At 72.5% G+C, this 114869-nt stretch carries 97 protein-coding genes, 1 tRNA gene and 3 pseudogenes (2 of these 101 cut by a window edge); 35 read left to right on the top strand and 66 right to left on the bottom strand.

What is annotated here, in order from left to right; genetic code table 11:
* From EJG53_RS33530 to infC, 8 genes are all read right to left on the bottom strand, one after another.
* Positions 1–344 carry the start of a PP2C family protein-serine/threonine phosphatase gene (locus tag EJG53_RS33530; RefSeq protein WP_125048062.1) on the bottom strand. Its footprint begins 883 nt before the window's first position, so the window shows 344 of its 1227 coding nt (coding positions 1–344); the start codon lies at positions 342–344; its stop codon lies off the left edge, out of view.
* A 243-nt stretch (positions 345–587) separates the two neighbouring features.
* A complete protein-coding gene (gene pheT / locus EJG53_RS33525) occupies positions 588–3116 on the bottom strand; it encodes a phenylalanine--tRNA ligase subunit beta (protein ID WP_125048061.1) in 2529 nt (842 codons plus the stop codon).
* Positions 3116–4240, bottom strand: a complete 1125-nt coding sequence (gene pheS / locus EJG53_RS33520; protein ID WP_125048060.1) for a phenylalanine--tRNA ligase subunit alpha — start codon at positions 4238–4240, stop codon at positions 3116–3118. The genes pheT and pheS overlap by 1 nt, the downstream gene beginning before the upstream one ends.
* A 141-nt stretch (positions 4241–4381) precedes the next feature.
* The gene (locus EJG53_RS33515) at positions 4382–5515 is read right to left on the bottom strand and encodes a sensor histidine kinase (protein ID WP_125048059.1); all 1134 of its coding nucleotides are present in this window, start codon (positions 5513–5515) and stop codon (positions 4382–4384) included.
* Between the two features lie 41 nt (positions 5516–5556).
* Complete coding sequence (locus tag EJG53_RS33510; protein WP_125048058.1) at positions 5557–6411, bottom strand: TrmH family RNA methyltransferase; 855 nt, start codon at positions 6409–6411, stop codon at positions 5557–5559.
* A 102-nt stretch (positions 6412–6513) separates the two neighbouring features.
* Positions 6514–6897 (bottom strand): 50S ribosomal protein L20, encoded by a 384-nt coding sequence (rplT, locus tag EJG53_RS33505; protein ID WP_030017690.1) that lies wholly within the window; start codon positions 6895–6897, stop codon positions 6514–6516.
* 103 nt (positions 6898–7000) lie between these two features.
* Positions 7001–7195, bottom strand: coding sequence for a 50S ribosomal protein L35 (rpmI, locus tag EJG53_RS33500; RefSeq protein ID WP_030017691.1), 195 nt, complete (start codon positions 7193–7195; stop codon positions 7001–7003).
* Between the two features lie 124 nt (positions 7196–7319).
* Positions 7320–7934, bottom strand: a complete 615-nt coding sequence (gene infC / locus EJG53_RS33495) for a translation initiation factor IF-3 (RefSeq protein WP_125049771.1) — start codon at positions 7932–7934, stop codon at positions 7320–7322.
* Positions 7935–8322: 388 nt separating this feature from the next.
* Here infC and EJG53_RS33490 point away from each other — a divergent pair, with 388 nt between their 5' ends.
* A complete protein-coding gene (locus EJG53_RS33490) occupies positions 8323–8703 on the top strand; it encodes a DUF1844 domain-containing protein (protein ID WP_031011846.1) in 381 nt (126 codons plus the stop codon).
* An 83-nt stretch (positions 8704–8786) separates the two neighbouring features.
* Here EJG53_RS33490 and EJG53_RS33485 read toward each other — a convergent pair whose 3' ends face one another.
* The 4 genes from EJG53_RS33485 to EJG53_RS42935 form a co-directional block, all read right to left on the bottom strand.
* Positions 8787–9515, bottom strand: a complete 729-nt coding sequence (locus EJG53_RS33485; RefSeq protein WP_125048057.1) for an MIP family channel protein — start codon at positions 9513–9515, stop codon at positions 8787–8789.
* Between the two features lie 94 nt (positions 9516–9609).
* On the bottom strand, positions 9610–10353 hold the full coding sequence (locus tag EJG53_RS33480; RefSeq protein ID WP_125048056.1) for an SseB family protein: 744 nt from the start codon (positions 10351–10353) through the stop codon (positions 9610–9612).
* Between the two features lie 544 nt (positions 10354–10897).
* Positions 10898–12055 (bottom strand): type VII secretion-associated serine protease mycosin, encoded by a 1158-nt coding sequence (gene mycP / locus EJG53_RS33475; protein ID WP_125048055.1) that lies wholly within the window; start codon positions 12053–12055, stop codon positions 10898–10900.
* The gene (locus EJG53_RS42935; RefSeq protein ID WP_244955448.1) at positions 12052–12612 is read right to left on the bottom strand and encodes a hypothetical protein; all 561 of its coding nucleotides are present in this window, start codon (positions 12610–12612) and stop codon (positions 12052–12054) included. The genes mycP and EJG53_RS42935 overlap by 4 nt, the downstream gene beginning before the upstream one ends.
* A 975-nt stretch (positions 12613–13587) precedes the next feature.
* On the opposite strand from EJG53_RS42935, the gene EJG53_RS33465 reads away from it, so the two are divergent.
* A complete protein-coding gene (locus EJG53_RS33465) occupies positions 13588–14805 on the top strand; it encodes an amino acid deaminase/aldolase (protein WP_125048054.1) in 1218 nt (405 codons plus the stop codon).
* A 24-nt stretch (positions 14806–14829) separates the two neighbouring features.
* Here the strand turns inward: EJG53_RS33465 and EJG53_RS33460 are convergent, their stop codons facing one another.
* The 4 genes from EJG53_RS33460 to EJG53_RS33445 form a co-directional block, all read right to left on the bottom strand.
* Positions 14830–16128: an HAD family hydrolase gene (locus EJG53_RS33460; protein WP_125048053.1), complete on the bottom strand. Its 1299-nt coding sequence runs from the start codon at positions 16126–16128 to the stop codon at positions 14830–14832.
* Positions 16129–16256: 128 nt separating this feature from the next.
* Positions 16257–17069: a 3-oxoacyl-ACP reductase gene (locus tag EJG53_RS33455; protein WP_031011077.1), complete on the bottom strand. Its 813-nt coding sequence runs from the start codon at positions 17067–17069 to the stop codon at positions 16257–16259.
* A complete protein-coding gene (locus EJG53_RS33450) occupies positions 17070–18437 on the bottom strand; it encodes an aldehyde dehydrogenase family protein (protein WP_125048052.1) in 1368 nt (455 codons plus the stop codon). It lies immediately after the preceding gene.
* Positions 18438–18450: 13 nt separating this feature from the next.
* Positions 18451–19818 (bottom strand): glutamine synthetase family protein, encoded by a 1368-nt coding sequence (locus tag EJG53_RS33445; protein WP_125048051.1) that lies wholly within the window; start codon positions 19816–19818, stop codon positions 18451–18453.
* Between the two features lie 73 nt (positions 19819–19891).
* On the opposite strand from EJG53_RS33445, the gene EJG53_RS33440 reads away from it, so the two are divergent.
* The 4 genes from EJG53_RS33440 (at position 19892) to EJG53_RS33425 (ending at position 23696) form a co-directional block, all read left to right on the top strand.
* Positions 19892–20659, top strand: coding sequence for a FadR/GntR family transcriptional regulator (locus EJG53_RS33440; protein WP_125048050.1), 768 nt, complete (start codon positions 19892–19894; stop codon positions 20657–20659).
* Positions 20660–20772: 113 nt separating this feature from the next.
* Positions 20773–22245 carry an ethanolamine permease gene (gene eat, locus EJG53_RS33435; protein WP_125048049.1) on the top strand — a complete coding sequence of 491 codons (1473 nt, stop codon included), beginning with the start codon at positions 20773–20775 and terminating at the stop codon, positions 22243–22245.
* Positions 22246–22292: 47 nt separating this feature from the next.
* Positions 22293–22988, top strand: a complete 696-nt coding sequence (locus EJG53_RS33430) for a gamma-glutamyl-gamma-aminobutyrate hydrolase family protein (protein WP_125048048.1) — start codon at positions 22293–22295, stop codon at positions 22986–22988.
* Positions 22989–23165: 177 nt separating this feature from the next.
* Positions 23166–23696, top strand: coding sequence for a hypothetical protein (locus EJG53_RS33425; RefSeq protein WP_125048047.1), 531 nt, complete (start codon positions 23166–23168; stop codon positions 23694–23696).
* A 22-nt stretch (positions 23697–23718) separates the two neighbouring features.
* Here the strand turns inward: EJG53_RS33425 and EJG53_RS33420 are convergent, their stop codons facing one another.
* On the bottom strand, positions 23719–24663 hold the full coding sequence (locus EJG53_RS33420; RefSeq protein WP_125048046.1) for a LysR family transcriptional regulator: 945 nt from the start codon (positions 24661–24663) through the stop codon (positions 23719–23721).
* Positions 24664–24734: 71 nt separating this feature from the next.
* Between EJG53_RS33420 and EJG53_RS33415 the strand changes: the two genes are divergently transcribed.
* Positions 24735–26042 carry a TDT family transporter gene (locus EJG53_RS33415; RefSeq protein WP_125048045.1) on the top strand — a complete coding sequence of 436 codons (1308 nt, stop codon included), beginning with the start codon at positions 24735–24737 and terminating at the stop codon, positions 26040–26042.
* 6 nt (positions 26043–26048) lie between these two features.
* On the opposite strand, the gene EJG53_RS33410 is transcribed toward EJG53_RS33415, so the two are convergent.
* The 3 genes from EJG53_RS33410 to EJG53_RS33400 all read right to left on the bottom strand — a co-directional run bounded on the left by EJG53_RS33410 (position 26049) and on the right by EJG53_RS33400 (position 30840).
* Complete coding sequence (locus EJG53_RS33410; protein WP_125048044.1) at positions 26049–26798, bottom strand: helical backbone metal receptor; 750 nt, start codon at positions 26796–26798, stop codon at positions 26049–26051.
* 102 nt (positions 26799–26900) lie between these two features.
* Positions 26901–29498 carry an ABC transporter permease/substrate binding protein gene (locus tag EJG53_RS33405; protein ID WP_125048043.1) on the bottom strand — a complete coding sequence of 866 codons (2598 nt, stop codon included), beginning with the start codon at positions 29496–29498 and terminating at the stop codon, positions 26901–26903.
* Positions 29491–30840, bottom strand: a complete 1350-nt coding sequence (locus tag EJG53_RS33400; protein WP_244955447.1) for a quaternary amine ABC transporter ATP-binding protein — start codon at positions 30838–30840, stop codon at positions 29491–29493. The genes EJG53_RS33405 and EJG53_RS33400 overlap by 8 nt, the downstream gene beginning before the upstream one ends.
* A 256-nt stretch (positions 30841–31096) precedes the next feature.
* Here EJG53_RS33400 and EJG53_RS33395 point away from each other — a divergent pair, with 256 nt between their 5' ends.
* The 3 genes and pseudogenes from EJG53_RS33395 to EJG53_RS42930 form a co-directional block, all read left to right on the top strand.
* Positions 31097–32011, top strand: coding sequence for a 5'-3' exonuclease (locus EJG53_RS33395; RefSeq protein ID WP_125049770.1), 915 nt, complete (start codon positions 31097–31099; stop codon positions 32009–32011).
* 48 nt (positions 32012–32059) lie between these two features.
* Positions 32060–32917: a siderophore-interacting protein gene (locus EJG53_RS33390; protein WP_125048042.1), complete on the top strand. Its 858-nt coding sequence runs from the start codon at positions 32060–32062 to the stop codon at positions 32915–32917.
* A 38-nt stretch (positions 32918–32955) separates the two neighbouring features.
* A pseudogene (locus EJG53_RS42930) lies at positions 32956–33651 on the top strand (ADP-ribosylglycohydrolase family protein); the annotation flags it as partial.
* A 339-nt stretch (positions 33652–33990) separates the two neighbouring features.
* Here the strand turns inward: EJG53_RS42930 and pdxR are convergent.
* Positions 33991–35511, bottom strand: a complete 1521-nt coding sequence (gene pdxR, locus EJG53_RS33375) for a MocR-like pyridoxine biosynthesis transcription factor PdxR (RefSeq protein ID WP_125048041.1) — start codon at positions 35509–35511, stop codon at positions 33991–33993.
* On the opposite strand from pdxR, the gene EJG53_RS33370 reads away from it, so the two are divergent.
* The gene (locus tag EJG53_RS33370) at positions 35510–36400 is read left to right on the top strand and encodes a methyltransferase domain-containing protein (protein WP_125048040.1); all 891 of its coding nucleotides are present in this window, start codon (positions 35510–35512) and stop codon (positions 36398–36400) included. The genes pdxR and EJG53_RS33370 overlap by 2 nt on opposite strands.
* Positions 36401–36588: 188 nt before the next feature.
* Here EJG53_RS33370 and EJG53_RS33365 read toward each other — a convergent pair whose 3' ends face one another.
* From EJG53_RS33365 to EJG53_RS33315, 11 genes are all read right to left on the bottom strand, one after another.
* Positions 36589–39399, bottom strand: a complete 2811-nt coding sequence (locus tag EJG53_RS33365) for a DEAD/DEAH box helicase (RefSeq protein WP_125048039.1) — start codon at positions 39397–39399, stop codon at positions 36589–36591.
* A gap of 591 nt (positions 39400–39990) precedes the next feature.
* On the bottom strand, positions 39991–40947 hold the full coding sequence (gene tatC / locus EJG53_RS33360; protein WP_125048038.1) for a twin-arginine translocase subunit TatC: 957 nt from the start codon (positions 40945–40947) through the stop codon (positions 39991–39993).
* Positions 40948–41014: 67 nt separating this feature from the next.
* Positions 41015–41302 (bottom strand): Sec-independent protein translocase subunit TatA, encoded by a 288-nt coding sequence (gene tatA / locus EJG53_RS33355; RefSeq protein WP_031011124.1) that lies wholly within the window; start codon positions 41300–41302, stop codon positions 41015–41017.
* Positions 41303–41509: 207 nt separating this feature from the next.
* Positions 41510–41713, bottom strand: coding sequence for a hypothetical protein (locus EJG53_RS33350; RefSeq protein WP_125048037.1), 204 nt, complete (start codon positions 41711–41713; stop codon positions 41510–41512).
* Positions 41714–41814: 101 nt separating this feature from the next.
* On the bottom strand, positions 41815–42075 hold the full coding sequence (locus EJG53_RS33345; RefSeq protein WP_125048036.1) for a hypothetical protein: 261 nt from the start codon (positions 42073–42075) through the stop codon (positions 41815–41817).
* 21 nt (positions 42076–42096) lie between these two features.
* Positions 42097–43047: a helix-turn-helix transcriptional regulator gene (locus EJG53_RS33340; protein ID WP_031011131.1), complete on the bottom strand. Its 951-nt coding sequence runs from the start codon at positions 43045–43047 to the stop codon at positions 42097–42099.
* Between the two features lie 21 nt (positions 43048–43068).
* Positions 43069–44058, bottom strand: coding sequence for a helix-turn-helix transcriptional regulator (locus EJG53_RS33335; RefSeq protein WP_125048035.1), 990 nt, complete (start codon positions 44056–44058; stop codon positions 43069–43071).
* Positions 44059–44278: 220 nt separating this feature from the next.
* Positions 44279–44653, bottom strand: a complete 375-nt coding sequence (locus EJG53_RS33330; protein ID WP_125048034.1) for an FKBP-type peptidyl-prolyl cis-trans isomerase — start codon at positions 44651–44653, stop codon at positions 44279–44281.
* Positions 44654–44710: 57 nt separating this feature from the next.
* Complete coding sequence (locus EJG53_RS33325; RefSeq protein ID WP_125049769.1) at positions 44711–45703, bottom strand: FKBP-type peptidyl-prolyl cis-trans isomerase; 993 nt, start codon at positions 45701–45703, stop codon at positions 44711–44713.
* Between the two features lie 198 nt (positions 45704–45901).
* Positions 45902–47263 carry a Pup--protein ligase gene (gene pafA / locus EJG53_RS33320; RefSeq protein ID WP_125048033.1) on the bottom strand — a complete coding sequence of 454 codons (1362 nt, stop codon included), beginning with the start codon at positions 47261–47263 and terminating at the stop codon, positions 45902–45904.
* Positions 47264–47272: 9 nt separating this feature from the next.
* A complete protein-coding gene (locus EJG53_RS33315) occupies positions 47273–48541 on the bottom strand; it encodes an MFS transporter (protein ID WP_125048032.1) in 1269 nt (422 codons plus the stop codon).
* Between the two features lie 46 nt (positions 48542–48587).
* On the opposite strand from EJG53_RS33315, the gene EJG53_RS33310 reads away from it, so the two are divergent.
* Positions 48588–49721 (top strand): LacI family DNA-binding transcriptional regulator, encoded by a 1134-nt coding sequence (locus EJG53_RS33310; protein ID WP_371858755.1) that lies wholly within the window; start codon positions 48588–48590, stop codon positions 49719–49721.
* A gap of 153 nt (positions 49722–49874) precedes the next feature.
* Here the strand turns inward: EJG53_RS33310 and prcA are convergent, their stop codons facing one another.
* The 6 genes from prcA to arc all read right to left on the bottom strand — a co-directional run bounded on the left by prcA (position 49875) and on the right by arc (position 55946).
* Positions 49875–50660, bottom strand: a complete 786-nt coding sequence (gene prcA, locus EJG53_RS33305; RefSeq protein ID WP_125048030.1) for a proteasome subunit alpha — start codon at positions 50658–50660, stop codon at positions 49875–49877.
* A gap of 63 nt (positions 50661–50723) precedes the next feature.
* Entirely contained in the window at positions 50724–51569 is an 846-nt protein-coding gene (gene prcB / locus EJG53_RS33300) for a proteasome subunit beta (protein WP_031011147.1), read from the bottom strand.
* Positions 51550–51696, bottom strand: coding sequence for an endonuclease domain-containing protein (locus tag EJG53_RS33295; RefSeq protein ID WP_361638114.1), 147 nt, complete (start codon positions 51694–51696; stop codon positions 51550–51552). Before EJG53_RS33295 ends, prcB begins: the two co-directional genes overlap by 20 nt.
* A 299-nt stretch (positions 51697–51995) precedes the next feature.
* Positions 51996–52214 (bottom strand): ubiquitin-like protein Pup, encoded by a 219-nt coding sequence (locus tag EJG53_RS33290; protein WP_003981605.1) that lies wholly within the window; start codon positions 52212–52214, stop codon positions 51996–51998.
* Between the two features lie 177 nt (positions 52215–52391).
* Positions 52392–53903 carry a depupylase/deamidase Dop gene (dop, locus tag EJG53_RS33285; RefSeq protein ID WP_206504915.1) on the bottom strand — a complete coding sequence of 504 codons (1512 nt, stop codon included), beginning with the start codon at positions 53901–53903 and terminating at the stop codon, positions 52392–52394.
* Between the two features lie 276 nt (positions 53904–54179).
* Positions 54180–55946 carry a proteasome ATPase gene (gene arc / locus EJG53_RS33280; RefSeq protein WP_125048029.1) on the bottom strand — a complete coding sequence of 589 codons (1767 nt, stop codon included), beginning with the start codon at positions 55944–55946 and terminating at the stop codon, positions 54180–54182.
* A 241-nt stretch (positions 55947–56187) separates the two neighbouring features.
* Between arc and EJG53_RS33275 the strand changes: the two genes are divergently transcribed.
* Positions 56188–56475: a ferredoxin gene (locus EJG53_RS33275; RefSeq protein ID WP_031011153.1), complete on the top strand. Its 288-nt coding sequence runs from the start codon at positions 56188–56190 to the stop codon at positions 56473–56475.
* 15 nt (positions 56476–56490) lie between these two features.
* Here the strand turns inward: EJG53_RS33275 and EJG53_RS33270 are convergent, their stop codons facing one another.
* From EJG53_RS33270 to EJG53_RS33260, 3 genes are all read right to left on the bottom strand, one after another.
* Positions 56491–57090, bottom strand: a complete 600-nt coding sequence (locus tag EJG53_RS33270) for a hypothetical protein (RefSeq protein WP_125048028.1) — start codon at positions 57088–57090, stop codon at positions 56491–56493.
* A 225-nt stretch (positions 57091–57315) separates the two neighbouring features.
* Positions 57316–58224 (bottom strand): tRNA (adenine-N1)-methyltransferase, encoded by a 909-nt coding sequence (locus EJG53_RS33265; protein WP_003981600.1) that lies wholly within the window; start codon positions 58222–58224, stop codon positions 57316–57318.
* A 127-nt stretch (positions 58225–58351) separates the two neighbouring features.
* Positions 58352–59662, bottom strand: a complete 1311-nt coding sequence (locus EJG53_RS33260; RefSeq protein ID WP_125048027.1) for a site-2 protease family protein — start codon at positions 59660–59662, stop codon at positions 58352–58354.
* Between the two features lie 191 nt (positions 59663–59853).
* Here EJG53_RS33260 and EJG53_RS33255 point away from each other — a divergent pair, with 191 nt between their 5' ends.
* Positions 59854–61023: a RecB family exonuclease gene (locus tag EJG53_RS33255; RefSeq protein ID WP_244955445.1), complete on the top strand. Its 1170-nt coding sequence runs from the start codon at positions 59854–59856 to the stop codon at positions 61021–61023.
* Between the two features lie 13 nt (positions 61024–61036).
* Positions 61037–61708 carry a response regulator gene (locus EJG53_RS33250; RefSeq protein ID WP_003981597.1) on the top strand — a complete coding sequence of 224 codons (672 nt, stop codon included), beginning with the start codon at positions 61037–61039 and terminating at the stop codon, positions 61706–61708.
* Positions 61709–61888: 180 nt separating this feature from the next.
* Here the strand turns inward: EJG53_RS33250 and EJG53_RS33245 are convergent, their stop codons facing one another.
* The 4 genes and pseudogenes from EJG53_RS33245 to metH all read right to left on the bottom strand — a co-directional run bounded on the left by EJG53_RS33245 (position 61889) and on the right by metH (position 69998).
* On the bottom strand, positions 61889–63478 hold the full coding sequence (locus tag EJG53_RS33245) for an ABC transporter substrate-binding protein (protein ID WP_125048026.1): 1590 nt from the start codon (positions 63476–63478) through the stop codon (positions 61889–61891).
* A gap of 164 nt (positions 63479–63642) precedes the next feature.
* Positions 63643–65253 carry an ABC transporter substrate-binding protein gene (locus EJG53_RS33240; RefSeq protein WP_125048025.1) on the bottom strand — a complete coding sequence of 537 codons (1611 nt, stop codon included), beginning with the start codon at positions 65251–65253 and terminating at the stop codon, positions 63643–63645.
* Between the two features lie 374 nt (positions 65254–65627).
* A pseudogene (locus EJG53_RS33235) lies at positions 65628–66328 on the bottom strand (HAD family hydrolase).
* Positions 66329–66488: 160 nt separating this feature from the next.
* Complete coding sequence (gene metH, locus EJG53_RS33230; RefSeq protein ID WP_125048024.1) at positions 66489–69998, bottom strand: methionine synthase; 3510 nt, start codon at positions 69996–69998, stop codon at positions 66489–66491.
* A gap of 335 nt (positions 69999–70333) precedes the next feature.
* On the opposite strand from metH, the gene EJG53_RS33225 reads away from it, so the two are divergent.
* The 4 genes from EJG53_RS33225 (at position 70334) to EJG53_RS33210 (ending at position 75318) form a co-directional block, all read left to right on the top strand.
* A complete protein-coding gene (locus tag EJG53_RS33225; protein WP_030021479.1) occupies positions 70334–71107 on the top strand; it encodes an IclR family transcriptional regulator in 774 nt (257 codons plus the stop codon).
* A 226-nt stretch (positions 71108–71333) separates the two neighbouring features.
* Positions 71334–72122 (top strand): MIP/aquaporin family protein, encoded by a 789-nt coding sequence (locus EJG53_RS33220; RefSeq protein WP_125048023.1) that lies wholly within the window; start codon positions 71334–71336, stop codon positions 72120–72122.
* A gap of 41 nt (positions 72123–72163) precedes the next feature.
* Positions 72164–73705 carry a glycerol kinase GlpK gene (gene glpK / locus EJG53_RS33215; protein ID WP_031010686.1) on the top strand — a complete coding sequence of 514 codons (1542 nt, stop codon included), beginning with the start codon at positions 72164–72166 and terminating at the stop codon, positions 73703–73705.
* Positions 73706–73707: 2 nt separating this feature from the next.
* On the top strand, positions 73708–75318 hold the full coding sequence (locus EJG53_RS33210) for a glycerol-3-phosphate dehydrogenase/oxidase (RefSeq protein ID WP_031010688.1): 1611 nt from the start codon (positions 73708–73710) through the stop codon (positions 75316–75318).
* A 73-nt stretch (positions 75319–75391) separates the two neighbouring features.
* On the opposite strand, the gene EJG53_RS33205 is transcribed toward EJG53_RS33210, so the two are convergent.
* Positions 75392–76888, bottom strand: a complete 1497-nt coding sequence (locus EJG53_RS33205) for a GMC family oxidoreductase (protein ID WP_125048022.1) — start codon at positions 76886–76888, stop codon at positions 75392–75394.
* A gap of 209 nt (positions 76889–77097) precedes the next feature.
* On the opposite strand from EJG53_RS33205, the gene EJG53_RS33200 reads away from it, so the two are divergent.
* The 5 genes and pseudogenes from EJG53_RS33200 (at position 77098) to EJG53_RS33180 (ending at position 82138) form a co-directional block, all read left to right on the top strand.
* Complete coding sequence (locus EJG53_RS33200) at positions 77098–77694, top strand: 1,2-dihydroxy-3-keto-5-methylthiopentene dioxygenase (protein ID WP_125048021.1); 597 nt, start codon at positions 77098–77100, stop codon at positions 77692–77694.
* Positions 77691–79064, top strand: a complete 1374-nt coding sequence (gene mtnC / locus EJG53_RS43440; RefSeq protein WP_125048020.1) for an acireductone synthase — start codon at positions 77691–77693, stop codon at positions 79062–79064. Before EJG53_RS33200 ends, mtnC begins: the two co-directional genes overlap by 4 nt.
* A gap of 132 nt (positions 79065–79196) precedes the next feature.
* Positions 79197–79951 (top strand): annotated as a pseudogene (locus EJG53_RS33190) (phosphorylase family protein).
* Positions 79948–81291, top strand: coding sequence for an amidohydrolase (locus EJG53_RS33185; RefSeq protein ID WP_125048019.1), 1344 nt, complete (start codon positions 79948–79950; stop codon positions 81289–81291). Before EJG53_RS33190 ends, EJG53_RS33185 begins: the two are co-directional and overlap by 4 nt.
* A 175-nt stretch (positions 81292–81466) precedes the next feature.
* Positions 81467–82138, top strand: a complete 672-nt coding sequence (locus EJG53_RS33180; RefSeq protein ID WP_125048018.1) for a FadR/GntR family transcriptional regulator — start codon at positions 81467–81469, stop codon at positions 82136–82138.
* A gap of 26 nt (positions 82139–82164) precedes the next feature.
* Here EJG53_RS33180 and EJG53_RS33175 read toward each other — a convergent pair whose 3' ends face one another.
* The 4 genes from EJG53_RS33175 to EJG53_RS33160 all read right to left on the bottom strand — a co-directional run bounded on the left by EJG53_RS33175 (position 82165) and on the right by EJG53_RS33160 (position 86687).
* Positions 82165–82911, bottom strand: coding sequence for a glucose 1-dehydrogenase (locus tag EJG53_RS33175; RefSeq protein WP_125048017.1), 747 nt, complete (start codon positions 82909–82911; stop codon positions 82165–82167).
* Positions 82912–83186: 275 nt separating this feature from the next.
* Positions 83187–84203: an aldo/keto reductase gene (locus tag EJG53_RS33170; RefSeq protein ID WP_125048016.1), complete on the bottom strand. Its 1017-nt coding sequence runs from the start codon at positions 84201–84203 to the stop codon at positions 83187–83189.
* Between the two features lie 352 nt (positions 84204–84555).
* Positions 84556–85365: an SDR family NAD(P)-dependent oxidoreductase gene (locus tag EJG53_RS33165; protein ID WP_125048015.1), complete on the bottom strand. Its 810-nt coding sequence runs from the start codon at positions 85363–85365 to the stop codon at positions 84556–84558.
* Positions 85362–86687 carry an enolase C-terminal domain-like protein gene (locus tag EJG53_RS33160; protein WP_125048014.1) on the bottom strand — a complete coding sequence of 442 codons (1326 nt, stop codon included), beginning with the start codon at positions 86685–86687 and terminating at the stop codon, positions 85362–85364. Before EJG53_RS33160 ends, EJG53_RS33165 begins: the two co-directional genes overlap by 4 nt.
* Before the next feature lie 336 nt (positions 86688–87023).
* Here EJG53_RS33160 and EJG53_RS33155 point away from each other — a divergent pair, with 336 nt between their 5' ends.
* Together EJG53_RS33155 and EJG53_RS33150 are read left to right on the top strand one after the other, a co-directional pair.
* The gene (locus EJG53_RS33155; protein ID WP_244955444.1) at positions 87024–88202 is read left to right on the top strand and encodes a PAC2 family protein; all 1179 of its coding nucleotides are present in this window, start codon (positions 87024–87026) and stop codon (positions 88200–88202) included.
* A 149-nt stretch (positions 88203–88351) separates the two neighbouring features.
* Positions 88352–89542: a serine hydrolase domain-containing protein gene (locus tag EJG53_RS33150; protein WP_125048013.1), complete on the top strand. Its 1191-nt coding sequence runs from the start codon at positions 88352–88354 to the stop codon at positions 89540–89542.
* 43 nt (positions 89543–89585) lie between these two features.
* Here the strand turns inward: EJG53_RS33150 and EJG53_RS33145 are convergent, their stop codons facing one another.
* The 5 genes from EJG53_RS33145 to EJG53_RS33125 all read right to left on the bottom strand — a co-directional run bounded on the left by EJG53_RS33145 (position 89586) and on the right by EJG53_RS33125 (position 94597).
* A complete protein-coding gene (locus EJG53_RS33145) occupies positions 89586–90536 on the bottom strand; it encodes an SMP-30/gluconolactonase/LRE family protein (RefSeq protein WP_125048012.1) in 951 nt (316 codons plus the stop codon).
* Between the two features lie 173 nt (positions 90537–90709).
* Complete coding sequence (gene mshC, locus EJG53_RS33140) at positions 90710–91939, bottom strand: cysteine--1-D-myo-inosityl 2-amino-2-deoxy-alpha-D-glucopyranoside ligase (RefSeq protein ID WP_125048011.1); 1230 nt, start codon at positions 91937–91939, stop codon at positions 90710–90712.
* A gap of 211 nt (positions 91940–92150) precedes the next feature.
* Positions 92151–92969, bottom strand: a complete 819-nt coding sequence (locus tag EJG53_RS33135) for an SCO1664 family protein (RefSeq protein ID WP_125049766.1) — start codon at positions 92967–92969, stop codon at positions 92151–92153.
* A gap of 209 nt (positions 92970–93178) precedes the next feature.
* Entirely contained in the window at positions 93179–93769 is a 591-nt protein-coding gene (locus EJG53_RS33130) for a DUF3090 domain-containing protein (protein WP_078624393.1), read from the bottom strand.
* A 129-nt stretch (positions 93770–93898) separates the two neighbouring features.
* Entirely contained in the window at positions 93899–94597 is a 699-nt protein-coding gene (locus EJG53_RS33125; RefSeq protein WP_125048010.1) for a histidine phosphatase family protein, read from the bottom strand.
* A 111-nt stretch (positions 94598–94708) separates the two neighbouring features.
* Between EJG53_RS33125 and corA the strand changes: the two genes are divergently transcribed.
* Positions 94709–95692 carry a magnesium/cobalt transporter CorA gene (gene corA / locus EJG53_RS33120; protein ID WP_307721706.1) on the top strand — a complete coding sequence of 328 codons (984 nt, stop codon included), beginning with the start codon at positions 94709–94711 and terminating at the stop codon, positions 95690–95692.
* Between the two features lie 13 nt (positions 95693–95705).
* On the opposite strand, the gene EJG53_RS33115 is transcribed toward corA, so the two are convergent.
* Both EJG53_RS33115 and EJG53_RS33110 read right to left on the bottom strand, forming a co-directional pair.
* Entirely contained in the window at positions 95706–96494 is a 789-nt protein-coding gene (locus EJG53_RS33115) for a ferritin-like domain-containing protein (protein WP_125049764.1), read from the bottom strand.
* Positions 96495–96833: 339 nt separating this feature from the next.
* Positions 96834–97889: an LLM class F420-dependent oxidoreductase gene (locus EJG53_RS33110; RefSeq protein WP_125048009.1), complete on the bottom strand. Its 1056-nt coding sequence runs from the start codon at positions 97887–97889 to the stop codon at positions 96834–96836.
* A 197-nt stretch (positions 97890–98086) separates the two neighbouring features.
* Here EJG53_RS33110 and EJG53_RS33105 point away from each other — a divergent pair, with 197 nt between their 5' ends.
* On the top strand, positions 98087–99070 hold the full coding sequence (locus EJG53_RS33105) for an aldo/keto reductase (RefSeq protein WP_125048008.1): 984 nt from the start codon (positions 98087–98089) through the stop codon (positions 99068–99070).
* A gap of 178 nt (positions 99071–99248) precedes the next feature.
* On the top strand, positions 99249–101735 hold the full coding sequence (locus tag EJG53_RS33100; RefSeq protein WP_371858754.1) for a helix-hairpin-helix domain-containing protein: 2487 nt from the start codon (positions 99249–99251) through the stop codon (positions 101733–101735).
* Positions 101736–101822: 87 nt separating this feature from the next.
* Here the strand turns inward: EJG53_RS33100 and EJG53_RS33095 are convergent, their stop codons facing one another.
* A complete protein-coding gene (locus EJG53_RS33095) occupies positions 101823–102524 on the bottom strand; it encodes a hypothetical protein (protein WP_125048006.1) in 702 nt (233 codons plus the stop codon).
* Between the two features lie 47 nt (positions 102525–102571).
* Here EJG53_RS33095 and EJG53_RS33090 point away from each other — a divergent pair, with 47 nt between their 5' ends.
* Entirely contained in the window at positions 102572–102760 is a 189-nt protein-coding gene (locus EJG53_RS33090) for a DUF5703 family protein (RefSeq protein WP_003986762.1), read from the top strand.
* A gap of 205 nt (positions 102761–102965) precedes the next feature.
* On the opposite strand, the gene EJG53_RS33085 is transcribed toward EJG53_RS33090, so the two are convergent.
* The 3 genes from EJG53_RS33085 to EJG53_RS33075 all read right to left on the bottom strand — a co-directional run bounded on the left by EJG53_RS33085 (position 102966) and on the right by EJG53_RS33075 (position 105709).
* Positions 102966–103820, bottom strand: a complete 855-nt coding sequence (locus EJG53_RS33085) for a chaplin (protein WP_125048005.1) — start codon at positions 103818–103820, stop codon at positions 102966–102968.
* Between the two features lie 140 nt (positions 103821–103960).
* Positions 103961–104194 carry a chaplin gene (locus EJG53_RS33080; protein WP_031010739.1) on the bottom strand — a complete coding sequence of 78 codons (234 nt, stop codon included), beginning with the start codon at positions 104192–104194 and terminating at the stop codon, positions 103961–103963.
* Between the two features lie 189 nt (positions 104195–104383).
* Positions 104384–105709, bottom strand: coding sequence for a M20/M25/M40 family metallo-hydrolase (locus tag EJG53_RS33075; protein ID WP_125048004.1), 1326 nt, complete (start codon positions 105707–105709; stop codon positions 104384–104386).
* A 234-nt stretch (positions 105710–105943) separates the two neighbouring features.
* On the opposite strand from EJG53_RS33075, the gene EJG53_RS33070 reads away from it, so the two are divergent.
* The 5 genes from EJG53_RS33070 to EJG53_RS33050 all read left to right on the top strand — a co-directional run bounded on the left by EJG53_RS33070 (position 105944) and on the right by EJG53_RS33050 (position 109620).
* Positions 105944–106031, top strand: a tRNA-Leu gene (locus tag EJG53_RS33070).
* 60 nt (positions 106032–106091) lie between these two features.
* Positions 106092–107030: an NAD-dependent epimerase/dehydratase family protein gene (locus EJG53_RS33065; protein ID WP_125048003.1), complete on the top strand. Its 939-nt coding sequence runs from the start codon at positions 106092–106094 to the stop codon at positions 107028–107030.
* Positions 107031–107345: 315 nt separating this feature from the next.
* Positions 107346–107786, top strand: coding sequence for a helix-turn-helix transcriptional regulator (locus EJG53_RS33060; RefSeq protein WP_125048002.1), 441 nt, complete (start codon positions 107346–107348; stop codon positions 107784–107786).
* Between the two features lie 62 nt (positions 107787–107848).
* Positions 107849–108358, top strand: coding sequence for an ImmA/IrrE family metallo-endopeptidase (locus EJG53_RS33055; protein ID WP_241269583.1), 510 nt, complete (start codon positions 107849–107851; stop codon positions 108356–108358).
* On the top strand, positions 108355–109620 hold the full coding sequence (locus EJG53_RS33050) for an MAB_1171c family putative transporter (RefSeq protein WP_125048000.1): 1266 nt from the start codon (positions 108355–108357) through the stop codon (positions 109618–109620). The genes EJG53_RS33055 and EJG53_RS33050 overlap by 4 nt, the downstream gene beginning before the upstream one ends.
* A 36-nt stretch (positions 109621–109656) precedes the next feature.
* Here the strand turns inward: EJG53_RS33050 and EJG53_RS33045 are convergent, their stop codons facing one another.
* The 5 genes from EJG53_RS33045 to EJG53_RS33025 all read right to left on the bottom strand — a co-directional run.
* Positions 109657–110499: an SMP-30/gluconolactonase/LRE family protein gene (locus EJG53_RS33045; RefSeq protein WP_125047999.1), complete on the bottom strand. Its 843-nt coding sequence runs from the start codon at positions 110497–110499 to the stop codon at positions 109657–109659.
* 34 nt (positions 110500–110533) lie between these two features.
* Positions 110534–111607, bottom strand: coding sequence for a DUF1611 domain-containing protein (locus tag EJG53_RS33040; RefSeq protein WP_167515200.1), 1074 nt, complete (start codon positions 111605–111607; stop codon positions 110534–110536).
* Between the two features lie 107 nt (positions 111608–111714).
* Positions 111715–113208 (bottom strand): aldehyde dehydrogenase family protein, encoded by a 1494-nt coding sequence (locus tag EJG53_RS33035; RefSeq protein ID WP_244955443.1) that lies wholly within the window; start codon positions 113206–113208, stop codon positions 111715–111717.
* Between the two features lies 1 nt (position 113209).
* Positions 113210–114307, bottom strand: a complete 1098-nt coding sequence (locus tag EJG53_RS33030) for an acyl-CoA synthetase family protein (protein ID WP_125047997.1) — start codon at positions 114305–114307, stop codon at positions 113210–113212.
* Between the two features lie 283 nt (positions 114308–114590).
* Positions 114591–114869 carry the end of a class I SAM-dependent methyltransferase gene (locus tag EJG53_RS33025; protein ID WP_125049762.1) on the bottom strand. The gene runs 546 nt beyond the window's last position, so the window shows 279 of its 825 coding nt (coding positions 547–825); its start codon lies beyond the right edge, outside the window; it ends in the stop codon at positions 114591–114593.

Below are 114869 nucleotides of genomic sequence, written 5' to 3'. Positions count from 1 at the left end.
CGCCGGCCGGCGGTCAGATAGCTGGCGGCGACGACCACGAGGACGGCGCAGCAGGTGCCGACCCGGGCGAGGGGGTGCGCCCCGGAGGACTCCGTCCCGAGGGGCAGCAGCGCGAGCAGGGCGCACAGGCCGCCGAGCACGACACACTGACGCCGGCCGGTGCCGGCGCAGGCTATGGCGGGGGCCGCGGCGAGGAGCTGGAGGAACTGGCCTTCGGCGGGGGTGCACCGCTCCCAGACCAGCACGCCGAGCACCCACAGACCGGGCAGCACGAGGACGAAGGCCCGCCGGGCCCGCGCGGCGCGCGGCCGCCCGGCACTCCGCCGCGCCCAGGATCGGATCATGCCGATGCTTCCCCCCAGCAACCATCGAGGCGGTCGGCCCGGTCCCGCGGCAGACCCTCTGTCTGAGCAAGCCGCATCGTCCGCTGACGATTCTTGCGACCCCATGTGCTCAAACGGATACTTTGCGCTCTGATCTCACCCGATCGGATGAAGGTCGGCACAGGGCGCCGCTCGGCACGACGCACCGGGGCCCGGCGACGAACCTGAGGTTCGTCGCCGGGCCCCGGCGGGAATCCGCGTGGATCAGGCGCCGCGCAGCACCGCGCCCGTCCGCTCGACCGCGGCCGCGACCGCCGCGTCACGGGCGGCGGACGCCTCGTCGGCGGTCAGCGTGCGGTCGGGTGCCCGGAAGCGCAGCGCGTAGGCCAGGGACTTCTTGCCCTCGCCCACCTGCTCGCCGGTGAACACGTCGAACAGCCGCAGCGATTCGAGCAGCTCGCCCGCGCCGGAGCGGAGCGCCGTCTCGACCTCCGCCGCCGGGACCGACGCGTCCACGATCAGCGCGACGTCCTGGGTGGCGACCGGGAAGGTGGAGATCCGCGGGGCCTGGACGGCGCCCAGACCGGCCCGCTCCAGGCGGTCCAGGTCGATCTCCATCGCGCCGGTGCGCTCCGGCAGGCCGAGCGCCTTGGTGACGCGCGGGTGCAGCTCACCGGCGTTGCCGACGAGCACCTCCTCGCCGTCGATCAGCGCGAGCAGCGCCGCGCAGCGGCCCGGGTGGAAGGGAGCGTGCTGGTCCTGGCGCACGATCAGCTCGACGCCCGCCTCGCGCGCCACGATGCGGCCCGCCTCGACGGCGTCGGCCCAGGTCGCCGGACGGCCCTGGCCCCACCAGCCGTCCTGCTCGCGGGCGCCGGCGAACGCCACCGCGACGCGGCGCGGCTGCTCGGGCAGCGCGGCGTCCAGCGCGGCGATCTCCTCGTCGGTCGGACGGCGGTCGACGGGCAGCCGTACGGACGGCTTCTCCTGGCCGGTCGGCCGGAAGACCAGGCCGGTCTCGAAGAGCGCGAGGTCGTGCGAGCCACGGCCGTCGTTGCGGCGCAGCGCGCCGAGCAGGCCCGGGAGCAGCGTCGTACGGAGCAGCGGCTCCTCGTCCGAGAGCGGGTTGACCAGCCGCACGGCCCGGCGGCGCGGGTCGTCGTCCTCGATGCCGAGCTGGTCGAGCACCGTCTCGCCGATGAACGGGTAGTTCAGCGCCTCGACGTAACCGGCGCCGGCCAGCGCGCGGCCGACCCGGCGGTGCAGCCGCTGACGCTCCGTCAGGCCACGCCCGGCGGGCGGCTTCGGCAGCGTGGAGGGCAGGTTCTCGTAGCCCTCCAGGCGGATGACCTCTTCGGCGAGGTCGTTCGGGTCGGTCAGGTCGGGCCGCCAGGACGGCACCGTCACGACCAGCTCGTCCTGCCCGTACACGTCACAGCCCACCTGCTGGAGGCGGCGTACGACGGTCTCGCGGCCGTACGTGACGCCCGCGACGCGGTCCGGGTGGTCCGCGCTCACGGTGATCGTGCGCGGCCCGCTGGGCGAGACGACCTCGGTGACACCGGCCTCGGCGGTGCCGCCCGCGAGCAGCACCAGCAGGTCGACGGTGCGCTGCGCCGCGGCGGACGCGGCCTCCGGGTCGACGCCGCGCTCGAAGCGCTTGGACGCCTCGGAGGTCAGCCGGTGGCGGCGGGCCGTACGGGCGATGGAGACGGCGTCGAAGTGCGCGGCCTCGACCACGACCTCGGTGGTGCCGTTGACCACGCCGGTCTCCGGGTCGGCCACCGCGTCCGCGATCTCGGTGTTGGCGCCGCCCATCACGCCCGCGAGGCCGATGGGGCCGCGGTTGTCGGTGATGACCAGGTCACCGGCGTCCAGGACGCGCTGGGTGCCGTCCAGGGTCGTCAGCTTCTCGCCGGGCTCCGCGCGGCGCACGCCGATGGTGCCGTCCACACGGGAGCGGTCATAAGCGTGCAGCGGCTGGCCGAGCTCCAGCATCACGTAGTTGGTGACGTCCACGGCGAGCGAGATCGGGCGCATCCCGGCCTTCTGCAGGCGGCGCCGCAGCCAGATCGGGGAGCGCGCCTCCGGGTCCAGCCCGACGACCGTACGGGCCGTGAAGCGGTCACAGCCCATCGGGTCGGCGACCTTGACCGGGTAGCCGTAGGAGTTGGGCGGCGGCACGTCCAGCAGCGCGGGGTCGCGCAGCGGCAGGCCGTAGGCGATGGCGGTCTCACGGGCGATGCCGCGCATGGACAGACAGTCGCCGCGGTTGGCGGTGACGGCGATGTCCAGCACCTCGTCGACGAGCTGGAGCAGCTCGATGGCGTCAGTGCCGGGTTCGTACTCCGGCGGCAGCACGATGATGCCCCCGGACCCGTCGTCGCCCATGCCCAGCTCGTCGCCCGAGCAGATCATGCCGTGCGAGACCTTGCCGTACGTCTTCCGCGCGGCGATCTTGAAGTCACCGGGCAGGGTGGCGCCGGGCAGCACCACGACGACCTTGTCGCCGACGGCGAAGTTACGGGCGCCGCAGACGATCTCCTGCGGCTCACCGGTGCCGTTGGCCTGGCCGACGTCGACCGTGCAGAAGCGGATCGGCTTCTTGAAGCCCTCCAGCTCCTCGATGGTCAGCACCTTGCCGACGACCAGGGGGCCCTCCAGACCGGCGCCCAGTTGCTCGACGGTCTCGACCTCCAGACCGGTGGCGACGAGTTTGGCCTGTACGTCCCGGCCGGACTCGCCGTCCGGCAGGTCGACGTACTCCCGCAGCCAAGAAAGCGGGACCCGCATCAGATCTCCATCCCGAAAGGCCGGGTGAACCGGACGTCACCCTCGACCATGTCTCGCATGTCCTCGACGTTGTGGCGGAACATCAGCATCCGTTCGATGCCGAACCCGAAGGCGAATCCGCTGTACTTCTCCGGGTCGACGCCGCAGGCGACCAGCACCCGCGGGTTGACCATGCCGCAGCCGCCCAGCTCGATCCAGCCCTCGCTGGAGCAGGTGCGGCACGGGTGCTCCGGGTCGCCGACGGAGGCGCCGCGGCAGACGTAGCAGACCATGTCCATCTCGGCGGACGGCTCGGTGAACGGGAAGTAGTTCGGCCGCAGCCGGGTCTGCATGCCCTCGCCGAAGAGCGCCCTGACCATGTGGTCCAGGGTGCCCTTGAGGTCCGCCATGGTCAGGCCCTCGTCGATGGCGAGCAGCTCGACCTGGGAGAACACCGGGGTGTGGGTGGCGTCCAGCTCGTCGGTGCGGTAGACGCGCCCGGGGCAGACCACGTACAGCGGCGGCTCGCGGTCGAGCATCGTCCGGATCTGCACGGGCGAGGTGTGGGTGCGCAGCACCACACCGGACTGCTCGGTCCCGGTCGCGGCGTTCTCGACGAAGAACGTGTCGTGCGTCGTGCGGGCCGGGTGGTCCGGCGAGAGGTTCAGGGCGTCGAAGTTCAGCCACTCCGACTCGACCTCGGGGCCCTCGGCGACCTCGTAGCCCATGGCCACGAAGATGTCCTCGATCCGCTCGGACAGGGTGGTGAGCGGGTGCCGGGCACCCGCCCGGGCGCGGTCGTACGGCAGTGTGACGTCCACCGCCTCCTCGACCAGCACCCGCGCGTCGCGCTCCGCCTCCAGCTCTTCCTGGCGCTTCTTGAGCGCCTGGCTCACCTGGCCGCGGGCCTGGCCGACGCGCTTGCCGGCCTCGGCCTTGGCCTGCGGCGGCAGCGCGCCGATCTCGCGGTTGGCCAGCGCCAGCGGCGAGGTGCCGCCGGTCTGCGCGACCTTCACCTCGTGGAGCGCCTGGAGGTCACCGGCGGCGGCGATGGCGGCGAGCGCCTCGTCCCGCATGCGGGCGATCTCTTCCGGTTTCAGGGCCTCGACCTCGACAGGGTCGTACGACTTATTGGGTGCGGACATCTCTTCCCGTGCTTCCGATGGGCTTGGCGCGCGGCTTGCCCCCGACGTGTGCAGTGCCAAAGGTGCCAAAGGTGCAGTCTACGGGGCAGGGCGGCCGCGCCTCATCCGAGCCCCGAGGGGGGTGGGCCCGCCGGGCGCCGCTCAGACCATGAAGGCCGGGGTCCCGACGGGCAGGATAAATCGGAACAGGGCGCCGCCGGCGGGCGCGCGGCCGACCGTGACGGTGCCGCCGTGGGCCTCGACGATGCCCTTGACGATGTAGAGGCCCAGGCCGGTGCCGCCGCGTTTGCTGCCCCGCCAGAAGCGGGTGAAGACGCGGCTCATCGACTCCTCGGGGATGCCGGGGCCCTCGTCGCTCACGGTGACGCTCGTCCCTTCCGCTCCGGAGCCGCTCGATGCGGGCTCCACCTCGATGGTGACGGTTCCCTCGCCGTGCCGTACCGCGTTTTCCAGCAGATTGCCCAGCACCTGGTCGACCTTGTCCGGATCCGCCCACAGATCGGGCAGCGGCCCGGTCGTCCGGATCAGGAAACGGTCGGGCAACTGCCCCGCCGTCGCCTGGGCCTGGACGTGCCGGCGTACGGCGGCGACCATGTCCACCCGCTGGCGGCGCACCTCCAGCCGGCCCGAGTCGATGCGGGAGATGTCCAGCAGCTCGGCGATGAGCCGGGTGACGCGGTTGGCGTCCGCGTCCACGGTCTCCAGCATCAGCCGCTTCTGGTCGTCGGTGAACCGCTCCCACTTCTGCAGCAGGGTGGCGGTGAAGCCCTTCACCGAGGTCAGCGGCGAGCGCAGCTCGTGGGCGACGGTGGCGATCAGCTCGGCGTGGGACAGCTCGGTGCGGCGCCGCGCCTCGGTGCCGCGCAGCGCGACGACCAGCCGCCGGACGGGCCCGGTGGGGTGGCTGCGGACGTACCGCGCGGACACCAGCACCTCACGCCCGCCGAGCAGCAGGTTGCGCTCCGGCTGGCCCTTGCGGATCGCCAGTCCCCCGTACGGGTCGGTGAGCTGCCACCAGCGGCGGCCCTCGATGTCCTGGAGCGGCAGCGCCTTCTCCAGCGGGCGGCCCAGCGCGTCGTGCGGGTCGATGGCGGTGATCCGGGCCGCGGCGGCGTTGAAGCAGACGACCCGGCCGGTCTCGTCGGCGACGACCAGGCCGTCGGGCAGGTCGTCCGGGTGGAGCCCGGCACCGGCGGGATCAGCCCCGAGCGGCACGGAGCCGCCGTCCGGACAGGGACCGGCGGCGACTGTCGTACCGGATGCCTTCGTACTCATCCCCGCTGCCCCCTTCCCGTCCCCCCGGGCACGCAACCCTACTAGTCGCGCGAGGCGGAGCGGCACCCTCCGGTGGTGCGCTGGGCGCGGGCCGAGGCGTACAGGCAGACGGCGGCGGCCGTGGCCAGGTTGAGGCTCTCGGCCTTGCCGTGGATGGGCACCCGCACCACGGCGTCCGCCAGTGCGCGGGTCTCCGCCGGCAGCCCCCACGCCTCGTTGCCGAACACCCAGGCGGTGGGGCCGCTCATGGTGCCCGCGTCCAGCTCGGCGTCCAGGTCGTCGGCGCCCGCGCCGTCGGCCGCCACGATGCGTACGCCGGCCTCCCGCAGCCCGCCGACCACCTGTTCGACCGGTACGCCCACCGCGACCGGGAGGTGGAAGAGCGAGCCGACCGAGGCGCGGACCGACTTCGGGTTGTAGAGATCCACGGAGGCGTCGGTCAGCACGACAGCGTCGGCGCCCGCGGCGTCCGCGCAGCGCAGCACCGTACCGGCGTTGCCGGGGTCGCGTACGTTGGCGAGCACCGCGACCAGCTTGGGCCGGGCGGCCAGGATCTCCTCGAAGGGCGAGTCCAGGAACCGGCAGACGCCGATCAGGCCCTGCGGGGTGACGGTCTGGGACAGCTCGGCGATGGTCGCGTCGTCGGCGAAACGGACCGGCACCCCGGCCGCCCGCACCGCGTCGACGATCTCCGCGTGCCGCTCGGCGGCCTCCGGGGTGGCGAACAGCTCGACGAGCGTGCGCTCGCCGCCGGAGCGGTGCTCGACGGCTTCCCGTACGGCCTGCGGGCCCTCGGCGATGAACCGGCGCTCCTTGCCGCGGAAGTTGCGGCGGGCCAGCCGCCGGGCGGCGGCGACGCGGGCGGAACGCGGGGAGATCAACTCGGGGGTGCCCATGGGCGGCGGCTCACTTCTTCGGGTGGGTGGGGCGTGCGGAAAGCGGCGGACCCGCAGGCCAAGGGCCTGCGGGTCCGTGACAAACGTGCCTCAGGCCGTGGTTCAGGCGGCCTTCGGGGCGTTGACGTCGCTCGGCAGCGCCTTCTGGGCCACCTCGACCAGCGCGGCGAACGCGTTGGAGTCGTTGACCGCGAGCTCGGCCAGGATCTTGCGGTCCACCTCGATGTTGGCGGCCTTCAGACCCTGCACGAAGCGGTTGTAGGTCATGCCGTTGGCGCGGGCAGCGGCGTTGATGCGCTGGATCCAGAGCTGACGGAAGTCGCCCTTGCGCTTCTTGCGGTCGTTGTAGTTGTAGACGAGGGAGTGGGTGACCTGCTCCTTCGCCTTGCGGTAGAGGCGGGAACGCTGGCCGCGGTAGCCGCTGGCCTGCTCGAGGATCGCCCGGCGCTTCTTGTGGGCGTTGACTGCCCGCTTGACGCGTGCCACTTGTTAACTCCTTGTAGCGGGGCCGTGGTTGTCGTCACACGGCCCGAATCGAATGGGTCCCGGTCCGGGTCCTGCGCCGCGCCCTGGGGCGGGCGGTCAGGACTTACTTGCCGAGAAGCTTCTTGATCTTCGCGGCGTCGCCCGGGGCCATCTCGGCGTTGCCGGTGAGGCGACGCGTCACGCGGGACGACTTGTGCTCGAGCAGGTGGCGCTTGCCGGCGCGCTCCCGCATCACCTTGCCGGAGCCGGTGACCTTGAAGCGCTTGCTGGCACCGCTGTGCGTCTTGTTCTTCGGCATGCGCCGTTCTCTCCTCTTGGATGGCGCCCCCACCGGCCCGGGGACCGGCGCCCGGGGGCGTCAGATGTATCGGTTGCTGTCCGTCCGGGGCGACCCCGGCGCGGTCCGGGGCTCGCGCCCTGGATCACGCCTCGGCGGGCTCCTCGACGTCCTGCTCCGGGGCAGGACCCTGGCGCTCCGCCTTGCGGGCGGCCTGCGCCTCGCGGGCCTCGGCCATCGCCTCGGTCTTCTTCTTGTGCGGACCGAGGACCATGATCATGTTGCGGCCGTCCTGCTTGGGGTTCGACTCGATGAACCCCAGATCCTGGACGTCCTCCGCCAGGCGCTGCAGCAGTCGGAAGCCCAGCTCGGGACGGGACTGCTCGCGACCACGGAACATGATCGTGATCTTGACCTTGTCACCCTGCTTGAGGAACCGGACGACGTGACCCTTTTTGGTGTCGTAGTCGTGCGGGTCGATCTTCGGCCGGAGCTTCATCTCCTTGATGACCGTGTGCGCCTGGTTCTTGCGCGCCTCACGGGCCTTCATGGCCGACTCGTACTTGAACTTTCCGTAGTCCATGAGCTTGCAGACCGGCGGACGGGCGTTCGCCGCCACCTCGACCAGGTCGAGGTCGTACTCCTGCGCAAGCTCCAGGGCCTTGGCAAGCGGCACGATGCCGACCTGCTCGCCACTGGGACCGACGAGTCGCACCTCGGGGACGCGAATCCGGTCGTTGATGCGGGGCTCGGCGCTGATGGATCCTCCTCGGTAGCACCACGCGACGGCCTGGCGGACTGCCGCGTAACGTCTGTTTCGGTGTGACCAACCGCGCCGGAATGCGAAAAACGCCCCGGACGGGACACAGGCGGGGCTCCTCAAAGGATCAGGAGCACCGCCGCGATGTCATCGCGGGGCGCAGCCGGACCGTTGACCCGCCGACCGCGAGGTCGGTTCGGGTGGGAGATCGGAGCCTCCACTTGTGGGTCGGGCACATGAGTGCTCGACCGGTCGGATTCCCAGAATACACGAGCCGACGGCCGGGCCCCACTCGCGTACGGGGCGGGCCGCGAGGGGCGGGCCCGGCTCACGCGCGGGCGGGGCCTAAGGTTGGGCAGACCCCTGAGCAGGAAGTGAAGCGCGAGCCATGAGTGACCAGACCCCGCAGCAGCCCGGACCGGCGGATCCCGCGAACCCGGACTTCGACGCCATGACCCGCGACATCGCGGACGTACCGGCGGTCGAGGTGATCACCACGGTGGCCGTGCACCTGATGTCCTCGGCGGCGGTCAACCTCGGGCTCGCCGAGGAGGGCAGCGAGCACAAGGACCTGGACGAGGCCCGCAAGCTCATCCAGGCGCTGGCCGGGCTGGTCACCGCCAGCGCGACCGAGATCGGCTCGTACCACGCCGCTCCGCTGCGGGACGGGCTGAAGTCGCTGCAGCTCGCCTTCCGCGAGGCGTCGCTGGTGCCGGACGAGCCGGGGCAGGGGCCCGGGGAGAAGTTCACGGGGCCGGTGTACGGGTAGCCCGTAGGCAGGTGGAAGGGCCGCTCCCGGTTGGTGCCGGGGGCGGCCCTTTCGTTCCGGGTTCGTTCCAGGCCGACGCTCGCCTAGTCGGCGGACCGTTCGTCCGCGACCTGCTTCGGTTCGTTCGGCGGGTGGGTGATCTGGTGCACCACCGCGGCCAGCGCGCCGCCGATCATGGGCGCCACGATGAACAGCCACAGTTGCGACAGTGCGCCGCCGCCCGCGAACAGGGCCGGGCCGATGCTGCGGGCCGGGTTCACCGACGTCCCCGTGAGCGGGATGCCGACCAGGTGCACGACGGCCAGGGCCAGGCCGATCGGCAGGCCGTCGAAGCCGACCACCGCCACCCGGTGCGTCACCGCGAGCACCACGAACACCAGCAGGAACGTCAGCACGATCTCAGCCACGAAGGCGCCGCCGAGATTGATGTGCACGGCCGAGCGGTCACCCCACCCGTTGGAGCCGAACGCCTCGCTGGTCTTCAGTCCCGGCACCTGCTTGGCGACCAGGAACAGCAGCGCGGCGCCGACGATGCCGCCCAGCAACTGGGCGATCCAGTACTCGACCGCCGCACGCGGGGTGATACGCCGCGCCAGCAGCATGCCGAGCGTCACCGCCGGGTTGACGTGGCTGCCGGAGATCGGGCCGAGCGCGTACGCCAGGGCCAACAGGGTGAAGCCGAATGCCAGGGCGATGCCGAAGGTTCCGATGTACTCGCCGGCCAGCACCGCGGAGCCGACGGCGAAGAACACCAGGAGCAGCGTCCCGAGGAACTCGGATACGACCGTGCGGGTCTCCGTTGTCGTCTCCATGGGGCCTCCTCGCGCGGATCTTGCTCTCTCCTACGCATTGTGAGCCCGGTCACGGGGTTCCGCCTGTTGGCGGTGGCGTCAGCGGTCGGGGCCGTCAGCGGGTGAAGAAGGCTCCGGCGGTGTCGGCGCCCGGCGGCAGCAGGGCCAGGTCGAGACCGCGTACGAGCCGGGAACGCAACGTCTCGTCGGCGGCCAGCGCCTCGGCCAGCCGCTTCGCGACGGCGGCGGGCGCGGCCTCCGGGGCGAGCCCGAGGGCCAGGGTCGCGTCGGCCTCCGCCGACGGGTCCAGACGGGCGGCCAGGACGTCCGGCTCGGCGGCCAGCAGGGCGCGCAGCGCGTCCGTGACGGCCGGGTCCTCGCGCGGGTCGCTGCTCTCCCGGCCCTCCGCGAGGGCGCGCAGCGCGGCGCCGGTGAGCTGGTACGTCGCCGGGCCCGCCAGGTCGATGACGACGGTGTCCGCCTTCTCGTGGGCGGCGGCCAGCAGGGCCTGGCGCATCGGTACGGCCACCGGGCGGGCGTCCGGGCGCCAGCGGTGCAGCGTCTCCATGGACGTGAAGGCGGGCAGCGCGCGGCGGCCGTCCGGGGCCTGAAGCGTCGGCACGGCCATGTCGCTGGTCTTCTCCCGCTTCAGACCGTCCGGGCCGGTCTCCACCTCGCCGAGGACGGCGACGACCGGGACGAGGAGGCGGGCCCGGCTCAGCAGGGGCAGGAGCCGGGCCTCAGTGGCGGCGGCCTCGCCCGGGGCGTGGGCCGCGTAGGCCGCCAGGGCGGCCGCGAGTTCCGGGTCGGCGGTGCCGTCGTCGTCGGAGAAGTCCGAGGTGGGGATGTTTTTGAGCACGTGCTTGAGCCTAGCGGTGGGCCCTTTGGGCCCGGGGTTCGGGCCGGTCGGTCCCGGGGCGTTTTTGGCTGCGCCGCCGTTGCGCCCTTTGGGCGCGGGTTTCCGGATCGTCGGTGCGGTCCGCCTTCGGGTGCGCCGCCGTTGCGCCTGCGGCGGGCCTGGTCGGCTCGCGTCGGGTCCGCTTTCGGGTGCGGGTCCATTGCGCCTGCGGCGGGCTGTGGCCGCTGCGGAGCGCCCTTTGGGCGCGGGTTTCCGGATCGTCGGTGCCGGTCCGCCTTCGGGCGCTGATCGGTTGCGCCTGCGGCGGGCGGTGGCCGCTGCGCGGGGCTGTCAGGTTCGGGGCGGGCCTGCGCGGCAGGCCGCTCCGGCCCGCCCCCTTCCGTGGGAAGGGTGGGAGGAGGGGGTCGTGGGGAGGGGGGTGGGTGGCTGGGTGCGGCGCCGTATGGGCTGGGACCGGTTCGGTGGGTGGCTGGGTGCGGCGCCGGTTTGGCTGGGGTCGGTTCGGTGCGTGGCTGGGTGCGGCGGGGCCGGGCTTGGGTTTTGGTCAGGCGCGCTTTCGCCAGAACGTTGCGGAGACGGCGATCAGGGCTATGCCCCCGATCGTCGCCGTCCACGGGAGCCACCCGGTGCGGTCGGTTGCCGGAGTCGTGGTGGGGCCGGTGCCGAAGTACTGCTTGGTGTAGGTGGCCGGTTCGGGTTTTTGGGGTGTGGGCCGGAGGGTTTCGGCCTCTTCCATCGCGGCGGCCGGGTCCACCATGCCGGCGCCCAGCTCGTCGTTGCGGCCGTCTTCGGGGGCGTCCTGGGCGGTGTCGGTGAGGAGTTTCTTGATCTGGGCGGGGCTGAGGTCCGGGTGGGCGGAGCGGACGAGGGCCACCGCGCCGGAGACGAAGGCGGACGCGGCGCTGGTGCCCCAGCCCTCGTAGTACTTGCGGTCCGGGTTGGCGATGACGACGCCGACGCCGGGCGCGCAGACGGTGGCGTACCAGCGGCGGGTGGAGAAGTTGGCGCGGGAGCCCCACTGGTCGACGGCGGTCACGGCGATCACGCCGGGGTAGGCGGCGGGGTAGGAGACGTGGTCGCCGTCCTTGCCGCCGTTGCCGGCCGAGGCGATGACCGGGACGCCCTTGCTCAGGGCGTACTGGATGGCGGCGTCCTCGCGGGGTTCGGGGTGCGCGGAGCGGCTGTCGTCGCCGAGGGACAGGTTGATGACGTCGGCGCCGTGGTCGGTGGCCCAGCGGATGCCGTCGGCCAGGGCCCCGGCGCGTTCGGTGCGGGCGCGCTGCCGTTGCGGGTCGCTGTCCTCCAGGATGACGCGGACCGGGAGGATCTTGGCTTCGGGTGCGACGCCGACGACGCCGTCGGCCCGGTCGGCGCCGTGGCCGTGACCGGCGATGATGCCGGACATGGCGGTGCCGTGTTCGGCCCAGGAGCTGTCGCCGGGACTCGCGCCGAAGCCGACCAGGTCGTTGGCGGGCAGGACCTGGCCCTGGAGGTCGGGGTGGTCCGCGTCGACGCCGGTGTCCAGGACGGCGACGGTGACGCCTTCGCCCTTGGTGGTCTCCCATGCCTTCTCCGCGTGCAGGGCGTTCAGCGCCCACTCCTGGGCGCGTATGCCGTCGGCGTGGGCGGGCAGGGCGGGCAGCACGGTCAGCGCGGCGGCGGACAGGGTGACGCCGACGCGCAGCAGGGTCTTCCTGGTCATTGCGGCTCCGTGGTTCCCTGGGCGGCCTGTTCGCGGAAGGTCTGCTCGATCCGTTCGGTGACGGCCTTGGCGTCGTGGCCCAGTCCGGCTTCGGCGGGGGCGGTGGTGGCGCCGGTGCGGGTGGCTTCGGCGGCGGGCTGCGGGTCGTCGACGGTACGGCCGTCGGCGAAGCCGGAGACGGCGTAGACGACGACGGGCAGGTCGTCGAGGACGCGGATGCTCCAGCTCGCGCGCTGGTCGGGCCCGAAGTCTGCGGCGGGGGTGCCCTTGGCGGCGTACGGGCGGGGCATCAGGTCCGTACGGGTGTCGAGGTGCTCCGTGGCGAAGCGGCGGCGCAGGTCCCGCATCGCGGTGCGGTCGGCCTTGGTGGCGACGGCGCCGACGGTGACGAGGTTGGTGCGGGTGACGTCGACGTAGGTGGCGCGTACCAGGCGGTGACAGCCGACCGGGGCGAGTGCCTTGGCCAGCAGCGGGTCGAAGGCGCCCGCGCAGCCGCTGTCGGGGGCGACGGCGGCCCGGATCCAGGTGCGGTCGGCGCCGCCGGGGCCGGTGCCCACGCCGTTCAGGGTGCGGGGGAAGAGCGTGTCGACGGGGGTGCTGTGCCAGACCTCGCGGCCTTGGGCGAAGACCGCTTCGGCGGCGGGGCTGCCGCCTGAGCCGTCGGCGAGCCAGGTGCCGGTGGCGGCTCCCGCGACGAGGCCGAGGCCCAGGACGAGTCCGGCGGCGGCGAGCGCGGTGCGTCGGGAGGGCTTGGCGCGGAAGGCCGGAGCGGGGGCAGGGGCGGGCCGGAGAGCGGGGTGCCGGTGGGGGGCGGTTCGGTCACAACCGGGGGCTGGGTGGGGCGGGGCGGGGTGTTCGGGTGCGCTTCGGCGGCGCCGGAGCCGTTCCAGAGGGCTTCGCTGTTGGCGAGGTGGAAGGCGGCGGTGTCGCGAGGGGTGGCGGAACGGTCCGCCGGGGGCTGGGCGGGGACGGGCGCCGGTGCGGGGGTGGCGTCCGTACGGGGCGGGACGGGCGCGGGTGCGGCGTCCGTACGGGCCGGAGTCGGGGCGTGGGTGGGGAGCGGGGGGACGCCGGCGGGGGGCGGGGGTTCCGTGGCTGTCTGGGGCGCCGGCGGGGTCGCGGGGCGGGGCGGGGTCGCCGCCGGGGGCGCGGCGGGCGGCATGGGGCCGGGGCCGGGCTTGGCGGGGCGTTCCGGCGGGACCGGGCGCAGGACGGCGGTCTTCGGGTCCTCGGCGGGCGGTGCCGGCACCTGCGGCGGGGTGCGGGGAAGGCGAGACGCGTCGGCGAAGTCGGCTTCGGTGCTCACCCGCGCTCCCCCTCGCGCCTGTGTTCCACCGGCCCGACCGGCAATCGGGGCAGGGTGGTTCGTATCCGGACATCACACCGCTGACCTGCTGGTTGCGGCGTCCGCCACTCTACGGGCTGGCGCCGCCGGTGCTCCAACTCGTCCGCCGTGGCCGGGCGTCCGGCGCCCGGTCTGTCGTGTTCTCTCCCCCTACCCACCCGTAGCCCGTTCTGGCAGGCTGCGGGCCATGTCCCGGTACTCGTGCGACGCAGTTGGTGACAGGGCCCGCCTCGACCGGGCCACCGCCGGTCTCGACGCGCCGCTGGCCGTCGTGGACCTGGGGGCGTTCGACGCCAATGCCGCCGATCTGGTGCGGCGGGCCCAGGGCAAGCCGGTGCGGGTGGCGAGCAAGTCGGTGCGCTGCCGGGCCCTGCTGGAGCGGGCGCTGGCGCGCGACGGCTTCGCGGGGATCATGAGTTTCACGCTGGCCGAGTCGCTGTGGCTGGCCCGGTCGGGGTTCGAGGACGTCCTGCTGGCGTATCCGTCGGCGGACCGGGCGGGGTTCGCGGAGCTGACGGCCGACCCGAAACTGGCCGGCGCGGTGGCCGTACTGGTCGACGACATGGCGCAACTGGAGCTGATCGACGCGGCCCGGCCCGCGGGGGGCGGCGAGGAGGTGCGGGTGTGTCTGGAGTGGGACACCGCGTTCCGGCCGCTGGGCGGGCGGGTGCGGGTGGGCGCGCGGCGTTCGCCGTTGAGCCGCCCGGAGCAGGTGGCCGCGCTGGCCCGTGCGGTGACGCGCCGTCCGGGGTTCCGAGTGGTGGGCCTGATGGCGTACGAGGGGCATGTGGCGGGCGTGGGTGACGCGGTTGCCGGGCAGCCGCTGCGGTCGCGGGCCGTGCGGGCGATGCAGACGGCGGCGCGCCGGGACATCGCGCGGCGGCGCTGGGAGGTGGTGCGCGCGGTGCGGGCCGAGGCGCCGGACCTGGAGTTCGTCAACGGCGGCGGTACGGGCAGTGTGCAGTACACGGCGGCGGAGGCCGCGGTGACGGAGGTGGCGGCGGGTTCGGGGCTGTACGTGCCACGGCTGTTCGACAACTACCGGTCGTTCTCGGGCCGTCCGGCGGCGGTGTTCGCGCAGCCGGTGGTGCGGCGGCCGGGTGACGGGGTCGTGACCGTACTGGGCGGCGGGTATCCGGCGTCCGGAGTGGCGGGGCGGGACCGGTCGCCGGTGCCGTATCTGCCCGAGGGGCTGCGGTACGACCCGCAGGAGGAGGCCGGGGAGGTGCAGACGCCGCTGCTGGGACCGGCCACGGCCGGGCTGCGGCTCGGCGACAAGGTGTGGTTCCGGCACGCGAAGGCGGGTGAGCTGTGCGAGCGGTTCGCCGAACTGCACCTGGTCGAGGGCGACCGGGTGGTGGCGACGGTGCCGACGTACCGCGGGGAGGGCCGCACCTTCCTGTAGGTACGGCCCTCCCCGGGTGTCAGGTCAGGCGTGGACGCGGTCCTTCTGGTCGGGGACCACCGTGCCGTCGGGGCGGCGGACCGCGCCGAGGCCGCCGTCGGTGTTGGTGTAGCCCTTGGTGGCGCAGGGGTACGTGCCGGCCTTACGGGGCAGCGGCTCGATGAACATGGGGTTGACCACCCAGCGGCCGTCGGCGTCGTCGTAGCCGCGGCACATCAGTTCCGGCTGGTTGCGGTTGATGGCCAGGTGAATGCCGGTGGCGTCGTTGACGAAGGTGACGTCGGTGTTGGCGTCGCCGCCGCCGAGCGCGATGCGGTGCGCGGGGTCCTGGAACCGCCACGCCTCGGCGCCCTTGATCTTGAAGATCTCCTGGTTGATCAGGCAGCGCTTGCCGTCCATGTACGGCAGCACCTCGCCGTGGCCGTCCTTGACGTCGCCGCAGCCGCGGATGCCGGTGGTGAACCGGCCGTTCTTCATGAGGCTGCGGACGCCGATGGTGTGCGCGCGGTCGATGCCGACGCCGCCGGACCACGCCTCGGCGACGGTCTCCGAGGACGCGGAGACGATGTAGACCTCGAACCCGGCCGCCTTGAGGGTGCGGATCAGGTCCTTCTGCTGGCCGTAGTAGCGGACGTAGCCGGCGAGCTGGTGGGTGCCGACGGTCTGCTTCGCGCCGATGGGCGCGGCGAGGACCTCGGCGCGGGCCTGCCGGGTGTACGAGGTGAGCTGGGCCGGCGTCAGCCCGGCGAAAAGCTGCGGGACCCAGGCGTACTCGGGCTTGGTGCGGCGGTGGTTCCACTCGCCCGCGAAGGCGGCCGTGCCGTCCATGGTGCGGGCGGTGCCGCGGATCTCCATGATCTCGTCGGCGCAGGCCGCGTTCTTCGAGGTGCGCAGCGGGCGGCCGACGGGTACGGAGGTGCCGCACGCCTTGGTCAGGGCGCGGTCGGCCGCGGTGGTCATCCAGGGGCTGGTGGCCTTCCAGCTCTTGGGGCGCAGGATCTTGTCGTGCTTGAGGGACCAGGCGAGGGTGGCGTCGGTGATGTCGTTCTTGACGACGGTGTTGTCCCAGTCGAAGGCGGCGACGGGGCGGCCCTCGGGGCCCGGCTTCGGGTGCGAGCAGGTGCCGCGCTCGTCGATCATGCGCTGGATCTTGGCGCGGTTGGCGCCGTACCACTTGATCTTCTTGGAGAGCTGCGGACAGCTCGTACGCTCCGGGGCCTTCGCGGGGTGCGCGGGCGCGGCGACCGCGGGCCCGGTGGCCGCGAGGGTGGTGACGGTCGCGGCGGCGGCGAGTCCCAGGGCGAGGGCGTGTCTGGTGCGCATGGTTCTCCGGTGGTTGGGGCGGAATGTCGGCAGTGACGTTCCTTCGGGCAGAGCACACCGGGACCGGCGCGCCGGGGCGCCGGTCCCGGTGGTGATCTTCGGACTGTATCCGCGAAGAAGGCTGTGGCCTACACGGGTGTGACGTACGCCCCTGCGATTCCGCCGTCCACCAGGAACTCCGCGGCGTTCACGAAGGACGCGTCGTCGCTGGCGAGGAAGGCGACCGCGGCGGCGATCTCCTCGGGCTCGGCGAACCGGCCGACCGGGACGTGCACCAGGCGGCGCGCGGCGCGCTCCGGGTCCTTGGCGAACAGTTCCTTCAGCAGCGGCGTGTTCACCGGCCCCGGGCACAGCGCGTTCACCCGGATGCCCTCGCGGGCGAACTGCACGCCCAGCTCGCGGGACATCGACAGGACGCCGCCCTTGGAGGCGGTGTAGCTGATCTGGGAGGTGGCGGCGCCCATGACGGCCACGAAGGACGCCGTGTTGATGATGGAGCCCTTGCCCTGGCGCTGCATGTAGGGCAGTGCGTGCTTGCAGCACAGGTAGACGGAGGTGAGGTTGACCTCCTGGACGCGCTTCCAGGCGTCCAGCCCGGTGGTGAGGATCGAATCGTCGTCGGCGGGCGAGATGCCGGCGTTGTTGAAGGCCACGTCGACCGAGCCGTAGGTGTCGTACGCGGCCTTGAACAGCGCCTCGACCTGGTCGGAGTCGGTCACGTCCACCTGCACGAAGGTGCCGCCGACCTCCTCGGCGGCGGCCTTGCCGGCCTTCTCGTCGATGTCGGCGCACACGACGTTGGCGCCCTCGGAGGCCAGGCGGCGGGCGGTGGCCAGGCCGATGCCGCTGCCGGCGCCGGTGATGACGGCGGTGCGGCCGACGAGGCGGCGGCACACGGGGGTCGCGCTGCCTTCGGTGGCCGCGGCGGTCTGGTCGGTCACTTAGCTCTCCTCGGTGCTGATGAAGATGTTCTTGGTCTCGGTGAAGGCGGCGAGCGCGCCGGGGCCCAGCTCCCGGCCGAGGCCGGACTGCTTGTAGCCGCCGAACGGGGTCCAGTAGCGGACGCTGCTGTGCGAGTTGACGGAGAGGTTGCCGGCCGCGACCGCGCCGGACACGCGCAGGGCGCGGCCGACGTCGCGGGTCCAGATGGAACCGGACAGGCCGTAGTCGGTGGCGTTGGCGAGCCGTACGGCGTCGGCCTCGTCCTCGAACGGAATGGCGACGGCGACCGGGCCGAAGATCTCCTCGACGGCGGTCCGGTCGTCCGGCCTGCCCTCCAGGACGGTGGCCGGGTACCAGAAGCCCTTGCCCTTGGGGGCCTCGCCGCGGATGGCGGCGGGCGCGTCCTCGGCGACGTACGACCGTACGCGCTCGCGCTGGGCCGCGGAGATCAGCGGCCCCATCTGCGTGGCGGGGTCGGCCGGGTCGCCCGCGACGAACGCCTGCACGGCGGGCTCCAGCAGCTCCATGAAGCGGTCGTAGACCGAGCGCTGGACCAGGATGCGGCTGCGGGCGCAGCAGTCCTGGCCGGTGTTGTCGAGGAAGGAGCCGGGGGCGGCGGCCGCGGCCCGTTCGATGTCGGCGTCGGCGAAGACGATGTTGGGGCTCTTGCCGCCCAGTTCGAGGGTGAGGCGCTTGGTCTGCGCGGCGCACTTGGCGGCGATGCCGCGGCCGGTGGTGGTGGAGCCGGTGAAGACGACCTTGGCGACGCCGGGGTGTTCGACCAGGGCGTTGCCGGTGACGGCGCCCTCGCCCGGCAGGACCTGGAACAGCCCCTCGGGCAGGCCCGCCGCCAGTCCGTACTCGGCGAGGCGCAGGGCGGTGAGCGGGGTGGTCTCGGCGGGTTTGAGCAGGACGGCGTTGCCGGCCGCGAGCGCGGGGGCGGTGCCCCAGGCGGCGATCGGCATCGGGAAGTTCCAGGGCGCGATGACGGCGACGACGCCCAGCGGCTCCTGGACGGTGATGTTCAGCCCCCCGGCGACCGGGATCTGGGTGCCGGTCAGCCGCTCCACTCCCCCGGCGGCGTAGTGCAGCAGGTCGACGACGTTGCTCGCCTCCCACCGGGCGTTGCCCAGGGGGTGGCCGGCCTCGGTCAGCTCCAGGTGGGCCAGCGACTCGCTGTTCTCCTCGACCACCCCGGCGAACCGCCGCAGGACGCGGGCCCGGTCGCCGGGCGGCAGCGCGGCCCACTTCTCCTGCGCCGCGGCGGCCCGCCGGACCGCTTCGTCCACCTCGGCGGGGGTGGTGACGGGGACGACGGCTACCGGTTCCTCGGTCGCCGGGTTGATGATGCGCAGCTCTTGCAACACGTAGCGGTCTTCCTTACATGCGCTCGAAGGAGCGGAAGCGCTCCCAGTCCGTGACGGCGGCGTCGTACGCGTCCTGTTCGACGCGGGCCATGTGGAGGTAGTGCTCGACGACCTCGTCGCCGAACGCTTCTCGGGCGATGGGGCTGGCCTCCCACAGGGCGGCGGCCTCGCGCAGGGTGGCGGGCACGTGGTCGGCGTCGCCCGTGTAGGCGTTGCCGGTGCACGCCTCGGGGAGTTCCAGCTCGTGCTCTATGCCGTACAGGCCCGCGGCGACCATGGCGGCGACCGCGAGGTACGGGTTGACGTCGCCGCCGGGCAGGCGGTTCTCCAGGCGGTGGGCGGGGCCGTGGCCGATGACGCGCAGCGCGCAGGTGCGGTTGTCCGGGCCCCAGGCGACGGCGGTGGGGGCGAAGGAGCCGGGCCGGAAGCGCTTGTAGGAGTTGATGTTGGGTGCGTAGAAGAGCGTGAAGTCGCGCAGCGCGGCGAGCTGTCCGGCCAGGAAGTGCCGCATGACCGTCGACATGCCGTACGGGCCCGAGTCGTCGGCCATGACGGGCTGCCCGGCCTCGTCGCGCAGGGAGAGGTGGATGTGGCAGCTATTGCCCTCGCGCTCGTCGTACTTGGCCATGAAGGTCAGCGCCATGCCCTCCTGGGCGGCGATCTCCTTGGCGCCGGTCTTGTAGACGGAGTGCTGGTCGCAGGTGGTCAGCGCCTCGTCGTAGCGGAAGGCGATCTCGTGCTGGCCGAGGTTGCACTCGCCCTTGGCGGACTCCACGGTCATCCCGGCGGCGCCCATCTCGTTGCGGATGCGGCGCAGCAGGGGTTCGACGCGGCCGGTGCCGAGGACGGAGTAGTCGGTGTTGTACTGGTTGGCCGGGGTCATGCCGCGGTAGCCGCGGTTCCAGGCGTCCTCGTAGGTGTCGCGGAAGACGATGAACTCCAGCTCGGTGCCCGCGTAGGCGCTCCAGCCGCGCTCGGCGAGCCGGTCGAGCTGGCGGCGCAGGATCTGCCGGGGGGAGGCGGCGACCGGCGAGCCGTCGTGCCAGGCGAGGTCGGCGGTGAGCAGGGCGGTGCCGGGGTTCCAGGGGGTGCGGCGCAGGGTGGCTGCGTCGCCGTGCATGGCGAAGTCGCCGTAGCCGCGCTCCCAGGAGGACATCGCGTAGCCCTGCACGGTGTTGACGTCCACGTCCACGGCGAGGAGGTAGTTGCAGCCCTCGGTGCCGTGCTCCAGCACCTCGTCGAGGAAGTGGCGGGCCGCGAACCGCTTGCCGGTGAGCCTGCCCTGCATGTCGGTGAAGGCCAGGACGACAGTGTCGATCTCCCCGGCGTCGACGAGCCTTCTCAGCTCCTCGACGGAGAGCGGGGGCGTGCGGTCTGCCACGGTGGTGCCTCCTGTCGCTGCATCCGGAGGTCATAAGGTAGGCCCACGAACCATTGGTTGGGAAGGGGTCCCGGTGGACGGTGCGGACAACGGCGCGGCGGGCTCCGCGCAGGACGGCCCGGCGGACCGGCTGGCGCCCGTACTGCGCCCGGTACGGGCGGGCAACGGGTTCGAGGAGGCGCTGGAGCAGATACTCCAGGTCGTCCGGCTGGGCCTGGTGCCGTGCGGTGAACGCCTGCCCGCCGAGCGGGAGTTGGCGGAGCGGCTGCACATCAGCCGGGTGACCTTGCGCGAGGTGCTCAAGGTGCTCCAGGACGAGGGGCTGGTGGAGAGCCGGCGCGGCCGCTACGGCGGTACGTTCGTCCGGCCGCGCGGGGAGTCGGCGGGCGAGGACGAACTGCGGCGCCGCATCGGCAAGGTGGACGTCGAGGACACGCTGCGGTTCCGCGAGGTGCTGGAGGTGGGCGCCGCCGGGCTGTGCGCCGCGCACGGCCTGGACGACGGGCAGGCGCGGCGGCTGCGGGAGGCGCTGGCGGCCACCCACGACGCGCCGCTGGCGGACTACCGGCGGCGCGACACGCTGCTGCACCTGACGCTGGCCGAACTGGCCGGTTCGCCGTCGCTGGCGGCGCAGTACGCCGCGGTGCGGGCGGGCGTGAACGAGCTGCTGGACTGCATCCCGCTGCTGGTACGCAATCTGGAGCACTCCCAGGCGCAGCACACCGCACTGGTCGAAGCGGTGCTGGAGGGTGACGCGGACGGCGCACGGGAAGTGATGCGGGAGCACTGCGCGGGCACGGCGGCTCTGCTGCGGGGGTTCTTGACGGGCCCGCCGGCGTAACCAGTCTTTTACGCAGGGGGCTTGCGCTCGGCCGCACCGCGAGGCAAAGGTATGCGGCTAAACCATTACTGCACGTCCCCCTCACGCACCCCTCGGCGAGGCAGGAGCGGCTCATGGCCGACAGCACGGACCCCCGTACCGCACCGCCCGCAGCCACCACGGCCGGCGACTCCGCACCTCAGGACACCTACCTCCAGAAGCGCACGCTGCGGCGCGGCAGCGCGGGTCCGCTCCTGCTCACCGGCCTCGGCGTCGCGTACGTCGTCTCCGGCGACTTCTCCGGCTGGAACAACGGCCTGGCCCAGGGCGGCTTCGGCGGCCTGGCCGTCGCCGCGGTCCTGATGGGCCTGATGTACACCTGCCTGGTCTTCGCGCTCGCCGAACTGGCCTCGATCCTGCCGACGGCGGGCGGCGGCTACGGCTTCGCGCGGCGCGCGCTGGGCACCTGGGGCGGCTTTCTGACCGGCACGGCCATCCTCATCGAGTACGTGCTCGCGCCCGCCGCGATCTCCCTCTTCATCGGCGACTACGTCGAATCCCTCGGCCTGTTCGGACTGACCTCCAGTTGGCCCGTGTACCTGGCCTGCTTCGTCGTCTTCATCGGCATCCACCTGTGGGGCGTGGGCGAGGCCCTGCGCTTCAGCCTGGCCGTCACCGCCGTCGCGGTCGCCGCGGTCGTCGTCTTCGCGTTCGGGGCGCTCAGCGACTTCCACGTCAGCGCCCTGAACGACATCCCCGCCGACGCGAGCGCCTTCGGCTCCAGCTCCTGGCTCCCCTTCGGCGTCCTCGGCATCTGGGCGGCGTTCCCGTTCGGCATGTGGTTCTTCCTCGGCGTCGAGGGCGTGCCGCTGGCCGCCGAGGAGACCAGGGACCCGGCCCGTACGCTGCCGAAGGCGATGGCCGCCGCGATGGGCATCCTGCTGCTGCTCGCGCTGGTCACCTTCGTCGCCGCGACCGGCGCCCGGGGCTCCGCCGCCATCCAGTCGGTGGGCGACCCGCTGGTGCAGGCCCTCCAGCCGCACGGGGAGCCCACCACCGTCTCCCGCATCGTCAACTACGCGGGTCTCGCCGGGCTGGTGGCGTCCTTCTTCTCCCTCATCTTCGCCGGGTCCCGGCAGTTGTTCGCCCTCTCCCGGGCCGGCTACCTGCCCCGCTTCCTGTCCCTCACCAGCCGCCGGAAGGCCCCGTACCTGGCACTGCTGGTGCCCGGCGCGCTGGGCTTCGCGCTGGCCGCCGCGACCGGTGACGGCGCCCGGATGCTCAACATCGCCGTCTTCGGCGCCACCATCTCCTACGCCCTGATGTCGCTCTCGCACATCGTGCTGCGCCGCCGCGAACCGGGGCTGCCCCGCCCGTACCGCACTCCGGGCGGCATCCTCACCTCGTCCGTCGCCTTCGTCCTGGCCTGCGCCGCCCTGGTGGCGACGTTCCTCGTCGACAAGCAGGCCGCCTTCCTGGCCCTCGGTGTCTACGGCGTCGCCCTGGCGTACTTCGCGTTCTATTCCCGGCACCGGCTGGTCGCGGCAGCCCCGGAGGAGGAGTTCGCGGCGCTGGCGGCGGCCGAGGCCGAACTGGAACGCGACTGACCGGCACCCCGCCGAGCAGCCCCCACACCCGTACCCCCGGAGGCCCCGTGTCCACGACCCCGCCCCTCATCGGTGTCACCACCTACGTCGCCGACGACGCCCGCTGGGGCGTCTGGGCCCTGCCCGCCGCCGTGCTCCCGGCCGGCTACCACCGGCTCGTGCAGCGCTGCGGCGGCCTCGCCGCGCTGCTGCCGCCCGGTGACCCGGACACCGCGGCCGCGGCCGTCGCCCGGCTGGACGGCCTGGTGATCGCGGGCGGCCCGGACGTGGAGCCCGTACGGTACGGAGCCGACGCCGACCCGCGCACCGGCCCGCCGGCCCGCGACCGGGACGCCTGGGAGCTGGCGCTGATCGACGCCGCGCTGGAGGCGCGTGTACCGCTGCTCGGCATCTGCCGGGGCCTCCAACTGCTGAACGTCGCCCTCGGCGGCACCCTCGTCCAGCACCTCGACGGGCACGCGGGCCCGGCCGGCGTCTTCGGCCGCCACGAGGTCAAGCCGGAGCCGGGCACCCTGCTGAGCGGCATCCTGCCCGAGTCGGTGTCCGTACCGACGTACCACCACCAGGCCGTGGACCGGCTCGGCAGCGGCCTGCTGCCGTCCGCGCACGCGACGGACGGCACGGTCGAGGCCCTGGAGCTGCCCGGCGCCGGCCACTTCGTCCTGTCGGTGCAGTGGCATCCCGAAGCCGGGGACGACACCCGGGTGATGGGCGCGCTGGTGGCTGCGGCGAGCGGTTCCTGAAGGCACCCCCTTCACTGCAAATTGCGGTGGCAAACCCACCCGATTCAGCGATGTCATCTCCGCCCGGAGCCTGGATACGCTCGCTGCACCGGCGCTGACCTGCGTCGACGCCGGGGGCTCAGCCGACTGCGGCGAGCCAGGCCGAGCACTGTCCTTCTTACGGAAGTGGGTTCCGCCATGCCAGACCGACGCCACCTGAAGTCCGCCGCCCTGGGGGCCACCGCCGCCCTGGCCCTCACCCTCCTCACCCAGCCCGGCTCCGCCGTGGCCGCCCCCGGCCAGTGCGGCGGCAGCGAGAGCGACTACGTCCAGGCCCCGCAAGCAGGCGGCAGAGCCCGGTTCGAGCTGTCCAAGCCGTACACCCAGGACGGCACCAAGGTGCGGACCGTACGGTTCAACGCGGACCACTCGCTCACGGTCGTGCCCACGGACTCCTCGGCCTCGGCCGTCGGCGCCTGGTTCTTCGAGGCGCCGAACGGCAGCAACCCCGCCAAGAAGGGGGTGGTCACCTTCGTGACACGGGTGTCCATGACCGACGGGTCCCGGTATCAGACCGTCTTCACCGTCCCGGTGTCGGTCTGCAACCCCCGGAACCAGCAGCGCCCCACCAACGTGTTCCAGATCCGCGGCGACCGCACCCTCACCTACACCGCCCCCGACGGCAGGACCGCCACCGGCGCGGCCGGGGCGTACCAGGCCGACCGCTGACCGGCGCCCGGCCGCGCCCCGGTCAGGGCAGGGCCCGGGTCAGCCCCAGCAGGTGGCGGGCCGGGCCCGCGGGCCGCTGTCCGGCGGGCCAGACGGCCCGCAGCTCGCGGCCGAAGGGCGTGCCGAGCACCGGGACCTCGACCAGCCGCCGGGCCGCCAGCTCCTCCCCCACGGCCAGTTCGCTCAGCACCGACGGCCCGGCGCCGCTCACCGCGGCGGCCTTGACCGCCGTCGTGGAGGCCAGCTCCAGCAGCGGTGCCGCGAGCCCGCCGTGCCCGGCCAGTGCCGCGTCCAGGACCTGCCGGGTGCCGGAACCGCGTTCGCGCAGGATCAGCGGGGTCGCGGCGAGTTCGGCCGCCGTCAGCTCCGTACGGCGCCGGGCCCACGGGTGGGCGGGCGCGGCGACCACCACCAGGCGGTCGTGGCCGATGACCGCGCCGTCCAGCCCGGCGGGCACGTCCAGCCCCTCCACGAACCCGAGGTCCGCCTCCCCCGCGAGCAGCCGCTCGGCGACGGCGGCGGAGTTCCCGGCCAGCAGGGAGACCGCGGTGTCCGGGCGCTGCGCGCGCAGCGCGATCAGCCAGCCCGGCAGCAGGTACTCGGCGATGGTCATACTGGCGGCGACCCGCAGCCGCGAGTCCCGCCGCCCGCGCAGCGCCTGCGCACCCGCGTCGAACGCCTCGGCGGCCTCCACCACCTGCCGCGCCCAGTCCGTGACCAGGGCGCCCGCGTCCGTCAGGCGCGAGCCGCGCGGCGAGCGCTCGACGAGGGCGACGCCCAGTTGCCGCTCCATCGAGCGGAGGCGGCTGCTGGCGGCGGGCTGGCTGATGCCCCGCTCGCGGGCCGCCCGCCCGAGGCTGCCGAGCCGGGCGACGGCGAGCAGCAGCTCCAGCGCGCCGAGGTCCGGTACCCGGTGCGAGAGCGGAACCACCGGGTCCGCCGCCTGGCCTTCATTTCCTGCACCCATAACCCCACCTTATGGCCTCATAGGCGCGAGGTCCCTGGTGGCAGGCGGTGCGCGGGCCGACCCTGGAAGACATGCCACCCCTGACGCAGCTTTCCGCCCGCCCCGGCCCCCGTCTCTCCGCCCGCTCCTCCGGCACGTCCCCGGCCCTGCGTCACCTCGGCCCCAACTGGTACGCCGCCGTCATGGGCACCGCCATCGTCGCCAACGCCGGCGCGGCCCTGCCGTTGCACTCCCCCGGTCTGCGCGGCGCGTACGTCGTTGTCTGGGCGCTGTCCGCCGTCCTGCTGGCGGTCCTGCTCACCGCCCGTACCGTCCACTGGCTCCGCCACACCGACCAGGCGCGGCGCCACCTGCTCGACCCGGCGGTGGCGCCGTTCTACGGCTGCCTGGCGATGGCCCTGCTGGCGGTCGGCGGCGGGACGCTCGCCGTCGGCCCGGACGTGCTCGGCGAACGGACCGCCGTCGCCGCCGACGCGGTCCTGTGGTGCGCCGGTACGGCGGTGGGCCTCGCCGCGGCCGCGGCGGTGCCGTACCTGATGGTGGCCCGGCACCGGATCGAGGCCGGCACCGCCTCCCCCGTGTGGATCCTGCCGCTGGTCGCGCCGATGGTCTCCGCGGCGCTCGGCCCCGGCCTGGTGCCGCACCTGCCGGCCGGGCAGTGGCGGGAGGCGATGCTGCTCGCCTGTTACGCCATGTTCGGGATGTCGCTGCTGGCCACCCTGCTGGTGCTGCCGCTGGTGCTGGCCCGGCTGATCCACCACGGCCCGCTGCCGCTCGCGCTGAGCCCGACACTGTTCCTCGTCCTCGGGCCGCTCGGCCAGTCCACGACCGCGGTGAACAACCTCGCGGACGCCGCGCCGGGCGCGGTCGGCGCCGGGTACGCGCAGGCGATGAGCGGCTTCGCGCTGCTGTACGGCGTGCCGGTCACCGGCTTCGCGCTGCTGTGGCTGGTGCTGGCGGCGGCCCTGGTGGGGCGGGCCTTCCGGGCCGGGATGACGTTCTCGATGACCTGGTGGGCGTTCACCTTCCCGGTCGGTACGTGCGTGACGGGCGCGGCCGGACTGGCGCGGCACACCGGGCTCGCCGCCTTCACCTGGCTCGCGGTGGGGCTGTTCGCCGTGCTGGTGGCGGCCTGGCTGACGGCCGGGGCCCGTACCGCGCTGGGGCTGGCGCGCGGTCAGCTCCTCGTGGCGCCGCCGGAGAAGCCGGGTGCGGCGGCCCTGGCGGGCGCGACCGCGATCGCGCCCCGGCTGGTGCCTTCGGCTCCGGCGGGCACGGTGGCTCCGGTGGCCGCCGCGGCTCCGGCGGGTGCCACGGCGGCGGTCTCCTCCGGGGCCTCCGTGACCGCTGAAGCTCCGGCGGCCCCGCGCCCCCGGTAGCTCCGCTCAGCGGGCCGCGTCCAGCGCGGCCCCGAGCACCGCCGGCGCCGCCGCCAACGACGGCCCGTACCACGTCAGATGACGCCCGCTGACCAGCGCGGACGGCAGCCCCGGGAACGCCTCGGGGCCGTCGTCCGCCGTGAAGCGGTACGGCTCGTCCGGGAGCACCACCAGGTCGGCGCCGCGCGCGTTCAGCTCCTCGGCCGGGACGCGCGGATACCGCTCGGCGTGGTCCGCGTAGAGGTTCCGCACTCCGAGCCGGGCGAGCAGGTCGCCCGCGAAGGTGTCGCGCCCCAGCACCATCCAGGGCCGCCGCCAGATCGGCACCACGGCGCCGCGCGCGTCCGCCGCCCCGGCCCCGGCCCGTACGTCCCGCCAGGCGTCCGCCGCGTCGTCCAGCCAGCCGGGCCTGGGCAGCCGGCAGCCACGCACCAGGACCCGTTCCAGTTCGCGCAGCGCCTGGTCCAGGTCGCGGATCTCGGTGACCAGGACGTCCAGTCCGGCGGCCCGCAGGGCGCCGAGGTCCGGCGCCCGGTTCTCCTCCTCGTTGGCCAGCACGAGATCGGGCGCGAGGGCGGCGATGCGGGCGGTGTCCGGGTTCTTGGTGCCGCCGACGCGCGGCGCGTCCAGCCCGGCGGGGTGACTGCACCAGTCGGTGACGCCGACGAGCAGGTCGGGCGCGGTGGCGGCCACGGCCTCGGTGAGGGAGGGCACGAGGGAGACCACGCGCGGGGCGCGGTGCTGACCGGTCGTCATCACCCCACCGTACGCGGGCGGGGCGGCACCCGACGCGGGAAGGCCCCGCCCCCGGCCGTACAGCCAGGGGCGGGGCCCGTGCGGTGCTGGTGGGTCAGCGCCTCACTTCACCGGCGCCATCTTGTCGACGATGCCCGGGTGGGCGTCGATCCACTTCTCGACACCGTCGTTCTCGTGGCCCTTGCCGGCGTCCTGGATCTCCTTCTCCAGGCTGCCCAGCTCCTCGGGCGACATCTTCCAGTTCTTCAGCCAGCCGTCGAACTCCGGGAACTTCTCCGGGAAGCTCTTGTGGCCCAGCGACTTGATCTGGTTGTTGTCGCCCCAGGTGTGCTTCGGGTCGGCGAGCTTGGTCAGGTCGTACTTGCTGTACGCCCAGTGCGGCGACCAGAGCACGACCGCGATCGGCTCCTTCTTGGCGTAGGCGCGGTCCAGCTCGGCCAGCATGGAGCTGGTGCCGGCCTCGGTGATCTGGAAGTCCTGGAGGCCGTACGCGGGGGCGACGGTGTCCTTCAGGCGCTTCATCTCACCGGTGCCCGGCTCGATGCCGATGATCTTGCCCTTGAACTCGTCCTGGTGCTCACGCAGGTCGTCCAGCGTCTTGACGTCCTTGACGTAGGACGGCACCGCGATCTCCAGCGACGTCTTGTCGTACCAGGCGCCGATGTCGACGAGATCGTCCTTGTACTGGTCCCAGTACTGCTTCTGCGCGACCGGCAGCCACCCGTCGAACTCGACGTCGATCTGCCCGCTGGACAGGCCGGTCCACATCGGGCCGACGTCCAGGTTGCGGATGTTCGGCTTGTAGCCGCGCTTCTCCAGAACGTTCTTCCACAGGTACGTGGTGGCGATGCCCTCGTCCCACGCCGGGTAGCCGATGTTCGGCGCCGCCCCGGCGTCCTTGCCCTTGGCGTACGTGGCGTTCGCCGACGGCGCGAACTTGTCGACCAGGCCCGGGTTCTTCTTCAGCCAGTTGCGCACACCGTCCTGCTCGTGGCCCTCGCCGGCGCTCTTGACCTCGTTCTCCAGGCTGGTGAGCTGCTTCTCGTCCAGGTGGAAGTTCTTCATCCACTTGGCGACCTCGGGCTCGTCCTGGGCGAAGCCCTTGCGGCCCAGCAGGTGCAGGCTGTCACCGGAGCCGAAGGAGCCCTTGGGGTCTTCGAGCTTGGTCAGGTCGTACTTGTCGTACGCCCAGTGCGGCGACCACAGCGTGACGGCGATCGGCTTCTTGGCCGCGTACGCGCGGTCCAGCTCGGTGAGCATGGACGCGGTGCTGGACTCGGCGACCTTGTACTCGTCCGCCAGGCCGTAGTCCTTGAGGACCTTGTCCTTGAGGATCTTCATCTCGCCGGCGCCCGGCTCGATGCCGGTGATCTTGCCGCCGAACTCGCCCGCCCTGCCCTTGAGGTCGTCGAGGCTCTTGACGTCCTTCATGTACGACGGGACCGCGATCTCCAGCGAGGTCTTGTCGTACCAGGCGCCGAGGTCTTCGAGCTTGTCCTGGTACTTCTTGTAGTACTCGGCGTGCGTGGTGGGCAGCCAGGCGTTGGTCTGCACGTCGATGTCGCCGCGGGCCTGCCCGGTGAACAGCGCGCCGGCCTCCAGGGCCTGCGCCTTCGGCTTGAAGCCGCGCTGTTCGAGGATTTCCTTCCACAGGTACGTGGTGGCCTTGCCCTCGTCCCAGTTGACGTACCCGAGGGTGATCGGGCGGCCGCCGCCGTCGGTCTTCGCGCCGTCCTTGCCGAAGACGTTCAGACCGCCCGCGACCAGCGCGAGCACGACCACGCCGACCATCGCGACGGACGTGGCGGGCTTCCAGTACAGGAACTTCGCGCCGCCCAGCGCGGCCTGCGCCTTGGCCAGCGCGCGGCGGCCCAGCGGCGAGACCCGCTCGTTGAGGGCGCCGGTCATCCGGTCCAGGTACATGGCGAGGATGACGACGGCGAGACCGGCCTCGAAGCCGAGGGCCACGTTCACGGAGCTGACCGCGTTGTAGACCGACGAGCCCAGGCCCTCCGCGCCGACCATGCCGGCGATGACGACCATGGACAGCGCCAGCATGATGACCTGGTTGATACCGGCCATGATCGTGGGCAGCGCCAGCGGGAGCTGCACCCGGAAGAGGGTGCGGCGCGGGTGCGTACCGAACGCCTCGGCCGCCTCGACCAGTTCCCCGTCCACCTGCCGGATGCCCAGCTCGGTCATCCGGACGGCGGGCGGCATCGAGAAGATGACGGTCGCCACCATGCCGGGCATCACGCCGATGCCGAAGAAGAGGATGCCGGGGATCAGGTAGACCATCGCGGGCATCGTCTGCATCAGGTCCAGGACCGGGCGCAGCGCGCCGCCGACGACGCGGTTGCGGGCCGCCCAGATGCCGAGCGGCACCGCGACGACGATGGTGATGATGCAGGCGACCAGCACCAGCGACAGGGACTGCATGGTGGCCTGCCACTGCTCGATCGAGTCGATCAGCGCGAAGCCGGCGAAGGTGAGGACGGCGGCCGGCAGGCCGCGCAGCCACCAGGCGAGCACCGCGAAGATGCCCATCAGCAGGAACGGCTGCGGGGCGGTCAGGACCGCCTCGATGCCGTTGTACATGGCCGTCAGGACGTGCGAGACGAAGTCGAAGAGCCACGCGAGGTGGCCGCGCAGCCATTCGACGCAGGTGTTGGCCCAGGAGCCGACATCGATTCTAGGCACCGGCGATCACCTTGCCCTCGGGCTTGCCGCCCGTCATGCCGGCGGGTTTTCCGTCGGGCTGGACGTCCGCCTTGCCGTCGGCGGCCGTCTTCTTGCCGTCGGCGTCGGCCTTCGTGCCCGCGGTCTCCGCCTGCGCGGCTTCGGCCTCCACGACTCGCGTGTCCGCGGTCTTGGTCTTCGTGGCGTCCGGCTTCGGCGTGTCCGTCTTCGCGGCGTCCGTCTTCTGCCCGGCGTCCGTCTTCGCGGCGTCCGCCTGTCCGGTGGTTCCGCCCGGCTGTCCGCCTTCGCTCAGTACGGACAGCAGCCGCTGCACCGGCACCGCGCCGGCCGGCGCACCGGCCGCGTCGACGACGGCGACCGGTACGGTCCCGGCCGAGCAGGGGCCGAACAGCTCCGCGACCGGCGTGTCCAGGGGGACCGTGGCGGGTGCGGCGGCGAGGAAGTCCTCGGCCGTACGGATCTCCTCGCCGTTGTCCGAAGTGCTGCCCAGCACCTCGTCGACGTCGACCATGATGGCCCCGGCGGTGAGCACCCGCGAGCGGTCGACGTCCTGGATGAAGGAGGCCACGTAGTCGTTGGCGGGGGTGAGGAGGATGTCCTCGGCGCTGCCGATCTGCACGATGCGGCCGTCGCGCATGACGGCGATCCGGTCGCCGAGGCGCATGGCCTCGTTCAGGTCGTGGGTGATGAAGACGATGGTCTTCTTCAGCGTCTTCTGGAGCTCCAGGAGCTGGTCCTGCATGTCGCGGCGGATCAGCGGGTCCAGCGCGCTGAAGGACTCGTCCATCAGCAGCAGGTCGGCGTCGGTGGCCAGCGCGCGGGCCAGGCCCACCCGCTGCTGCATGCCGCCGGACAGCTCGTCGGGCCAGGACTTCTCCCAGCCTTCGAGGCCCGCGAGGTGCAGTGCCTCGGTGGCGCGCTTCTCGCGTTCGGCCCGGGGGACGCCCTGGACCTCCAGCCCGTACGCGGCGTTCTCCAGCACGCTGCGGTGCGGGAAGAGCGCGAAGTGCTGGAAGACCATGGAAATCTTCTCGGAGCGGACCTTGCGCAGTTCCTTGTCGCTCAGCGAGGTCAGGTCCTGACCGTCGAACCGGACGCTTCCGGCGGTCGGCTCCAGCAGCCCGTTCAGGGTCCGCAGCAGCGTGGACTTACCGGATCCGGACAGACCCATGACGACGAAGATCTGGCCCTCGTCCACGGAGAACGACGCGTCGATCACCGCGGCGGTCGTTCCGTCGGCCCGCAGCTCCTCGCGGCTCGCACCGTCTTCGAGCCGTCGTACGGCGTCCTCGGGTCGTCTCCCGAACACTTTGTAGACGTGCTCGGCTTGCAGCCTGGCCACATACACCTCTCGAATTGACTGTGTACGACCCGCCACCCCCGTCGGCAGGTCGTGGAGCGTGCACGGGTCGGGCCCGCCGTTAACCGGTGGAAATGTTGAATATCCACCGGTCCCGCTCCGGCCGCGCGCCTGCCCCCTTTACAAAATGACAAACACATTAGTGACTCAGTTCACACGCCCGCCCGACCCGTCCCCGCGGCACCGCCCGGCCGCACCACCGGAGGTACGGCATCATCGGGGTGTGACTCGACGCCTGATGCTTCTCGACACCGCCTCCCTCTACTTCCGCGCCTATTTCGGCGTGCCGGAGTCGGTCCGGGCGCCGGACGGCACGCCGGTGAACGCGGTGCGCGGCCTGCTGGACTTCATCGCCCGCCTCGTCCAGGACCACCAGCCCGACGACCTGGTGGCCTGCATGGACTTCGACTGGCGTCCGCAGTGGCGGGTCGACCTCATCCCCTCGTACAAGGCGCACCGCGTCGCCGAGGAGGCACCGTCCGGCTCCCCCGAGCCCGACGCCGAGGAGATTCCGGACACCCTCTCCCCGCAGGTCCCGGTGATCGAGGAAGTGCTCGACGCGCTGGGCATCGCCCGGGTCGGCGCCGCCGGGTACGAGGCGGACGACATCATCGGCACCCTCACCGCCCGCGCCACCGGGCCGGTCGACATCGTCACCGGCGACCGCGACCTGTTCCAGTTGGCCGACGACGCGCGCGGCGTCCGCATCCTGTATCCACTCAAGGGCGTCGGCACCCTCCAGATGACCGACGAGGCCCTGCTGCGCGAGAAGTACGGCGTGGACGGCAGCGGTTACGCCGACCTGGCGCTGCTGCGCGGCGACCCCAGCGACGGCCTGCCGGGCGTGCCGGGCATCGGCGAGAAGACCGCCGCCAAGCTGCTGGCCCAGTACGGCGACCTGGCCGGGATCATGGCCGCGGCCGACGACCCGGCGTCCAAGCTCACCCCCTCGCAGCGCAAGCGGCTGACCGAGGCCCGGCCGTACGTCGAGGTCGCGCCGAAGGTCGTACGGGTGGCCGCCGACGTGCCGGTGCCGGACTTCGACGCCGCGCTGCCGGGCGAGCCGGCCGACCCGGAGCGACTGGAAGCGCTCGCCGGGCAGTGGGGGCTGGGCGGCTCTTTGCAGCGGCTTCTGGCGACGCTCCACCCCTGAACTGTTAGGTTAGGTAAACCTAATAAGACCGTGGCAGGGGAGATCGTCGTGGCAGCAGAGCGTCCGGCCCGTAAAAAGCCCAAGCTCATTCACGCAGAGGTGCTGCGCACCGAGCAGCTCACGCCGCACATGGTGCGGGTGGTGCTGGGCGGTGACGGCCTGGCGGAGTTCTCGGCGGGCGAGTACACCGACCATTACGTCAAGCTGGTCTTCCCGGTTCCCGGCGTGGACTACCCGCAGCCGCTGGACATCGCCGAGATCCGCGCCGCCTTCCCCCGCGACCAGTGGCCCAGGACCCGTACCTACACCGTGCGCACCTGGGACCCGGACACGCGGGAACTGGCGGTCGACTTCGTGGTGCACGGCGACACCGGCCTCGCGGGGCCGTGGGCGGCACAGGCCCGTCCGGGCGACGAGGCGCTGCTCCTCGGCCCCGGCGGCGCGTACGCCCCGGACGCCGACGCCGACTGGCACCTGCTCGCCGGCGACGAGAGCGCCCTGCCGGCCATCGCCGCCTCCCTGGCCCGGGCACCCGAGGACGTACCCGTCCACGCCTTCATCGAGGTCGCCGGCCCCGAGGAGGAGCAGAAGCTGGAGGCGCCGGCCGGCGCCGAGATCACCTGGCTGCACCGCGGCACCGCCCCGGTCGGCGAGCGGCTGGTCGAGGCCGTCCGCGCGCTGGACTTCCCCGCGGGCCGGGTGCACGCTTTCGTCCACGGCGAGGCGGGCTTCGTGAAGGAACTGCGCAGGTTGCTGCGCGTCGAGCGGGAAGTGCCCCGCGAGGACCTGTCGATCTCCGGCTACTGGCGCAAGGGCCACGACGAGGACGGCTGGCAGGCGTCCAAGCAGCAGTGGAACCAGCAGGTCGAAGCCGAGCAGGAGACCACGCTGCCGACCGCTTCCTGACGCGCTTCCGGGGGCCGGTGGCGGAATCCGGGCAGCGGGTGGCCGGTGCCGTGGTCGGCTCGGCCGCCGGGGACGCATGTGCTGAGGCGGCGGCCGGTACCCGGGTGAAGCCACGGGCGATACGCAGGTGGCGGTGCTGACCGCCGCAACGCTGCTGGAACGCGGCAGGCTCGACCTCCCCGGCGTCTTCCGCAGGTTCCGTCGCTGGGCGGCGGCCGAGCCGAAGGACATCGGCCTTCGGACCGAGGACGTGCTCGGCAACGGCGAGCCGTGGGGCCGGGCCGCCGCCGGCACTTCCAGGTCAACCGGCGCGCCGCGGGCAACGGTTCACTGATGCGCGCCACGCCCGCCGCCGTGTACTTCGCCGTGGCGGGCCGGGCGGTGTCCATGGACGCCACCCGGCGGCTGTCGGCGCTAACGCACGGGACCCGGCGGCCGGCTGGTGAGTGGTGCTGTTCCACGTGTTGCTGCACGTCGCCTTGCAGGGCGATGACCCGCTCGACGCCCGGCCGGACGCGCTCTCCCACCGGCTCGTACGAGGCGCGCTGCGGGCCGCCATCGACCTGGGCGGCGACACCGACACCGTCGCCGCGGTCATCAGCGGCCTCGCCGGAGCGGTCTACGGGGCCGACGCGATCCCTGAGCGCTGGGTCCAGACGCTGCACATGCCGCTGCCCGGGTTCGGAGACCGGGTACTACGGGTACACGAACTGCGGGCACTGGCCGAAGAGTTGCTGTGCACCGCGGTCGGCCCGTGCTGGCCGTGGCCGGACCGTACACGCCATGGCCGGGCGGCGCGCCTCCTTGTGGAACAGCGGCCTCCGCCCCGTACCACCTGGCGTTCCATGAGCAGAATGGCCCCAGGGGACAGTGCGCATCCGCCGGATCCCCATGAACCCGGCACCGCCACCCCGCGTCCTCGCTGCACCCGCGAAGGCAAGCACGGCGTGTCGGCCGGGGCCCCTACGATGCGCCCGACACGCCGGTCCGACACACCGCCCACGAGCCGACACGCCCGCCCGGCCCTTCGACAGCGCCGTGGCGCCCTGCCTGAGCGTGTGGCAGCGCCGCGCTCACCCCAGCACCCTTCCGATGACCGCCACCCCTTCCCCGATCTCGGTCGCCGTACTCGCCGCGTAGCCCAGCACCAGCCCCGGCCGTCCGGGGCCCTGCCGGTGCCAGGAGAGCGGCTGCACCTTGACACCCCGGGCGAGCGCCGCCGCTGCCAGGTCTGTGTCGGCGAAGTCCGCGTCGAAGGTGATCGTCAGGTGCAGGCCCGCCGCCGCGCCCCGCACCGCCGCCCCCGGCAGGTGCGTACCGACAGCCCGGATCATCGCGTCCCGACGCGCCCGGTGCCGCTTGCGGAGCTGCCTCAGCCGGCGTTCCAGCTCGCCGGTTTCCATCAGGTCGGCCAGCACGAGCTGCGGCAGCGCGGAGTTGCCGAGGTCGGTGAACCGCTTGGCGTCCACCAGCGCGCCGTGCAGCTCCGGAGGAGCGACGACCCACCCGGTCCGCAGCGCCGGTGCCAGCAGCTTCGAAACGCTTCCGGCGTAGCAGACGTGCTCGGGCAGCATGGCGCGGAGAGCGGGGACCGGCGGCCGGTCGTAGCGGTGTTCGGCGTCGTAGTCGTCCTCGACGATCAGGCCGCCGTCGGCCGCCCAGCGCATCAGCTCACGGCGGCGTGTGCCGCCGAGCACCACCCCGGTCGGGAACTGGTGCGCCGGTGTCACCAGGACGGCGGGGGCGCCGGAGGCCCGCAGCTCCCGGACGCGGACGCCCTCGGCGTCGACCGGTACCGGTGGGGTGCGCATCCCCCAGTACCGGAGGTGCTGGCGGGCCCCGAGCGATCCCGGGTCCTCCACCGCCAGTTCGCGGACGCCCCGGCGGCACAGCACCTGGGCCAGCAGACCGAGCGTCTGCGCGGTGCCGGAAACGATCAGCACCTCGTCCGGGGCGACCGCGAGGCCGCGGTTGCGGGCCAGCCACTTCGCGACGGCGCGTCGCAGCTCCGGCGTGCCGCGCGGGTCCCCGTAGCCGAAGCCGGGGGCGGCGAGCGTGCCCAGCACCCGCCGTTCCGCGCGCAGCCACGCGGCACGCGGGAACGAGGCCAGGTCGGGCGTGCCGGGGCTGAGGTCGATACGGGCCGGTGCCGCCCGTACCGCGTCGAAGACGCCCGCTCCGGGCTCGGCGGTGAACACCGGTCCGGGCGGCGACCCTTCGGCCGGACGCGCGGGCGCCGGCGCCGGCGTCGTGGCCTCTGCCGCGACGGGAGCGGCGACGATGACCGTACCGCCGCGGCCCCGGCCGACCGCGTGCCCGTCCTCGATCAGCCGCTGGTACGCCTCGGTGACCACGCCCCGGGAGACCCGCAGTTCCTCGGCGAGTGTCCGGGTGGCGGGCAGCCGGTCACCCACCGCGAGGCGGCCGTCCGAGACGGCCTGCCGCAGGCGCTGCGCCAGCCAGTCGGACAGGCCGCCCGCGGGCGCGTCGGCGACGTTGAGCTGGAGGAAGTCGGACCCGGAAGTTATGGACCGGTCAACGGGCGCGTGTTTGGACCTGGGCACCGGGCCATTGTCCGCCCAGAGTGGCGGCATGAGAACGGCAGCAACGGAGAAGACGACCGGTGGCACACGCGGGGACAGCCGCGCGCACCGCGCCCCCGCACCCCGCGAATCCCCTTACGTACACGGATATTCGGACCATGAGGCCAGGCGGCTCACCGACCAGGCCGACACCCTGGCGGCGCTCCTGCACGCGGGCACGGCGTACGAAGCGGGCAGCCGGGTCCTGGAGGCCGGGTGCGGGGTCGGCGCCCAGACGGTGCATCTGGCCGCCTCCAGCCCGGGGACGCACATCACCGCGGTCGACATCTCCGCGGACTCGATCGACCAGGCCCGCGCCCGCCTCGCCGCTCGTCCGCACGCGGCGACGGTGCACTGGCAGCAGGCCGACCTGACCGACCTGCCGTACGCCGACGCCTCCTTCGACCACCTCTTCGTCTGCTTCGTCCTGGAGCACCTGCCCGACCCCGCACAGGCGCTGGCCGACCTGCGGCGCGTCCTGCGGCCGGGCGGAAGCGTCACCGTCATCGAGGGGGACCACGGGTCGGTGTTCTTCCACCCGGACAGCGCGCACGCCCGCGCCGTGATCGGCCACCAAGTCCGGTTGCAGGCCACGGCCGAGGGCGACGCGCTGCTCGGCCGGCGGCTGCAACCGCTGCTGACCGCCGCCAGGTACGAAGGGGTGGTGGTCCGCCCGCGTACGGTCTACGCCGACGCGACCCGGCCGGGGCTGGTCGACAGCTTCACCCGTAACACGTTCATCGCGATGATCGCGGCCGTACGGGACGACGCGCTGACCGCCGGGCTGACGACCGAGCCCGAGTGGGAGCGCGGCATCCGCGATCTGCGCCGGACTGCGGAGGACGGGGGAACGTTCCACTACACGTTCTTCAAGGCCACCGCCGTCAAGCCACCCGCCTGACGCGCACCCGGCGAACGGCCGCGCGGGTCCGCCCCGACCAGGGACCGGACCCGCGCGACAGCACACCGGCAACCGGGGCCCGGCCCCACGGCCAGGCTCCGGAAGCCGCCCTACGACCTCCCGGCCTCACGACCTCCCGGCCTCCCGGCCTCACGGCCTCACGGCCCCCGGCCTCACGGCCCCCGGCCTCACCCCACCGACGAGTACGCCACCACGCCCCGCAGCACCGCGTCCACGGCCTTGCGCGCGTTGCGGGCCACCTCCGGCGGCGCGGCGGCGGCGATCTGGCCGAGGATGTCGATCAGTTGCTTGCACCAGCGGACGAAGTCACCGGCCGGCATCTCCGCCTCGCGCAGCACCTCGTCCAGGCCGAAGCCGGAGGCCCAGCGGTACGCGGCCCAGGCGAAGCCGAGGTCCGGCTCGCGCTGGCCGACGCCCTCCGCCTGGTTGATCTTGTGGTCCTCCTCCAAGGCGTCCAGCCGGCCCCAGATCCGCACCATCTCGGCGAGCGCGTCCCGCGCCTTGCCCGACGGCAGCTTCGGCGCCACCGCGTCGTCCGCCTGCCGGGCCTCGTAGACCAGGGCCGAGGCGCAGGCTGCCAGTTCGGCGGGGCCCAGCCCGTTCCAGACGCCGGCGCGCAGGCATTCGCTGGCCAGCAGGTCCAGTTCGCCGTAGAGCCGCGCCAGCCGCCGGCCCTCGTCGGTGACCGTGTCACCTTCCAGGTAGCCAAGTCCGGTCAGCAGAGCGCAGATCCGGTCGAAGGTGCGCGCGATGGTGTTCGTACGGCCCTCGATACGGCGCTCCAACTGCCGCGTGTCGCGCAGCAGCCGGTGGTACCGCTCGGCCCATCGGGCGTGGTCCTCGCGCTCGTCGCAGCCGTGGCAGGGATGCGCCCGCAGCTCCGTACGCAGCCGCGCGATCTCCCGGTCGTCGGCCGCCGCCCGCTGCTTGCGGTGCCGCTCCGGCGCGATGTGCCCGGCCTTCGTCCGCAGCGCGGACGCCAGGTCCCGGCGGGACTGCGGGCTGCGCGCGTTGAAGGACTTCGGGATGCGCATCCGGTCCAGCGCCGCCACCGGCACCGGGAAGTCCATCGACGCCAGCCGCTTGACCTGCCGCTCGGCGGTCAGCACCAGCGGCCGGGGCCCGTCGTGCGCGTCGTAGCCCCGGTGTCCGTTCGTCCGCCCCGACGGCATCCCCGGGTCCAGCACCAACGCCAGCCCCGCGTACTTGCCCGTCGGTACGTGGATCACGTCACCCGGCCGGAGCTTCTCCAGCGCCGCGGCGGCCGCGGCCCGGCGCTGCGCGGCGCCCTGCTTGGCCAGCTCCGTCTCCCGGTCCTTCAGCTCCCGGCGCAGCCGCGAGTACTCCTCGAAGTCACCGAGGTGGCAGGTCATGGACTCCTTGTAGCCGGCCAGGCCCTCCTCGTTCTTCTGCACCTGCCGCGAGATGCCGACGACCGACTTGTCCGCCTGGAACTGCGCGAACGACATCTCCAGCAGTTCCCGCGAACGGTGCCGCCCGAACTGCGAGACCAGGTTGACCGCCATGTTGTACGACGGCTTGAAGGACGAGCGCAGCGGATACGTACGCGTACCGGCCAGGCCCGCCAGGGCGCCCGGGTCCATGCCGCGCTGCCACAGCACCACCGCGTGGCCCTCGACGTCGATACCGCGGCGCCCGGCACGGCCGGTGAGCTGGGTGTACTCGCCGGGGGTGATGTCGGCGTGCTGCTCGCCGTTCCACTTGACCAGCTTCTCCAGGACGACCGAACGGGCGGGCATGTTGATGCCCAGCGCCAGCGTCTCCGTCGCGAAGACGGCCTTGACCAGTCCCTTCAGGAACAGCTCCTCGACGACCTCCTTGAAGGTCGGCAGCATGCCGGCGTGGTGCGCGGCGATGCCCCGCTCCAGGCCCTCCAGCCACTCGTAGTAGCCGAGAACATGCAGGTCCTCGTCGGGAATCCCGGCCGTACGCTCCTCCACGACGGCGCGGACCCTGGCCCGCCCCTCCTGGTCGTTGAGCCGCAGCCCGGAATACAGGCACTGCTGGACGGCGGACTCGCACCCCGCCCGGCTGAAGATGAACGTGATCGCCGGCAGCAGGCCCTCGTTGTCCAGCCGGTCGATCACCTCGGCGCGGCCCGGCGTCCAGACGCGGCTGCGCTGGCGCCGCTCGCGCTCGCGGTCCGCCTCCCGCAGATTGCGGCCGCGGCGCTTGTCCCGCCCGAACGTCGGACGGCTGTTCTCCAGCCGCGCCAGCCGCTCCAGGTCCGGGTTGACCTCCCGGCGCCCGGCACCGGAACGGCCCTCGCGCTCCTCGAAGAGGTCGTACATCCGGCGTCCGGCGAGCACGTGCTGCCACAGCGGCACCGGACGGTGCTCGGAGACGATCACTTCCGTGTCACCGCGGACCGTGTCCAGCCAGGCGCCGAACTCCTCCGCGTTGGAGACCGTCGCGGACAGCGAGACCAGCGTGACGGACTCCGGCAGGTGGATGATCACCTCTTCCCACACGGCGCCCCGGAAGCGGTCGGAGAGGTAGTGCACCTCGTCCATCACCACGTAACCGAGGCCGTTGAGCGACTGGGAGCCCGCGTACAGCATGTTCCGCAGCACCTCGGTGGTCATCACGACCACCGGTGCCTCGGAGTTGACGCTGTTGTCGCCCGTCAGCAGCCCGACCCGGTCCGCGCCGTAGCGCCGCACCAGATCCTGGTACTTCTGGTTCGACAGCGCCTTGATCGGCGTGGTGTAGAAGCATTTACGGCCCTGCTCCAGGGCCAGGTGGACGGCGAACTCGCCCACGATCGTCTTGCCGGATCCGGTCGGGGCCGCGACCAGCACGCCCTTACCGGCCTCCAGGGCCTGGCACGCCTCGATCTGGAACGGGTCCAGCGCGAAGTCGTACATCTCACGGAAAGGGGCGAGTGCGGTGGCCTGCTCCGCCGCCCGCCGTTTGGCGGCGGCGTAGCGCTCAGCAGGGGACATGTCCTCGGTCATCGTGCTTACGAGCCTACCGGCCACCCCTGACAACGAGCCGATCATTATGGACGCCCTTTACCGGCCCTCCCCCGGACACACCGCTCCCCCACGCTCACCTGCCGGGGCTGCCGGAGCCGCTGGGGACGTCACTGCGACCGTCGGCGGGCAGCAGCGAGCACCGGAGGGGCGAGGCGGCGCCAGGTGGGCAGCCCGGCGGGACCGGCGCGGGGCAGGGCTCGCGGGACGAGGCGGCGCGGGACGGGGCCGCCCAGCGCGGTTCCGGCTCGCCGCCCCTGGGTATTCCCCCGCTGGGGGCACGGCCTCGTTCGATTCGCCCCGTAGGAGCGGCGCCGCCGTTGTACCCGGCGGGTCGCGCCGGTGAGCCACGGACCGACGCGATGCATCCGCTGCTTCCGCAGGACGGGCCAAGCGCGTTTCCGTACAGCGCTGGGGGAAGACCGGGCTCCTGACCGGCCAAGGGCGGGCCGACCGCACACACGCCGAAGGGCGGCGTGCGCTCCGCGCTCCGCCGCCCCTGGTCGTGGACCTCAGGTCGCGCCCCTGCTCCCGTTACGAGATGTCGGCTTCACCGCGGGGCGCGCCGCGCCCTCACGTCGCGTCGTCGTAGCCGTTGCGGCGCGGTGCCGGGCCGCCGGTGGCCTGTTCCGGGAGCATCCGGTGTCCGGTGGCCGGGTCGAGTTCGTCGATGCTCTCGGGGGTCAGGTCGAGCTGGGAGGCTTCGTCGTCGCTCAGTTCGCGGTCGGGGTCGGCACGTCCGCGACGGCGGTCGTTGAACAGGCAGACGGCCACGGCGGCGAAGTACAGGACCACGATCGGGGCGGCGACGAGCCCCATGGTCAGCGGGTCACCGGTGGGCGTGGCGATCGCGGCGAAGATCGTGATGCCGAGCACCATGAAGCGCCACCAGCTCAGCACCCGCCGTCCGGTGATCACGCCGCCGAAGTTCAGCAGGACCAGCAGCAGCGGCAGCTCGAAGCCCAGGCCGAAGACGACGACCATGCGCGTGACGATGTCCAGGAACTCGTCCGCCGGAAAGAGGTTGGACCAGTTGTCGGGCGTCAGGCCGACCAGGGCGGCCGCCGTGGTCGGCAGGACCGCGTACGCGAGGTAGGCGCCACCGAGGAACAGCGGGACACCCGCCGCCACGAAGCTGAGGGCATACTTCTTCTCGGTGTTGTGCAGTCCGGGAGCGAGGAACGCCCAGAGCTGGTAGAGCCACACCGGACTGGCGACCACGACGCCTGTGGTGAGTGACACCTTGAGCAGGATCGTGAAGGGCGCCAGCATGCCCTGCGCCGTGACCTCCGCGCAGGGGTGACCCGGCGTCGGGGTGCCCGCGGGCGTACCGCGCGGACAGCCGACGGAGTCGATGACCGGGCCTGTGATGAACTGGGCGATGTCCTTGTAATAGAACATGGCCACGACGGTGACCACGCCGATCGCCAGGACCGACTTCAACAGCCGGTTGCGCAGCTCACGCAGATGCTCCGCGAGCGGCATCCGCCCCTCGGGATCCCTCTGCTGTTTGCGGGCAGACTTGAGCAACCCACGTCCTCGTCTCGTGCATCGGCCGCCGTCGGCCGACCTGACCGGCCGGGCTGGGCGGCTCCGGTCAGCTGTGGGTGGTGCGGTTCGGCTCGGCGACGGGACGCGAGCTGTTCACGTCGCCCGGGGCCGCCTGGATCGTCCGCGGCGCGGCCTGGGAGTCGGCGGAGGAGGCGTCCTTGCCGGCGGCCTCGCCTTCGCCGCCTTCCTTCTTCATGGCCTTGGCCTCGCTCTTGAGAATGCGGGCCGACTTGCCGAGCGAACGTGCCATGTCCGGGAGCTTCTTCGCGCCGAACAGCAGCACAATGACGACGAGGATCAGAATGATCTCGGGGGCCCTGAGGTTGCTGAGCATGTGCGACTACCTTCTCGCCGGGTCGGCGTCTACTTCGGTGCCTGCCGTGGGGGTCGGACGGGCGTGCTAGTGCTGACAGCGATCGTAACGTTCGGCGGTGAACGGGCGGCAATGGACGTGCGTACCGTGGGTTTCCGCCCCCGCCTCGCGGTCTGAACTGCGAACAGCAGCGTACCGCCCGCACACGCGTAGCAGCAGGGTGCGGTATCAGTCCCGAAGGGATTGGTGGGCCCGCGAGGCGAGCGGTACAGCCGCCCGCTCCAGGTCCTGCGCGGCCCGCTGGATGCGCTCCGAGGTCTGTCCGACCTGGCGGGCCAGCCGCCGTACCTCCACGAAGACGCGGACGGCGAGAATCCCCAGGACGGCGATGCCGAGAAATCCGAGGGCGATGGCGATCATGGGCCAGAGCATGGGGCGAAGCCTATCGAGGGGTGCGAACGTGACGGGTTTCACGGAAAGTGGGACATACTATTGGCCTTCGGAGCCGGACCCGGCGCGGGCGTTCACCACGTTCACCCACAGTGCAACCGCAAGGTCCGCACCCCGCCCCCCGTCAGCAGCTCGATGATCCGCTCCCCCGCCGGTTTGCGGACCGCGCTGCCGCAGTCCGGGCAGGTGAAGGAGTAGAAGGTGGTGCGGCTGCTGGCGCCGATGGCCAGGCGCAGGGCGTCCGACGCCAGCTCGAAGCAGCTTCGGCAGTCGGGGCAGGCCGCTTTGAAGAGCACCGGGCCGGTCAGGGTCGTGGTCATCGCGCCCGCCATGGTCGTCGTCATCGTGCCGCCGCCCTCCGCGTCCTATTCGCCGTACGCCGCGAGCGCCTGCCGGGACGCCTGGCGCGCGCTGTCCGCCAGGGCCTGCGGCGACACGATCCGACCGTCCCGGCCCAGGCGCAGCGCGAGCCGCCGCAGCGAGGCGGGGTCGGGGGTGCGCAGGGTGATGCGCAGGCCGCCGTCCGGCAGTTCCTCGGCGCTGTCGTGCGGGTAGTACTCGGCCACCCAGCGTCCGCCGGGCGCCACCTCGATGACGACCTCGGGGTCCTCGGCCGCGGGCTGCACCAGTCCTTCGGAGAGGTCGCGCAGTTCGACGGGCGGCGGGTCGGCGGGGGCGTCCAGCAGTTTGATCTCGGCGACCCGGTCGAGCCGGAAGGTGCGGCGGGCCTCCGAGAGGCGGCACCACGCCTCGACGTAGGTGTGGCCGACCGCAAACAGGCGGATCGGGTCGACCTCGCGCTCGGTCAGCTCGTCGCGCGCGGGTGAGTAGTAGCGCAGCCACAGCCGGCGGCGCTCGGCGATGGCCCGGTCGACGTCGGCGAAGACGCCGCCCTCCGACTCGAAGGTGACCGAGACGCGGGAGCTGGCGCCGGCCGCCTCGCCCGCCGCGGCCTCCAGCTTGGCGGTGGCGCGCAGCAGCGCCTGCCGGTCGCCCTCGCGCAGGCCGGGCAGGGTGGCCACGGCGCGGGCCGCGACCAGCAGGGCGGTCGCCTCGTCGGCGGCCAGCCGCAGCGGCTCGGCGACGTCGTCGGGGTTGTGCCACCAGATGCGGTCGCCGTCGGTGTCGATGTCGAGCAGGTCGCCGCCGCGGAAGCTCGTACCGCACATCGGCAGGACGTCGAGGTCGCCGATCAGCTCGTCCTCGGAGATGCCGAAGGCGCGGGCGACGTCGGAGACGCGGGCGCCGGGGCGCTCGCGGAGGTAGGTGACCAGCGACAGCATCCGCCGGGTCTGGTCGATGGCGTTGGTAGCCATGGAGTGTGCGTCCCGTCCCTCTCAGCCCTTGGCCACGGCGCGCAGCCGGTCCACGACGTCGGCCCGCAGCTCGGCGGGGTCCAGCACCACCACGTCGGGGCCGAACTCGACCAGCCAGGCGTCGAGCCCGTGCCCGTACGGGATCTCCAGTTCGTCCCAGCCGTCGCCCAGCTCACGGATGCTCAGCGCGCGGGCGCGCAGCGGGTAGCCGTGGTCGGTGCGCAGTCTGATCCGGGCGGTGCCGGTGGCGGTCTCGCCCGCCCAGCTCTCCACCGTCTCGCGGACGGTGACGTGGTCGGGCACCTCGGCGGTGAACTTCCCCTGCCGGGAGCGCACCTTGCCGGTGATGCGGGAGAGCCGGAAGACCCGTTCGGCCTGCCGTTCGCGGTCCCAGCCGGCGAGGTACCAGTGGCCGCGCCAGCACTCCAGTATCCAGGGTTCCACCTGGCGCTGCTCGGGGCGGGCGGCGTTGGACTTGCGGTAGTCGAAGACGACGGGCCGGCGGTCGCGGCAGGCGAGCATCAGCGGCTCGAAGGCGGCCTCGTGGGCGGGGATGCGGGGTTCGAGGGCACTGTGGGGCTGCTGTGCCTCGAAGCTGTCGTCGTCCTGGAAGGGGACGCCGGCCGCGCGCAGCTTCTGGAGCGCGCCGCTGGCGGCGCCGGCCAGCCGGGCCTGCTGCCAGATCTTGGCGGCGAGCCCGAGGGCGGCGGCCTCGGCCGCGTCCAGGGTGATCGGGGGCAGGCGGTTGCTGTCCCGGCGTGCGAGGTAGCCGGTCTCGCCGTCCAGCCCTTCGACGGTCTCGATGACCAGGCCGAGTTCGCGCAGGTCGTCCTTGTCGCGCTCGAACATCCGGTTGAAGGAGTCGTCGCTGCCCGTACCGGCGTCCCCGGAGCCGAACGTCTCCACGTACGCCTCGATCGAGGACCGCAGTTCACGTTTGGTCAGCGGGCGACGGGTACCCAGAAGGCACAGCGCCAGATTCATCAGCCGCTCGGCCTTGGCAATGGCCATCGACGCCCTTTCTTGTCGGACTCCCGACCGATGACCGTACCGCTCCGGGGACCTGCGGCAAAGCCGAGGGTCCGGACCGTGACGGGCGGCGGGGCCGGCGGGCGCCGGGCGGGGAAGGACGAGGGCCCGTGCCGGGTGGCACGGGCCCTCGGTGCGGGCCGGCCGCCGCTGTGCCGCGGCCGGCCGCCGTCGTCCCCGGACGGACCTGCTGCCGTCGTCCTCAGACGGACACCAGGTCGCAGACGAAGATCAGCGTCTCGCCCGGGGCGATCCGGCCGCCGCCGGCGCCGCGGTCGCCGTAGGCCAGGTGCGGCGGGATGGTCAGCCGGCGGCGGCCGCCGACCTTCATGCCCTGGACGCCCTGGTCCCAGCCGGAGATGACCTGGCCGGCGCCGAGCTGGAACTCCAGCGGCTTGCCGCGGTTCCAGCTCGCGTCGAACTCCTCGCCGGAGCTGTAGGCGACCCCGACGTAGTGGACCTTGACGAAGTCCCCGGCCTTGGCGACGGCCCCGTCACCCTCCCACAGGTCCACGATCTCCAGGTCGGTGGGGACCGGGCCCTCGGGGAAGTCGATCTCGGGCTTGTCGATGTTCACGAAAGTGCTCCTACGAAAGAATCTGCACAGCTACCTGCACAGTCTGGCAGATCATGCTCAGACGGTGCCGACGATGTCGACGGAGAACACCAGGGTGTTCTTCGCCAGCTCGCTCTGCGGGTTCGCGCCGTAGCCCAGCTTCGGCGGGATCACGATCTCCACCCGGTCACCGACGCTCTTGCCGACCAGGGCCTGGTCCCAGCCCTTGACGACGGCACCGGTGCCGATCTGGAAGGCGGTGGCGCCGCCGTGGTCCCAGGAGGAGTCGAACTTCTTGCCGTCCTCCCACTTCACCCCGGTGTACTGCGCGATCAGCCCGTCACCGGCCTTGACCTTCGGGCCCTTGCCCTTGATCAGCACCTGCTCCTTGAGGTCGGCGGGCGCCTTCTCCCCCTTGGGGATGGTGATCGTCGCGGCCTTCTCGCCCTCCGACTTCACCTCGGGCATGCCCTCCTCCGGCGCCGCCTGCTCGCCCTCGGACTTGCCCTTCTTGTCGGCCTTGCCCGCGCCGACCACGTCCACGACCCACACCAGGCCGTCCTCCGGCTTGATGCCGGACTGCGGGTTCAGGTTGTCGCCGACCAGCGCCTTGGCGGTGCCCTCGACCTCGAAGCGGCTGCCGACCTTCTGGCCCGCGACCGCCTCCATGACCTTCTGCGGAAGCTGCTGCTGGGTCGGCTGGTCGCTGATCTCGCCGACGATCTGGGTGCGCGGCGCCTTCGCGTCCGCGCCGGGCTGCTTGGTCCAGGTGCTGCCGAGGTTCTGGCCGGTCTTCATGGTCTGCGCCGCGAAGTCCAGCCGTACGTAGTCGCCCTTCTTGACCGCCGCGCCCGAGCCCTCGTGCAGCGTCTTGGTGACCGCCTCGTCGGACGCCTTGGCGTCCTTCGGCACGGTGATCTTGGGCTGCTCCCCGGGCTTCCCCTCCACCTTGGCGACCGCGGCGGCCGACGACCCCTTGCCGTCATCGGACCCACAGGCGGCGGTGAACAGCAGGAGGGGAACGGTCAGCGCCGCGGCGGCGGCGCGGCGGGTGTTCTTCGTGAAGTTCATGAAGTCCAACTCGGGGTCGTCGGGTGGGTGGACAATGCCCGCCACTCTACGACCTGACCCTGGGTGCGTTTCCCCGCGCAACACAGCGGAACAGCCGCGCCGCACGGCAGAGCGCCGGGAGCACGGGCGCCCCAGGCACTTCCACGGCCGAGCCGTCACCGTATCCGGTGTATCACCGGATACGGTGACGAACCGGACTCACATCCCCGCGATCAGCTTCTCCACCCGGTCGTCCACGGACCGGAACGGGTCCTTGCACAGCACCGTGCGCTGCGCCTGGTCGTTGAGCTTCAGGTGCACCCAGTCGACGGTGAAGTCGCGGCGCTGCTCCTGCGCCCGGCGGATGAAGTCGCCGCGCAGCCGGGCCCGGGTGGTCTGCGGCGGCACCGACTTGCCCTCGAAGATCTTCAAGTCGTTGCAGATACGGGCCGCCTGGCCCTTCCGCTCCAGGAGGTAGTAGAGGCCCCGGCGGCGGTGGATGTCGTGGTAGGCGAGGTCTATCTGCGCCACCCTCGGATGCGACATGCTGATGTTGTTCTTGGCGCGGTAGCGCTCGATGAGCTGGTACTTCATCACCCAGTCGATCTCGGTGGAGATCCGGTCGAGGTCCTCGTCGCGGACGGCTTCGAGCGTACGGCCCCACAGCTCCAGGACCTGCTCGACGGTGCCCGTGCGGATACCGCGCCGTTCGACGAAGTCCACCGCCTTCTCGTAGTACTCCTGCTGGACCTCCAGGGCGGACGCCTCCCGGCCGCTGGCCAGCCGTACCTTGCGCCGGCCCGTTATGTCGTGGCTGACCTCCCGGATGGCCCGGATCGGGTTCTCCAGGGTCAGGTCGCGCATGACCGTGCCCGCCTCGATCATGCGCAGGACGAGGTCGGTGGCACCGACCTTCAGCAGCATGGTCGTCTCGGACATGTTGGAGTCGCCGACGATGACGTGCAGCCGGCGGTAGCGCTCCGCGTCGGCGTGCGGTTCGTCGCGGGTGTTGATGATCGGACGGGAGCGGGTCGTCGCGGAGGAGACGCCCTCCCAGATGTGCTCGGCGCGCTGGCTCACGCAGTAGACGGCCCCGCGCGGTGTCTGCAGGACCTTGCCCGCGCCGCAGAGGAGCTGACGGGTCACCAGGAACGGAATGAGAATGTCCGCGAGCCGGGAGAACTCCCCGTGCCGGGCCACGAGATAGTTTTCGTGGCAACCATAGGAGTTTCCGGCGGAATCGGTGTTGTTCTTGAAGAGATAGACGTCGCCCGCGATTCCTTCCTCGTGCAGGCGGCGCTCGGCGTCGACCAGCAGACCTTCGAGAATGCGCTCGCCGGCCTTGTCGTGGGTGACCAGCTCGGTCACGTTGTCGCACTCGGGAGTTGCGTATTCCGGGTGCGATCCCACGTCCAGGTACAGGCGGGCGCCGTTCCGCAGGAAGACATTGCTGCTGCGGCCCCATGACACGACACGGCGGAAGAGGTACCGAGCCACCTCGTCAGGAGACAGTCGGCGCTGTCCCCTGAACGTGCATGTGACGCCGTACTCGTTCTCCAGCCCGAAAATGCGGCGGTCCATGACTGAACATTACGCCTGATGGCCTGCTCTGAAACCGGGTTGGGCGGCCTCGTTCCGATCATTTTCCGCCGTGGCCTGCACAGCATCGCTCACGAGCCCACGTCCACCGGGGGAAAGAAAGCGCTTTGTCGACAGGAGTACGAGCAGTGCGGCGACGCCGCCCGCCCCCGCCACGCCGAATCCGGCGGCCGGGCCGCCCCGCTCCACCGCGGGCCCGACCACCGTCATCCCCAGCGCGGACCCGACCCCGAACGTCGTCACCAGCCAGGAGAACGCCTCGGTGACCGTCCCCCTGGGCGCGTGCCCGTCCACGACGACGAACGCGCACGCCAGCGCCGGCGCCAGGAACACCCCCGCCACCCCCGTCAGCAGCGTCATCCCCACCACGCCCGGCGTCAGCGCCAGCGGCAGGTACCCCAGCGCCAGCAGCGCCACCAGCAGCCGCAGCCGGTTCTCCGGGTGCCCCGGCCACTGCCGCGCGCCGTACACCACCCCGCCCAGGAGGGCGCCGACGCCGAGCGCGGACAGCAGGTAGCTGGAGACCATGCCGCCGCCGTGCTGGTCGGCGTACGCGACCGCCGCCACCGCGATGGAGCCGAGCGCCAGCCCCACGAAGAAGAACGAGGCGATCAGCACCAGCATCCCGGAGGACCGCAGGGCCCCGAGCCAGTGCGCCTCACGCGGCGCGCTGCGCCACTGCCGCGAGGGCGGCGAGGCGACCACGGAGAGCGCGCCGAGCACCCCGATCACGTTGATCACCAGCAGCGCCCACCGCTCCGACCAGAGCGCCACACACGTCGTCACCAGCAACGGACCCACCGCGAAGAGCACTTCCTGCGCCACCGCGTCCAGCGCGTACGCGGCATGGACCCGGTCCGCGCGCTTGAGCACCCCCGGCCACAGCGCCCGCAGCCCGCCCTCCAGCGGCGGCGTGAAGAACCCGGCGATCACCATGGCCGCGTACGCCACGGGCAGCGGGTCGAGGCCGACGACCGCCAGCAGCGCTATGCCCAGGGCGGAGACCGCGGCGGAGGGCAGCATCACGCGCGGCTGCCCGTACACGTCCACCGCGCGCCCCAGGAGCGGCTGCCCGATCGCGTTGCACACCCCGTACACGGCGGAGAGCACGCCCGCGAGGACGTAGCTGCCGCCCTCGGCCCGGGTGAAGAGCACCACCGCGAGCGGTCCGGTCGCGTTCGGCAGCCGGCCGATCAGCGTTCCGGCCAGCAGCCGGGCCGCGTGGCGCGTCCTCAGCAATTCCGCGTATCCAGCGGCCATGCCCGCCTCTTCTCCCCCGGCCCGGCCAGGAAGTGTTACGTATAACGTGCGGCGTCATACGTACCATGGGCACAACCCGCGGGTCCATACCGCGACGTACGACGCGAGGAGCCCGGCCCCGGTGACCGCCCACGAGACCACCCACGAGCACCCGGCGGCGGCGCGGCCCGGCACCACCGCCGCACCCCGTGTCACCAGCCGCGACGTCGCCCGCGCCGCCGGTGTCTCGCAGGCCGCCGTCTCCCTCGTGCTGGGCGGCAAGTGGCGCGGCCGTGTCTCACCCCACAAAGCCGACGCGGTACGCGCCGCCGCGCGCGACCTCGGCTACCGCCCCAACCTCGCCGCACGCAACCTGCGGATGGGCCGCACCCGCACCGCCCTGCTCGTCGTCCCCGCCTTGACCAGCGAATACTTCGCCCGCGTCTACACCGGCGCGGCCCGCGCCGCCGCCGACCACGGCTTCGGCGTCGTCCTGTACCCCTCCCCCGAGGGGATCGGCCCGGCCCGCGACCCCTTCGCCTCGGCGCGCGCGGCGCTCGACGGCGTCATCGCCTCCTCCATGGCCACCGACGCCCTGACCGCCATGCGCGGCGAGGAGCTGCCGCTGGTCATGCTGGACAGCGACCCGGACGACGCCCAGGCCACCGCGACCGTCAACCCCGACATCGCCGACGGCGTCCGGCGGCTCACCGCGCATCTGCTCGCCCTCGGCCACCGCCGCATCACCCACCTCTCCGCCGCCATCGACTCCTGGACCTTCCACGTACGGTCCGCAGCCTTCGCGGAGGCGCTGCGCGGCGTCCCGGACGCGGACGTACGCAGCGAGCCCGCCGCGCTCAGCGTGGAAGCCGGTCTGCACGCGGCCCACGCGGCCCTGACCCGGCCGGGCCCCCGCCCCACCGCCCTGCTGTGCGACGACGACCTGCTGGCGGCCGGCGCCTGCAAGGCGGCCCGCCGGCTGGGCCTGCGGGTGCCGGAGGACGTCTCCGTCACCGGCATCGACGACCTGGCGCTGGCCAGGGCCGTGGAGCCGGAACTGACGACCGTGGGGCTGCCCGCCGAGGAGGTCGGGGCCGCCGGGATGCGCGCCCTGATGACCGCCCTGGACGGCGGCACGCCGGAGCCCGTGACGCTGCCCGTCGAGCTGCTGGTGCGCGGCTCGACGGCGCCGCCGCCGTAGGGGACGCGAGCGGGGCGGCCGCGGCGGCCCCGGAACGCGGCGCGCCCCGGCGGGTGCCTACCCACCGGGGCGCGTACAGGCCCGTACGGTACGGACGGCGGCGCGTCCGTACCGCGGCGGCCTACGGTCCCGCCGTACGCCGCCCGCGTCGCGTCACGACGTGCCGGAACCGCCTTCGGAGCCGGACGTGCCCTCGGAGTCCGCAGCGTCGTCCGCGGCGCCCTCGGAGGCCGCGGCGCCGTTCTCCTCCAGCAGCCGGGAGAGCTGACGGCCCAGGATCCGCTTGAACTTCCGCTGCTGCGGACGCGTACGGTCCAGGGTCGCGACCTCCAACTGGTCGGCGGAGAGCGTGCGTTCACCGCCGTTGTTGTCGCGGGAGAGCGACTCGACGGCCAGCTTCAGCGCCTCGCCCAGCGTCATGCCGTCGCGGTGCCGCTGATCGAGGTAGCTGCTGATCTGATCGGCGTTGCCACCGACCGCGACCGAACCGTGCTCGTCCACGATCGAGCCGTCGTGCGGCAACCGGTAGATCTGGTCGTCCTCGGGGGCGTTGCCCACCTCCGCGACGATCAGCTCCACCTCGTAGGGCTTCTCGGCGGCGCTGGAGAAGATCGAGCCGAGGGTCTGGGCGTAGACATTGGCAAGGCCGCGCGCGGTCACGTCCGCGCGGTCGTAGGTATAGCCGCGCAGGTCGGCGTAGCGCACGCCGCCGATGCGCAGGTTCTCGAACTCGTTGTACTTGCCGACCGCCGCGAAGGCGATGCGGTCGTAGATCTCGCTGACCTTGTGCAGGGCCCGGGACGGGTTCTCGGCGACGAAGACCACGCCGTCGGTGTACTGCAGCACCACGACGCTGCGGCCGCGCGCGATGCCCTTGCGGGCGTACTCCGCCCGGTCGGCCATGGCCTGCTGGGGTGAGACATAGAACGGCGTCGACACCGGCTATCCGTCCCTTTCTGTCAATGACTCTCTCAGTGGCGCGTGCATGGCGGTCTCCCGTCCTCAGAGCAGCGCGGCACGCGGGCCGTCGGGCTGGTCGAGCCGCTGCTCGTGGATGGCGCGGGAGATCTCCGACACCTCCGCCTCGGTGTACCGCTTGAAGCCCTCGTCGGTGATCACCGTGACGATCGGGTAGATCCGGCGGGCCATGTCCGGGCCGCCGGTCGCCGAGTCGTCGTCCGCGGCGTCGTACAGCGCCTGGACCACGGCCGTGGCGGCCTGGTTCTCCGTGAGGTCTTCGCGGTAGAGCTTCTTGAGGGCGCCGCGCGCGAAGACCGAGCCGGAGCCCGTCGAGGCGAAGCCGTGCTCCTCCGAGCGCCCGCCGGTCACGTCGTACGAGAAGATGCGGCCCTTCTCGCGGTCCACGTCCCAGCCGGCGAACAGCGGCACCACGGCCAGGCCCTGCATGGCCATGCCGAGGTTGCTGCGGATCATCGTCGAGAGGCGGTTCGCCTTGCCCTCCAGGGAGAGTTGGGCGCCCTCGACCTTCTCGAAGTGCTCCAGCTCCAACTGGAAGAGCTTGACCATCTCGACCGCGAGACCGGCCGTGCCGGCGATGCCGACGGCCGAGTACTCGTCGGCCGGGAAGACCTTCTCGATGTCGCGCTGCGCGATGACGTTGCCCATCGTCGCGCGGCGGTCACCGGCGAGCACCACCCCGCCGGGGAAGGACGCCGCGACGATCGTGGTGCCGTGCGGCGCCTCGATGGTCCCCTGCACGGGCAGCGGCGGACGCCGGCCCGGCAGCAGTTCCGGCGCGTGCTCCCCGAGGAAGTCCATGAACGACGAGGAGCCGGGCGTCAGGAAGGCAGCAGGTAGATGCCCGGCGTTACGAGTGTTGGCTTCCACACGTTTCCTTCCGGATATTCGGCCGCCGCCCCAAGACGTCCGGCCGATCCTTGAATTGGCCCAGCGCTGCGTTGCAGCTGAAGCACAGTACGTCCCGGACCTTACCTGTCCTGCGGTCATGATCCACATGCACGCGGGACCGGACCGGGCCGGACGACGGCAGCGGCGGCCTTTCGCGTTCCGGCCTCCGTGGCCGCGCGCCGATACCGGGACGGCTGGTGCGTACGCGCTCGTACCGGCGAACCCGTACGCGCTGGTACCGGCAAACCCGGGAGCGCGCGGCAGCCTGCGCGGCCGCGCGCCCCGGAGCCGGTGCCGGGGCCCGTCATGCCGGTGCGTGCGCACGGCCCGCGCGGTGTGCGCGGACCGTGGCCCGCCGCGCCCGGACATCCGGGGTGCCGGCCGCCGACGGAACCCGGCGATCCGTTACTGTCCGCCCTTTTGCACGAACGACCGCACGAAATCCTCGGCGTTCTCTTCGAGCACGTCGTCGATCTCGTCCAGCACGGAGTCGACGTCGTCCGACAGCTTCTCCTGCCGCTCCTTGAGATCGTCCGCGGCCTGCGCGTCCTGCGACTGCTCCTCGACCTCCTCGGTCGAACGCGTCGCCTTCTGCTGCCCGCCGCCGGTGTCCTTGGTCGCCATGTCCCTCACCCCGCTCGGTTCGCCCCGCTCGATGTGACTGTCAAGATCAGACCCTACAAGCAAGGTCTGACATCGGCCCTGTTCTCGGTCGTCTTCGTACAACGTCCGGGAGTCACCCCGATGATTCCCGGACGGGGGGCCTTTAGCCCCGGATCGGGAGCCCGATCGGGTCCGCCGTCACCCTCCGGACAGGACCCGCACCAGGTCCTCGGCCGTACGGCACCGGTCGAGCAGCTCCTTCACGTGGTTGCGGGTGCCGCGCAGCGGTTCCAGCGTCGGCACCCGTTGCAGAGAGTCACGGCCCGGCAGATCGAAGATCACCGAGTCCCAGGAGGCGGCCGCCACGTCGTCCGCGTACTGCTCCAGGCACCGGCCGCGGAAGTACGCCCGGGTGTCCTCCGGTGGCGCCTGGGCGGCCCGCGCGACCTCCGCGTCGGTCAGCAGGCGCTTCATCTTGCCGCGGGCCGCGAGACGGTTGTAGAGGCCCTTGTCGGCCCGTACGTCGGCGTACTGGAGGTCGACGAGGTGGAGGCGGGCCGCGTCCCACTCCACGCCGTCCCGGCGCCGGTAGCCCTCCATCAACTCCCGCTTGGCCACCCAGTCCAGCTCGCCGGACAGGCTCATCGGGTCGTGCTCCAGGCGCCCCAGCACGTCCTCCCAGCGGGCCAGGACGTCCTTGGTCTGCTCGTCGGCGTCCGCGCCGAGCCGGTCCTCCACGTACTTGCGCGCCAGCTCGAAGTACTCCATCTGGAGTTGTACGGCGGTCAGGGTCCGGCCGCTGCGCAGAGTGATCAGGTGGCGCAGCGTCGGGTCGTGGGAGACCTGGTGGAGGGCGCGGACGGGCTGGTCGACGGCGAGGTCGACGGCGATGAAACCGTCCTCGATCATGGACAGGACCAGCGCCGTGGTGCCCAGCTTGAGGTAGGTGGAGATTTCGGAGAGGTTCGCGTCCCCGATGATCACGTGCAGCCGGCGGTACTTCTCCGCGTCGGAGTGCGGCTCGTCGCGGGTGTTGATGATGGGCCGCTTGAGGGTGGTCTCCAGGCCGACCTCGACCTCGAAGTAGTCGGCCCGCTGGCTGATCTGGAAGCCGTGCTCGTGGCCGTCCTGGCCGATGCCGACCCGGCCAGCGCCGGCGAAGACCTGGCGGGAGACGAAGAAGGGCGTCAGGTGCCGCACGATGTCCGAGAACGGGGTCTCCCGCTTCATCAGGTAGTTCTCGTGCGTGCCGTAGGAGGCGCCCTTGTTGTCGGTGTTGTTCTTGTAGAGGTGGATGGGCTGGGCGCCGGGGACCTGGGCCGCGCGCTCGGCGGCCTCGGCCATGATGCGCTCCCCGGCCTTGTCCCAGAGCACCGCGTCGCGCGGGTTGGTGACCTCCGGCGAGCTGTACTCCGGATGCGCGTGGTCGACGTACAGGCGTGCCCCGTTGGTGAGGATCACATTGGCCAGCCCGATGTCCTCGTCGGTGAGCTGGCTGGCGTCGGCGTTCTCGCGGGCGAGGTCGAAGCCTCGGGCGTCCCGCAGCGGGTTCTCCTCCTCGAAGTCCCAGCGGGCGCGTCGCGCCCGGTGCATCGCCGCCGCGTACGCGTTGACGACCTGGGACGAGGTGAGCATGGCATTGGCGTTCGGGTGGCCGGGGACGGAGATCCCGTACTCCGTCTCGATTCCCATTACTCGCCGTACGGTCATGCGGCCCTCCTTGCCCGGCGGCGCCCCCGGATGGGGTCGGCGCTCAAGTACCGCTGCGCTTCCGGTCCGTGTGCGGCCCCCGCTTCCGCAGTGCGTGTCGCGGCGGTACCGAAGAGCCTAGAACGCCTTTGCGGCGCTGGGGAGATCATTACAGTCATTGCTCCAGTCCGGTTTTCACCTGCTCCGCCGCGGCCTTCCGGGGATCACCCGCCGAGCCCCGGAAATGCGTCCGGCTGCGGACGCCCCGTGCAGGACATCCGCAGCCGGTCGGCGGTGTTACAGGTATTGGCCGGTATTCGCCACCGTGTCGATGGAGCGGCCGGTGTCCGCGCCCTGCTTGCCGGTGACCAGGGTGCGGATGTAAACGATCCGCTCGCCCTTCTTGCCGGAGATTCGGGCCCAGTCGTCCGGGTTGGTGGTGTTGGGCAGGTCCTCGTTCTCCTTGAACTCGTCCACGCACGCCTGGAGCAGGTGGGCGACGCGAAGACCCTTCTGGTTGTGTTCGAGGAATGCCTTGATGGCCATCTTCTTGGCGCGTCCGACGATGTTTTCGATCATTGCGCCGGAGTTGAAGTCCTTGAAGTACAGGACTTCCTTGTCACCGTTGGCGTAGGTGACCTCCAGGAAGCGGTTCTCCTCGGATTCCGCGTACATCTGCTCGACGACCGACTGGATCATCGCGCTGACCGCGGCCTTGCGGGAGTCGCCGTGCTCGGCGAGGTCCTCGGCGTGCAGCGGCAGACGCTCGGTGAGGTACTTCGAGAAGATGTCCTTGGCGGCCTCGGCGTCCGGACGCTCGATCTTGATCTTCACGTCCAGCCGGCCGGGGCGCAGGATCGCCGGGTCGATCATGTCCTCGCGGTTGGAGGCGCCGATGACGATGACGTTCTCCAGGCCCTCCACACCGTCGATCTCGGAGAGCAGCTGCGGGACGATGGTGTTCTCCACGTCCGAGCTGACCCCGGACCCCCGGGTGCGGAAGAGGGAGTCCATCTCGTCGAAGAAGACGATGACGGGGGTACCCTCGCTCGCCTTCTCCCGGGCCCGCTGGAAGACGAGGCGGATGTGCCGCTCCGTCTCACCGACGTACTTGTTCAGCAGCTCGGGGCCCTTGATGTTGAGGAAGAAGCTCTTCCCCGCGGGCTGGCCGGTCACCTCGGCGACCTTCTTGGCGAGCGAGTTGGCGACCGCCTTGGCGATGAGCGTCTTGCCGCAGCCGGGCGGTCCGTAGAGCAGTACGCCCTTGGGCGGGCGCAGTTCGTGCTCCTTGAACAGGTCCGGGTAGAGGTACGGGAGCTCGACCGCGTCGCGGATCAGTTCGATCTGGCCGCCCAGACCGCCGATCTTCGTGTAGTCGATGTCCGGAACCTCTTCGAGGACGAGCTCCTCGACCTCGCTCTTGGGAATGACCTCGTAGACGTAGCCGGAGCGGGGCTCCAGGAGCAGGGCGTCACCGGCGCGGATGTTGATGTCCAGCAGCGGCTCGGCGAGCCGCACCACCCGCTCCTCGTCGGTGTGCCCGATGACCAGGGCGCGCTCGCCGTCCTCAAGGATCTCCTTGAGGGTGACGATGTCCCCGGCGTTCTCGTACTCCATGGCCTCGACCACGTTGAGCGCCTCGTTCAGCATGACCTCCTGGCCACGCCGCAGCTCGTCGAGGTCGACGCTGGGACTGACGTTCACCCGGAGTTTTCGGCCTCCGGTGAAGATGTCGGCCGTGCCGTCCTCGTTCGCCTGCAGGAAGACGCCGAAGCCGGCCGGCGGCTGGGCCAGCCGGTCGACCTCTTCCTTGAGGGCCACGATCTGGTCGCGCGCCTCGCGCAAGGTGTTGGCGAGTCGCTCGTTCTGTGCCGAAACACCGGCCAGGTTGGTCTGCAGCTCGACGATCCGCTCTTCGAGAATCCTCGTGTGACGCGGAGAGTCGGCGAGCTTGCGTCGCAGGACGGCGATCTCCTGCTCAAGATAGGCAACCTGGCCGGCAGGGTCGTCAGACCCCCGCCCCGGCCGGATGCCGCGGTTGATGTCGTCGTCGTGGGCTGCCACGGTCCTCACCTCCTCCAAGGGGAGCTGGACGCTTCCTGACCCTACCTGGGCCGGTGCAGGTTGAAACCCCTAGATCGAAAAGACTGTCGGGGTGTGTCCGATCTTCACCCTTGCGCACGTCCTCACCTCAGGGGGATACCCACCCAACAACATCAGAAAGCGACCGGTTGTATCGTCGAGACGGTCAACACCCGTCAGGGTGGGCCCCATTTGATTCACGTACGCAGGAACGGCAGGCGAGATGACGGCGCAGGACGAAGCACTGGAGGTCTGGATCGACCAGGACCTCTGCACCGGCGACGGCATCTGTGCGCAGTACGCGCCGGAGGTCTTCGAACTCGACATCGACGGTCTGGCTTATGTGAAAAGCGCCGACGACGAGCTGCTCCAGGACAAGGGCGCCACCACGCCCGTCCCCCTGCCGCTGCTCAATGACGTACGGGACTCCGCGAAGGAGTGCCCTGGCGACTGCATCCACGTACGCCGCGTTGCGGACCAGGTGGAGGTCTACGGCCCGGACGCGGAGTAGTCGCCGTGTGACCGATCACACACCCTCGGTGTCGGAAGAGGCGGGGAGTTCGCTCTGGACGAACTTCCCGCCTTTCCATTGCCACTTGGCGGGCACGCGTACGTCCGGGCAGCAGCGCGGCACGCCGGTCGAGGAGTAGCCCAGGAGTGTCGCGGCGACCACACCGTCGCGTACGGCGAAACCGTCCACGCTGCGCTGCTGTGCGGGCGCGAGAAGGGTCGCGACGACCCTGGGGGCGCCCTTGCCCGCCTGGCCCGCCGCGGGGCCCGTGAGGACGTACACGCCACTGGGCGGGGTGCCCGTCTCGGTGTGGCAGCGCACCACCGCGACGGTCTCGGGGCGGCCGTCGCCGTCGAGGTCGCCGCTGGCGCTGTCGACCACGTCGAGGCGGTTCGGGCCGCAGTCCACCGGATAGGACGCGGCGTGCGGGTCGGGGGCCGGGGCGGCGGCCGCGCGGGCGCCGGACGCGGCATCGGTGGTGGCCGTGGCCGTGGCGTCGGGAGGCTGGACGAAGGACGCGGCCGCGACCACCGCTGCCAAGGCGGCGGCGGTGGCGAGCCAGTGCAGGGCGCGGGTGCGGGTGTGCGGAAGGTCCTGGCCGGCCGTGAACTGCACGCGGGGTAACTCCTGTGGAGAGCTGTGGCGGTGGGAGTGCCCAGCATCGTTCCACAGCCCGGGGCCGCCGGGGAACACTCGGGCGGGTTTCCCGCCAGGCCCTCACCCGCTGAACGCGACGGCGCCGCCGACGGTTCCCGTAGGAGGGAACTGGTCGGCGGCGCCGGACGGTTCGAGGGGGCGTGCGAGGCGGGACGGCCGCGCTGCGCCGGGGCGTGCGCCGGGTCAGCCGCGCTCCGCGCCCCCGCTGGAGCTGCCGGGACCGGAGTAGTCCTCGCCGTACGCGCCCTTGGCCGGGCGGCGACGGCGCAGCGGCGGCTCGACACCGTCCGCGAGACGGCGGGCGGTCAGCAGGAAGCCGGTGTGACCGATCATGCGATGGTCGGGGCGGACGGCCAGGCCCTCGACGTGCCAGGTGCGGACCATGGTCTCCCAGGCCGACGGCTCGTTGAAGGTGCCGTGCTCCCGGATGGCCTCGACGGTACGGGCAAGCTGCGTCGTGGTGGCCACGTACGCGCACAGGATGCCGCCCGGGACGAGCGCCTTGGAGACGGCCTCCAGGCACTCCCAGGGGGCGAGCATGTCCAGGATGACCCGGTCGACGTCGGTGTCGGAGAGGTTGTCCTGAAGGTCACCGACGGTGAGCGTCCACGCCGGGTGCGGACCGCCGAAGTACCGCTCGACGTTCTGCGTGGCGATCTCGGCGAAGTCGGCGCGCCGCTCGTAGCTGTGCAGCATGCCCTGGTCACCGATGGCGCGCAGCAGGAAGCTGCTGAGCGAGCCGGACCCCACCCCCGCCTCGACGACGCGGGCGCCGGGGAAGATGTCGGCCATCGCCAGGATCTGCCCCGCGTCCTTGGGGTAGACCACGGCGGCACCGCGGGGCATGGACAGGACGTAGTCGGGGAGCAGCGGGCGCAGCGCGAGGTAGGCGACGTTCCCGGTGGTACGGACAACACTGCCCTCGGGAGCACCGATCAGCTCGTCGTGGGGGAAGGCTCCCTTGTGGGTGTGGAAGCTCTTGCCCTCTTCGAGCGTGAACGTGTAGTGGCGTCCCTTGGGATCGGTGAGCTGGACCTGGTCCCCGACCTTGAAGGGCCCGCGACGGCGGGCGGCACCGGTCGGTTCGGACATGTGACCAGCCTACCGGGCGCTCGGGGTGATCCGTACCAGGGTGGAGGGGGCCGGTCAGAGGCTTACCCAGGTGTGTGGGGTGGGAAGCCCGTGGTGGGGGTCAGGAAGGGGGAGCCCGTGGTGGGGGTCAGGACGGGCGGGCCATGGCGGCTACGAAGGCGCGTTCGACGTCGGCGGTGGAGAGGACGCCGTAGATCTCACCGGTCTCCTCGACCACCAGGTACTCGGTGGCGGGGGTGGCGCGCAGGTAGTCCAGCAGGTCCTCGCCGGCCAGTTCGGCGGAGACCCGCATGCCCTCCTTGAGGTCCTGGGCGAGACCGCTGACGGCGACCCAGGGGCGCCGGTGCTCGGGGACGCCGACGATGGCGGTCTCCCGGACCACGGCGGTGGGCCGGCCCACCCGGTCCACGACGACCAGGGCGCGGGCGCCCGCGTCGTTGGCGCGGCGCAGGGCCTCGGACAGCGGGGTGTCGGGCTCCACCGGGACGGCGCGCCGGGTGAGGGCGCGGGCCTGGAGGTCCGGGAGGCGTTCGCGCAGGCGGGCCATGCGCAGGCTGTTGCCGGCGCCGGTCCAGATGATCGCGGCGAGGATCGCGGCGAGCAGCGCGTCGGTGATCGAGTCGGCGCCGCCGAGGTCGGTGGGGGCGTTGCCCAGGGCGCCGGTGTGGGTGAGCAGCGGCAGGCCGATCAGGACGGAGACCGCGAGCGCGCGGCCGACCCAGGCGGCGGCGACGGTGCCGGTCATCGGCTTGCCGGTGATCTTCCACACGACGGCGCGGAGCATCCGGCCGCCGTCCAGCGGGAGGCCGGGCAGCAGGTTGAAGACGGCGACGATGAGGTTGGAGATCATCAGCCCGGCGAGCAGCACACCGGGTACGGTGCCGGGCTCGACCACCTTCATCCCGATGTAGAAGACGCCCGCGAGGACCAGCGAGAGCAGCGGGCCGACGAAGGCCAGGACGAACTCGCGGCCGGGCGTCTCGGACTCCTTCTCGATCTCGGAGACGCCACCGAAGAACTGGAGCTGGATACGGCGTACGGGAAGCTTGAAGCGCAGCGCGGCGACGGTGTGCGCCAGCTCGTGGACGAGCACCGAGGCGTAGAAGGCGACGGCGAAGAAGAGCGAGACGAGGTAGCGGGCGGAGCCGAGCTCCGGCAGGACCCGTTCGAGCTGGCCGCCGAAGACCCAGGTGATCAGGGCCGCGACGACGAACCAACTGGGGGCCACGTAGACCGGTACGCCGAACGGGCGGCCCATGAGGATGCCGCCGCCGGTACGCCTGCCCTGGCCGTCCTTGGCCGGGCGCTGCGCGGAGGGACGGTTCCCGGACGGCCTCGTACGGCCGGTGGCGCGGGCCGGGTCGGACGGTCCGGGCGGGTCGGGCGGTCCGTGGTGCGCGGACTCCTCAGGGTCCTGCGGCTTCCCACTCTCGTCCACGGCGTCCCCTCGTCGTTGCGGCCTTCGCTCCTGTCCGTCCAGGTGCTGTCCGGTACGGCATGTCGATCATGCAGGGCGAAGGGGTCTGGCGTCGATGGTATGCGGAGTGCTTCGCGACACCCCGCCTCGGTCTCCCATTGTGATCCCTCGGTTGCGGTGGCTGTCAGTGGCGGGCCGTAGGGTCGGGTGTCATGGGAACGAGCACCGAAGAGGCCGGGCCGGACGCCGCGGACGACGGACAGAGTGGTCAGGGCGGTCAGAGTGGTCAGGGCGGTCAGGGCGGGGCGTCCGGCGGGGCCCCGGCGGCGGGAGCGGCCGGGGAGGCCGCTGCGCCCGGCGAGACCGCGACTGTCGGCGACTCCGAGGCGATCGGCGGGCCCGGCCGCGCTGTGACATCCGCCGCAGTCACCGCGCCCGTGCCCGCGGCCGGTGCCGCAGCCGCAGCCGCCCCCGAGCCGGTCACGCCCGCCGACTCCCCCGCTCCCCCGCCCGCCACCCCTCCCGTCTCGCTCTCCCCCTCCCGCGCGGGCGACTTCATGCAGTGTCCGCTGCTGTACCGCTTCCGTGTGATCGACAAGCTGCCGGAGAAGCCGAGCCCCGCGGCGACGCGCGGCACGGTGGTGCACGCGGTGCTGGAGCGCCTCTTCGACGCTCCGGCGGCGCAGCGTACGGCAGGCGGCGCGCGCTCGATGGTGCCGGGCGAGTGGGAGAAGCTGCTGGCGAAGCGTCCCGAGCTGGCCGGGCTGTTCGAGGACGATCCGTCGGGCGAGCGGCTGGCGGCGTGGCTGGCGGACGCCGAGGCGCTGGTGGAGCGGTGGTTCACGCTGGAGGACCCGACGCGTCTGGAGCCCGCCGACCGCGAGCTGTACGTGGAGACGGTGCTGGACTCGGGGCTGCGGCTGCGCGGCTTCATCGACCGGGTGGACGTGGCGCCGACGGGCGAGGTGCGGCTCGTCGACTACAAGACCGGCAAGGCGCCCCGCCCGGAGTACGCCGACGGTCCGCTGTTCCAGATGAAGTTCTACGCGCTGGTGATGTGGCGGCTGCGCGGCCGGGTGCCGCGGCGGTTGCAGCTTGTGTATCTGGGCAGCGGTGACGTGCTGACGTACGACCCGACCGAGGCGGACCTGCGGGGCGTGGAGCGCAAGCTGCTGGCGCTGTGGGACGCCATCCAGCGGGCGACGGCGACCGGTGACTGGCGGCCGCGCCGTACGAAGCTGTGCGGGTGGTGCGACCACCAGGCGGTGTGCCCGGAGTTCGGCGGCACTCCCCCGCCGTATCCGCTGCCGGTTCCGGGGCCCGGCCGGGCTCTCCCCGTGGAGGTGTCCGGGGCGGGGCAGGGCAGAATGGGCCTGGTCTAACGAAGGAGTTCCTGTGGCAATCCGCGTCCTGCTGGTCGACGACCAGCCGCTGCTGCGTACCGGTTTCCGGATGATCCTGGAGGCCGAGCAGGATCTCGCGGTCGTCGGCGAGGCCGGGGACGGTCTGCAGGCGCTGGAGCAGGTGCGGGCGCTGCAGCCCGACGTGGTGCTGATGGACATCCGGATGCCGCGGATGGACGGGGTCGAGGCGACCCGGCAGATCACCGGGCCGGCGAAGGACGGTCCGGCGAAGGTGCTGGTGCTGACCACGTTCGACCTGGACGAGTACGTGGTCGAGGCGCTGCGCGCGGGGGCCAGCGGCTTCCTGCTGAAGGACGCGCCGGCCCAGGAGCTGGTGCAGGCGATCCGGGTGGTGGCGGCGGGCGAGGCGATGCTCGCGCCGAGCATCACGCGCCGTCTGCTGGACAAGTACGCGGGTCATCTGCCGTCCGGTGAGGAGCCGGTGCCGGACACGCTGCACACCCTCACCGAGCGGGAGGTGGAGGTGCTGAAGCTGGTGGCGCGCGGGCTGTCGAACGCGGAGATCGCCGCGGATCTTTTCGTGAGCGAGACGACGGTCAAGACGCACGTCGGGCACGTGCTGACGAAGCTGGGGCTGCGGGACCGGGTGCAGGCCGCGGTGTACGCGTACGAGAGCGGGCTGGTGCGCCCCGGCGCCCAGTAGCCCGGCCCACCGGCGCCCGCCCGGCCTGACCCGGGCCGCCCGGCAGACGTACGAGAGCAGTCGTACGCGAACAGACTCACGAGAACGGCCCGGCCCGCCCCGCTCCCCGCAGGAGCGGCGGCGGGCCGGGCCGTAGCCGTACGGAGCGGGCGGGCCGGCCCCCCGGCCGGCCCTCCCCCGTCAGCCCTTCTTCAGCTCCCAGAAGCGGAAGACGGTGGTGGCGTCCAGCGTCCACTGGAGGCCGTCGACGTTCTGGCGGGCGACGGCGTACTGCTTGCCCTGCCACACCGGTATGACCGGCAGGTCCTCGGCGACGATGTCCTGCACCTCGCGGAAGGCGGTCTTGGTCGCCTGCCGGTCGGGCTGGCCGGCGGTGCCGGGCAGCAGCTTCGAGGTGATCCGCTTGGCGTCGTAGTTGTTGCGCAGGACGTTGTCCTTGCCGAAGAACGGCTGGGTGAAGTTGTCGGGGTCCGGGTAGTCGGGCACCCAGCCCTTGACGTAGGCGCCGTACTTGCCGGCTTCCACGCCCTTCTCGTACTCCTCGATGGGCACGCTCTTGACCTTGGCGTCGAAGAGGCCGCTGGCGTTGAGCTGCTGGGCGATCTCCTGGAAGGCCGGGACGGTGCCGGGGCCGTAGCGGACGGGGGTGGCCCAGAGGGTGAGCGGGACCTTCTTGTTGGTGTAGCCGGCGTCGCGCAGGGCGGCGAGGGCCTTGTCGGTCTGCGGCCGGTCGCCGTAGGTGGAGAAGAAGGCCGTGTTGTGGCCGGTGATGCCCGCGGGGACGATCGAGTACAGCGGTTCGGCGGTGCGCTTGTAGACGTCGCGGACGAGCGTGGAGCGGTCCAGCAGGTAGGCGACGGCCTTGCGGACGCCGAGCTTGCCGGCCACCGGGTCGCGCATGTTGAAGACCAGGTGCATGACCTCGGCGCTCTTGCCCTCGACGACCTGGGTGCCGTGCGTCTGGCTGTCGGACGCCTGGTCCAGCGAGGCGATGTCCTTCATGGCCAGACCGCGGTAGGCGATGTCGATGGAGCCGTCCTCGACCGCCTTCTTCAGCGTGTCCTGGCTGGTGAAGAACTTCATGGTGATGCCGGAGTTCTTGACCTCGGCGGGGCCCTTGTAGGAGCTGTTGACGCCGAAGACGGCCTCGGAGGAGGCGTCGTAGTCCTTGAGGGTGTAGACGCCGGAGCCGACGGCCTTGTTGTCGGTGCGCAGCTTGTCGGGCGCGTACTCACGGTGGTCGACGATGGAGCCGGCACCGGAGGCGATCTTCATGGGGAAGGTCGCGTCGGGCGTCTTGAGGCGGAAGACGACGGTCCGGTCGTCGGGGGCCTCGACCTTGTCCAGACCGGCGAACATCACGGCGGGGCCGCGCTTGTCGTTGATCCGCTTGATCCGGTCGAAGGAGAACTTGACGTCCTCGGCGGTGAGGCTGTTGCCGTTGCTGAACTTCAGGCCGTCCTTGAGGGTGCACTTGTAGACGGTGCTGCCGCCCTCGACGAAGCCGCAGGAGTCGGCGGCCTCGGGCTCGGGGCTGGTGCTGCCCTTGGGGAAGCTCAGCAACGACTGGAAGACGTTGTTGAACAGCAGCCAGGAGACCGGGTCGTAGCCGGCGGCGGGGTCGGTGGAGACGACCTTGTCGGTCATGCCCATGACCACGGGTTCCCCGGTCCCGGCGCCCGACCCCTCGCCGGTTCCGCAGCCGCTGAGCAGGGCGGCGACGAGCCCTGCCCCCAGCGGTGCGGCGAGCCACTGGTCGCGTTTCCTCACGTGCGTGTTCCTCACAGTCGTCCTGGCGGTTCAGCGGTGTGTCCGCGCCGGCGGGTGCCGGTGTCGGTGTGCCGGCAGGGTGCCGTCATCGGTTGTGGTGGTGCGCGCCGTCTCAGGGATGCGGCAGCCGGCCGGCGCGCGGTGGCGCCGGCCGGAGGTCGTCGTCAGTTGCTGCTCACGCCGCGGCCCAGTTCCCAGATCTGCAGGGCCGAGGAGGAGTTCAGGGCCCACTCGGCGCCGGTGATGTCGTCGCGGGAGGCGACGTACTGCTTGCCCTGCCACAGCGGGAGGACCGGGACCTCGTCCGCGATGATGTCCTGGGCCTGCTTGAAGCCCTCGGCGGCGGAGTTGCGGTCGGTCTGCTGCCGGGTGGTGGGGATGAGCTGGGACTCGATCTTGTTGTTGCGGTACGGGGAGTTGAGGAAGTTCCCCTTGCCGATGAACGGCGCGATGTAGTTGTCCGCGTCGGGGAGGTCGGCGAACCAGCCCATGCCGTAGACGGCGTACTTGCCCTCGGACTGCTCCTTGCGGAACTGCGTCCAGTTGTCGATGCCCTTGATCTGGACGTCGAACAGGCCGCTCTTGTTGAGCTGGCTCTGGAGCTCCTTGAACTCGTCGGCGGTGCTGGAGCCGTAGTGGTTCGCGGTGTAGGTGAGGGTGAGCTTCACCGGGGTGGTGATGTGCGCCTGCTGGAGGATCTTGCGGGCGGCGGGGACGCTCGGGTTGCCGTACTTGGTGAAGAACGAGTTGATGTGGCCGGTGAGGCCCTTGGGCACCAGGGAGTACAGCGGGTCGCCGGCGTAGGAGTACACGTCGCGGACCAGCGCGGAGCGGTTGACCAGTTGGGCCATGGCCTGGCGGACGGCCTTGTCGGAGACCGACGGGTCGTCGGTGTTGAAGGCCAGGTAGCGGATCTCGGAGCCGGGTACGGCCGTCAGGGCGACGTGCTCGTCGCGGGCGTTCTCCAGGCCCTTGATCTGGTCGGGGGCCAGGCTGCGGTTCATCAGGTCGATGTCGCCCTTGCGCAGCGCCTTCTCCATGCCGTCGGAGTTCTCGAAGAACTTCATCTCGACGGTGGAGTTCTTCGTCTCGATCCCGCCCTTGTAGTCGGGGTTCTTGGTGAAGACGGCCTTGCTGACGCGCTCTCCGCTGTGCTCGACCTTCACGGTGTACGGGCCGGAGCCGGACACCTCGAAGCCCTTGTAGAGGCCCTTGGCCGGATACACCTCGCTGTCGACGATGGCCGCCGCCGGGGTGGCGAGCTTCTGCGGGAAGGTGGCGTCCGGCTTCTTGAGGTGGAAGACCACCTCGGTCTCGCTGGGCGTCTCGACCTTGTCGACGTTGTCCACCAGGGAGATGGGGCCGCGGTCGTACTTGATGGCCAGCATCCGGTCGATGGAGAACTTCACGTCCTTGGACGTCAGGGCGTGCCCGTTGGAGAACTTCAGTCCGTCGCGGAGTTTGCAGCGGAACTGCTCGTTCTGGGTGTCCCGGAATCCGCAGGACTCGGCGGCCTCGGGCACCGGCGCGGTGCCGCTCCGAGGCAGCCGCATGAGCGTCTGCAGGGTTCCGCGCAGCACGTTCCACGCGTCGACGTCGTACGCCTGCGCGGGGTCGAGCGGGGCGGGCGCGTCCTTGGTGGCCTCCAGTTGGGCGGTGGTGCCGACCTTGATCGGCTTGCCGCCTTCGCCGGAGCCGTCCGAACTGCCGCAGGCGGCGAGCGTGGGGACGAGCAGACCGGCCAGGGCCGGCAGCACCAAGGTCTTGCGATTCATCGTCGGCAGGTTCCTTATCAGCGCAGAGGTGTTGCTCGCGTTGACATTAGTAGGAACTGCCAGGGCCTCCGGGACACAACAGAGTTGAACGGATATCACGCCCGGATAACGGTTGCCCGGTGATCGATATCCGGACGGTGGAACGAACCGTACGTGCCTCCATCAATCCGGACACTTACCCCCAGGGAAACCAGGAGAAAGCCCCCTTGGAACGACCGCGCGCCGCACTGTCGACGGGTCTGCGCGTGAGAAACGTCACTCCTCCATTGAGGCGATCGTCCGGCTGAATTCAGCCGCCGCATTCGTCACGGAAAATGAGCGGACCGCTCCTTACAGTTTCTTCCGTTTTCAGCGGGACACGCTCAGTACACGCGTCACCGGCCGTCCGTGATGAGCGACCGGAGAAATGGGAGATCCACTTCTTCCAGCGATCCGACCACGGTGCGGCCCGCGCCGGGGCCGATCGGGGCCACCGACGGGACCGCGACGACCTGGCAGCCGGCCGCCTCCCCGCCGTCACCCCGGTGACGGTGTCCTCCACCACGGCGCAGCGCCGGGGGTCCACGCCGAGCCGGGCGGCCGCGGTCAGGTACGGGTCGGGATGGGGCTTCGTACGGGGCAGGTCGTCGCCGGCCAGCGTCAGGCGGAAGTGCTCGGGGCCCAGGGAGTGCAGCATCCGGTCGATGACGGTGCGGTGCGAGGCGGAGACCAGGGCGGTGGGCACGCCGTGCGCGGACAGTTCGGCGAGCAGCCGGCGGGCGCCGGGCATCAGCGGCACACCGCGGGCGATGCGCTCCGCGAACCGGGCGTTGAGCAGCACACTCAGGTCGTCCAGGCCGATGTCGGCGCCGGTCACCTCGATCAGGTACGCGGCGCTGCGCTTCATCGGCCCGCCGACGACGACCTGGCGGTGGTGGTCGTCCAGTACGTGGCCCAGTTCGGCGAAGACCTGGGCCTCGGCCTCCCACCAGAAGCCCTCGGTGTCGACGAGGGTGCCGTCCAGGTCGAGGAAGACGGCCTGCAGGGTGGCGCCGTCGGCCGTACGGGTTCCTACCGCGGGGATGCTGCTCGTCATCCGTGCACCTCCGTACTCGCGCGTCCCCGGAGGGACGAAAGGGCCGGCCGCTCTCCCGCGAGGAGAGAGCGACCGGCCTCTACCGGACCGACCAGTGTACGTCTGTGCGGGGGGACGCGCGTGGCCCGCGGGGACTTCCGTGGCCCTGCCGGTCCCGGTGCTACCGCGCGTTGAAGTACTTCGCCTCCGGGTGGTGGATGACGATCGCGTCGGTGGACTGCTCCGGGTGGAGCTGGAACTCCTCGGAGAGCTGCACCCCGATCCGCTCCGGCTGCAGCAGGTCGGCGATCTTGGCGCGGTCCTCCAGGTCGGGGCAAGCCCCGTAGCCCAGCGAGAAGCGGGCGCCGCGGTACTTCAGCGCGAACATGTCCTCGACGTCCGCGGGGTCCTCGCCCGCGAAGCCCAGCTCGGCGCGGACCCGGGCGTGCCAGTACTCGGCGAGGGCCTCGGCGAGCTGCACGGACAGGCCGTGCAGCTCCAGGTAGTCGCGGTAGGAGTCGGAGGCGAACAGCTCGGCGGTGGCCTCGCCGATCTTCGAGCCGACGGTGACGACCTGGAGGCCGACCACGTCCCGCTCGCCGGACTCCTCCGGGCGGAAGAAGTCCGCCAGGCACAGGCGCCGGCCGCGGCGCTGGCGCGGGAAGGTGAAGCGGGTGCGCTCGGTGCCGTCCTCGTTGAGCAGGATCAGGTCGTCGCCCTTGGAGTAGCAGGGGAAGTACCCGTGGACGACGGCGGCCTCCAGGAGGTTCTCGGTCTGGAGCTTGCCCAGCCAGCCGCGCAGCCGGGGGCGTCCCTCGGTCTCGACCAGTTCCTCGTACGAGGGTCCGTCGCCGGTACGGGCCTGCTTGAGGCCCCACTGCCCCTTGAACAGGGCGCCCTCGTCCAGCCAGGACGCGTAGTCGGCGAGCTGGATGCCCTTGACGACGCGGGTGCCCCAGAAGGGCGGGGCGGGGACGGGGTTGTCGGTGGACACGTCGGAGCGGACGGTGCCCTCCTCCCGCTCCGGCTCCTTGGTCTCGACGTCGCGCTTGGGAACGCGGCGCTGCTTGAGTTCGGGCAGGGTGGCGCCGGGCACGCCGCGCTTGACGGCGATCAGGGCGTCCATCAGGCGCAGGCCCTCGAAGGCGTCGCGGGCGTAGCGGACCTCGCCCTCGTAGATCTCGTGCAGGTCCTGTTCGACGTAGGCGCGGGTCAGGGCGGCGCCGCCGAGGATGACGGGGAAGTCGGCCGCCATCTTGCGCTGGTTGAGCTCCTCCAGGTTCTCCTTCATGATCACCGTGGATTTGACCAGCAGCCCGGACATGCCGATGACGTCGGCGCGGTGTTCCTCGGCGGCTTCCAGGATGGCCGAAACCGGCTGCTTGATGCCGAGGTTGACGACGTTGTAGCCGTTGTTGGACAGGATGATGTCGACGAGGTTCTTGCCGATGTCGTGCACGTCGCCGCGGACGGTCGCCAGGACGATGGTGCCCTTGCCGTCGGCGTCCGTCTTCTCCATGTGCGGCTCCAGGTAGGCCACCGCGGTCTTCATGACCTCGGCGGACTGGAGCACGAACGGCAGTTGCATCTGGCCGGAGCCGAACAGCTCGCCGACCACCTTCATGCCTTCGAGCAGGGTGTCGTTGACGATGTCCAGGGCCGGGCGTTCGGCGAGCGCCGCGTCCAGGTCGGCTTCCAGGCCGTTCTTCTCGCCGTCGATGATGCGGCGCCGCAGCCGCTCCTCCAGGGGCAGCGCGAGCAGTTCCTCGGCCTTGCCGGCCTTCAGCGACTTGGCGGTGGCGCCCTCGAACAGCTCCAGGAGCTTCTGGAGCGGGTCGTAGCCCTCCTCGCGCCGGTCGTAGATCAGGTCGAGGGCGACCTTGACCTGCTCCTCCTCCAGGCGGGCGATCGGCAGGATCTTGGAGGCGTGCACGATCGCCGAGTCCAGTCCGGCCTTGACGCACTCGTCGAGGAAGACGGAGTTGAGCACGATGCGGGCGGCCGGGTTGAGGCCGAAGGAGATGTTGGACAGGCCCAGCGTGGTCTGCACGTCGGGGTGACGCCGCTTCAGCTCGCGGATCGCCTCGATGGTGTTGACGCCGTCCTTGCGGGACTCCTCCTGACCGGTGCAGATGGTGAAGGTCAGGCAGTCGATGAGGATGTCCGACTCGCGGATGCCCCAGTTGGCCGTCAGGTCGGCGATGATGCGCTCGGCGATGGCGACCTTGTTCTCGACGGTGCGGGCCTGGCCCTCCTCGTCGATGGTCAGCGCCATCAGGGCGGCGCCGTGCTCGCGGGCCAGCGCGGCGACCCTGGCGAACCGCGACTCGGGGCCGTCGCCGTCCTCGTAGTTGACGGAGTTGATGACCGCGCGGCCGCCCAGCTTCTCCAGGCCCGCCTGGATCACCGGGACCTCGGTGGAGTCCAGCACGATGGGCAGGGTGGAGGCGGTGGCGAAGCGGCCGGCCAGCTCCCGCATGTCGGCGACGCCGTCCCGGCCGACGTAGTCCACGCACAGGTCGAGCAGGTGGGCGCCCTCGCGGATCTGGTCGCGCGCCATCTCCACGCAGTCGTCCCAGCGGCCGTCCAGCATGGCCTCGCGGAACTTCTTGGAGCCGTTGGCGTTGGTGCGCTCACCGATCGCCAGGTACGAGGTGTCCTGGCGGAACGGGACGGTCTGGTAGAGGGAGGCGGCACCGGGCTCGGGGCGCGGGCTGCGCTCGGTGGGGGCCAGGCCCCGTACCCGCTCGACGACCTGGCGCAGGTGCTCCGGCGTCGTACCGCAGCAGCCGCCGACGAGCGAGAGCCCGTACTCCGCGACGAAGGTCTCCTGGGCGTCGGCCAGCTCGCCCGGGGACAGCGGGTAGTGGGCGCCGTCCTTGCCGAGGACGGGCAGACCGGCGTTCGGCATGCAGGACAGCGGGACGCGGGCGTTGCGCGCGAGGTAGCGCAGGTGCTCGCTCATCTCGGCGGGGCCGGTGGCGCAGTTCAGGCCGATCATGTCGATGCCGAGCGGCTCCAGCGCGGTCAGCGCGGCGCCGATCTCCGAGCCGAGCAGCATGGTGCCGGTGGTCTCGACGGTCACCGAGCAGATCACCGGCAGGTCGGTGCCGGTGGCCGCCAGGGCGCGGCGGGCGCCGAGGACGGCGGCCTTGGTCTGGAGCAGGTCCTGGGTGGTCTCGACGAGCAGCGCGTCGGCGCCGCCGGCGATCATGCCTTCGGCGTTCTGCTGGTAGGCGTCGCGCAGGGTGGCGTAGTCGACGTGGCCGAGGGTGGGCAGCTTGGTGCCGGGGCCCATGGAGCCGAGCACCCAGCGCTGCTGCCCGGTCGAGGCGGTGAACGCGTCGGCGACCTCGCGGGCGATGCGGGCGCCGGACTCGGACAGTTCGAAGACCCGTTCGGGGATGTCGTACTCGGCGAGCGCGGCGTAGTTGGCGCCGAAGGTGTTGGTCTCGACGCAGTCGACACCGACCGCGAAGTACTCCTCGTGGACCGAACGGACGATGTCCGGACGGGTGATGTTCAGGATCTCGTTGCAGCCCTCAAGCTGTTGGAAGTCCTCCATCGACGGGTCCTGGGCCTGGAGCATCGTGCCCATCGCCCCGTCGGCCACCACCACGCGGGAGGCGAGGGCCTCGCGGAGTGCCGTGGTGCGGGATGTGCTGGCGGACGATGGCGTGTACGAGGCCATGGAGGTGCTCCCCTGGTTGCGACGGCTGTCGGCTTTGCGTCTTCCGGTAGAAGGCGCACCCGGTCAGGGTAGCGGGCGTGGCTGCCGGTGGCCCGGGTGTCCCAGGGCTTGGACTCCCGCAAGTCGTACGGGGACCTCGGCGGCGGCCGGGGCCCGCGGGAGCCGGGCGGGAGGCGGCACCGGACCCGCTCAAGATCATTGGCAGGGGTCGGTCGACTGCCACAGGTCGGCATTCACCGATATCGTTCAGCATTGCCGAACCGCTCTCCCGGGCCGGTCGCGCGCCGTACACCGCACCATGTCACCCGCTTCACCGCTTCACCGGAGGTTGCCCGATGGCACGGAACATCCAGTCACTGGAACGTGCCGCCGCGATGCTGCGGCTGCTGGCCGGCGGCGAGCGGCGGCTGGGCCTCTCCGACATCTCCTCCGCGCTGGGCCTGGCCAAGGGCACCGCGCACGGCATCCTGCGCACCCTCCAGCAGGAGGGCTTCGTCGAGCAGGACCCGGCGTCCGGCCGCTATCAACTGGGCGCCGAGCTGCTGCGCCTCGGCAACAGCTACCTGGACGTGCACGAGCTGCGCGCCCGCGCGCTCGTGTGGACGGACGACCTGGCGCGCTCCAGCGGCGAGAGCGTCTACCTGGGGGTGCTGCACCAGCAGGGCGTGCTGATCGTGCACCACGTCTTCCGTCCCGACGACAGCCGCCAGGTGCTGGAGGTCGGCGCGATGCACCCGCTGCACAGCACGGCGCTGGGCAAGGTGCTGACGGCGTACGACCCGGTGGCGCACAGCGAGGCGGCGGAGGCCGAGCGGCAGGCGTTCACGCCGCGCACGGTGACCGCGCTGGAGGACCTGGAGGGTGTGCTGGACCTCACCCGGGCGCGCGGCTGGGCGGCCGACGTGGAGGAGACCTGGGAGGGCGTGGCGTCGGTGGCCGCGCCCATCCACGACCGGCGGCGGATGCCGGTGGGCGCGGTGGGTGTGACGGGTGCGGTGGAGCGGGTCTGCCGGGACGGCGAGCCGGGTGAGCTGCGGCCGGAAATCGTCGCCGCCGTGCGGGATTGCGCCCGAGCGGTCTCCCGGGACCTGGGCGCAGGGCGATTCTGACCCCTTCCATCCCATACGTTCACCTAAGTTTTCAGTCACAGAACCCTTGACGGGGTGCTACGTGTGAAGAAAACTGCCGTTCGTCGGTCGGCATTGTCGAACACCAAACGACAATATTGGTTATGGTGGACAGTGCCGGAGGCCGACCAACGCCCTCTCGGAGGGCGCGGACCTCGGAGGGACCCGGGGTCCGCCTTCCCCTGGACGAAGGACAAAGGAGTCGCGGGTGTCCAGCTCCGACATCTTCATCAGCGAGACCATCGGTACCGCTGTTCTGATCCTGCTGGGCGGTGGCGTCTGCGCCGCCGTCACGCTGAAGCGCTCGAAGGCATTCGAAGCGGGATGGGTGGCCATCGCCTTCGGGTGGGGTTTCGCCGTACTGACCGGCGCGTACATCGCGTCGAAGTCCGGCGCGCACCTCAACCCGGCGGTCACCGTGGGACTGGCCGTCAAGGGCGGCACGCCGTGGGGCGACGTACCGGTCTACTTCGCCGGGCAACTGCTCGGCGCCATGATCGGCGCGGTGCTCGTGTGGCTCGCGTACTACGGCCACTTCAAGGCCCATCTGACCGACCCGGAGATCGTGGGCGAGCAGAGCGGGCCGGAAGGCATGGTCGACAGGGCAGCGGCCCCCAAGGCCGGCCCGGTTCTCGGCGTCTTCTCCACCGGACCCGAGATCCGCAACGCGGTGCAGAACCTGACCACCGAGGTCATCGCCACCATCGTGCTCGTGCTGGCGATCCTCACGCAGGGCCTCAGTGACGACGGCAAGGGCGTCGGCGTCATCGGCGCGCTGCTGACCGCGTTCGTGGTCGTCGGTATCGGTCTGTCGCTGGGCGGCCCGACCGGCTACGCGATCAACCCGGTTCGCGACCTCGGTCCGCGTATCGTCCACTCGCTGCTTCCGCTGCCGAACAAGGGCGGGTCGGACTGGGGCTACGCGTGGATCCCGGTCGCCGGTCCGCTGATCGGCGGCGCGATCGCCGGTGGTATCTACAACCTCGCGTTCGCCTGAGCCGCGCCGCCCGACCGAAGATTTTTGGAGCACAGACACACATGAGCGACAACCACAGCACCGCCTCCCACGGCCACGGCCCGTTCATCGCGGCCATCGACCAGGGCACCACGTCCAGCCGCTGCATCGTGTTCGACAAGGACGGCCGGATCGTCTCGGTCGACCAGAAGGAGCACGAACAGATCTTCCCCAAGCCGGGGTGGGTCGAGCACGACGCCAAGGAGATCTGGGAGAACGTCCAGCAGGTCGTGGCCGGTGCCGTCGACAAGGCCGGCATCACCGCCAAGGACGTCAAGGCGATCGGCATCACCAATCAGCGCGAGACCACGCTGATGTGGGACAAGAACACCGGCGAGCCGGTCCACAACGCCATCGTCTGGCAGGACACCCGTACCGACGCGCTCTGCCGTGAGCTGGGCCGCAACGTCGGCAAGGACCGCTTCCGCCGCGAGACCGGCCTGCCGCTGGCCTCGTACTTCGCCGCCCCGAAGATCCGCTGGCTGCTGGACAACGTCGAGGGCCTGCGCGAGCGCGCCGAGGCCGGCGACATCCTCTTCGGCACCATGGACTCCTGGGTCATCTGGAACCTGACCGGCGGCGCCGAGGGCGGCGTGCACGTCACCGACGTCACCAACGCCTCGCGCACCCTGCTGATGAACCTGCGCAGGCTGGAGTGGGACGAGAAGATCCTGCACTCCATCGACATCCCGGCCGCGGTGCTGCCGGAGATCCGCTCGTCGGCCGAGGTGTACGGCACCGCCGCCGCGGGCGCGCTGGCCGGCGTGCCGGTCGCCTCGGCACTGGGCGACCAGCAGGCCGCGCTGTTCGGCCAGACCTGCTACGACAAGGGCGAGGCCAAGTCCACGTACGGCACCGGCACCTTCATGCTGATGAACACCGGTGACGAGCCCGTCAACTCCTACAACGGGCTGCTGACCACGGTCGGCTACCGCATCGGCGACGAGCCGCCGGTGTACGCCCTGGAGGGCTCCATCGCCGTCACCGGTTCGCTGGTGCAGTGGATGCGCGACCAGATGGGCCTGATCAACTCGGCCGCCGAGATCGAGACGCTGGCCAGCACCGTCGAGGACAACGGCGGCGCGTACTTCGTCCCGGCCTTCTCCGGCCTGTTCGCCCCCTACTGGCGCTCGGACGCGCGCGGCGTGATCGCGGGCCTGACCCGCTACGTCACCAAGGCGCACATCGCCCGCGCCGTCCTCGAGGCCACCGCCTGGCAGACCCGCGAGATCACCGACGCCATGACCAAGGACTCCGGCGTCGACCTGACCTCGCTGAAGGTCGACGGCGGAATGACCTCCAACAACCTGCTGATGCAGACCATCTCGGACTTCCTGGACGCGCCCGTGGTGCGCCCGATGGTGGCCGAGACGACCTGCCTCGGCGCCGCCTACGCCGCCGGACTGGCCGTCGGCTTCTGGCCGGACACCGACGCGCTGCGCGCCAACTGGCGCCGGGCCGCCGAGTGGACCCCCCGCATGGACGCGGAGACCCGCGACCGCGAGTACAAGAGCTGGCTCAAGGCCGTCGAGCGGACCATGGGCTGGATCGAGGACGAGGAGTAATCATGAGCACCCTGCAGAGCGTCCCGGCCCTCGGGACGCACCCGGCCGACGGTTCCACCCAGAGCCGCGCCGAGACCCGGGAGCAGCTTTCCAAGGCGACGTACGACCTCCTGGTGATCGGCGGCGGCATCCTGGGCATCTCCACCGCCTGGCACGCCGCGCAGTCGGGGCTGCGGGTTGCGCTGGTGGACGCCGGCGACTTCGCCGGCGCCACCTCCTCCGCCTCCTCCAAGCTGCTCCACGGCGGTCTGCGCTACCTGCAGACCGGCGCGGTCAAGCTGGTGGCGGAGAACCACTTCGAGCGCCGTGCGGTCTCGCGTGAGGTGGCCCCCCACCTCGCCAACCCGCTGACCTTCTACCTGCCGGTCTACAAGGGCGGCCCGCACGGCGCGGCCAAGCTGGGCGCGGGTGTCTTCGCGTACTCGGCGCTGTCCGCCTTCGGTGACGGTGTCGGTCACGTCATCAGCCCGGCCAAGGCCCAGCGCGACGTGCCGGAGCTGCGGACGGACAACCTCAAGGCCGTCGCGGTGTACGGCGACGACCAGATGAACGACGCCCGGATGGCCCTGATGACGGTCCGCGCGGCCGTCGAGGCCGGCGCCACCGTCCTCAACCACGCCGAGGTCACGGGGCTGCGCTTCACCCAGGGCCGGGTCACCGGTGCCGAGCTGAAGGACGGCACCGACGGCACCGAGTTCGGTGTCAACGCCCGCCTGGTCCTGAACGCGACCGGCCCGTGGGTCGACCACCTGCGCAAGATGGAGAACCCGAACGCGGCGCCCTCCATCCGTCTGTCCAAGGGCGCGCACCTGGTCCTCAAGCGCACCTCCCCCTGGAAGGCCGCGCTGGCCACCCCGATCGACAAGTACCGCATCACCTTCGCCCTCCCCTGGGAGGACATGCTGCTGCTCGGTACGACCGACGAGGAGTACGAGGGCGACCCGGCGGACGTCCGTGTCACCGAGAAGGACACCGCGCAGATCCTGGACGAGGCGGCCTTCTCCGTCCGCGACCAGCAGCTTTCGCGTGACCTGATCACGTACTCCTTCGCGGGTCTGCGGGTGCTGCCGGGCGGCCCCGGCGACACCTCCAAGGCCAAGCGCGAGACCGTCGTCACCGAGGGCGCGGGCGGCATGCTCTCCGTCGCGGGCGGCAAGTGGACCACCTTCCGCCACATCGGCCGTACGGTCATGAACAAGCTGGCGGCGCTGCCCGGCCAGCCGCTGGCCGAGGACATGGAGCCGATCGCGCACCTGCCGAAGAAGCTGCCGCTGCCGGGTATCGCCAACCCCAACGCGGTCGCCCACCGGCTGCTGGTCGACGGCTCGGCCCCCGGCCCGCGCATGGCGCCGGAGACCGCCCGCCACCTGGCCACCCACTACGGTTCGCTGTCCTTCGACATCGCGCGGCTGGCCAACGAGGACGCGGCCCTGGCCGAGCGCATCCACCCGGACGCGCCGGAGATCTGGGCCCAGGTCGTCTACGCCCGGGACCACGAGTGGGCGGAGACGGTCGACGACGTGCTGCGCCGCCGCACCACGCTGACCATCCGCGGCCTGGACACGGAGGACGTCCGCGCCCGGACCAAGTCGATACTGGAGCAGCGCGGCTGACCCGCTGCCTCTCCTGTCGTCCTGAGGGCGGCTCCCCGCCGGGGAGCCGCCCTTCGGCGTACCGGAGGAAACCTCAGAGCCCGTGCGCGCAGTGCTCGGCGATCGCCATGGCGGTGAGGTTGGTGTTGGCGGCGGGCAGCGTCGGCATCACGGACGCGTCGATGACGTGCAGGGCGTCGACTCCGTGTACGGCACCGGAGGCGGAGACCACCGCGCCGGGGTCCGCGGCCGGGCCCATCCGGCAGGTGCCGGCAGCGTGCTGGTAGCCGCTGACGGTCTGCCGCAGCGCTTCCGCCAACTGCGCGTCGGTGGTGACGGCGGGGCCCGGCGTGCGCTCCTCGCGGAGCAGGCCGGACAGGGGCGCGGTACGGGCGAGGGAGCGGCCCAGCCGCATGCCCGTCACCATGCGGCGGGTGTCCTCCGGGTCGCGCAGGAAGCCGACGTCGATGCGCGGGGCGTCGCGGGGGTCGGCGGAGCGGAGCCGGAGCCGGCCGCAGGAGGAAGGCCGCAGCAGGGCCACCCAGAAGGTGAGCACCGTCGCCCCGTCCTCGTCCGTCTCGGGACCCGAGGGGAAGACCTGGAGGTCGGGCGGGCCGTCGCCGCCGCTGAGGTCGCAGGTCAGAAAGGTTTGCAGCACCGGGTCGCGCGGGCCGGGCGGCGGGGCGCAGGTGGCGTACCTGAGGGTGACGGCGGGGTGGTCGCGCAGGTTCTCCCCCACGCCGGGCAGGTCGGCGGTGACGGGGATGCCGAGGCCGTGCAGGTGGTCCGCCGGGCCGATGCCGGAGCGCAGCAGGATGGGCGGGCTGCCGTAGGCGCCTGCGGCGAGCACGACGCGACGGGCGGGCAGCACCGTACGGGCCGGGTCGGCCAACTGGACGCCGACCGCCCGGCCGTCGCGCAGGACGACCCGGTCGACGAGGACGTCACCGCGCACGGTGAGGTTGTCCCGGCCGCGGGCCCGGGCGAGGTAGGTGAGGGCGGTGCTCTGCCGGACGCCGCCGGTCCGGTTGACCGGGACCGGGCCGACGCCGCGGGCGCCGGGGGCGTTGTGGTCGGCGACGGGCGGGTGGCCGAGGGCGGTGCAGGCGTGGTGGAAGGCGCGCTGCCACCGGTTCGTCTCGTCCGTGCCGTACCGCCGTACGGGGACCGGGCCGTCCGTGCCGTGCCAGGGCGGCCCGGCGTCCAGGTCGCGTTCGACGCGGCGCAGACTGGGCAGGAAGTCCGCGAACGACCAGCCGTCGTTGCCCTGGGCGGCCCAGGCGTCGTAGTCCCCCGGGTGCCCGCGCAGGGCGATCGCGGAGTTGATCGCCGAGGAGCCGCCGACGAGCTTGCCGCGGGGCAGGGCGACGGTGCGGCCGAGGGTGCCGGGCTCGCTCACGTACCCCCAGTCGTGGCTGTGCGTGGCGGCGGGGCTGGTGGCCACGTCGTCCGGCAGGCCGTCGGGCGAGCTGCCGTAATCGGGCCCCGCCTCCAGCAGCAGTACGGACCGTCCGGGGTCCTCGGTGAGCCGGTCGGCCAGTACCCCGCCGGCCGAGCCCGCGCCGACGACGATCACATCCCAAGCGTCCATGACCTGCGCTTCTCGCCTCCCGCCGGTTTCGTCCCAGCCCTTCCGGCTCCCTGAGGTACCCGCCGGGCGGAGATCGCACACGTAGCGGCGGGGCCGCGCCGGGCTCCGGTTGCGGACGCCCGCACTAGCATCACCAGACAGGGGCCCGGCCGCTCCCGCGCCGCGTGTCCCGTGTTTCTCCAGCCCCGTCACCGACCTTGGAGATCCTCATGACCTTGCTGACCACCTGGCCGGAGAGCGGTCCGGAGACCGTGCTGCGGCGTACGGCCGAGCCCGCGGAGATCGCCGCGGCGCTGGCGCCGATCGGGGTGCGGTACGAGCAGTGGCCGCTGCGTCCGGGCGTGGCGGCGGACGCGGAGCCCGCGGCCGTTCTCGCGGCGTACCGGGCGGAGATCGCCATGCTGACCGCCGAGGAGGGGTTCGTGACGGTGGACGCGGTGTCCCTGCATCCCGGTGACGATCCGGCGTGGCCGGACAAGGCGACGGCGGCGCGGGAGAAGTTCCTGGCCGAGCACACCCACGAGGACGACGACGAGGTGCGGTTCTTCGTCGCCGGCTCCGGGGTGTTCTATCTGCACGCGGGCGGCGAGGTGCACGCCGTGCTGTGCGAGGAGGGCGATCTGCTGGGCGTGCCGCGGGGCACCACCCACTGGTTCGACATGGGCACCCGCCCGTCCTTCACGGCCCTCCGCTTCTTCCACGAGGAGGACGGCTGGATCGGCACGTTCACGGGCGACGACATCGCGCTGCGGTTCCCGGACTTCGACACGCTCACGGCCGGCCGGGCGGAACGGGGCGCGGCGTGACCCGGACGTTCGACGTGGACCATGTGGTGCTGGACATCGAGGGCACCACGAGCGCGACGGATTTCGTCGTCGGCGAGCTGTATCCGTACGCCCGCAAGCGGTTCGGGCGGCTGCTGACCGAGCGGGCCGCGGAACCAGAGGTTCGGCGGGCCGTCGGGCAGATACGGGCGATGCTGGACGAGCCGGCCGCCGACGCGGCGCGCATCGAGCGGGCGCTCGGCGCGTGGCTGGACGAGGACCGCAAGGCCACGCCCCTGAAGACCCTCCAGGGCATCGCGTGGGCCGAGGGCTTCGCGAGCGGGGAGCTGGTCTCGCACTTCTACCCGGACGTGCTGCCCCGGCTGCGGGAGTGGCACGCGGCGGGGGTACGGCTGCACGTGTACTCGTCGGGCTCGGTGGCGGCGCAGCGGGCGTGGTTCGGGCACAGCCCGGAGGGCGATCTGCGGCCGCTGGCCGGGGAGTTCTACGACACGGAGAACGCCGGGCCCAAACTGGTGGCCGCGTCGTACGAGGCGATCGCCGCGGGCCTGGGGGCCGCGCCCGGGCGGGTGCTGTTCCTGTCCGACCGGCCCGGGGAGCTGGACGCGGCGCGGGCCGCCGGGTGGCACACGGCCGGGGTGCGGCGGCCGGGTGAGCCGTACTACGAGAGCGGGGTGGGCGATCATCCCGAGGTGGCCTCCTTCGCGGAGCTGGAGATCCGTACGGGTGCCGGGGCGGACGCGGCGGCGCCGGACGGGCCGGTCGTGGGCGCCGACGAGGTGCGGCGGGCCGGGGCCCGGCTGGCCGCCGAGGCCGCGCGGTTCGCCGGGTTCGGCTGGATGCGCGGCACGTCCGGCAACCTGTCGGTCGTGCTGGCCCGCGATCCGCTGCGGCTCGCGGTGACCGCGAGCGGACGGGACAAGGGCGAGCTGACCGAGGACGACGTGGTGCTGGTCGACGGGCGGGGCGCCGCCGTCGCGGGGACGGCGGGCCCGGTGGCCGGGGCCGGGAAGCCGTCCGCCGAGGCCGGGCTGCACGCGCGCGTGGTGCGGCTGACCGGGGCGGGCGCGGTCGTGCACGTCCACACGCTCGCCGCGGTGGCGATGGGACGGCGGCGGCCCGGCGGCATCGTCTTCCGGGACCTGGAGATGCTCAAGGGGCTCGGGGTGCCCGCCGAAGGGACGACCGTGCGGCTGCCGGTCATCGCCAACAGCCAGGACATGGACGTGCTCGGGGACCGGCTGGCGGAGGCCAGAGAGCCTCGGATGCCTGCCGTGGTCGTCGCGGGGCACGGGCTGTACGTGTGGGGAGAGGATCTGCCGCAGGCCCGGCACCACGCCGAAGTCGTGCAGTGGCTGCTGGAGTTGGAGGTGGCGTCGGGGCGGGAATGAGCCGGCGGGGGCGGCCGGGCGGGACCACGTTGCGGGTGTGCCGGGGCAGGCCCGTAGGTTGGGGGGCGACCGCCGTCCCGTCCGCATTGTCCCGTGTCCCGGGCCGTGCGCCCGAGCCCTTGGAGCCGACCCGTGTCCCCAGAGTTGTCCCCCATCGCCCGCCTGCCGCGCGGCGGGCTGCCGCCGCAGGCCGTCGTGGTCGGCGACCCGGCCCGCGCCGCCGCGGTCGCCGAGCTGCTCGACGACGCCGTGGAGATCGCGTACCACCGCGAGTACCGGACGTTCACCGGCACCTGGCAGGGCCTGCCGGTGGTCGTCGCCTCGCACGGGGTGGGCGCCCCGGGCGCGGTGCTGCTGTTCCAGGAGCTGGCCGACGCGGGCGTACGGACCTTCGTACGCCTCGGTACGGCGGGCGCGGTCCGGCCGGGGATAGGCGACGGCGACCTGGTGATCGCCGAGGCGGCCGTACGGGACGACGGGGTGACGCAGCAACTGGTGCCGCCGGAGTACCCGGCCGTGGCCGCGCCGGAGGCGGTGCTGGCGCTCGCCGGGGCGGCGGCGCGGGCCGGGGCGCCGTACCACCGGGGGTGGTGTGGACCCGGGCGGCGTTCCAGCCGGGGCTGCTGCCGCTGCCGGTGGCGGCGTACACCGCGGCGGGCGTGGCGGCGATCGAGATGGAGGTGTCCGCGCTGCTGGTGACCGCCGGGCTGCGCGGGCTGACGGCCGGCGCGGTCCTGGTGATCGACGGGGTGAACGCGGACGAGCTGGTCGACGAGGCGGCCACCGGCGGGTACGACCCGCACCGGGACGCCGTCGCCGAGGGCGTGGCGCGCGGCTCCGTCGTCGCGCTGGACGCCCTGCGGACGCTGGCGGAGGAGGCCCGGTGAGCGCGGTACGGAACACGGAGGCGGCGGGGGGCGTCCCGGCGGCGGCCGATCTGCTGGTGCACGGCGGTACGGTGCTCACCGTCGACGCGGCGGGCACGGTGCTGGCCGACGGCGCGGTCGCCGTACGGAACGGGGAGATCGTCGCGGTGGGCGCGGCCGCCGGGCTGCGCGCCGCGTACCGGGCGGCCGAGGAGATCGACGCCACCGGCTGCCTGGTCCTCCCCGGCCTCGTCAACACCCACACCCACCTGGCGATGACGCTGCTGCGCGGCCACGCCGACGACCTGGACCTCCAGGGCTTCCTGGGCCGGGTGGTGCCCCGGGAGAACGCGCTGCTGTCCCCGGAAGCGGTGACCGCGGGCCTGCGGCTGGCCATTGCGGAGAGCGTGCGGGGCGGGGTGACCACCGCCCTGGACATGTACTGGTTCCACGAGGCCGCCGAACGCACGGCGCGGGACGCCGGCTGGCGGCTGCTGTCCGGCCCGACGTTCATGGACGTGCCCGGCCCGCCCGACCGGATGCCGTACGGGAACCGGATGGCGTGGGCGCGCGAGCACCTCGACGGCCACGCCCCCTCCCCCGGCACCCGCCCGGTGGTCTTCGCACACAGCGCCTACACCCTGGACACCGCGCAGCTCACGGACATCGCGGCGCTGGCCAGGGAACACGGCGCGCTGCTGCACCTGCACGCCGCGGAGAACGCCAACGAGGTGGCGACGGTACGCGAGCGGCACGGCAAGCGCCCCGTCGAACTGCTGGAGTCCCTGGGGCTGCTGGGCCCGGACACGCTGCTCGCGCACGCGGTCGAGCTGACCGACACCGAGATCGCCGCGCTGGCCGCGACCGGTACGGGCGTCGCGCACTGCCCGGTCTCCAACCTCAAGCTGGGCAGCGGCATCGCCCCGGTCCCGGAGCTGCTGCGGCAGGGCGTCCGGGTCGGGCTCGGCACGGACGGCGCGGTCAGCTCCAACTCCCTGGACATGGTGGGCGCGCTGGGGCTGGCGGCGCTGGTGCACAAGGCGGGCGGCGACCCCACGGCGGTCGGTGCCGAGCAGGCCGTACGCATGGCGACGATCGAAGGGGCATGGGCCCTGGGGCTGGGCGGGCAGCTCGGCTCGCTGGAGGTGGGCAAGCGCGCGGACCTGGCGGTGCTCGACCTCGGCGGTACGCACCTGGCGCCCCGGCACGACCCGTGGTCGACGCTGGCGTACTCGGCGCGGGCCGGTGACGTCCGGGACACGGTCGTCGACGGCCGGGTGCTGATGCGCGACCGGCGGCTGACGACGCTGGACGAGGCGGCCGCGGCGGCCGAGGCGGAGGCGCTCGTCCGGGCCGTGTGAGTGCGCCGGTGACCTTCCGGGCCGCGGGCGGCGCTTTCCGTACGCGGCCCGGGAGTTCACCCGTCACCGGCTTCGGCCGGAGGGTCCCGGGGCCGGGCTTCCGTGGCCATAATGACGCAGACATCGGATGTATGCGGGCGTCCGGTGGCGGTGCGCGAGCGGGGAGGCTGCGGACATGGCGGTCACGGACGAGGCCATAGAGAAGATCAAGGCGATGATCGTCTCCGGTGCCCTGCGGCCGGGCGACCGGCTGCCGAAGGAGAGCGAACTCGCCGCGGACCTGGGCCTGTCCCGCAACTCGCTGCGCGAGGCGGTACGGGCCCTGTCGCTGATCCGCATCCTGGACGTCCGCCAGGGCGACGGCACCTACGTCACCAGCCTGGACCCGCAGCTCCTCCTCGAAGCGCTGAGCTTCGTGGTGGACTTCCACCGCGACGACACGGCCCTGGAGTTCCTGGCCGTCCGCCGGATCCTGGAGCCGGCCGCCACCGCGATGGCGGCCGGCCGTATCCACCCCGCCGAACTGGACGACCTGGAACGCCGGTTGGACGCGCTCGGCCCGCAGACGCCGGTGGAGGCCCTGGTCGCCTGCGACCTGGAGTTCCACCGGCGGATCGTGGCCACCGCCGGCAACCCGGTGCTGTGCTCCCTGCTCGACGGCCTGTCCGGGCCGACGACCCGGGCCCGGGTCTGGCGCGGGCTGACGCAGAAGGACGCCGTCAGCCGCACCCTCACCGAGCACCGGGCGATCCTCGGCGCCCTCCGCGACCGGGACGCGGAGGCGGCGCGGGCCTGGGCGACGGTGCACATCGCCGGCGTCGAGCAGTGGCTGCGCTCCACGGCGTGACGAGGCCGCCCGCGCCTTCCCCCTGATCAGATGGTGAACCCACCGTCCACCGCGATCGACGCGCCGGTGACGTACCGGCCGCTCTCCCCCGCCAGGTACGCCACGGCCGCCGCGATGTCCGACGGCTGCCCGTAGCGCCCGAGCGCGGTCAACTGGGCCTGCATCGGCGCGCTCTCACCGTCGGCCGGGTTCATGTCGGTGTCGACCGGCCCCGGGTGGACGAGGTTGACGGTGATGTCGCGCGGGCCCAGTTCCCTGGCCAGGGCCCTGGTCAGGCCGGTGAGCGCGGCCTTGCTCGTCGCGTACAGCGTGCCGCCGGGGAAGGGGGCGCGCCCGGCCATGCAACTGCCGATGCCGATGATGCGCCCGCCGTCGCCCATCCGACGGGCGGCGGCCTGCGCGGCCAGGAACGGCCCCCGGACGTTGACGGCCAGCACGCGGTCCACGTCCTCCTCGGCGATCTCCTCGACCGGCCCCAGCACACCGACCCCCGCGTTGTTGACCAGAATGTCCAGCCGCCCGAACCGCTCCACCGTGCCGTCCACGGCCGCCCGCACGGCCGCCGCGTCCGCACTGTCGGCCCGCACCGCCCAGGCACGGCGCCCCAGCGCCTCGATCTGCACCACCACCTTGGCGGCGCGGGCCTCCTCCCCGCGATAGGTGAACGCCACATCGGCCCCGTCGGCGGCGAGCCGCACCGCGACGGCCTCCCCGATCCCCCGGCTGCCGCCGGTCACCAGTGCCACCTTGCCGTCGAGCTGTGCGGTCGTCATGTCCGCCCCTTCGTGTTCGCTGCGCCGATCGCGCTATTTACCGAGATGTGGTGATCTGTCGCCCTCGGCGACATGACTCGATACTCGTGCGCGGCGGGCGGCGGGGCTGGCGGAATCCGGACGGTGCGTCCGGGCTACCCAGGCGCCGTCCATCCAGGGCTGTGGGCGGCGGGTCAGGTCCCAGAGGTGGTGGTGCGCGTCGATGCGGCCGGGCGGGGGCGGCTGTCCGGGACGGTCGGCGGGGCCGGTCACGGGCGGCCGGCCGGCGCGGTCGGTCACGAGGGAGCGCCGGGGTCGGCGGTGGGCAGGGGCAGTCCGGGGGCGAGCAGGCCGCGGTCGGTGAGGGCGTGCCAGAGGGCGTCGGGGATGTCGTACGTGAACAGTTCCGCGTTCTCCCGGGACTCCTCCGGTGACGCGGCGCCGACCAGGGCGCCCGCCACGGCGGGATGGCCGAAGGGGAAGCGCAGGGCCGCGGCCTTGAGGGGGACGCCGAACTCCGCGCACACGGCGCCGAGCCGCCGCGCCCGCTCCACCAGCGCGGCGGGGGCCGGCGCGTAGTCGTACGGTGCGCCGGGCGACGGGTCGGCCAACAGCCCCGAGTTGTAGACGCCGCCGACGACGACCGACGTGCCGCGGTGCACGCAGACCGGCAGGAGGTCGTCGAAGGCCGACCGGTCGAGCAGGGTCCAGCGCCCGGCGCACAGCACCACGTCCACGTCGAGGTCGGCGACGAACCGGGCCAGCGGACCGCTGGAGTTCATGCCGAGGCCGATGGCGCCGACCACGCCCTGCGCGCGCAGTTCGGCGAGGGCGGGGAAGCCGGACGCGTACACCTCGGCGGCGCGGCCTTCGACGTCGTGCAAGTAGACGATGTCGACGGCGGCGACGCCGAGCCGTTCCAGGGAGGCGTCGAGCGTGCGGCGGATGCCGTCGCGGGTGAGGTCCCGGACGCGGGCGCGCGGCGGGGTGGCGGTGTAGCCCTGGCCGTCCACCGCCTCGCCCGGCGCGAGGGGCCGCAGCCGCAGGCCGACCTTGGTGGACAGGACGTACGAGGCGCGGTCCCGCCCGGCCAGCGCGCGGCCCAGGCGCTCCTCGGACAGGCCGAGTCCGTAGTGCGGCGCGGTGTCGAAGTGGCGGACGCCGGTGTCGAGGGCGGCGCGTACGGTCTGCTGGGCGCGGTCCTCGGGGAGGGGCCGGTAGAGGTTGCCGAGGGGCGCGCAGCCCAGTCCGAGGGGCGGTACGGTCACGTCCGTACGGCCCAACCGCCGTCGCCCGTGCGGGATGTACGGCATGTCGGCCTCCTTGGTCCCGGATCCCGGGTCCCGCTCGTCGGGGCCGTTCAGGAACCGCGCCTGTAGAGCAGCTTGGCGGAGGCGGTCTCGCCCTTCCAGTGCACGGTGATGCCGGGGTCCTTCCGCCGCGTGCAGGCTGCGAACGCCTCGGGGCGGCCCCGCCTGTTGACGGAGCTGAGGGCACCCTGATGGCGCCGGTGTCCTGCGGGGTGATCACGACCACCTCGATGTCCGTGCGCGGCAGGTCGATGCCGATCCTGCCCCGGGCCTCGCTGCCTCGGTTGCAGCCGGTGAGCGCGGCGGCGAGCAGTACGGCACAGGCTGCCGTGCCGCGCACCCTGAGCCGTACGGATCAGGGCGCGGGGCGCAGGCGCAGTCCCTGCATCCCGCCGTCGACCGCGAGGGAGGTGCCGGTGATGCCGGAGGCGGCCGGGGACGCCAAGTGGGCGATGGCGGCGGCCACTTCGTCCGCGGTGACCATCCGGCCGGTCGGCTGCCGGGCGTCGAGCGCGGCCCGCTCGGCCGCCGGGTCGGGGGCCTGGTCCAGCAGCCGCCCGATCCAGGGGGTGTCGGCCGTACCGGGGTTGACGCAGTTGACGCGGATGCCTTCGCGGACGTGGTCGGCGGCCATGGCGAGGGTGAGGGAGAGCACGGCTCCCTTGCTGGCGCCGTACAGGGCGCGCTGCGGCAGGCCGGCGGTGGCGGCGATCGAGCAGGTGTGGGTGATCGACGCACGGCCGGGGCGGGCGGCGGCCGTACGCCGCAGGTGCGGCAGGGCGGCCCGCGCGGTGCGCACCAGCCCCAGGACGTTGACGTCGAGGACGTGCCGCCACTCCTCGTCGGCGTTGTCCTCCACCGTGCCGACGGCGCCGATGCCCGCGTTGCCGACGAGGGTGTCCAGCGCTCCGCCCAGCGCGCCCACGGCCGCCGCGACGGCTGCCCGTACGGCGGCGTCGTCGGTCACGTCGGCCGTGACGGGCACGGTGCCGGGCGGCGCCCCGGCCGGGTCGCGGTCCAGTACGGCGACGCGGGCGCCGCGGCGCAGCAGCAGGGCGGCGGTGGCGGCGCCGATGCCGGAGGCGCCGCCGGTGACGATCGCCGCCATACCGGCGAAGTCGCGCGCTTCCGTAAGGGACGCGTGCGGTCCGGTTGCGGCGCTCATTCCGCGGCCTCCTCTTCCCCGGCCCGCCATACCGGCCCGTCCGGGAAGCGGTACGCGGCGACCGAGGCGGGTTTCATGCGGGCCGAGAAGCCGGGGGCCGAGGGTGCCCGGTAGCGGCCGCCCTCGACGACGGCCGGGTCGGTGAAGTGCTCGTGGAGGTGGTCGACGTACTCGATCGCCCGGTCCTCCCGGCTCCCGGAGACCGCCACGTAGTCGAACATCGCCAGGTGCTGCACCAGTTCGCACAGCCCAACCCCGCCCGCGTGCGGGCATACGGGCACGCCGTACTTGGCCGCGAGCAGCAGGATCGCCAGGTTCTCGTTGACGCCCGCCACCCGGGCCGCGTCGATCTGGACGAAGTCCACCGCCCGGGCCTGGAGCAACTGCTTGAAGACGACGCGGTTGGCGGCGTGCTCCCCGGTGGCGACCTTGACCGGCTGCCCGGCCCGCACGGCGGCGTGCCCCAGGATGTCGTCGGGGCTGGTCGGCTCCTCGATCCAGTACGGCCGGTACGGCGCGAGCGCGGTCATCCAGCGCACCGCGTCGGCCACGTCCCAGCGCTGGTTGGCGTCGACCGCGATGCGCACCTCGGGCCCGACGGCCTCCCGTACCAGCCGCAGCCGCCGCAGGTCGTCGTCGAGATCGGCACCCACCTTGAGCTTGATCTGCCCGAACCCGTCGGCCACCGCCCGCTCGGCCAGCCGTACGAGCGTGGCGTCGTCGTGGCCGAGCCAGCCGGGCGAGGTGGCGTACGCGGGGTAGCCCTCGGCGCGGAGCCGGGCGGCGCGTTCCTCGCGGCCGGGCGCGGCGGCCCGCAGGATCGCCAGCGCCTCGTCCGGGGTCAGCGCGTCGGTGAGGTAGCGGAAGTCGACGAGGGAGACCAGCTCCTCGGGCGGCATGGCGGCCAGGAACGCCCACAGCGGCAGGCCGGCGCGGGTGGCGGCCAGGTCCCAGGCGGCGTTGACGAGTGCCCCGGCCGCCATGTGCGTCACGCCCTTCTCCGGTCCGAGCCAGCGAAGCTGCGAGTCATGGGTCAGGTCGCGGTGCAGGGCGGCCAGACCGGCGGCCGTCACGGGGGCCGGGCGGCCGGTCACGGCCGGGGCGAGGGCGCGGATCGCGGCGGCGGCGAGGTCGTTGCCGCGGCCGATGGTGAAGCACAGGCCGTGCCCCCGGCCGCCGTCGGCGGTGTGCAGGACGACGTAGGCGGCGGAGTAGTCGGGGTCCGGGTTCATGGCGTCCGAGCCCTCGCGCCGCCGCGAGGTGGGAAAGCGGACGTCGTGGACCTCGACCTCCGTGACGGGCGCGGATGCGGTGACGGCCATGCGTACGCCTCCGGCGAGGTGCGGACGGACATCGGACCTTTCCCGGACCTCCGATGTATAGCGCCGCTGCCCACCACCGTCCAGAGGGCGCGGCGGAGTTGCCCGCCGCTGTCCGGACCCGGACGCGGGGCGGGGTCCGGGGCGCCGCGGAGGGCGGACGGGAGGCGGCCGGGAGGCGGGCCGGACGGAATCCGAACACGTCGGATGTATGCACACTCGTTCGTGCACAGGGGCTGCGTGGGGCTCCCACGGACGCCGTAGGCTGGGGGCGCACGCAATGGAACTGCTGCCGGTGACCGCCCCGAGGAGGCGGCGCCGGTCGGAAGGAGGCGCTGGGTGATCGAGCTCGACGGAGTTCCCGAGCTGATCGACCCGGTCATGGTGGCCGCGTTCGAGGGCTGGAACGACGCCGGCGACGCCGCCTCCGCCGCGGTCGCGCATCTGGACCGGGAGTGGAAGGGGGAGGTGTTCGCCGCGCTGGACGCGGAGGACTACTACGACTTCCAGGTCAACCGCCCGACGGTCTGGCTGGACGGTGGCGTCCGCAAGATCACGTGGCCCACCACACGGCTGTCCGTCGTGCGGATCGCCGACGCGAACGGCAAGGGCAAGCCGCGCGACCTGGTGCTGGTGCGCGGCATCGAACCCAGCATGCGCTGGCGCTCGTTCTGCAACGAGATCCTGGGCTTCGCGCACGAGCTGGGCGTGGAGATGCTGGTGGTGCTGGGCGCGCTGCTCGGCGACACCCCGCACACCCGGCCGGTGCCGGTCAGCGGGGTCACCTCCGACCCGGACCTGGCCCGCACGATGGACCTGGAGGAGACCCGGTACGAGGGCCCCACCGGCATCGTCGGCATCCTCCAGGAGGCGTGCACCCACGCGGGCGTCCCGGCGGTCAGCCTGTGGGCGGCGGTGCCGCACTACGTCTCGCAGCCGCCGAACCCGAAGGCGACCCTGGCCCTGCTCAACCGCCTGGAGGACCTGCTCGACCTGCGTATCCCGCTGGGCGAGCTGAGCGAGGACGCGCGCGCCTGGCAGTTGGGCGTGGACCAACTGGCGGCGGAGGACAGCGAGGTCGCCGAGTACGTCCAGTCGCTGGAGGAGGCGCGGGACACCGCCGACCTCCCGGAGGCGTCGGGCGAGGCCATCGCCCGCGAGTTCGAACGCTATCTGCGGCGCCGCGACCCGCAGGCCGGGCCCGGCCTGGCGACCGAGGGCGGGGTGGCCGACGGCCGCGACGGCTCGTACCTGCGGGACACGGCGAGCGGGCGCACCCGACCGCCGAAGCCGGCGGCCAAGGAGCCGAAGGACGCGAAGGATTCCAAGGACGCGAAGGAGCCGAGGGAGTCGAGGAGTCCGAACGGTGAGCCCGGGAGCGCGGCGGAGTCCACGGGTCCGGACACCGCGGAACCGGAGGCCGGGAAGCCGGACACCAAGGGGGCGTCGGAGGGCGGTCGCGGGGACGACAGGACGGACGACCGGGTGGACGGCCGGGCTGACGACTCCGAGGAGTGATACCACCGGGGACGGCCTCCGGGTCGTCCCCTAAGGCGCGGCCTGGGCGGGCTCCTCCTCATCGGTGATCTTTGGTGAGCCCGTGCGGGAGAAGCTGCTCTTCGTCTTCGTACGAACGAGCCCCGGCTCGCCCGCCCCTTGGAGCCCTCTTGCGCACCCGCATCCGTACGGTCGCCCTGACCGCCGCCCTGACCATCACGCTCGTCACGGGGGCCACCGCGGTACCGGCGACCGCGGCGCCCGCACCGGCCGAGGCGTCCTGCGCGCGCCCGACGGCGTCCTCTCCATGGACTGGGCTGGACACCGAAGCGCTCGGACGAGCTCTCCGCGGACTCCCGGACAGGGACACGACCGCGGCCCTGGTACGCGTGGGCGGGCAGGAGACCTGGCACGGCAGCGCCGGGGTCCGCTCCTTGAGGACCGGCCAGGGCCCCCTGGAGAACGCCCGGTTCCGAGCGGGCTCGACCACCAAGGCGGTCACCTCGGCGATCGTGCTCCAGCTCGCCGCCGAGCACAAGATCGACCTGGACGGCACCGTACAGCACTACCTGCCCGGCCTGCTGCCCGCGACCTTCGAGCCGATCACCGTACGGCAGCTGCTGACCTTCACCAGCGGGCTGCGGCCGGGTGCGTCCCTCGGCGCGGAGAACGCCGAGGGGTACGAGAACCGCTTCCGGACCCTCACCCCGCGCGATGTCGTCGCGGCGTCCGTCGCCAAGGGCCCCTACCGGGGGCCGGACGAGGGGCCGGGCAAGAAGCAGCGATATGCCAACATCGACTACACCGTGCTCGGCCTGCTGATCGAGAAGGTCACCGGCGACACGTACGCGCACCAGGCGCGGAACCGGATCTTCCGCCCGGCCGGCATGACGCACACCTCGTTCCCCGCGGGACCCGACCCGCGCATCCACGGCCCGCACCACCGGGGCTACCAGCGCCTGGCGAACGGTGCGGTGGTGGACGCCACCGACTGGAACATGTCGGACCGCTGGGCGGCCGGAGACATGATCTCCACCACCGCTGACCTGGAGAAGTTCCTCGTCGCGCTGTTCCGGGGCGAGCTCGTGCCGCAACCGCTGCTGGACACGGAGATGTTCACCGTCCCCGACATCGAGGGCGCCCGGCTGAGCGCCGGACTCGAACGCCAGGATCTCGGCGGCGGCCGCGTCCTCTGGGGCAAGAGCGGTGCCCGCCCCGGCTACAGCACCCTCTTCGCCGCCGACCGGAACCTCTGCCGGACGCTCGTGTACTCCGTCAACGCGGTCGACGCCAAGGCCGAGACGATGAACCCGGTCGCCCAGCGCCTCGTCCAGGCCACCTTCGCGCCGGGCAGGCGCTGAGACGGGGTGCGGCCACTGCCTGCCGCCACGGAACGCCGGTCCGTCACACGCGATCCACCGCGACCGCCGTGTACGTCGTGGTCGGCAGCGGCGGGTCCACGTCGAAGCGCGCGTTGGGCAGGTAGATGCGGTCGCCCCAGGCGGCGGCGGTGGTCGGTATCTGGAAGCGCGGGTCGGTGATACGGGCGATCGCCCGGCCGTACGACCCGATGCGGTTCAGGCGCAGCACGTCGACGGCGTTCTGGGCCTGCTGCACGACGTACAGGTCCTGGTCCAGGAGCAGCAGTCCGTCACCGTTCACGAGCCGCGGGCCGGTGTGCGTCACCTTGCGGGCGTGGCCGGTGCGCCGGTCGACCCGGAAGAGGGCGCCCGCGTAGTCGTTGACGACGAGCAGCGCCGTGCCGTCCGGGGTGTGTTCGATGCCGTTCGCCGTGAAGTCGCCGCCCTGGACCCACTCGCCGGTCAGCGGCAGGGTGCGGAGGCCGTCGGGGCCGGGGAGTTCGCCGTTCTTGCCGAGGGGCAGGACGTGGAGTTCGGGGCGGAAGCTGTCGGTGAAGTAGGCGGCGTCGCGGGTGAGGATGACGTCGTTGACGAAGTTCTGTCCGTCGCCGGCCCGGTAGGACGCCAGGACGGCGCCGTCGCGGGTGTCGATGACGCGGAGCGCGCCCGGGCCGCCCGCGACGAACAGGCGCCCCCGGGCGTCGGTCTTCATGCCGACGGCCTGTCGGCCCGTACCGAGGCTGCCGGTGATCAGCCGTCCCCGGCCGGTGGCCAGGTCGGCGCGGTAGACCGAGGCGTCGGCCAGGGAGCCGAAGTACGCGTACGGGCCGGGGCCGATGGCGATGCCCTCGGGGCGGAACCCGTCGGGCAGGGGGATCGTGGTGGGCCACCGGCCGCCCGCGCGGGCCGGCGCGGCCAGGGGCCCGAGTGCGGCGCCGGCGCCCAGTGCGGCGGCGGTGGCGAGCAGTCTTCGGCGGGACAGGGAACGTGTCATGGTGCGCGTCCTTCCTGCGGGGTGCCTGTGACCCCTCAGCCCAGCACACCCCGGTACCCGCCGTACGCCGCACCGGCACGTCTTCACAAGTGAAGCGGGGCGCTCCCTCGCGAGAGGGAACGCCCCGGAAGGAAGGCAGCGGCGAACCGTTTCGTCCGCGGCGCGTCAGCGCGTCACAGGGCGACGCCGAGCAGGGCGTCCACGGCCCGCGACACGAGGCCGGGCGCGCCCTCGTCGCTGCCGCCGTCCGCGGTCTGCGCGGCGGCCCAGCGGTCGACCGCGGCGAGCGCGGCCGGCGAGTCCAGGTCGTCCGCCAGCGCCGTACGGATCTCCTCCAGCAGCGCGTCGGCCGGCGGCCCGTCCGGGCGGGAGACCGCGGCGCGCCAGCGCGCCAGCCGCTCCACGGCCTCGTCCAGGACCGCGTCCGTCCACTCCCAGTCGGCCCGGTAGTGGTGCGCGAGCAGGGCCAGGCGGATCGCCGCCGGGTCCGTGCCGTCGCGCCGCACCTTGGAGACGAAGACCAGGTTGCCCTTGGACTTGGACATCTTCTCGCCGTTCAGGGCGACCATGCCGGCGTGCACATATGCCTGGGCGAAGGGGTGCTCGCCGGTCAGGGCCTGGGCGTGCGAGGCGCCCATCTCGTGGTGCGGGAAGGCGAGGTCGGAGCCGCCACCCTGCACGTCGAAGCCCATGCCGAGGTACTGCAGGGCGATGGCCACGCACTCGATGTGCCAGCCCGGGCGGCCGCGCCCGAGCGAGGCGCCGTCCCAGCTCGGGTCACCGTCGCGGGCGGCCATCCACAGCATCGGGTCGAGCGGGTTCTTCTTGCCGGGGCGCTCCGGGTCGCCGCCGCGCTCGGCGGACAGCACCCGCATCGCCTCGGCGTCGAGCCGGGAGACCTCGCCGAAGTGCCGGTCGGCCTCGACGGAGAAGTAGATGTCGCCTTCGAGCTCGTAGGCGGCGCCGCTGTCGCGCAGCCGCTCGACCATCGGGACGATCCACGGTATGGCCTCGACGGCGCCCACGTACTCGCGCGGCGGGAGCATCCGCAGGGCCGTCATGTCCTCGCGGAACAGGGCGGTCTCCCGCTCGGCGAGCGCGGTCCAGTCGTCGCCGGTGGCCAGGGCCCGCTCCAGGAGGGGGTCGTCGACGTCGGTGACGTTCTGCACGTAGTGCACCTGGCGCTTCGTGTCGAGCCACACGCGCTGAACCAGGTCGAACGCGTTGTAGGTCGCCGCGTGCCCCATGTGGGTGGCGTCGTACGGCGTGATGCCGCAGACATAGATACGGGCGACGGGACCGGGGGCGAGGGTCACCCGTCCGCCGGTCGCGGTGTCGTGGATCCTCAGGTCGCGGCCCTGGCCGGGCAGGGCGGGGACCTCAGAAGCGGGCCATGCATGCATGTCTTGAGCGTAACCGGATGCACGTTCCGCATACGAACCGGACCTCGGATCTTGGCCGAGAAGGCCCTCTTGTGCGGAGGGGAGAAATGTGCTGGCCGAGCGGCCGCCGGGGCCCGGTAAGGCCCCGGGCCTGCTACGACGTACTACAGCGGGCGTCGAGGCCCCTCGCAGCAGCGGTCCGACGGGTGCCGCAAGCCGCCCCCACCACGTCTCAGACCGGCGGCCAGGGGATCGGCGGCCAGTCCCCGCCGGGCCGCGGGTGCACGCCGGTGCGCAGCAGGTCCGCCACCCGGGCGCGCAGCGCCGCCAGCTCGGCCGCGGTGATCAGTCCGGCGAGCCGGGCGGCGAGCGGAGCGCCTTCCTCCAGCTCCGTGGCGAGCCGCCCCAGCACCTCGCGGGCCTCCTCGGTCAGCGGCTCACCCGCCCAGCCCCACAGGAGCGTACGCAGCTTGTCCTCGGCGTTGAAGGTCACACCGTGGTCGATGGCGTAGAGCCGGCCGCCCTCGGCGGGCAGCAGATGGCCGCCCTTGCGGTCGCCGTTGTTGATGACGGCGTCCAGCACGGCCAGGCGCCGCAGCCGTTCGTCGTCGGCGTGTACCAGAAGCGCCGTACGCCCTTCGCCCACTTCGGCGAAACCCACCGGTTTCCAGCCGGGCCCCGGCTCCTCCCCCTCGACCAGCGCCAGCAGCTCCGCGCCCTCGGGCGCCGCCTCGATCCACTCCTGGACCATGCCCTGCCCGTACGGGCCGTCGCGCAGCACGGTGGTGGGGACCAGGTCCCAGCCGGTGGCCCGGGACACCTCGTACGCGGCGACCTCGCGCTGGGCGAGCGTGCCGTCGGGGAAGTCCCACAGCGGGCGCTCGCCGGCGACGGGCTTGTAGACGCAGGTGCCGCTGATGTCCCCGTGGGTGACCGTGCAGTACAGGACGGCGTTGGACGCCTCGCGAACCTGTCCGCGTACGGTCAGCTCGCCGTGGGTGAGGGCCTCGGCGGTCAGCCGCCCCGGGCGGGCCGTGGCACGGGCGGATATGCCGCCGGGCGCGCTGCCGTTCCCGCTGCCGGTCGCCCCGCCGCTCCCGTCGCCGTTCGCCTGCCGGGCCGGGCCGCCGTCCGGGCTGTCACCCTGACCGTCCCTCGGGCCGTCACCCTGGCCGTCACCCGTACGGCCGCCCGCCACCCGGCCCGCTGCCGCCTGGCCGGCCGGTCCGCCGCCCGCCGTCACCGTCTCCTCCCCCGGCATCACGCGTCCCGCCGGTATCCGTTCTGACGCGGGCATACGTGTCCCTCCGGGTCGAGCGGCAGGCTGCACAGCGGGCACGGCGGGCGCCCCGCGTTGACGACTTCCAGGGCCCGCTTGGCGAAGGAGCGGGCCATCGTGCCGGTGAGGCGCACGCGCAGCATCGGCGGGCCGTTCTCGTCGTCCTGGAGCAGCCGCTCCTCGGCCTCGGCGAGATCCTCGTCGGTGTCGGCCTCCAGCTCGACCAGTGCCTGGGCCTCGATGATCATGCGCTGTTCGTCGCCGTCCCAGGCGAGCGCCATCGTGCCGACCCGGAACTCCTCCTCGACCGGCGATTCCAGCGGAGCGGTGTCGGACAGTTCGGCGGGGGCCACCGCGGGGACGGGCGCGTTGCCGCCGCTGCGGCGCACCACCTCGTCCAGCAGCTCGTCGACGCGCTCGGCGAGCGCGGCGACCTGGGTCTTCTCCAGGGCGACACTGGTGGTACGGCCGGAAGCCGTCGCCTGGAGGAAGAAGCTACGGCGGCCAGGCAGCCCGACCGTACCGGCCACGAAGCGGTCCGGCGCGTCGTAGAAGAACACCTGACGGGACAACGTCCTGCTCCGTTTGCTCGACTGCGGGGTCACTGAGGTCGCTGCGGTTCCTGTGGGTGTGGCTTCCGGGTGCGGAACGCAGGAGGTGTGGCAGGCAGCGCCGTCGCACCACCCTACTGCGCCCGCTGATCACGCTCCGCCCGCGCCACCGCCGACGGCCGCGTCCCGGTCGTCCGCCGCCGTACTGCCGTCCGCCCGCGGCGCCAGCCCGCCGAAGTGGCCGGTGTCGCCGAGGCGTACGAGGTAGGGCCGCAGGCGGGTCCAGCGGATCGCGGTCAGCGAACAGGGCTCGACCGAGATCCGCTGGAAGAGGTCGAAGTGCAGGCCGAGGGCCTCGGCGACGAGGGACTTGATGATGTCGCCGTGCGAGCACATCGCGTAGACCGCCTCGGGGCCGTGCTCCGCCTCGATCCGGGCGTTCCAGTCGCGCACCGCGTCCATGGCGCGGGCCTGCATGGCCCGCATGGACTCCCCGCCCGGGAAGGCGGCGGCGGACGGGTGCTGCTGGACGACCTCCATCAGCGGCTCGTCGTTGAGCTCGGCCAGTTTGCGGCCCGACCAGTCACCGTAGTCGCACTCGTTGATGCGGTCCTCGACATGCAGCGGCAGGCCGGGCCGGGCGTCCAGGAGGGGTTGCACGGTCTCCAGGCAACGCTCCAGCGGACTGCTGACGGCGGCGGCGAGCGGCAGGTCCGCGAGGCGGCCGGGGAGCGCGGCGGCCTGGGCGGCGCCCCGCTCGTCGAGGGTCACCCCGGGAGTACGCCCGGCGAGCAGGCCGGACGTGTTGGCGGTGGAGCGGCCGTGCCGCACCAGGATCAGCGTGGGCATGGCAGCCAGCCTACGTTCCCCGGACGGCGGCACCGGACGCGGGACCGCCGCCCCGGAACGCGGACGGCCTGCTCCTGGCACGACGCGGCGCGGCGAGTGACAATTCCCCGTGTGATCGTCGACTGCGCCATCTACCAGGACGGCCGCCGCACCCAGGGGCCGGAGGACTTCTCCGACGCCCTCGAAGCGGCGCGCGCCGAAGGTCACTCCTTCCTGTGGCTCGGGCTGCACGAGCCCACCCCGGAGGAGTTCGACCATGTCAGCAGGGAGTTCGGGCTGCACCCGCTCGCCGTGGAGGACGCGCTCAAGGCCCATCAGCGGCCGAAGCTGGAGGTGTACGACGACTCCCTGTTCATGGTGCTCAAACCGATCACCTACGACGACGCGGCGGGCTCGGTCTCGGCCAGCGAGCTGATGATCTTCCTCGGGGACTCCTTCGTCGTGGTCGTCCGGCACGGCACCGCCAGCCCGCTCACCGCCGTACGCCGCCGCCTGGAGCACGAGCCGGACGTCCTGCGGCACGGTCCCACCGCGGTGCTGTACGCGATCAGCGACGCGGTGGTCGACCACTACATCGAGGTGGCCACGGAACTCCAGGTGGACCTGGAGGAGTTGGAGGCGGAGGTGTTCGCGCCGTCCCGGTCGGACAGCGGCAACACCGCCGCCGCGATCTACGCGTTCAAGCGCGAGGTGCTGGAGTTCCGGCGGGCCACCAACCCGCTGGTGGAGCCGATGCTGCGGCTGCAGAACCCCGGTGTGCCCTTCGTGCACGACGAGGCGCGGCCGTTCTTCCGGGACGTCGGCGACCACCTCACCCGCGCCAACGAGTCGGTCGAGGGCCTGGACCGGCTGCTGTCCGACATCCTCAGCGCCCACCTGGCGCAGATGGGGGTGCGCCAGAACGACGACATGCGCAAGATCTCCGCCTGGGCGGCCCTGGCGGCCGTGCCGACGCTGATCGCGGGCGTCTACGGCATGAACTTCGAGCACATGCCCGAACTGAAGTGGTCCTGGGGCTACTACGGCATCCTGCTGCTGATGGTGATCATCGAGCTGTCGCTGTACCGCCTCTTCAAACGCCGCGGCTGGCTGTGAGCGGCCACCCGCCTCAGACGGTCCCGGGTGCCGGGGCGGCCGGGCCGCCCAGCGCGTCACGCCGCTCCGGGAGCCGTAGCGAGACCATCCGGCGCCAGCCGGCGAGCCGCTCGTAGACGTACACCGCGCGGATGCCGGCGGCGAGGAGGGCGGACTTCGGCCGCGGCCAGCGCAGGATGCGTCCCATGTGGGCCAGCACGGCCAGGCTGACGTCCCGGTAGACCTCGATCTCGGCGCGCGCCGCGTCGCGCAGCGTGCGCCGGATCGCCGGGCCGTGGCCCCGCGCCGCCAGCCGCAGCAGCTCCTCGTGGCAGTAGGCGAGGTGGTTCTCCTCGTCCTGGGCGATCATCAGGACCGCCCGGCCGATGTCGGGGTGACCGCCGAAGTGCTTCTTGAGCAGGTCCATCTGTTCGGCGGCGCGCTGCTCGGTGACCCGGCTGTGCGCCAGGTAGGCGACGACTTCCTGCTCGGTCAGCGGCTCGTCGCGGCGCAGCCTGTCGTGGGCCAGGCCGATGCCGCGGCGCTCCAGCAGGACGGTGTAGTCGGTGTCCTCGGGGACGGGCACCAGGTCCAGGCCGCGCTTGCGCAGCAGGGCGGTGAAGAGGCGGCCGTGCTTGTCCTCGTCGGCGCCGTGCCGGGCGGCCTTGGGGGCCAGCTCCCGCAGCGATCCGGGGATCAGCACGGCGATCCGTCCGTTCTCCCAGCCGCCCTGGGCCTCGCCGCCGGCCGCGATGGAGCAGAAGAGCCGGTAGGACTCGTCGTGGTCGAGAATCTCCTGGAACAGGCTTCTGGCCGAGAGCACCGGGTCACCTCCGATACGCCGCACCCGCAGAAGAAGAGTGAAGTGCGGTACGGCGAAGGTGGCAACCGTGGCGTCGGCCATCTCCTCCGTACAGGTGACGTCGTGGCCGGCCGGCGGACCGGCCGGGAGGGGGGACGGGAGGCGGAGCGGAGGGCGGTCCGGGAGACGGCCCGGAGACGTTCAGGACGGCGGTCCGGCGGCCGGACGGAGCACCGTGGCGTAACCACGCGGGCCGTCCCCGCGTTGTGCCGGGTGACGGCCGTGGCGGGGAAGACCCCCGAGCCCCCACCACGGCCGCAGGCTCCCCCGGGGCCGGTGCCCGTCCGGACCCCGCGCCCCTTATGCGAGCCCCGCGCGCTCCAGGGCCTCGGTGCCCGCCCGCAGCGAGGCGAGGCGCTCCTCCAGCGTGAAGCCGGCGGGCGCGAGGGTCAGCGTGGTCACGCCGGCCGCCGCGTACGCCTGCATCCGGTCCGCGATGCGCTCGACGGAACCCAGCAGCGTGGTCTGGTCGATCAGCTTCTGCGGGATGGCGGCCGCCGCGCCCTCCTTGTCGCCGGAGAGGTACTTGTCCTGGATCTCGGCGGCCTCCTTCTCGTAGCCCATGCGCTGCGCGAGCTGGTTGTAGAAGTTCTGCTTGCGGCTGCCCATGCCGCCCACGTACAGCGCGGTGTACGGGCGGAACGTGTCGGCCAGCGCGCTGACGTCCTTGTCCTCGCCGACGGCCAGCGGCAGCGTCGGGCAGACGTCGAAGCCCTCCAGGGTCTTGCCCGCCTTCTCCCGGCCGGCCCGGATGTGCGTGATCGCCGTCTCCTCCAGGTGGTCGGCGGACGGGAAGATCAAGAGCGCGCCGTCGGCGATCTCACCGGTCTGGGTGAGGTTCTTGGGGCCGATCGCGGCGATGTAGAGCGGAATGTGCTCGCGCTGCGGGTGCACCGTCAGCTTCAGCGGCTTGCCCGGGCCGCCGGGCAGCGGCAGCGTCCAGTGCTGCCCCTCGTAGGACAGCCGCTCGCGGGTCATCGCCTTGCGGACGATCTCCACGTACTCGCGGGTACGGGCCAGCGGCTTGTCGAACTTCACGCCGTACCAGCCCTCCGAGACCTGCGGCCCCGAGACGCCCAGGCCCAGCCGGAAGCGGCCGCCGGACAGCGAGTCGAGGGTGGCGGCCGTCATCGCGGTCATCGCGGGCGTACGGGCCGGGATCTGGAAGATCGCCGAGCCGACGTCGATGTGCTCGGTCCGCGAGGCGACCCAGGAGAGCACGGTGGGGGCGTCGGAGCCGTACGCCTCGGCCGCCCAGCACACCGCGTAGCCGAGCCGGTCGGCCTCCTGCGCGACGGCCAGATTGTCCGCGTCCATCCCGGCGCCCCAGTAGCCGAGGTTGATCCCGAGCTTCATACCGCTCCCCTTACTGATCAGTAACGTCGGTGTTCCGGGGACTCTAGCGCGGGGTGGCACCGGCCGTCACCGGCCGCCCGCCCGTGGACCGGCGGCGCGGCGGGCCGCCCGGTTGTCCACAGGCCGGCGGCGCACCGTGCGGCCGGTTGTCCACAGGGTCCCGTGAGCCGGACGACAGGCCAGTAACCTCAGGGCCCATGGAGCAAAGGCACCTCGGCCGTACGGGCCTGCGCGTGTCCCGTCTCGGCCTCGGCACCCTGACCTGGGCCAGGGACACCGACGAGCACGACGCCGCCGAGCAGCTCAAGGCGTTCTGGGAAGCCGGCGGCACCCTCGTGGACACCGCGGACGTGTACGCCGACGGCGGCGCCGAGTATCTGCTCGGCCGGCTCTGCGAGGGGCTGGTGCCGCGCCGGGACCTGGTCATCGCGACGAAGGCGGGCAGCGTCCTGGACGCGGACCGCCGCGTCGACGGCTCCCGCCGCCACCTCCTGGACGCGCTGGACGCCTCGCTGGAACGTCTCGGCACCGACTACGTGGACCTCTGGCAGCTCCACGCCTTCGACCCGCACACCCCGCTCGACGAGACCCTCCAGGCGCTCGACATCGCCGTCGCCACCGGCCGCGCACGCTATGTCGGCGTCTCGAACTTCTCCGGCTGGCAACTGGCCAAGGCGGCGACCTGGCAGTTGTCCGCCCCGACCCTGCGCACGCGGCTGGCCGGCACCCAGATGGAGTACTCCCTCCTCCAGCGCGGCATCGAACGGGAGCTGCTGCCCGCCGCGCGGGACCTGGGCGTCGGCCTGCTGCCCTCGTCGCCGCTGGGCCGAGGGGTGCTCACCGGCAAGTACCGGCACGCCACCCCGGCCGACTCACGGGGCGCCTCGGAACAACTGGCGCCGTTCGTCGCCCCCTACCTGGACGATACGGCGGGCCGGATCGTCGAGGCGGTCAGCACGGCCGCCGACGGGCTCGCCGTCACCGCGCTGCAGGTGGCTCTCGCCTGGGTGCGCGACCGGCCGGGAGTCACCGCCCCGGTCGTCGGCGCACGCACGGCGCAGCAGCTCAGAGCGGCGTTGTCAGTGGAGACCCTTAGTCTTCCTGACGAGATCTGCCGGGCCCTGGACGATGTCTCGGCCCCGGTGCACCACTATCCCGACCACGACTGGAGCACGCTGTGAGTACCGACCGCCTCTCCGAGGACGCGCCCGAGCCCACCGCGCCCGGCCCGGAGACCGCCCCGAGGAGGCGGCCACGACGGCTGTCCCGGAGGCGGCCGGGAGGGAGGACGTCACAGGCGGTGACACGCGTGGTGGCACGGACGGTGGCACAGGCGACACGGGAGGTGGCACGGACGGTGTGCCCGCAGGTTCGCCGGAGGCTGGGGACGCGGCGGGAGCCGGGGACGCGGCGGCCGAGAGCGTGACGGCAGCCGGGGATGAGACGGCGGCCGGGTCCGCAGGTGGTCCGGAAGCGGGCGCGGGCGCGCCTGTGGCGGCGGACGGCGGGCGTGCCGCCGAGCCGGGCGGGAAGCTCAGCGCCGCCGCGCTGGCGGCGGCCGTGCGGGCCGTGGAGAGCGGGGAGCGGTCCGCGGACTCGTTCTTCACCCAGCGGTCGCCCCGGTCGGGCGGCGCGGGTGCGGCGGCGGGCGCCCGGAAGCCCCAGGGCGGCGTACCGGCTCCCGCGACGGGCACCCCGGAGCGCGGTGGTCCGGCGGGAGCCCCGCCGCAGGCCCCCGCCGTGCCCGGCCAGGAGAGCGCCCCCGACCACACCCGTCCGGTCCCGGGCGGTGACGGCGGCGGCCGCCCCGCCCCCGCCGCGCACACGACCCCCCACCCGGCCACGACCGCGGACCTGGCCCCCGGCCTCGACGGCGTACGGCAGGTCCTGACGGCGGGCGGTGCCCCGGAGACCCTGGCCGAGAAGACCGCCGAGACGCTCGGCGAGCGCGCGGCGGAGGCGCTGCGCGAGGACCCGTGGCAGTTGCTCGCCGTGCCGGGCGTCCGCCCCGAGCAGGCCGACGGCTTCGCGCGGGCGCTGCTCGGCCCGGCCTGCGGGCCGGACGACGACCGGCGTGCGCAGGCCCTGGTCGGCTGGCTGCTGGAGCAGGCCGCGCTGGCGGGGCACTCCGCGCTGGAGGCGCCCGCGCTGCGCGCCGCGCTCGCCCAGCGCTCCGTACCGGACCCGGACGAGGCCCTGCAGACGGCCATCGCCGAGGGGGCCGTGCTCGTCTTCCAGGACGCCGTCGAGACGCCCGGCGGCGCGCGGCCGTCGGCCGGCGACGAGGACGAGGAGCAGCCGGTCCGGGTCCTGCTCGGGCTGGACCGGTTCGCCATGGCCGAGGAGAGCGTCGCGGACGGCCTGGCGCGGCTGCTCAACACCTTCGAGGAGCCCGCCGACGAGGAGCCCACCAGCGCCGAGCCCGCCGACGCCGGGCCCACCGGCGCCGACGGCGAACCGGCTGCGAGCAGCACACCGGAGCACGACGGCCCCTCGGAGCCGGGCGACGGCGCACCGGAGGACGACACCTCCGTGCGAGACGACACTCCCGTACGGGACGACGCCCCCGTACGGGCCGTACAGCAGCCGTCCGCCACCGCGTGGGAGGCGGCCGCCTCGGCCGCTCCCTCCCCCTCCGCCGCCGAGCTGATCCGTGCCGCGGCCCGCAGCGGCCTGATCGCGCACACCGGTGCCGAGGCCGCCCGTGCCGAGCCCGCCGCACTGATCGCCGCGGCCTGCGCGCTCGGTCTGCGGGCGTTCGGCGCCACGCACACCCCGGACGGCCGCGCCCGCCTGGCCCGGCACCTCGCCGAGGCCGCCGACACGTACACCGGCCTCGCCGCGGCCCCGGCGCCCGGTGCCGCCGCCGAGGCCGCCGTCACGCTCTCCGGGCTGCTGGCCGGCCGCGAAGGCCCCGGCCGGGACGCGGACGGCGCGCTCGCCCTGGACCTGCTGGTCGTCCTGGACGCGCCCCAACTGGACCTGGAGACCGCCGCGCTGCTCGTGGAGTCGCTGACCGACGGCGCCCGGCTGGTGCTCAGCGGCGACCCCGGCGTGCTGTGGTCGGCCGGCCCCGGCCGGCTCTTCGCGGACGTGCTGGCCGCCCGCTGCTGCCCCCAGGTCGCCTCCCGCACCCCGGACTTCGGGCCGGTCGGCGAGCTGGTCTCGGGCATCGGCATCGGGGAGCTGAACCAGGTCGAGGCGCCCGGCAATGAAGTAGTGATCATTCCGGCGCGGGATGCCGGCGAGGCGGTGCACCGTACCGTCCAGCTCGTCGCCGACTCGGTGCCCCGGGCCATCGGGGTGCCCGCCGAGCAGACGCAGGTCGTCACCGTCGGCCACGGCGGCGCCGCGGGCACCCGCGCGCTGAACGCGGCCCTCAAGGAGCGGCTCAACCCCGGCCCCGGCCGGTTCGGCGGCTTCGACCCGGGCGACCGCGTCGCCTACTCGCCCGCCCCCGGCCGTACGGTCACCGGCAAGGTCACCGGCGCCGACGCGGCCGGCCTGCACCTGGACTGCGCCGGCTCCCCCGTGGTCGTGCCGCGTGAGCGGGTGGGCCCGGACACGGTCCGGCACGGCTGGGCCGTCACCGCCCACCAGGCGGCCGGGGCGCGCTGGCCCGCCGTGGTGGCCGTCCTGCCGGGCGACGCCGCGAAGGGCCTCACCCGCTCCTGGGTGTACACCGCCTTCAGCCGTGCCGAGCGCCATCTGTCCGTCGTGCAGGGCGTGGACCAGGCGCTGCCGCGCGCGGTCGCGGAGATCCCGGCGAAGGAGCGCACCACCCGTCTGCGGACGCTGCTCCAGCTCCACACGGCGCAGGCCACGGCGGACGCGTCGGCCGGCTGACCGCTCGACGCCCGGTGCCGGGGGCGGCGCGTACCGACGCGCCGCCCCGGCCCTGGCACCGTCACCCGGCCGGGCATCCGTACGCCGTCAGCGGTCCCCGTCGAGCGTCTCCAGCACGTCGTCGTCATCGGCGCCCAGCTCCTCGTCGAAGACGGAGCTGACGTCGAAGCGGCACACCACCCGCTGCGGATCGGTCTGGTCGAACGGCGCGGACAGCCACTCCCCCGGTTCCGGCGTCTCGTCGGCGGCGACGACCCACAGCGTGGAGTCGCCCTCCTCCAGACCGAACTCCTTGTGCCGGGTGGCGATCTCGTCCGGTTCGAACTCCCCGAAGAGCACGCCCAGCGCCGCGTGCACGCTGCTGCCGACCACGCCGGCCACCGATCCCGTACCGCCGTTGACCGCCCTGGCCTCCGCCGCGGCGTCGGCGGCGGACTCCGGGTCGAGATCGGCGATCCGCTGCGCCTGCGACAGCAGCCGCTGTGGTTCGACCACCGCGTAGTCGCGGCGGATCAGCACGCTGAGCGCGCTGGGTTCCTCCGGGCCCGCGTAGGCGGGCAGGGTGTCGTTGCCGGGGATCTCGAAGGGAGTGACCTCGTCATAGGTGTCGTACAGCAGCTCGTCGTACGCCTCAGCCGCCGCGGCGAGTTCGTCGAACGCGGCGTAGACGGCGGGGTCGTCCTGGCCCGAGCGGTGTTCGACCGCGTCGAGGTGACGGTCCAGCGCGGCTTTGACCGCCTCGGCGGCGGCACGTACCTCGGCAGCGGAAGGCTGCGCAGCATCAGACATAGTGCAGACGCTATCCGTACCGGGGCCGGTCCCGCACAATAGATGCGATGCCGGAATACGAATTCTGCGATGTGTACGTGCCGCGAGGGGTCTCCCGCAAGGCCGCCACACGCCTGCTGACCGACCATGCCGAGTACGGACACTGGGAGTTGGACCGCCTGCGCCTCAACCCTGACGGCAGCCGCCGGGTGCGGCTGCGCCGCCGTATCATCCGCCAGATCCGGGCGACCTGGTGAACCGCCACGGCCGCCGCGGCACGGGCCGGACCGCATGACCGCTCCCGGAATCCCCGGTTCCGTTCGAGCCGTACGGTCCGTACGCGCCGTACGAGCCGGTGCCCGGCAGTCCCCCTCCCGGCGACTCCGCATACGTGAGAGCGGGCCCCGCCGGCGCGGGGCCCGCTCTGGCGCGCCGGCCTGACGGCGCGGCACCGGTGGCCGGTCAGGCCCGTGCGGACCGCGCGCGGCGGTACAGCACCGCACCGCCGAGCAGCAGGCCCGCGCTCGCCGGCAGCGCGATGCCGAGCGCTCCCGCACCGGTCTGGGCGAGGAAGTGCTCCTCGTCCCGGGGCGGGGTGACGATCTGCGTACGCGGCGTCGACTCCTCCTCCCGGAGCTGCGGCCCGCGTTCCTGTACGGCGCCCGCCGTGTCCGTCGTGTGCGGCCGGTGGTCCGGGGTGACCGGGCCGGCCGGTTCGCCCGCGCGGTCCTCGGCGGGGGACGCGGAACCGCCCGGGGCCCGCGGGCCCGGGCGGCCGTCGGACGGCCGCGGGTCCTGTCCGGCCGGGGTGTCCGGCGAGGAGCCGTGATCGGTGCGCGTTCCCGTGCCGTCGCCGGTGCTGCCGCCCTCGCCCGCGCAGCCGTTGGCGTTGACCGCGTTGCCGACCCCGACGACCGAGACGGAGTTGCCGCAGGCGTTGACGGGCGCGTGGACCGGTGCCTGCACCTGGTTGCCCGAGACGGCGCCGGGCGAGCCCTGCGCCGTCCCCTGGGCACCGGCGCCGCCACCGCCGCTGCGGCTGTTGGCACCCTGGCCCCGTTCGCCGCGCGAGCCGCCGCCGTTGACACAGGTGTTTCCCATGGCGGGATTCAGCAGTCCGACGACGTTCGCGGAATTCCCGCAGGCCTGCACCGGGATGTCCACGGGGATTTGGGCGGCATTGCCGGCCAACACCCCCGGGGAATGCGCCGCATTCCCCTGCGCACCGGAATCCGCGTGCGCGTAGCTGCCCGCGACGGCCAGTACACCGCTCGCTGCCGCCATCGTGATCAGGCCCTTTTTCGCGACCTGTCGCATAGGTTCGCTCTCCCCTGCCTCTGACTTCCGAATGACCCGCGGCGCGTCGCGCGGCGGGCCGGAACACCCGTCGGCTCCGGAGTGCATGGCGCGCACTCCGGAGCCGACCGGGTTACAGCCTTACGGATTCAGGCACCGCGTCAGTCGTTGACGCAGGTGTTGCCAAAGGCAGGGTTCAGCAGCCCGATGATGTCAATCGTGTTGCCGCACAGGTTGATCGGCACGTGGATCGGGACCTGGACGGCGTTGCCCGAAATGACACCCGGGGAGTTCAGGGCGGCGCCCTGCGTCCCCGAGTCGGCAACGGCCAGGCCCGCGCCGGCGAGCACCAGACCGCCGGTGGCAGCCGCGGCAGCGACGACCTTCTTGATCATTATTCCTCCTTGTTGGCAATGCGGTCCCAGCCGCGGACCGCACCCTCTGCAACGAGGAGAAGGTGATGAAGCTACGAGCCTATGACGCCATTCACCCGTTCCGGCTACATGCGTACACCTGGCCGACCGTGCCGGTCGCGTACCACGTCAGGGCCCGGTTTTCGGCGCCGCGCCGCGGCAGTTCGCCGGTCAGCTCTGCTCGATGAACCGGTCGAGTACCCGCGTACCGAACTTCAGTCCGTCGACCGGCACCCGCTCGTCCACGCCGTGGAACATTCCGGCGAAGTCCAGCTCCGGCGGCAGCTTGAGCGGCGCGAAACCGAAGCACCGGATACCGAGGTCGTCGAAGGACTTCGCGTCCGTACCGCCGGAGAGCATGTACGGAACGGCCCGCGCGATCGGGTCCTCGGCCTTCAGCGCCGACTGCATGGCCGCCACCAGAGGACCGTCGAAACCGGTCTCCAGTGCCTTGTCGGCATGAATGTCCTCGCGCTTGACCCGCGGGCCGAGAATCCGGTCCAGATCGGCGAGGAATTCCTCCTCGTGGCCGGGCAGGAACCGGCCGTCGACGGCCGCGGTCGCCTGGCCCGGGATGACGTTGACCTTGTAGCCGGCGCCCAGTTGGGTCGGCGCCGCGGTGTTCTGCAGCGTGGCACCGATGATCTTCGCGATGCCGCCCAGCTTGGCGAGGGTCTCCTCCATGTCCTCCGGGTCCAGCTCGGTGCCCAGGGCGTCCGACAGCTCGTCGAGGAAGGACCGTACGGTCTTGGTCACCCGCACCGGGAACTTGTGCCGCCCCAGCCGCCCGACCGCCTCGCACAGCTCGGTGATCGCATTGTCGCTGTTGGTCATCGACCCGTGACCGGCCGTGCCGTCCACGGTCAGCCGCATCCAGTGCATGCCCTTCTGGGCCGTCTCGATCAGGTACAGCCGCAGGTTCTCGTTGACGGTGAAGGAGAAGCCGCCGACCTCGCCGATGGCCTCCGTGACGCCCTCGAAGACGCCGGGGTGCTTGTCCACGAGGTGCCGGGCGCCGTACACGCCGCCCGCCTCCTCGTCGGCGAGGAAGGCCAGCACGATGTCGCGCGGCGGCCTGCGGCCGGAGCGCAGCCGGTCGCGGACGACCGCGAGCGTCATCGCGTCCATGTCCTTCATGTCGACCGCGCCGCGGCCCCACACGCAGCCGTCCGCGATCTCCCCGGAGAACGGGTGGTGGGTCCAGTCCTCCGCGTTGGCGGGCACCACGTCGGTGTGCCCGTGGATCAGCAGCGCGGGCCGCGACGGGTCCGTGCCCTCGATGCGGGCCACCGTCGAGGCGCGGCCCTTGTGCGACTCGATGATCTGCGGCTCCAGGCCGACCTCGGCGAGCTTCTCCGCCACGTACTCGGCGGCGGCGCGTTCACCGGGGCCGGAATGGTCGCCGTAGTTGCTCGTGTCGATCCTGATCAGGTCCCGGCACAGGTCGACGACCTCGTCCTCGCCGGTGACCGTACGGGCCGGCTGCGACTCGCTCACACTGCCTCCTCATGGTTCACGGCCGCGCCGTCCTCCCGGTGGGGCACGGACCGCGGCGGGGGTCCACCGCCATCCTCCCTCCCGGCGGCGCTGCGCCCAAGGCCGCAATACTCCCGACATGCGCTGGTCACAGGCGTAGCCCTGGCGCCGGACGGCCGTGATCGACCACCCCTGAACGTTTGCTATTGTTTTCCATGTCGGAACGGCCCAGCGGGCCGCACCGGCAGACACCTGGTCCGGGTGGCGGAATGGCAGACGCGCTAGCTTGAGGTGCTAGTGCCCTTTATCGGGCGTGGGGGTTCAAGTCCCCCCTCGGACACCAGCAAGAACCCCAGCCGAGCTGGGGTTTTTTGCGTTTGCGCCCGTTCGCTACCCTACGCGCATGAATGTTCACGTCGTCATAGGTCACGGCCCGGCCGGTGCTGCCACCGCGCGGCTGCTGGCGGACAAGGGACGTACGGTACGGGTCGTCACGCGGTCGGGCGGGCGGACGGAGCCGGGGATCGAGCATGTCGCGCTGGACGCCGCGGACCCCGGGCGGCTGACGGCGGCCGTGCGGGACGCGGCCGCGATCCATCTCTGCGCCGCCCCGCCTTACCAGCGCTGGACCCGCGACTGGCCGCCGCTGGCCGCCTCGGTCAACCAGGCGGCGGAGACGGCCGGCGCGGTGCTCGTCCTGCTGGGAAATCTGTATGGGTACGGCCCGGTTCAGGGTGAGATGACGGAATCGCTGCCGCTGGCGGCGACCGGCCCCAAGGGGCGCGTACGGGCCCGTATCTGGGAAGAGGCGCTCGCGCTGCACGAGAAGGGCCGTATCCGGGCGGTGGAGGTGCGCGCCTCGGACTTCTTCGGGCCGGGCGTGACCGACAGCGGCCACCTGGCCTCCCGGGTCGTGCCGCGACTGCTGCGCGGCAAGCCGGTGTCCACCCTCGGCGACCCGGACGCGCCACATAGCTGGACCTATCTCCCCGACGTGGCGCGCACCCTGGTCGAGGTCGCGGAGCAGGAGCGGGCGTGGGGGCGGGCCTGGCACGTGCCGACCCTGCCGCCGCTGTCGGTACGGGAGATGACCGGCAAGCTCGCGGAGCAGGCGGGGGTGCCGCCGGTTCCGGTGCGCCGGCTGCCGTCCGCGGTGCTGCGTGCCGCGTCGCTCGTCTCGCCGATGGTGCGGGAACTTCGGGAAGTCCAGTACCAGTTCGACCGGCCGTTCGTGGTGGACTCCGGTGCGTACCGCGCCGCGTTCGCCGCCGAGGCCACGCCTCTCGACCGTCAGCTCGAAGCGACGGTGGACTGGTGGCGCGGCCGGCCGGCCGAAGGATGACGGAGGGACGAACGGCCCGTGGCCCGGCAGGGGTCACGGGCGGGCGTCATGTGGGGGGGGCGGCTGAACGGCGGTCCGCGCCACGGTGCGGCGGCGGCTCATCGCGCCGGCGCCGCGCGACCGTGGCAACCGGTCGCCGCCGCGACGAGCTCTCCCTCAGGCGGACACCCCCGTCGTCCGCGTGAGTGGACATCGGAACTGCTCTGTTCATCTCCGCTAACGCGATCCGACGGTAAGTGCACGCGAGAATCCTGTCAACTAGGATGAGTTGGCACTCCCCCGCAGCTCACCCCGGCGCACCACGAAGGAGACCTGATGTCGTCACTGGCCGGGAAGGTCGACAAGCTGTTCACCACGATCCGCGCCAACGGCCGTGAGTACACCTACGAGGAAGTCGCGCGCGGGTGCAGCGAACTGAGCGGCGGTACGTTCTCCAAGACCTACGTCTGGCAGTTGCGCACCGGCCAGCGCACCAACCCCACCAAGCGTCATCTGGAGGCGCTGGCCGCGTTCTTCCGGGTTCCGGTGGCCTACTTCTTCGACGACGACACCGCCGACCGCGTCGACTCCCAGCTCGCCCTCGCCTCGGCGATGGGCAACGCGGAGGTCCGCGACATCGCGCTGCGCGCCATGAGCATGGACGACTCCGGCCGCAAGTCGCTGGCCCGCATCATCCGCGAGGTCAGCATGATGCATGCCGCCACCGGCGCGGCCCGGGGCCGGCAGCCGAACCGTCCGGCCGACGGCGAGGAGTAGTGCTCCGGATGCCTTTCCGCCGGCCTGACCGCCGCGGCAGAGGGTCTTCCGGGGTCAAGGCCATGCGCCGGCAGTGCCAGGAGAAACTGGCGTCGTTCGGGCTTCCCGCCCGCTACGACCTCCCGCGGCTCTGCGACCACCTGGCCCGGGTACGGGGCCGGGAGCTCGAACTGGTGGCCATGCCGATGGAGACCTCGGGACCATGCGGCCTGTGGCTGTCCTTCCCCGGTACGGACTACGTCGTCTACGAGGCGCACACCAGCCGCCACCACCAAGAACACATCATCGCCCACGAACTGGCCCACATGATCTGCGGTCACCACGGAGTCGGCGTCCCCGGGACCGACCCCGGCAGCCTCCTCTTCCCCGACCTCGACCCCTCCCTCGTGCAGGACCTGCTGTACCGCGAGAACTACTCGGACGCCCAGGAACAGGAAGCGGAGGTCATGGCTTTTCTCCTCGGAGAGGCGCTGCGCGCCGGTCCACGCGGGGGCGCGGCGGCGCCGGACCCGGACAGCGCGCTGGGCCGCATCCACGGCTCGCTGAACTGGCGCCGTGAGGACGGTTCATGACCGGCATCACCCACATCCGCTATCCGATCGCCGCGCTCGCCTGCTGGATCGCGTTCGCCTACACCCTGGTACCGCTGCTGCGCGGGCACCGCCGCAACGCGGGGCTGACAGCGCTGTGCGTCTCCTTCGGATGCCAGGGCATGTACCTGGCGATGTCCACCCCCGCCCGCTGGACGGGCACCCTGTTCGGCACCATCACCTGGTACAACGTCTCGGTCCAGTTGTGGATCATCGCGGTGCTCGCCAGCCAGCAGATCCTGCTGATCCACTGGATGTACCCGAAGGCCGAGGCCCGGGTGCGGGCCCGGCGGCGGATGCTGCTGCTCGCGGTGGTGCCGGTGACGATGGTGGTGCTGTTCTTCCTGGCGACCCTCCAGGGCCCGCCGCGCAACGTCTTCAAGCATCCGGGCGACCAGCCGTTCTTCGTCGCCTACCAGGCCGCGTATCTCACCGCGTTCGTGGTCGGCAAGGTCCTGGTGGCCCGCGCCTGCTGGCACTTCGCCAAGCTCACCGACCACGCGTGGGTGCGCCGCGGGCTGCGCATCGCGGCGGCCGGCGCGGCCGTCGAGCTGGTCTATCCGGCCGGCCGGTACGCCGATGTCTTCCTGACGCAGTACGGCTGGAATCCGCTCCAGTGGTCCGACGTGTCCCGTACGACGCTGACGATCGGCATGGTCCTCAACATCGTCGGCTGGACCGCGCCGTTGTGGGGGCCGCGGGTCTCCGCCGTCCGCGGCTGGCTGGCGGACTACCGCAGTTACCGGCTGCTGCGCCCGCTGTGGCTGGCCCTGCACCGGGCCCATCCGGAGATCTCCCTGCCGTCCAGCACCGGCAGCGACCTGTCGGCCCTGTACGACCTGCGGTTCCATCTGCACCGCCGGGTGATCGAGATCCGGGACGGCTGTCTGGCGCTGCGCGGGCACCACGGTGATCCGGGCGCGGTGCTCTCGCCGGGGCGGGGAGCCGCCGAGGAGCGGCAGGCCGAGGTGGAGGCGGCGCACATCGCGGCGGCGCTCGCGGCCGGGCCCCGGGCCCCGGGGCAGGTGCCGGTACCGGTGCCGGAGGGCCGGGTGGCGGAGGACGGCTCGGGAGGGGGTGGCGTGGCGGTGGACGCTGCCGCGCCGGACCCCGCGGGTACGGGCGGGGCGTCCGCGGCGGCCGGCGGGCCGGACTTCTCCGCCGATGTCGCGTGGCTGGTCCAGGTGTCCCGCGCGTTCGCCCGCCAACGCCGACGGCCCGCTGCGGCGCGGGCCGGAGAGTAAGCCCGAACGGCCCCGGCCCCCGTACGGACCGGACCGTCACCCCGCGAACGCCGCCCCTTCCAGCCCCTGGGCCACGCCGGGTACGACGAACAGGTTCCCGGCCTCCGGCTCGGCGTCCCCGAGGTCGCGGCGGGCCGAGGTGACGTAGAGGTCGGTCAGGTCCGGGCCGCCGAAGCCGCAGGAGGTGGTCAGCGAGGCGGGCAGGGTGATCTCGCGGTCCAGCCGCCCGTCCGGGGTGTAGCGGCGGACCGCGCCGCCGCGGAAGAGGGCCACCCAGATGCCGCCCTCGGTGTCGGTACACATGCCGTCCGGGAGGCCGTCGGTGTCCGTGACGGCGGTGAGCACGCGGCGGTTGGCCGCCTTGCCGGTGTCGAGGTCGTAGTCGAAGACGTCGATCCGGCGGGTGCGGGTGTCCACGTAGTACATCAGCCTCGCGTCGGGGCTCCAGGCGATGCCGTTGCTCAGCTCTATGCCGGTGGCGGCGGTGTGCGCGGTGCCGTCGGCGTCGATCCGCGCCAGCCAGCCCGGTGAGGTCTCGCCGGCGATGGTGCCCACCCACAGCCGGCCCCGGCCGTCGACGCTCGCGTCGTTGCCGCGCACGCCCTCCCGCGCCCATTCGGTGAGCCACCGGCGCGATCCGTCCGGTGCGGTCACCGCGACACCGTCGCGCAGGCTCAGCACCAGGCCGCCGCCCGCCCGGGGCAGCGCCGCCGCCACCGGCTGGTCGACGACGGTGACCGTGTCGCCGCCGTCGGAGGGGCGGTAGCGGTGCACCCCGCCCTCGTTCATGTCGACCCACAGCAGGCTGCCGTCGGCGGCGTCCCAGGTGGGGCATTCGGCAAAGTGCGCCCGTACGGCCAGGGCCACTTCAACGCTCACGGTGCACAGTCTCCTCGTCACGGGGATGTCGGGATCATGGGTTCAGTACGGGGCCGAGCACGTCCATCAGTTCGGCGGTGCCGCCGCCGTCGAGCACGTCGACGACCGGCAGCCCCAGCGGGCGCAGGCGCGCCACGCTGTCCCGGCCGCGAGTGGCGACGGCGACGACCGGGGCGCCGCCCAGCTCCTCCACCGTACGGATCTCGCTGCGCGGCTCCCCCACCGGGACGTGCTCCCAGTGGTAGCGGTGGGTGCGGCGCGGGTCGTGCACGAAGACGACGGCGTCGGGCTGCGAGCCCTGGAGGATCGCGGTGGCCAGGCCGCCGAAGGCGGGATGCAGCACGGACGCCTGGCCCTTGATGATCAGCAGGTCGTGCCGGGGGTCGGCGCGCAGCACCAGGTGTTCGACGAGTCCGGCCGCCTGGAAGACGGGGGTACGGTCGATGATCGCGCCCTCCGTGCAGCCGGCCAGCAGGCAGGTCTGACCGGTGCCGATGTATCCGGCGTCGATGCCGCGGGCCCGTGCCTCCCGGTGCAGTTGCAGGGCGACGGTGCGCTTCCCCACCACGCAGTCGCTGCCCGCGACGTGGACGAGCCGGGCGCGGGTGCGCCGCAGCCGGCCCGAGTACTTCGGCAGTTCGTCGTGCGGGCGCCGGACGTCGACCAGTTGCTGGCCGTGCGCGGTCTTGTCGGCGAACTCCGTGTGGCGCAGCGGGAGGTGGAGGCAGGAGATGACGTGCAGACCGTTGCGTACGGCGGTCGCGATCTGCTCCCACCAGAACGCCGGGAGGTCGCCCGGCGGCCGCGGCGCGTGCCGTACCTCGCCGCCCACGACCTCCACGTGGTCGGACTCGGTCATGGCCACGACCAGCGCCTCCGGCCGGTACGGCAGGGCCTCCTCCAGTGAGCGGACGACCGGGACGTCGGTTCCGGGCACCACGGACGCCGTGCTGCCGGACGGATGGAGGCGGTCGACGACCGCCACGGATTCGAGGACGGTGCTGTGCCGCAGCACCCCTTGGGCGGTCTTGCCTTCGAGTCGGGCGAACACCCCGTCGGCGAAGAGCACGGCGCGGAGCGGAAGCCGCGGAAATCCGGAGAGGACCATGCCCGGAACCCTACGCACCGGATGTTGAGCACGGAACGACCGGGACGGCCCCCGGACGGCGGTACGGCGGGGACCGGTCCGTACCGCCGGGCGACAGCGGCCGGGCGTCATCCGGCCGGTCCCGGGCCGGCCGCCGCCCCGGGGCCTCCGGCGAAGGTCTTCGACTCCATCAGGAACTCGGCGAGCGCACCGTCGTGCGGGAGCCCGGGGCGGGTCCAGTGGGTGGGGACGTCGCCCTGGTGGACGTTGCGAATGCGCGGGCTTGCGACGCACTCACGTACCAGCGAGGCGTCCTCGCTCAGCACCGTCAGGGACAGGGTCCGGCCGAACGCGGACGGGCGCAGGTCCGGCGTCCAGGGCGCCACGGCCGCGTACGGGAAGGGCAGTTCGGTGCCGAAGTGCGGGTCCTGCGGGCTGTCGAGGGAGACGACGAGTGGCCGGAGGACGGCGCTGCCGTCGCCCAGGTCGGCGAAGAACCGTTCAGCCGGGTCCGTCTCCGGGGCTGCCACCGACTGCGTGCCGGCCGGATCGACCGCACCGACCGCACCGACGGTGTCGTGCAGTTGCTGCGCAAGGCGCCGGGCCTCGTCCAGCGGCCGTACGGGCAGTACCGCGTCCGGGTGGTCCGGCGGCAGCAGCGGCAGGCGTCCGAGGCGGTCGGCCAGCGCCCGTGCGAGGCCCTGCGGGTCGTCCTCGCACAGGATGGCGCTGGCGTTGAGGCACTGCACCCCGGCGTCGGCGGCCACCGAATCGGCGACAGTGTCCAGGTGGTCCCGCCAGGGCACCTCCCGAGTGATCAGCACCTTGGAGCGGCCGGGTCCCTGCGCGAGCACCCGTCGGCTGTCGGCGTAACGGGCGACGACGCCGTCACCGCCGTAGACCAGACCGAGGTCGGCCTGCTCGACGAGGGCCTCCGCGTGCTCGTGGGTGGTCGGCAGCAGTGCCGTGTACGCCGGTGCCAGCCCGGCCTCGCGCAGCGCGCGGACCAGCCGCCGCGGGGTGAACGGATCGCGCTGGGAGGGCCGGACGGCGACGCGGTAGCCGAGGGCGAGGGCGCCCAGCCACTCCAGGTGGGTGGCGGGGTGGTTGCCGGGCGCCAGCACGCCGAGGACGTCGCCCTTGCGTACCCAGACCGCCGTCGTGTCGCCGGCGGACAGGGCGTCGAGGGGCACGGCGCCCGTGGGGCGCTGCGCGGCCAGGGTGTCCGCCGCGGCGCGACCGGTCCGCGCCACCCGGTCGAGGGTGCGGCGGGCGGCGGACACGGGCAGCCCGGAGACCAGCGCCTGGCGGCGGCAGTACGCGTCGGGAGTCTCCCCGTCCAGGGTGGCGGTGGCGAACAGCTCGCCCGCCCTGGCGAGGGCCGCGAGGCGTTCGGCGGCGGGCTGTTCCGGTGCGGCGCGCATCTCGTTGAGCACCTGGCGGATCAGCAGCGGCGGCGCGAGCGACAGTTCGCCCGCCGGGCTGCCGGTGGCGTCGGTGAAGGTGGTGCGGGCGGCGGAGCGGTACGGGCCCGAGGGGCGTTCGACGGTGATGTCGTCGGGGGCCCCGCCGGTGCCGGCCGCGGTGTCAGTACCCGTGGCCGTTTCCGGACGGTTCGGCACGTCAGTACACCCCCTCGATGATCTTCTTGCCGCCGTCGGAGAACGGCTGGACGTCGGCCACCCCGTCGCCCCCGAAGCCCGGCACCGGCGCGACGCGCATCGCGGTGTCCCGTTCGAGCACGTGCGGCAGCAGCACCTCCGGGCTCAGTTGACGCATGCACACCCGGCCGCGCTCGCCGTACGCCACCTCGCGGGACAGGTCGTCGGGGTCGAGCAGGGACAGATGCACGTACGGGTGGAAGCTCTGGAAGACACACGGCTCGGTGTCGTCGGGCACGGCCGGCCGCTGGGGTGCGGCGCCCATCATCGTGTTTCCGTACAGGCCGCTGACGGCCGCGTCGGGGAAGACCTCGGTGGACAGCAGCCGCAGTGTCTCGGGGTCGATGGAGGTGCTGCCCCACATGATGCCGCGCACCTTGTCGCGGACCAGTCCGGCGAGGCGCGGGCGTTCGGCGATCGCCTCCAGGAGGGGCGGGGTCGCGTACAGCAGGGAGATGTTCTGCGAGGTGAGCACCCATTCGGCCTGGTCGAGGAGGTGGTCGACGTAGTGCCGGGCGATGTCGCTCTGGCCGTCCTGGAGGCAGCGCCGTACCCAGCGCGGGTCGAGGTCGACCGGGAAGAACACCGCGCCGCGCAGCCGGGCGAGGCCGCGCAGGGCTTCGGCGACGACGTGCGGGCCGCTGGGGCCGAGGAAGAGCAGATTGCCGTCGCCGGAGGGGAAGCCGTGCTCGTCGAGGACCTCGGACCACCAGCAGGTGTTGCGTTCCCACTGGCCGAGGTCGACGATCCGCTTGGGGGCGCCGGTGGTGCCGCCGCTCTCCCAGACGGAGGGCAGCCTGCCCAGGCCGCGCAGGCCCGCGGGCAGCAGATCCTCGACCGGTACGTCCCGCCACTCGGCGCTGACGTCGGGGAAGCGGTTCAGGTCGGCGAGGGTGGTGATGTCCTTGCGCGGGTCGAAGGGCAGCGACGCGGCGCGCTCCACCCAGAACCGGGAGCCGGTGGCGGGGTTGAAGTGCCATTCCATGGCCGCGGCCACGACGGCGTCGGCGGAGGGCAGTTCGTGCCAGGGCGTGCCGAGTACGGCATCCACGTCGCGCATCTGGTTCACCTCTCTGCTGGCTGGAGCTGTTGGCCGGGCTGCGGGGCGGGGCGGCCCCCGGGTGGGGGCCGCCCGTGCCGGGCCCGTCCGGTGGATCCACCGGATCATGGGATGTTTGGCCGGTGCAATGCGGCCCCGGGCATTCCGGCTTGAAGCGGCCGGGGGCTGGCCAAAACCGTGTCCCCGCTGCTGGCCGGGGTGGTGCCGGGGTGCGCCCGGCGTCGGTCGGCGGGTTCCGGAAGGCCCGCCGTACGGTTACAGATCGGACGGCCCGTCCTACGCCTCAGGACCGGACGGCCCGCAGCGCGAACAGTAGCGGAATGCGCGGTTCCTGCGGGGGCAGCCGCCACCAGCCGTTGTCCGCCTGCTCCATCGTCGCGAAGCGCTTCCAGGGCAGCAGGTCCGTCTCCCGCAGCCGGTCGACGGTCAGCCCCGCGCCGACGAGCGCGTTGACGGTCTCCCCGAGGCCGTGCCGCCACTCGTAACTGGTGGTCGCGCCCTCCACCGGCGGCCCGTCGGTGTACGTGTGCGGCGTGTCGCTGCGGAGCGCGCCCCGGCCCTC

This window comes from Streptomyces chrestomyceticus JCM 4735, from assembly GCF_003865135.1.
Taxonomy (GTDB): domain Bacteria; phylum Actinomycetota; class Actinomycetes; order Streptomycetales; family Streptomycetaceae; genus Streptomyces; species Streptomyces chrestomyceticus.
Note: the sequence above shows the minus strand (reverse complement) of the source record. Positions and strands in the feature narration are given on the sequence as shown.

What these genes read in the sequence shown, in the direction of transcription:
- EJG53_RS33145 (WP_125048012.1), bottom strand. Translation starts at nt 90,536, where the DNA reads ATGACACGTTCCCTGTCCCGCCGAAGACTGCTCGCCACCGCCGCCGCA.
- EJG53_RS33255 (WP_244955445.1), top strand. Translation starts at nt 59,854, where the DNA reads ATGGGAACGAGCACCGAAGAGGCCGGGCCGGACGCCGCGGACGACGGA.
- EJG53_RS33420 (WP_125048046.1), bottom strand. Translation starts at nt 24,663, where the DNA reads ATGGGTGCAGGAAATGAAGGCCAGGCGGCGGACCCGGTGGTTCCGCTC.
- EJG53_RS33065 (WP_125048003.1), top strand. Translation starts at nt 106,092, where the DNA reads ATGAATGTTCACGTCGTCATAGGTCACGGCCCGGCCGGTGCTGCCACC.
- EJG53_RS33240 (WP_125048025.1), bottom strand. Translation starts at nt 65,253, where the DNA reads ATGAATCGCAAGACCTTGGTGCTGCCGGCCCTGGCCGGTCTGCTCGTC.
- EJG53_RS33395 (WP_125049770.1), top strand. Translation starts at nt 31,097, where the DNA reads ATGCTTCTCGACACCGCCTCCCTCTACTTCCGCGCCTATTTCGGCGTG.
- EJG53_RS33205 (WP_125048022.1), bottom strand. Translation starts at nt 76,888, where the DNA reads ATGGACGCTTGGGATGTGATCGTCGTCGGCGCGGGCTCGGCCGGCGGG.
- EJG53_RS33275 (WP_031011153.1), top strand. Translation starts at nt 56,188, where the DNA reads ATGACGGCGCAGGACGAAGCACTGGAGGTCTGGATCGACCAGGACCTC.
- EJG53_RS33350 (WP_125048037.1), bottom strand. Translation starts at nt 41,713, where the DNA reads ATGCTCTGGCCCATGATCGCCATCGCCCTCGGATTTCTCGGCATCGCC.
- EJG53_RS33105 (WP_125048008.1), top strand. Translation starts at nt 98,087, where the DNA reads ATGGAGCAAAGGCACCTCGGCCGTACGGGCCTGCGCGTGTCCCGTCTC.
- EJG53_RS33345 (WP_125048036.1), bottom strand. Translation starts at nt 42,075, where the DNA reads ATGACGACGACCATGGCGGGCGCGATGACCACGACCCTGACCGGCCCG.
- EJG53_RS33180 (WP_125048018.1), top strand. Translation starts at nt 81,467, where the DNA reads ATGGCGGTCACGGACGAGGCCATAGAGAAGATCAAGGCGATGATCGTC.
- pafA (WP_125048033.1), bottom strand. Translation starts at nt 47,263, where the DNA reads ATGGACCGCCGCATTTTCGGGCTGGAGAACGAGTACGGCGTCACATGC.
- mycP (WP_125048055.1), bottom strand. Translation starts at nt 12,055, where the DNA reads ATGACCAGGAAGACCCTGCTGCGCGTCGGCGTCACCCTGTCCGCCGCC.
- EJG53_RS33030 (WP_125047997.1), bottom strand. Translation starts at nt 114,307, where the DNA reads ATGCGCGACGTGGATGCCGTACTCGGCACGCCCTGGCACGAACTGCCC.
- EJG53_RS33490 (WP_031011846.1), top strand. Translation starts at nt 8,323, where the DNA reads ATGAGTGACCAGACCCCGCAGCAGCCCGGACCGGCGGATCCCGCGAAC.
- EJG53_RS33415 (WP_125048045.1), top strand. Translation starts at nt 24,735, where the DNA reads ATGCCACCCCTGACGCAGCTTTCCGCCCGCCCCGGCCCCCGTCTCTCC.
- eat (WP_125048049.1), top strand. Translation starts at nt 20,773, where the DNA reads ATGGCCGACAGCACGGACCCCCGTACCGCACCGCCCGCAGCCACCACG.
- EJG53_RS33225 (WP_030021479.1), top strand. Translation starts at nt 70,334, where the DNA reads ATGGCACGGAACATCCAGTCACTGGAACGTGCCGCCGCGATGCTGCGG.
- EJG53_RS33040 (WP_167515200.1), bottom strand. Translation starts at nt 111,607, where the DNA reads ATGGTCCTCTCCGGATTTCCGCGGCTTCCGCTCCGCGCCGTGCTCTTC.
- mshC (WP_125048011.1), bottom strand. Translation starts at nt 91,939, where the DNA reads ATGCATGCATGGCCCGCTTCTGAGGTCCCCGCCCTGCCCGGCCAGGGC.
- pdxR (WP_125048041.1), bottom strand. Translation starts at nt 35,511, where the DNA reads ATGCCGCCACTCTGGGCGGACAATGGCCCGGTGCCCAGGTCCAAACAC.
- dop (WP_206504915.1), bottom strand. Translation starts at nt 53,903, where the DNA reads ATGACCGTACGGCGAGTAATGGGAATCGAGACGGAGTACGGGATCTCC.
- EJG53_RS33370 (WP_125048040.1), top strand. Translation starts at nt 35,510, where the DNA reads ATGAGAACGGCAGCAACGGAGAAGACGACCGGTGGCACACGCGGGGAC.
- EJG53_RS33110 (WP_125048009.1), bottom strand. Translation starts at nt 97,889, where the DNA reads ATGAAGCTCGGGATCAACCTCGGCTACTGGGGCGCCGGGATGGACGCG.
- EJG53_RS33170 (WP_125048016.1), bottom strand. Translation starts at nt 84,203, where the DNA reads ATGCCGTACATCCCGCACGGGCGACGGCGGTTGGGCCGTACGGACGTG.
- EJG53_RS33265 (WP_003981600.1), bottom strand. Translation starts at nt 58,224, where the DNA reads ATGTCCGAACCGACCGGTGCCGCCCGCCGTCGCGGGCCCTTCAAGGTC.
- EJG53_RS33165 (WP_125048015.1), bottom strand. Translation starts at nt 85,365, where the DNA reads ATGAGCGCCGCAACCGGACCGCACGCGTCCCTTACGGAAGCGCGCGAC.
- EJG53_RS33485 (WP_125048057.1), bottom strand. Translation starts at nt 9,515, where the DNA reads ATGGAGACGACAACGGAGACCCGCACGGTCGTATCCGAGTTCCTCGGG.
- EJG53_RS33315 (WP_125048032.1), bottom strand. Translation starts at nt 48,541, where the DNA reads ATGGCCGCTGGATACGCGGAATTGCTGAGGACGCGCCACGCGGCCCGG.
- EJG53_RS33095 (WP_125048006.1), bottom strand. Translation starts at nt 102,524, where the DNA reads ATGTCTGATGCTGCGCAGCCTTCCGCTGCCGAGGTACGTGCCGCCGCC.
- EJG53_RS33410 (WP_125048044.1), bottom strand. Translation starts at nt 26,798, where the DNA reads ATGACGACCGGTCAGCACCGCGCCCCGCGCGTGGTCTCCCTCGTGCCC.
- EJG53_RS33080 (WP_031010739.1), bottom strand. Translation starts at nt 104,194, where the DNA reads ATGATCAAGAAGGTCGTCGCTGCCGCGGCTGCCACCGGCGGTCTGGTG.
- EJG53_RS33325 (WP_125049769.1), bottom strand. Translation starts at nt 45,703, where the DNA reads ATGAACTTCACGAAGAACACCCGCCGCGCCGCCGCCGCGGCGCTGACC.
- pheT (WP_125048061.1), bottom strand. Translation starts at nt 3,116, where the DNA reads ATGCGGGTCCCGCTTTCTTGGCTGCGGGAGTACGTCGACCTGCCGGAC.
- glpK (WP_031010686.1), top strand. Translation starts at nt 72,164, where the DNA reads ATGAGCGACAACCACAGCACCGCCTCCCACGGCCACGGCCCGTTCATC.
- EJG53_RS33425 (WP_125048047.1), top strand. Translation starts at nt 23,166, where the DNA reads ATGCCAGACCGACGCCACCTGAAGTCCGCCGCCCTGGGGGCCACCGCC.
- EJG53_RS33460 (WP_125048053.1), bottom strand. Translation starts at nt 16,128, where the DNA reads ATGCGCACCAGACACGCCCTCGCCCTGGGACTCGCCGCCGCCGCGACC.
- rpmI (WP_030017691.1), bottom strand. Translation starts at nt 7,195, where the DNA reads ATGCCGAAGAACAAGACGCACAGCGGTGCCAGCAAGCGCTTCAAGGTC.
- EJG53_RS33365 (WP_125048039.1), bottom strand. Translation starts at nt 39,399, where the DNA reads ATGACCGAGGACATGTCCCCTGCTGAGCGCTACGCCGCCGCCAAACGG.
- EJG53_RS33510 (WP_125048058.1), bottom strand. Translation starts at nt 6,411, where the DNA reads ATGGGCACCCCCGAGTTGATCTCCCCGCGTTCCGCCCGCGTCGCCGCC.
- EJG53_RS33175 (WP_125048017.1), bottom strand. Translation starts at nt 82,911, where the DNA reads ATGACGACCGCACAGCTCGACGGCAAGGTGGCACTGGTGACCGGCGGC.
- EJG53_RS33290 (WP_003981605.1), bottom strand. Translation starts at nt 52,214, where the DNA reads ATGGCGACCAAGGACACCGGCGGCGGGCAGCAGAAGGCGACGCGTTCG.
- EJG53_RS33050 (WP_125048000.1), top strand. Translation starts at nt 108,355, where the DNA reads ATGACCGGCATCACCCACATCCGCTATCCGATCGCCGCGCTCGCCTGC.
- EJG53_RS33160 (WP_125048014.1), bottom strand. Translation starts at nt 86,687, where the DNA reads ATGGCCGTCACCGCATCCGCGCCCGTCACGGAGGTCGAGGTCCACGAC.
- EJG53_RS33200 (WP_125048021.1), top strand. Translation starts at nt 77,098, where the DNA reads ATGACCTTGCTGACCACCTGGCCGGAGAGCGGTCCGGAGACCGTGCTG.
- pheS (WP_125048060.1), bottom strand. Translation starts at nt 4,240, where the DNA reads ATGTCCGCACCCAATAAGTCGTACGACCCTGTCGAGGTCGAGGCCCTG.
- EJG53_RS33210 (WP_031010688.1), top strand. Translation starts at nt 73,708, where the DNA reads ATGAGCACCCTGCAGAGCGTCCCGGCCCTCGGGACGCACCCGGCCGAC.
- tatA (WP_031011124.1), bottom strand. Translation starts at nt 41,302, where the DNA reads ATGCTCAGCAACCTCAGGGCCCCCGAGATCATTCTGATCCTCGTCGTC.
- EJG53_RS33515 (WP_125048059.1), bottom strand. Translation starts at nt 5,515, where the DNA reads ATGAGTACGAAGGCATCCGGTACGACAGTCGCCGCCGGTCCCTGTCCG.
- metH (WP_125048024.1), bottom strand. Translation starts at nt 69,998, where the DNA reads ATGGCCTCGTACACGCCATCGTCCGCCAGCACATCCCGCACCACGGCA.
- EJG53_RS33085 (WP_125048005.1), bottom strand. Translation starts at nt 103,820, where the DNA reads ATGCGACAGGTCGCGAAAAAGGGCCTGATCACGATGGCGGCAGCGAGC.
- EJG53_RS33090 (WP_003986762.1), top strand. Translation starts at nt 102,572, where the DNA reads ATGCCGGAATACGAATTCTGCGATGTGTACGTGCCGCGAGGGGTCTCC.
- EJG53_RS33340 (WP_031011131.1), bottom strand. Translation starts at nt 43,047, where the DNA reads ATGGCTACCAACGCCATCGACCAGACCCGGCGGATGCTGTCGCTGGTC.
- EJG53_RS33060 (WP_125048002.1), top strand. Translation starts at nt 107,346, where the DNA reads ATGTCGTCACTGGCCGGGAAGGTCGACAAGCTGTTCACCACGATCCGC.
- EJG53_RS33055 (WP_241269583.1), top strand. Translation starts at nt 107,849, where the DNA reads ATGCGCCGGCAGTGCCAGGAGAAACTGGCGTCGTTCGGGCTTCCCGCC.
- EJG53_RS33335 (WP_125048035.1), bottom strand. Translation starts at nt 44,058, where the DNA reads ATGGCCATTGCCAAGGCCGAGCGGCTGATGAATCTGGCGCTGTGCCTT.
- EJG53_RS33125 (WP_125048010.1), bottom strand. Translation starts at nt 94,597, where the DNA reads ATGCCCACGCTGATCCTGGTGCGGCACGGCCGCTCCACCGCCAACACG.
- EJG53_RS33465 (WP_125048054.1), top strand. Translation starts at nt 13,588, where the DNA reads ATGTCCCGGTACTCGTGCGACGCAGTTGGTGACAGGGCCCGCCTCGAC.